The organism is Agaribacter flavus (assembly GCF_042646125.1).
Taxonomy (GTDB): Bacteria; Pseudomonadota; Gammaproteobacteria; order Enterobacterales; family Alteromonadaceae; genus Glaciecola; species Glaciecola flavus.
Genome location: NZ_JBHRSW010000047.1, coordinates 115,344 through 230,686 on the forward strand (window position 1 = coordinate 115,344; position 115,343 = coordinate 230,686).

General features: G+C 42.3%; 101 protein-coding genes and 1 pseudogene (2 of these 102 cut by a window edge). 58 read left to right on the plus strand and 44 right to left on the minus strand.

The features are described 5' to 3' along the window. A protein-coding gene (locus ACFOHL_RS16165) for a methyl-accepting chemotaxis protein (RefSeq protein WP_376921273.1) crosses the window boundary here: on the minus strand, positions 1-1,363 show its 5' portion. Its footprint begins 158 nt before the window's first position; the window shows 1,363 of its 1,521 coding nt (coding positions 1-1,363); it begins with the start codon at positions 1,361-1,363; its stop codon lies beyond the left edge, outside the window. Between the two features lie 204 nt (positions 1,364-1,567). Between ACFOHL_RS16165 and ACFOHL_RS16170 the strand changes: the two genes are divergently transcribed. Continuing rightward, complete coding sequence (locus ACFOHL_RS16170) at positions 1,568-2,812, plus strand: ABC transporter substrate-binding protein (RefSeq protein ID WP_376921274.1); 1,245 nt, start codon at positions 1,568-1,570, stop codon at positions 2,810-2,812. Between the two features lie 114 nt (positions 2,813-2,926). On the opposite strand, the gene ACFOHL_RS16175 is transcribed toward ACFOHL_RS16170, so the two are convergent. After that, positions 2,927-3,694: a hypothetical protein gene (locus tag ACFOHL_RS16175; RefSeq protein ID WP_376921275.1), complete on the minus strand. Its 768-nt coding sequence runs from the start codon at positions 3,692-3,694 to the stop codon at positions 2,927-2,929. Positions 3,695-4,199: 505 nt separating this feature from the next. On the opposite strand from ACFOHL_RS16175, the gene ACFOHL_RS16180 reads away from it, so the two are divergent. From ACFOHL_RS16180 to ACFOHL_RS16195, 4 genes are read left to right on the plus strand one after another with little or no spacing between them, the layout of a single operon-like run. Next, a complete protein-coding gene (locus ACFOHL_RS16180) occupies positions 4,200-5,414 on the plus strand; it encodes a helix-turn-helix domain-containing protein (protein WP_376921276.1) in 1,215 nt (404 codons plus the stop codon). 55 nt (positions 5,415-5,469) lie between these two features. After that, the gene (locus ACFOHL_RS16185) at positions 5,470-6,177 is read left to right on the plus strand and encodes a DUF445 domain-containing protein (protein WP_376921277.1); all 708 of its coding nucleotides are present in this window, start codon (positions 5,470-5,472) and stop codon (positions 6,175-6,177) included. Further along, positions 6,178-6,987, plus strand: a complete 810-nt coding sequence (locus tag ACFOHL_RS16190; RefSeq protein ID WP_376921278.1) for a thioredoxin family protein — start codon at positions 6,178-6,180, stop codon at positions 6,985-6,987. A gap of 12 nt (positions 6,988-6,999) precedes the next feature. Further along, positions 7,000-8,457 carry a PQQ-dependent sugar dehydrogenase gene (locus tag ACFOHL_RS16195; RefSeq protein ID WP_376921279.1) on the plus strand — a complete coding sequence of 486 codons (1,458 nt, stop codon included), beginning with the start codon at positions 7,000-7,002 and terminating at the stop codon, positions 8,455-8,457. Here the strand turns inward: ACFOHL_RS16195 and ACFOHL_RS16200 are convergent. The 3 genes from ACFOHL_RS16200 to ACFOHL_RS16210 are packed head-to-tail and all read right to left on the minus strand — an operon-like array spanning position 8,449 to position 11,226. Continuing rightward, the gene (locus tag ACFOHL_RS16200; protein ID WP_376921280.1) at positions 8,449-9,726 is read right to left on the minus strand and encodes a TRAP transporter large permease; all 1,278 of its coding nucleotides are present in this window, start codon (positions 9,724-9,726) and stop codon (positions 8,449-8,451) included. The genes ACFOHL_RS16195 and ACFOHL_RS16200 overlap by 9 nt on opposite strands. Before the next feature lie 17 nt (positions 9,727-9,743). Beyond that, positions 9,744-10,292, minus strand: a complete 549-nt coding sequence (locus ACFOHL_RS16205; RefSeq protein ID WP_376921281.1) for a TRAP transporter small permease — start codon at positions 10,290-10,292, stop codon at positions 9,744-9,746. After that, positions 10,270-11,226 carry a sialic acid TRAP transporter substrate-binding protein SiaP gene (locus tag ACFOHL_RS16210; protein WP_376921282.1) on the minus strand — a complete coding sequence of 319 codons (957 nt, stop codon included), beginning with the start codon at positions 11,224-11,226 and terminating at the stop codon, positions 10,270-10,272. Before ACFOHL_RS16210 ends, ACFOHL_RS16205 begins: the two co-directional genes overlap by 23 nt. A gap of 163 nt (positions 11,227-11,389) precedes the next feature. On the opposite strand from ACFOHL_RS16210, the gene ACFOHL_RS16215 reads away from it, so the two are divergent. Further along, the gene (locus tag ACFOHL_RS16215) at positions 11,390-12,265 is read left to right on the plus strand and encodes an EamA family transporter (protein ID WP_376921283.1); all 876 of its coding nucleotides are present in this window, start codon (positions 11,390-11,392) and stop codon (positions 12,263-12,265) included. 14 nt (positions 12,266-12,279) lie between these two features. Here ACFOHL_RS16215 and ACFOHL_RS16220 read toward each other — a convergent pair whose 3' ends face one another. From ACFOHL_RS16220 to ACFOHL_RS16240, 5 genes are all read right to left on the minus strand, one after another. Beyond that, on the minus strand, positions 12,280-12,711 hold the full coding sequence (locus ACFOHL_RS16220; RefSeq protein ID WP_376921284.1) for a DUF3859 domain-containing protein: 432 nt from the start codon (positions 12,709-12,711) through the stop codon (positions 12,280-12,282). 12 nt (positions 12,712-12,723) lie between these two features. Continuing rightward, positions 12,724-13,743 carry a beta-N-acetylhexosaminidase gene (gene nagZ / locus ACFOHL_RS16225; protein ID WP_376921285.1) on the minus strand — a complete coding sequence of 340 codons (1,020 nt, stop codon included), beginning with the start codon at positions 13,741-13,743 and terminating at the stop codon, positions 12,724-12,726. Between the two features lie 62 nt (positions 13,744-13,805). Beyond that, complete coding sequence (locus ACFOHL_RS16230; RefSeq protein ID WP_376921286.1) at positions 13,806-15,317, minus strand: carotenoid oxygenase family protein; 1,512 nt, start codon at positions 15,315-15,317, stop codon at positions 13,806-13,808. Positions 15,318-15,325: 8 nt separating this feature from the next. After that, positions 15,326-15,760, minus strand: coding sequence for a DUF2141 domain-containing protein (locus ACFOHL_RS16235; protein ID WP_376921287.1), 435 nt, complete (start codon positions 15,758-15,760; stop codon positions 15,326-15,328). Between the two features lie 13 nt (positions 15,761-15,773). Beyond that, positions 15,774-15,932, minus strand: a complete 159-nt coding sequence (locus ACFOHL_RS16240; protein ID WP_376921288.1) for a hypothetical protein — start codon at positions 15,930-15,932, stop codon at positions 15,774-15,776. Between the two features lie 85 nt (positions 15,933-16,017). Here ACFOHL_RS16240 and ACFOHL_RS16245 point away from each other — a divergent pair, with 85 nt between their 5' ends. Further along, positions 16,018-16,818, plus strand: coding sequence for a LytTR family transcriptional regulator DNA-binding domain-containing protein (locus tag ACFOHL_RS16245; protein ID WP_376921289.1), 801 nt, complete (start codon positions 16,018-16,020; stop codon positions 16,816-16,818). Positions 16,819-16,963: 145 nt separating this feature from the next. Beyond that, complete coding sequence (locus ACFOHL_RS16250) at positions 16,964-17,530, plus strand: helix-turn-helix domain-containing protein (RefSeq protein WP_376921290.1); 567 nt, start codon at positions 16,964-16,966, stop codon at positions 17,528-17,530. A 1-nt stretch (position 17,531) separates the two neighbouring features. Here the strand turns inward: ACFOHL_RS16250 and ACFOHL_RS16255 are convergent, their stop codons facing one another. From ACFOHL_RS16255 to cyaY, 7 genes are all read right to left on the minus strand, one after another. Beyond that, positions 17,532-18,887 carry a nucleobase:cation symporter-2 family protein gene (locus ACFOHL_RS16255; protein ID WP_376921291.1) on the minus strand — a complete coding sequence of 452 codons (1,356 nt, stop codon included), beginning with the start codon at positions 18,885-18,887 and terminating at the stop codon, positions 17,532-17,534. A 45-nt stretch (positions 18,888-18,932) separates the two neighbouring features. Beyond that, complete coding sequence (locus tag ACFOHL_RS16260; protein ID WP_376921292.1) at positions 18,933-20,105, minus strand: heme biosynthesis HemY N-terminal domain-containing protein; 1,173 nt, start codon at positions 20,103-20,105, stop codon at positions 18,933-18,935. Then, complete coding sequence (locus tag ACFOHL_RS16265; RefSeq protein WP_376921293.1) at positions 20,102-21,250, minus strand: uroporphyrinogen-III C-methyltransferase; 1,149 nt, start codon at positions 21,248-21,250, stop codon at positions 20,102-20,104. Before ACFOHL_RS16265 ends, ACFOHL_RS16260 begins: the two co-directional genes overlap by 4 nt. 94 nt (positions 21,251-21,344) lie before the next feature. Beyond that, positions 21,345-22,043 carry a uroporphyrinogen-III synthase gene (locus ACFOHL_RS16270; protein WP_376921294.1) on the minus strand — a complete coding sequence of 233 codons (699 nt, stop codon included), beginning with the start codon at positions 22,041-22,043 and terminating at the stop codon, positions 21,345-21,347. 15 nt (positions 22,044-22,058) lie between these two features. Then, positions 22,059-23,006, minus strand: a complete 948-nt coding sequence (hemC, locus tag ACFOHL_RS16275) for a hydroxymethylbilane synthase (protein ID WP_376921295.1) — start codon at positions 23,004-23,006, stop codon at positions 22,059-22,061. A 75-nt stretch (positions 23,007-23,081) separates the two neighbouring features. Then, on the minus strand, positions 23,082-23,753 hold the full coding sequence (locus tag ACFOHL_RS16280) for an alpha/beta hydrolase (RefSeq protein ID WP_376921296.1): 672 nt from the start codon (positions 23,751-23,753) through the stop codon (positions 23,082-23,084). A gap of 13 nt (positions 23,754-23,766) precedes the next feature. Continuing rightward, positions 23,767-24,093, minus strand: a complete 327-nt coding sequence (cyaY, locus tag ACFOHL_RS16285) for an iron donor protein CyaY (RefSeq protein ID WP_376921297.1) — start codon at positions 24,091-24,093, stop codon at positions 23,767-23,769. 91 nt (positions 24,094-24,184) lie between these two features. Here cyaY and gmk point away from each other — a divergent pair, with 91 nt between their 5' ends. Beyond that, positions 24,185-24,820, plus strand: a complete 636-nt coding sequence (gene gmk / locus ACFOHL_RS16290; RefSeq protein ID WP_376921298.1) for a guanylate kinase — start codon at positions 24,185-24,187, stop codon at positions 24,818-24,820. Positions 24,821-24,871: 51 nt separating this feature from the next. On the opposite strand, the gene ACFOHL_RS16295 is transcribed toward gmk, so the two are convergent. Beyond that, a complete protein-coding gene (locus tag ACFOHL_RS16295; RefSeq protein WP_376921299.1) occupies positions 24,872-25,375 on the minus strand; it encodes an Lrp/AsnC family transcriptional regulator in 504 nt (167 codons plus the stop codon). Between the two features lie 121 nt (positions 25,376-25,496). Between ACFOHL_RS16295 and ACFOHL_RS16300 the strand changes: the two genes are divergently transcribed. Then, positions 25,497-26,480, plus strand: coding sequence for a DMT family transporter (locus tag ACFOHL_RS16300; protein ID WP_376921300.1), 984 nt, complete (start codon positions 25,497-25,499; stop codon positions 26,478-26,480). Here the strand turns inward: ACFOHL_RS16300 and ACFOHL_RS16305 are convergent. Next, positions 26,423-27,337, minus strand: coding sequence for a LysR substrate-binding domain-containing protein (locus ACFOHL_RS16305; protein WP_376921301.1), 915 nt, complete (start codon positions 27,335-27,337; stop codon positions 26,423-26,425). The genes ACFOHL_RS16300 and ACFOHL_RS16305 overlap by 58 nt on opposite strands. Before the next feature lie 243 nt (positions 27,338-27,580). On the opposite strand from ACFOHL_RS16305, the gene ACFOHL_RS16310 reads away from it, so the two are divergent. The 8 genes from ACFOHL_RS16310 to ACFOHL_RS16345 all read left to right on the plus strand — a co-directional run bounded on the left by ACFOHL_RS16310 (position 27,581) and on the right by ACFOHL_RS16345 (position 37,605). Beyond that, entirely contained in the window at positions 27,581-28,810 is a 1,230-nt protein-coding gene (locus ACFOHL_RS16310) for a TonB-dependent receptor plug domain-containing protein (RefSeq protein ID WP_376921302.1), read from the plus strand. A 58-nt stretch (positions 28,811-28,868) separates the two neighbouring features. Then, positions 28,869-30,167 (plus strand): TonB-dependent receptor, encoded by a 1,299-nt coding sequence (locus ACFOHL_RS16315; protein WP_376921380.1) that lies wholly within the window; start codon positions 28,869-28,871, stop codon positions 30,165-30,167. Positions 30,168-30,294: 127 nt separating this feature from the next. Further along, positions 30,295-31,212 (plus strand): alpha/beta fold hydrolase, encoded by a 918-nt coding sequence (locus ACFOHL_RS16320; protein WP_376921303.1) that lies wholly within the window; start codon positions 30,295-30,297, stop codon positions 31,210-31,212. Then, positions 31,199-32,620, plus strand: a complete 1,422-nt coding sequence (gene leuC / locus ACFOHL_RS16325) for a 3-isopropylmalate dehydratase large subunit (RefSeq protein ID WP_376921304.1) — start codon at positions 31,199-31,201, stop codon at positions 32,618-32,620. Before ACFOHL_RS16320 ends, leuC begins: the two co-directional genes overlap by 14 nt. Further along, complete coding sequence (leuD, locus tag ACFOHL_RS16330; RefSeq protein WP_376921305.1) at positions 32,617-33,222, plus strand: 3-isopropylmalate dehydratase small subunit; 606 nt, start codon at positions 32,617-32,619, stop codon at positions 33,220-33,222. The genes leuC and leuD overlap by 4 nt, the downstream gene beginning before the upstream one ends. A gap of 36 nt (positions 33,223-33,258) precedes the next feature. Beyond that, entirely contained in the window at positions 33,259-34,785 is a 1,527-nt protein-coding gene (locus ACFOHL_RS16335; protein WP_376921306.1) for a S10 family peptidase, read from the plus strand. 8 nt (positions 34,786-34,793) lie between these two features. After that, positions 34,794-36,110, plus strand: coding sequence for a metal-dependent hydrolase family protein (locus tag ACFOHL_RS16340; protein WP_376921307.1), 1,317 nt, complete (start codon positions 34,794-34,796; stop codon positions 36,108-36,110). Positions 36,111-36,237: 127 nt separating this feature from the next. After that, entirely contained in the window at positions 36,238-37,605 is a 1,368-nt protein-coding gene (locus ACFOHL_RS16345; RefSeq protein ID WP_376921308.1) for an aminotransferase family protein, read from the plus strand. A 402-nt stretch (positions 37,606-38,007) separates the two neighbouring features. On the opposite strand, the gene ACFOHL_RS16350 is transcribed toward ACFOHL_RS16345, so the two are convergent. Further along, positions 38,008-39,495 carry an alanine/glycine:cation symporter family protein gene (locus ACFOHL_RS16350; protein ID WP_376921309.1) on the minus strand — a complete coding sequence of 496 codons (1,488 nt, stop codon included), beginning with the start codon at positions 39,493-39,495 and terminating at the stop codon, positions 38,008-38,010. 196 nt (positions 39,496-39,691) lie between these two features. On the opposite strand from ACFOHL_RS16350, the gene ACFOHL_RS16355 reads away from it, so the two are divergent. The 3 genes from ACFOHL_RS16355 to pdxR all read left to right on the plus strand — a co-directional run bounded on the left by ACFOHL_RS16355 (position 39,692) and on the right by pdxR (position 43,356). Further along, complete coding sequence (locus ACFOHL_RS16355; RefSeq protein WP_376921310.1) at positions 39,692-40,441, plus strand: sulfite exporter TauE/SafE family protein; 750 nt, start codon at positions 39,692-39,694, stop codon at positions 40,439-40,441. Positions 40,442-40,450: 9 nt separating this feature from the next. Continuing rightward, the gene (gene safD, locus ACFOHL_RS16360) at positions 40,451-41,821 is read left to right on the plus strand and encodes a sulfoacetaldehyde dehydrogenase SafD (protein ID WP_376921311.1); all 1,371 of its coding nucleotides are present in this window, start codon (positions 40,451-40,453) and stop codon (positions 41,819-41,821) included. 68 nt (positions 41,822-41,889) lie between these two features. Further along, positions 41,890-43,356 carry a MocR-like pyridoxine biosynthesis transcription factor PdxR gene (gene pdxR, locus ACFOHL_RS16365; protein ID WP_376921312.1) on the plus strand — a complete coding sequence of 489 codons (1,467 nt, stop codon included), beginning with the start codon at positions 41,890-41,892 and terminating at the stop codon, positions 43,354-43,356. Between the two features lie 72 nt (positions 43,357-43,428). Here pdxR and ACFOHL_RS16370 read toward each other — a convergent pair whose 3' ends face one another. Then, the gene (locus ACFOHL_RS16370; RefSeq protein ID WP_376921313.1) at positions 43,429-43,707 is read right to left on the minus strand and encodes a helix-turn-helix domain-containing protein; all 279 of its coding nucleotides are present in this window, start codon (positions 43,705-43,707) and stop codon (positions 43,429-43,431) included. An 8-nt stretch (positions 43,708-43,715) separates the two neighbouring features. After that, entirely contained in the window at positions 43,716-44,390 is a 675-nt protein-coding gene (locus ACFOHL_RS16375) for a DJ-1/PfpI family protein (RefSeq protein ID WP_376921314.1), read from the minus strand. On the opposite strand from ACFOHL_RS16375, the gene ACFOHL_RS16380 reads away from it, so the two are divergent. After that, positions 44,385-44,708, plus strand: coding sequence for a rhodanese-like domain-containing protein (locus tag ACFOHL_RS16380; RefSeq protein ID WP_376921315.1), 324 nt, complete (start codon positions 44,385-44,387; stop codon positions 44,706-44,708). The two genes, ACFOHL_RS16375 and ACFOHL_RS16380, sit on opposite strands and share 6 nt — an antisense overlap. Positions 44,709-44,761: 53 nt before the next feature. After that, on the plus strand, positions 44,762-45,199 hold the full coding sequence (locus ACFOHL_RS16385) for a DUF3291 domain-containing protein (RefSeq protein ID WP_376921316.1): 438 nt from the start codon (positions 44,762-44,764) through the stop codon (positions 45,197-45,199). A gap of 86 nt (positions 45,200-45,285) precedes the next feature. Here the strand turns inward: ACFOHL_RS16385 and ACFOHL_RS16390 are convergent, their stop codons facing one another. Further along, a complete protein-coding gene (locus tag ACFOHL_RS16390; RefSeq protein ID WP_376921317.1) occupies positions 45,286-46,365 on the minus strand; it encodes a hypothetical protein in 1,080 nt (359 codons plus the stop codon). A 216-nt stretch (positions 46,366-46,581) separates the two neighbouring features. Here ACFOHL_RS16390 and ACFOHL_RS16395 point away from each other — a divergent pair, with 216 nt between their 5' ends. The 12 genes from ACFOHL_RS16395 to ACFOHL_RS16450 all read left to right on the plus strand — a co-directional run bounded on the left by ACFOHL_RS16395 (position 46,582) and on the right by ACFOHL_RS16450 (position 57,702). Next, on the plus strand, positions 46,582-47,196 hold the full coding sequence (locus tag ACFOHL_RS16395) for a helix-turn-helix domain-containing protein (protein ID WP_376921318.1): 615 nt from the start codon (positions 46,582-46,584) through the stop codon (positions 47,194-47,196). A gap of 3 nt (positions 47,197-47,199) precedes the next feature. Further along, the gene (locus ACFOHL_RS16400; protein WP_376921319.1) at positions 47,200-47,889 is read left to right on the plus strand and encodes an RES family NAD+ phosphorylase; all 690 of its coding nucleotides are present in this window, start codon (positions 47,200-47,202) and stop codon (positions 47,887-47,889) included. A gap of 126 nt (positions 47,890-48,015) precedes the next feature. After that, positions 48,016-48,555: a CC0125/CC1285 family lipoprotein gene (locus ACFOHL_RS16405; RefSeq protein WP_376921320.1), complete on the plus strand. Its 540-nt coding sequence runs from the start codon at positions 48,016-48,018 to the stop codon at positions 48,553-48,555. 66 nt (positions 48,556-48,621) lie between these two features. Continuing rightward, positions 48,622-48,894, plus strand: a complete 273-nt coding sequence (rpoZ, locus tag ACFOHL_RS16410) for a DNA-directed RNA polymerase subunit omega (protein ID WP_376921321.1) — start codon at positions 48,622-48,624, stop codon at positions 48,892-48,894. A 178-nt stretch (positions 48,895-49,072) separates the two neighbouring features. Continuing rightward, positions 49,073-51,190 (plus strand): bifunctional GTP diphosphokinase/guanosine-3',5'-bis pyrophosphate 3'-pyrophosphohydrolase, encoded by a 2,118-nt coding sequence (gene spoT, locus ACFOHL_RS16415; RefSeq protein WP_376921322.1) that lies wholly within the window; start codon positions 49,073-49,075, stop codon positions 51,188-51,190. A 44-nt stretch (positions 51,191-51,234) separates the two neighbouring features. Continuing rightward, the gene (locus tag ACFOHL_RS16420; RefSeq protein WP_376921323.1) at positions 51,235-51,621 is read left to right on the plus strand and encodes a RidA family protein; all 387 of its coding nucleotides are present in this window, start codon (positions 51,235-51,237) and stop codon (positions 51,619-51,621) included. Between the two features lie 27 nt (positions 51,622-51,648). Further along, positions 51,649-52,326 carry a tRNA (guanosine(18)-2'-O)-methyltransferase TrmH gene (trmH, locus tag ACFOHL_RS16425; protein WP_376921381.1) on the plus strand — a complete coding sequence of 226 codons (678 nt, stop codon included), beginning with the start codon at positions 51,649-51,651 and terminating at the stop codon, positions 52,324-52,326. Between the two features lie 175 nt (positions 52,327-52,501). Continuing rightward, positions 52,502-53,134 carry a peroxiredoxin-like family protein gene (locus ACFOHL_RS16430; protein WP_376921324.1) on the plus strand — a complete coding sequence of 211 codons (633 nt, stop codon included), beginning with the start codon at positions 52,502-52,504 and terminating at the stop codon, positions 53,132-53,134. A gap of 139 nt (positions 53,135-53,273) precedes the next feature. Beyond that, entirely contained in the window at positions 53,274-53,801 is a 528-nt protein-coding gene (locus tag ACFOHL_RS16435) for a hypothetical protein (RefSeq protein WP_376921325.1), read from the plus strand. 127 nt (positions 53,802-53,928) lie between these two features. Next, positions 53,929-56,400: a patatin-like phospholipase family protein gene (locus ACFOHL_RS16440; protein ID WP_376921326.1), complete on the plus strand. Its 2,472-nt coding sequence runs from the start codon at positions 53,929-53,931 to the stop codon at positions 56,398-56,400. Positions 56,401-56,443: 43 nt separating this feature from the next. Beyond that, a complete protein-coding gene (locus ACFOHL_RS16445) occupies positions 56,444-56,983 on the plus strand; it encodes a hypothetical protein (protein ID WP_376921327.1) in 540 nt (179 codons plus the stop codon). Positions 56,984-57,003: 20 nt separating this feature from the next. Next, positions 57,004-57,702 (plus strand): M15 family metallopeptidase, encoded by a 699-nt coding sequence (locus ACFOHL_RS16450; RefSeq protein ID WP_376921328.1) that lies wholly within the window; start codon positions 57,004-57,006, stop codon positions 57,700-57,702. Between the two features lie 71 nt (positions 57,703-57,773). Here the strand turns inward: ACFOHL_RS16450 and ACFOHL_RS16455 are convergent, their stop codons facing one another. From ACFOHL_RS16455 to ACFOHL_RS16470, 4 genes are all read right to left on the minus strand, one after another. Further along, a complete protein-coding gene (locus ACFOHL_RS16455; RefSeq protein ID WP_376921329.1) occupies positions 57,774-58,970 on the minus strand; it encodes a glycosyltransferase family 61 protein in 1,197 nt (398 codons plus the stop codon). 405 nt (positions 58,971-59,375) lie between these two features. Continuing rightward, the gene (locus ACFOHL_RS16460; RefSeq protein WP_376921330.1) at positions 59,376-60,152 is read right to left on the minus strand and encodes a sterol desaturase family protein; all 777 of its coding nucleotides are present in this window, start codon (positions 60,150-60,152) and stop codon (positions 59,376-59,378) included. Positions 60,153-60,259: 107 nt separating this feature from the next. Beyond that, positions 60,260-61,246, minus strand: coding sequence for a tetratricopeptide repeat protein (locus ACFOHL_RS16465; protein ID WP_376921331.1), 987 nt, complete (start codon positions 61,244-61,246; stop codon positions 60,260-60,262). Positions 61,247-61,340: 94 nt separating this feature from the next. Beyond that, a complete protein-coding gene (locus ACFOHL_RS16470; protein WP_376921332.1) occupies positions 61,341-62,117 on the minus strand; it encodes a winged helix-turn-helix domain-containing protein in 777 nt (258 codons plus the stop codon). 139 nt (positions 62,118-62,256) lie between these two features. Here ACFOHL_RS16470 and ACFOHL_RS16475 point away from each other — a divergent pair, with 139 nt between their 5' ends. The 9 genes from ACFOHL_RS16475 (at position 62,257) to ACFOHL_RS16515 (ending at position 72,523) form a co-directional block, all read left to right on the plus strand. Continuing rightward, positions 62,257-62,676, plus strand: a complete 420-nt coding sequence (locus ACFOHL_RS16475) for a hypothetical protein (RefSeq protein WP_376921333.1) — start codon at positions 62,257-62,259, stop codon at positions 62,674-62,676. 65 nt (positions 62,677-62,741) lie between these two features. Then, positions 62,742-63,953: an efflux RND transporter periplasmic adaptor subunit gene (locus ACFOHL_RS16480; RefSeq protein ID WP_376921334.1), complete on the plus strand. Its 1,212-nt coding sequence runs from the start codon at positions 62,742-62,744 to the stop codon at positions 63,951-63,953. A gap of 10 nt (positions 63,954-63,963) precedes the next feature. Beyond that, on the plus strand, positions 63,964-67,038 hold the full coding sequence (locus tag ACFOHL_RS16485) for an efflux RND transporter permease subunit (RefSeq protein WP_376921335.1): 3,075 nt from the start codon (positions 63,964-63,966) through the stop codon (positions 67,036-67,038). 115 nt (positions 67,039-67,153) lie between these two features. Beyond that, the gene (locus ACFOHL_RS16490; protein ID WP_376921336.1) at positions 67,154-67,312 is read left to right on the plus strand and encodes a hypothetical protein; all 159 of its coding nucleotides are present in this window, start codon (positions 67,154-67,156) and stop codon (positions 67,310-67,312) included. Positions 67,313-67,395: 83 nt separating this feature from the next. Further along, positions 67,396-69,471, plus strand: a complete 2,076-nt coding sequence (gene recG / locus ACFOHL_RS16495) for an ATP-dependent DNA helicase RecG (RefSeq protein WP_376921337.1) — start codon at positions 67,396-67,398, stop codon at positions 69,469-69,471. Next, positions 69,464-70,294: a class I SAM-dependent methyltransferase gene (locus tag ACFOHL_RS16500; protein WP_376921338.1), complete on the plus strand. Its 831-nt coding sequence runs from the start codon at positions 69,464-69,466 to the stop codon at positions 70,292-70,294. Before recG ends, ACFOHL_RS16500 begins: the two co-directional genes overlap by 8 nt. 1 nt (position 70,295) lies before the next feature. Next, on the plus strand, positions 70,296-70,769 hold the full coding sequence (locus ACFOHL_RS16505) for a peroxiredoxin (RefSeq protein WP_376921339.1): 474 nt from the start codon (positions 70,296-70,298) through the stop codon (positions 70,767-70,769). Between the two features lie 266 nt (positions 70,770-71,035). After that, on the plus strand, positions 71,036-71,692 hold the full coding sequence (locus tag ACFOHL_RS16510; protein WP_376921340.1) for a LiaF domain-containing protein: 657 nt from the start codon (positions 71,036-71,038) through the stop codon (positions 71,690-71,692). A gap of 114 nt (positions 71,693-71,806) precedes the next feature. Further along, a complete protein-coding gene (locus ACFOHL_RS16515) occupies positions 71,807-72,523 on the plus strand; it encodes a hypothetical protein (protein WP_376921341.1) in 717 nt (238 codons plus the stop codon). Positions 72,524-72,540: 17 nt separating this feature from the next. Here the strand turns inward: ACFOHL_RS16515 and ACFOHL_RS16520 are convergent, their stop codons facing one another. From ACFOHL_RS16520 to ACFOHL_RS16540, 5 genes are read right to left on the minus strand one after another with little or no spacing between them, the layout of a single operon-like run. Further along, positions 72,541-74,214, minus strand: a complete 1,674-nt coding sequence (locus tag ACFOHL_RS16520; protein WP_376921342.1) for a LamG-like jellyroll fold domain-containing protein — start codon at positions 74,212-74,214, stop codon at positions 72,541-72,543. After that, the gene (locus ACFOHL_RS16525) at positions 74,204-74,728 is read right to left on the minus strand and encodes a sigma-70 family RNA polymerase sigma factor (RefSeq protein WP_376921343.1); all 525 of its coding nucleotides are present in this window, start codon (positions 74,726-74,728) and stop codon (positions 74,204-74,206) included. The genes ACFOHL_RS16520 and ACFOHL_RS16525 overlap by 11 nt, the downstream gene beginning before the upstream one ends. Next, on the minus strand, positions 74,721-76,052 hold the full coding sequence (gene fucP, locus ACFOHL_RS16530) for an L-fucose:H+ symporter permease (protein WP_376921344.1): 1,332 nt from the start codon (positions 76,050-76,052) through the stop codon (positions 74,721-74,723). The genes ACFOHL_RS16525 and fucP overlap by 8 nt, the downstream gene beginning before the upstream one ends. Positions 76,053-76,081: 29 nt before the next feature. Continuing rightward, positions 76,082-77,455, minus strand: coding sequence for a DUF1552 domain-containing protein (locus ACFOHL_RS16535; protein WP_376921345.1), 1,374 nt, complete (start codon positions 77,453-77,455; stop codon positions 76,082-76,084). After that, positions 77,455-81,234 (minus strand): DUF1592 domain-containing protein, encoded by a 3,780-nt coding sequence (locus tag ACFOHL_RS16540; protein ID WP_376921346.1) that lies wholly within the window; start codon positions 81,232-81,234, stop codon positions 77,455-77,457. Before ACFOHL_RS16540 ends, ACFOHL_RS16535 begins: the two co-directional genes overlap by 1 nt. A 354-nt stretch (positions 81,235-81,588) precedes the next feature. Between ACFOHL_RS16540 and ACFOHL_RS16545 the strand changes: the two genes are divergently transcribed. The 5 genes from ACFOHL_RS16545 to ACFOHL_RS16565 all read left to right on the plus strand — a co-directional run bounded on the left by ACFOHL_RS16545 (position 81,589) and on the right by ACFOHL_RS16565 (position 89,855). Beyond that, positions 81,589-82,086 (plus strand): RNA polymerase sigma factor, encoded by a 498-nt coding sequence (locus ACFOHL_RS16545; RefSeq protein WP_376921347.1) that lies wholly within the window; start codon positions 81,589-81,591, stop codon positions 82,084-82,086. A 3-nt stretch (positions 82,087-82,089) separates the two neighbouring features. Beyond that, positions 82,090-82,956, plus strand: coding sequence for a FecR family protein (locus tag ACFOHL_RS16550; protein WP_376921348.1), 867 nt, complete (start codon positions 82,090-82,092; stop codon positions 82,954-82,956). 4 nt (positions 82,957-82,960) lie between these two features. Beyond that, positions 82,961-85,855 carry a TonB-dependent receptor gene (locus tag ACFOHL_RS16555; protein WP_376921349.1) on the plus strand — a complete coding sequence of 965 codons (2,895 nt, stop codon included), beginning with the start codon at positions 82,961-82,963 and terminating at the stop codon, positions 85,853-85,855. Between the two features lie 140 nt (positions 85,856-85,995). Continuing rightward, on the plus strand, positions 85,996-88,587 hold the full coding sequence (locus ACFOHL_RS16560; protein ID WP_376921350.1) for a TonB-dependent receptor: 2,592 nt from the start codon (positions 85,996-85,998) through the stop codon (positions 88,585-88,587). 77 nt (positions 88,588-88,664) lie between these two features. Then, a complete protein-coding gene (locus tag ACFOHL_RS16565; protein WP_376921351.1) occupies positions 88,665-89,855 on the plus strand; it encodes a BaiN/RdsA family NAD(P)/FAD-dependent oxidoreductase in 1,191 nt (396 codons plus the stop codon). 139 nt (positions 89,856-89,994) lie between these two features. Here the strand turns inward: ACFOHL_RS16565 and ACFOHL_RS16570 are convergent, their stop codons facing one another. The 9 genes and pseudogenes from ACFOHL_RS16570 to mads1 all read right to left on the minus strand — a co-directional run bounded on the left by ACFOHL_RS16570 (position 89,995) and on the right by mads1 (position 103,275). Then, entirely contained in the window at positions 89,995-90,306 is a 312-nt protein-coding gene (locus ACFOHL_RS16570; RefSeq protein WP_376921352.1) for a hypothetical protein, read from the minus strand. A 125-nt stretch (positions 90,307-90,431) separates the two neighbouring features. Beyond that, entirely contained in the window at positions 90,432-91,133 is a 702-nt protein-coding gene (locus ACFOHL_RS16575; protein ID WP_376921353.1) for a M48 family metallopeptidase, read from the minus strand. Continuing rightward, positions 91,133-94,453, minus strand: a complete 3,321-nt coding sequence (locus ACFOHL_RS16580; RefSeq protein ID WP_376921354.1) for a type I restriction endonuclease subunit R — start codon at positions 94,451-94,453, stop codon at positions 91,133-91,135. Before ACFOHL_RS16580 ends, ACFOHL_RS16575 begins: the two co-directional genes overlap by 1 nt. A gap of 2 nt (positions 94,454-94,455) precedes the next feature. Beyond that, positions 94,456-97,272, minus strand: a complete 2,817-nt coding sequence (locus tag ACFOHL_RS16585; protein ID WP_376921355.1) for a hypothetical protein — start codon at positions 97,270-97,272, stop codon at positions 94,456-94,458. Continuing rightward, positions 97,265-98,170 (minus strand): SIR2 family protein, encoded by a 906-nt coding sequence (locus ACFOHL_RS16590; RefSeq protein ID WP_376921356.1) that lies wholly within the window; start codon positions 98,168-98,170, stop codon positions 97,265-97,267. The genes ACFOHL_RS16585 and ACFOHL_RS16590 overlap by 8 nt, the downstream gene beginning before the upstream one ends. Then, positions 98,170-99,519, minus strand: coding sequence for a restriction endonuclease subunit S (locus ACFOHL_RS16595; RefSeq protein ID WP_376921357.1), 1,350 nt, complete (start codon positions 99,517-99,519; stop codon positions 98,170-98,172). The genes ACFOHL_RS16590 and ACFOHL_RS16595 overlap by 1 nt, the downstream gene beginning before the upstream one ends. Next, positions 99,512-102,104: pseudogene (locus tag ACFOHL_RS16600) on the minus strand (N-6 DNA methylase). Before ACFOHL_RS16600 ends, ACFOHL_RS16595 begins: the two are co-directional and overlap by 8 nt. Before the next feature lie 70 nt (positions 102,105-102,174). Next, positions 102,175-103,095: a restriction endonuclease gene (locus ACFOHL_RS16605; RefSeq protein ID WP_376921358.1), complete on the minus strand. Its 921-nt coding sequence runs from the start codon at positions 103,093-103,095 to the stop codon at positions 102,175-102,177. A gap of 9 nt (positions 103,096-103,104) precedes the next feature. Continuing rightward, positions 103,105-103,275: a methylation-associated defense system helix-turn-helix domain-containing protein MAD1 gene (gene mads1, locus ACFOHL_RS16610; RefSeq protein ID WP_138582674.1), complete on the minus strand. Its 171-nt coding sequence runs from the start codon at positions 103,273-103,275 to the stop codon at positions 103,105-103,107. Positions 103,276-103,461: 186 nt separating this feature from the next. Here mads1 and ACFOHL_RS16615 point away from each other — a divergent pair, with 186 nt between their 5' ends. Both ACFOHL_RS16615 and ACFOHL_RS16620 read left to right on the plus strand, forming a co-directional pair. After that, entirely contained in the window at positions 103,462-103,596 is a 135-nt protein-coding gene (locus ACFOHL_RS16615; protein WP_376921359.1) for a hypothetical protein, read from the plus strand. A 51-nt stretch (positions 103,597-103,647) separates the two neighbouring features. Next, positions 103,648-104,304, plus strand: coding sequence for a hypothetical protein (locus ACFOHL_RS16620; protein ID WP_376921360.1), 657 nt, complete (start codon positions 103,648-103,650; stop codon positions 104,302-104,304). Between the two features lie 268 nt (positions 104,305-104,572). Here the strand turns inward: ACFOHL_RS16620 and ACFOHL_RS16625 are convergent, their stop codons facing one another. Continuing rightward, positions 104,573-105,922 (minus strand): N-6 DNA methylase, encoded by a 1,350-nt coding sequence (locus tag ACFOHL_RS16625; RefSeq protein ID WP_376921361.1) that lies wholly within the window; start codon positions 105,920-105,922, stop codon positions 104,573-104,575. Then, positions 105,919-106,503, minus strand: coding sequence for a restriction endonuclease subunit S (locus ACFOHL_RS16630; RefSeq protein WP_376921362.1), 585 nt, complete (start codon positions 106,501-106,503; stop codon positions 105,919-105,921). Before ACFOHL_RS16630 ends, ACFOHL_RS16625 begins: the two co-directional genes overlap by 4 nt. A gap of 198 nt (positions 106,504-106,701) precedes the next feature. Here ACFOHL_RS16630 and ACFOHL_RS16635 point away from each other — a divergent pair, with 198 nt between their 5' ends. Genes ACFOHL_RS16635 through ACFOHL_RS16655 form a run of 5 tightly spaced genes read left to right on the plus strand, consistent with a single transcriptional unit; the run spans position 106,702 to position 113,715 of the window. Then, on the plus strand, positions 106,702-107,514 hold the full coding sequence (locus ACFOHL_RS16635; RefSeq protein ID WP_376921363.1) for a TnsA endonuclease N-terminal domain-containing protein: 813 nt from the start codon (positions 106,702-106,704) through the stop codon (positions 107,512-107,514). Further along, the gene (locus ACFOHL_RS16640) at positions 107,507-109,741 is read left to right on the plus strand and encodes a hypothetical protein (RefSeq protein ID WP_376921364.1); all 2,235 of its coding nucleotides are present in this window, start codon (positions 107,507-107,509) and stop codon (positions 109,739-109,741) included. The genes ACFOHL_RS16635 and ACFOHL_RS16640 overlap by 8 nt, the downstream gene beginning before the upstream one ends. Further along, positions 109,742-111,238: an ATP-binding protein gene (locus ACFOHL_RS16645; RefSeq protein WP_376921365.1), complete on the plus strand. Its 1,497-nt coding sequence runs from the start codon at positions 109,742-109,744 to the stop codon at positions 111,236-111,238. Beyond that, a complete protein-coding gene (locus tag ACFOHL_RS16650) occupies positions 111,235-112,119 on the plus strand; it encodes a TniQ family protein (RefSeq protein WP_376921366.1) in 885 nt (294 codons plus the stop codon). Before ACFOHL_RS16645 ends, ACFOHL_RS16650 begins: the two co-directional genes overlap by 4 nt. Positions 112,120-112,122: 3 nt before the next feature. Then, positions 112,123-113,715 (plus strand): TnsD family Tn7-like transposition protein, encoded by a 1,593-nt coding sequence (locus tag ACFOHL_RS16655; protein ID WP_376921367.1) that lies wholly within the window; start codon positions 112,123-112,125, stop codon positions 113,713-113,715. 167 nt (positions 113,716-113,882) lie between these two features. Here ACFOHL_RS16655 and ACFOHL_RS16660 read toward each other — a convergent pair whose 3' ends face one another. Next, on the minus strand, positions 113,883-114,209 hold the full coding sequence (locus ACFOHL_RS16660) for a metalloregulator ArsR/SmtB family transcription factor (protein WP_376921368.1): 327 nt from the start codon (positions 114,207-114,209) through the stop codon (positions 113,883-113,885). 77 nt (positions 114,210-114,286) lie between these two features. On the opposite strand from ACFOHL_RS16660, the gene ACFOHL_RS16665 reads away from it, so the two are divergent. Continuing rightward, positions 114,287-115,243, plus strand: a complete 957-nt coding sequence (locus ACFOHL_RS16665) for a hypothetical protein (protein ID WP_376921369.1) — start codon at positions 114,287-114,289, stop codon at positions 115,241-115,243. A 14-nt stretch (positions 115,244-115,257) separates the two neighbouring features. Next, positions 115,258-115,343: the 5' end (the start) of an acyl-CoA desaturase gene (locus ACFOHL_RS16670; RefSeq protein ID WP_376921370.1), read on the plus strand. 823 nt of this gene lie beyond the right edge of the window; 86 of the gene's 909 nt are visible here — the first part of the coding sequence; it begins with the start codon at positions 115,258-115,260; the stop codon falls past the right edge of the window.

Genomic DNA, 115,343 nt, shown 5'->3' on the forward strand with positions numbered 1-115,343 from the left:
GCTCTTCTGCTGCAGCTGCAATAGTTGTCGCACTGCTGACATTGCGATTGATTGCATTTTCAATTTCGGAAAAGGTTTCTCCTGCTTTTGCAGCCGACTCTACATTGTCCGCAGCCTGTTGCATACCACTATTCATGATATTGTGAGTTGTTTTCGCCTGTTGTTGTAGTTGAGAAATGATCTCTTCGATTTCGCCTGTTGATTTTTGAGTGCGTTGTGCCAGCGTCCTTACTTCATCTGCGACTACAGCAAATCCTCGGCCTTGTTCTCCTGCCCGCGCAGCTTCGATGGCGGCGTTCAAGGCGAGCAAATTGGTTTGTTCAGCGATACTTTTTATGACATCGACAACTGCACCAATAGATTGTGCATGTTCATCTAGTTTGGCGGTTTTTTCTGTAGATGATTGCACGCTATCTGCTAATTGTTGTGTTTTTTCGTTGGCGATCCGCACGTCATGTAAGCCTTTTCCAGCCAATTCGGTTGTTTCTTGCATCACGTCAGCCGAACTGGAAGCTTGGCTAGCAACGTCTTTTGACGAAGCACTTAAACCATCCATCGAGTGGATAATGCGCGATACTTTCTCGTTTAAATCACTGACTAAATCATTCAGCTCTTTGATGTCTTCATTGCTTTCGTCAGATGACCGGTCGAGGGTGTGTGAAACCTTGCTAATATCACTCACTATTTTGTGGACGTTATCGATAAAATAGTTGATCCCAGTTGTCAGGGCATGAAGTTCACCTTGTGATGATAACTCTATTCTTCTGGTCAGGTCGCCGTCACCCTGGGCAATATCGTTTACACGTTCTGTTATAGCCGTCAGTGGAGAAATGATGAGGCGATGTATCAAAAAGCCTGCAACACTGAGTAAAATCACTGATAAGATCAATATTTGAAAGATACTGCGTTTTACTGCCGCGCTAAACGCTACATCTAATGAATTGCCCGAAAAGTAGAGTACAACCGAGCCTGCGGTAAATGCTTCATCTTGATCAAAGTAAACGATGTCCGTCTCTTTAGTAAATAGCACCTTTCCTTGATACTGCCCTACGCTCATCTCCTCCTTATCTTCATCCCATCTGATGTCAAACAGGACTTGCTTTTCCAGATCAAACGCACTCACCCCAACTAAATCATTTGTCCCTAGCTCGGCACTCGCTGCCTTTTGCGCAGAGTCTACGTTGAAATTCCACATGGCATCGGCAAGCGTCACTTTTATGCGTTTTTCGGTATTGCTAGCGTTGGCCTCGAGTGTACTGGCAAGGGTACGTTGGCTTATCCATATATCAAACACGCTATAGATAAAAAGAGTCGCAATTAACGATACTAATAAGGCTATATTTATTCTTTTTCTCAAACTCACCTTGTGGCTCCGTTAGATGTTGTTGTCGCATTTGTGAAGTTCGCCTCTGTTGAGCACTTAACAAAGGCTTTCTTGAAAAAAGGGCATGAGCTTCTACACTTATTTCATAGGAGAGCCAATGCTCTCTTTATAAAAAATAGTTTAAATATATTGGATTACAAACTTTCTTTGGTTTTGTTATCTAAAAAGGTGACGTGCAAAATAATGAAGTGTATCACTCGACGTTTGTTCTATCTCTTGACTGTTGGTCATGCGTATTTGCTCTGTTGTTTCAATCTCGTACTAGCTGAAGAAATAGACATCGGCATACTCGCAAGTTCTGGTGGGCAACGCAGTTTTTATACTTCTTTTGCTGAACAATACGAACGGGATAATCCGGGTCAAAAAGTACATTTTATCTTCATGTCTGATGCTGAATTTAAGCAAGCATTAGCAGAATGGTTTGCACAAGGGAAAGGCCCTGATGTTCTTAATTGGCAAGGTGGGGAGCGTTTGTTCCAATATGTCAGAAAAGGCTACATTGCTGATATTTCTGATGTATGGCAAGAAGAAAACCTCGAGGCACATTTTACATCGGGTGCGTTTGGCACGGTGACCTTGGACGGTGCTCAGTTTGGTGTGCCAATTTCTTATTATCAATGGGGTTTTTATTACCGGCATTCTTTGTTTGAAAAGTTGGCCCTGTCTCCCCCTGAAACATGGGATGAGTTTTTGCGGGTTTGTCAGGTACTAAGTGAAAATGGCGTTGTCCCCATTACCATAGGTGCAAAATACAAATGGCCAACCTTGGCATGGTTTGATTATTTAAACTTGCGCTTAAACGGTCTGTCTTTTCATCAGCGTTTGTTGAAAGGAGAAGAGTCGTTCCAAGATGAGCGTGTGTATCGCGTGCTAGAACACTGGAAGAGCTTACTTGATAAAAACTACTTTGTGACGCAGTACTACAAGTGGAAATGGTCTGACGCGATGCCTTTCCTTTATCACAAAATGTCTGGCATGACCTTGATGGGTAACTTCTTTGCTGGGGATATGCCTGCAAGGATTAAATCAGATTTTAGATTTTTCCGCTTTCCAGTACTGAACTCGGCAGTTCCGTTGTATGAGGAAGCCCCAACAGACATATTTATGATCCCTCAATACTCAGAAAACAAAGCCGCTGCCAAGCGATTTCTTAAGGTGATTGCGAAAGCAAAATTTCAACAAGACTTCAATCAAATGCTTGGCGCGATTTCACCTAATACCAACAGTAAAAGCAATGAGGATTATTTTATCCAGCAAGGAAAACTAATTTTGGGTGAAGCGCAAGGCGTTTCTCAGTTTTTTGACCGCGACACAAATAACGATATGGCGCAGGCTGCTATGGATGTGTTTTTTGATTTTCTGGCGGATAAAGACATCGAGGGAGCGCAGTACAAATTGGAGCAGGCGAGGCAGTCATTTTTGTTGTAGCGCTTTTGTGATAAACAGCCTCTAGTTTTGAGCGGTAAAAGCGGCAAGTACTCGGTTACTAAAATAACGGTTGTGACTATTTTACTCACCAAGTACTGCCGTACAAGGGAATCGTTACTCGGATTCGTAGCGTCTTTCTACTTTTTCCATAAGAGAAGCATCGGCAAACTCGAAATTTACTTCGCGATATACGACGATATTGCCGTCAACTTTGGAAGAGCCGTCTATAACTATTTTGGCGGGTTTGTTGTACCAGTCTTGCCCCTGTTTTTTGCGTCCGCTAAGAATAATGTCACCCTTCACATGGCTATTGTCTCTTAGGTAAACACTGCCGTTAACGGTTTCTACATTTTTTCCCACCGTTGTGCCAGTCAGATCAACGGAACCATTTACCGTTTCGACCTTGCCTTTGATTTCACTGCCTTCGTCTATTTGTATTTTGCCGTTAACCGTTTCAACATCTTTTCCTACCTTTGCATTTTGACCAATACTGATTTTTCCATTAACGCCTTCAATGCTTTGGTTTACGGTGGCATTTTCGCCGATGCTTATTTTGCCGTTGACGCTGGAAATTTCGTTTGCAGTTACGTCGTCACCAATGTCAACCGTACCGTTGTTTGAGGAGATTTCTGAGGCACTTACACCATCACCAACCCTCACTCTACCGTTGGTACTTGATATCTCATCTGCCTCAGCGCCGTCTGGTACCGAAACACTTTTATTGGCACTCGTGTAATCGTTGCCAGACTTGTAGCGATGTTGATAGTCTGAGGCATGCTCGTAATCAGATGCACCCACATGAATAATGCAACCAGCCAATAAGAAGCTTGATGCTACAGCAGCAATAAATCCAAAAACGGGTTTTTTTGTTTGGCGAATCATTTTCAATCCTTTCCTAATCATGGGCAGTAATATGTGTTCTATTTAGCATTCGCTGTACCAATTAGGTAATTACATAAATATCAATAACTTAACGATTGCCAATTTATATTCGTCCAAAAGAATTAGTCAAATAAACTAAAAACATGCCTATTTGCTATTTTTTTGGTTTAATTGGGCATTGCACTAACTAACCATTATTTGTTTAGTCGACGCGCTTACTAGAAAAGTTTAAAGCAAGGTAAAAAAACTTGGTTCAGTGCCTTTTATTGTTTCCCGCACGGCGGGTTATACTTGAAAGTTCCCTCCTCTTTTGTCGCAAAATTTATTTTTCATGGACGAAAAATCAAAGCGTATATGGATATACTCGCAGCGGTTTTGCGACAAAAGAGGAGGGAATTTCCAAGTACAATCCCATCGTGTTTCTTTCTGTTGGGTAAAAGCTCGCACTAATGAATATGAGGAGAAAGAGTGGGTATAGTGTTACTTTTAATAAAAAGTGGTCGCGATGTTTACAGAAAGTAGCGTGTTGAAAGCGCCTCTGGTTTTTTCCTTAAGCATGATGACTTTTGGGCAGTGTGTGCTCTGTGTATCTATGTTGATTTCCAATTTACGTGAACACGCCTCTAACATAATCCTTACCGTGTTTTTCTCAATTAGTGGAATGCTCGCGATTACCCCTGTTGTCGAGATGATATTGCCGAATCACTTAGTGACCTATTTTTCTTTAAGCCTACTTGGGTGGCTGATGCTAGCGCCTAGTTTGTGGTTGTATGTGCAAGCAATGACATCTACTGAGCCTTGGAAGCTGAGCTTAAAAATGGCCTATCATTTTAGCCCAGCTGTGTTGGGCATCTTGGTCAGCGTATTGATTTTGAACTTAAGTGAACAAGAAGCTCATGATATTTTTATTGCAGGCAAGGATATAAACGAGGGCTATTTACTTACCGTTGTTGTCGCTTTGTTCATCACAGTGCTTTTCTGGATAGTGCAGACCACCTATTACAGCGTTAAGATTGTCAGGCAATTATTGCATTACCAAGCTTTGCTTAAATCGTTATTCGCCAACAATGAAAACCGTGAGTTGCTATGGGTTTATTGGGTATTGTGCGCGGTAGTATTGTCATGGTTATCGCTGTTAACCCTGATATTGATCGATATGTCCGGTACTGGCATAAAAAATGGTGTGTTGCTTGGTGTCGTTTTCTCACTTGTGATGGTCTGGACTTTGGCCTATTGGGGGCTGCGGCAAAAGCCGGGCTTCGAGGGGCGTTATTTGATTGCAGAATCGCAAGCTGAGGCTGAGATAAGTCAGGATAAACATGGTACAGGAGAAAGTGCGTCACCAGCAAAAAAGAAATATGCACGTTCTGCGCTTGGAGCAGAGCAATCGGAGCGAATTGCTAAAAAGATAAAGATAGCAATGGAAGAGGATCAGTTACACCTTGACCCCAATATTTCATTGCATATATTGGCCAAGCATGTGGCCATTTCGCCAAACTATATTTCGCAAACACTTAACGAAACGATGGAGACAACTTTTTTTGACTTTATCAACAAGTGGCGAATCGAAACGGCTAAGCCCATGATTATTGCAAATGAAGACAGTGTGCTTAACATAGCTTACGCAGTAGGATTTAATGCACGTTCTTCTTTCTATAAAGTATTTAAACGAGAGACGGGTCAAACGCCCACAGAATACCGCAAGTCAAATGGTAGCTGATCGAAACCCTAGACAAATTGAGGTGTTTTTTAATGTTGAATAATAAGGAATGTAAGTGAATAAGAGTGTTGTAACGAATATCGTAGCTTTGTTGGTACTTGTATTAGGGCTGTATTTGCAAATAGATGTGCTATTCGTTGTTGGTGTATTTGCTTTAGCTGGGGCAATAACAAACAGTCTAGCCGTACATATGCTGTTCGAAAAAGTACCCGGCTTGTATGGCTCTGGGGTGATTCAGATTAAGTTTGAACAATTTAAGCTTGGCATACGATCTTTAGTCATGGAGCAATTTTTTAGCTTGGAGAATATTGAAAAACTTGTTCAAGCGCAGGCAGCTTCAAACTCGAGCTTAGATCTTCAGGCTGTTATCGAGGACACAGATTTATCCCCTGCCTTTGACTCATTAGTGAGCACTATCAAAGCCAGCTCTTTTGGTGGTATGTTAAACATGTTCGGCGGTGAAGAGGCCCTGACGCCATTGCGTGAACCTTTTATTGAAAATCTAACTGCTTCTGTTGTGCAAATTAGTCAATCAGATGACTTTAAAGACAAACTGAAGCTAGCGGGCACGCACACTTACGATCCGCAAGCCATGCACAAGAAGATAAACGCACTTGTCGAAAGTCGCTTAGATGAGTTAACGCCTGCGATGGTAAAGAGCATAATTCAACAAATGATAAGAAGTCACTTAGGCTGGTTAGTCGTATGGGGCGGATTTTTTGGCGGGCTAATAGGCTTATTGGCACATTTACTGGGTATATAAATGATAAACATAAAGTTAGGCTTGAGCCGTTTGTTGCTGGGTAGTTTTGTTGTTATCTGCGCATGTTCTGTATGTGTGTTTGCTGCAGATGACAATACTGTGGTTTTTGATGAGTTTCAGTATTTGCCTTCTGATACGGTTAGCCAAGACATTAATTCTGCGTTGTCCAAAGCTAAGCAAAGTAACAAGTTGTTTTTGCTGGTTTTTGGCGCACAATGGTGCCATGACAGCCGAGGCTTGGCGGCGAAGTTTTCTGATAAAACGATGTATTCTCTATTACAAGCCAACTACGAAATCCTATTTGTTGACGTAGGTTATTTGGAGGACAAGCGTGCGCTCATGCAGCGTTTTTCATATCCAGGGTATTTTGGCACACCCACTTTATTAGTGATTGAGCCAAACAGTGAGCGCTTACTTAATTACGATTCAGTCAGTAAGTGGCAGAGTGCAGATTCAGTGCCTATGGATGATTACCTCAGTTACTTTGCCGATTTTCCGAATAGATTGCTCAATGAACTAAGCCCTGCCATAAGTGAGTATTATGCGTCTCAGATTGAGGCTTTTGAAAATCGCCAAATTGAGCGTTTGTTTCACGCATACAGTAAACTTGGCCCTATGCTAAAGGGATACAAAGAAGACACGCTCGACTCTGACGAGGAGTTTAATGCTGCATGGGTAGAAGTCCGAAAATTTAGAACACAACTTCAGCAAGATTTAATTTCTCTGAGGCATCAAGCACAGTTGCAAGACAAAACAAACCGTAGGCAGCCACTAGTATTGCCTAAGTATCCAGAATTTACGCACCTATAGGATTATAGAAGTATGACCGTTACAACTTTTCTCAGCAACAATCAGCCACATTCTCCTTTATCTGCTAAGTTTATTCAAAGCAGTAAAATCGCCGTTGCATCCCTTGCCTTGTTTTTTGGATTGAGTGGCTTAAGTCATGCTCAAGAAAAAGTTGAAGCGCTTTATCAGGCTAACTGTGCATCGTGTCACGGTGCCAAATTAGCAGGTGGTATGGCAGACTCATTGCTAAATGATAAGTGGTTAAAAGATGGTTCTCCAGCATCACTGACGCAAATTATTAAAAAGGGCGCCGCCAATTACGGTATGCCTGCTTGGGAGTCAGCCCTATCTGATGAACAAATTCGTTCATTAGTCATTTACATCAATGAGCAGCGTTACAAGATTGCGCGAGAAGCAAGTAAAGGCGATACGCAAGCCAAAACTATTACATCTTTGGGGCATACATTTAACATAGAAACACTACATGTGGCTGACAGCATATTGTGGGCACTAGAGCACTTGCCTGATGGCTCTATGTTGGCAACACAACGAAATGGCGAATTGTTGCATATTTCAACTAGCGGCGAATTGATTAACAAAGTGAAAAACTTGCCTGCTATTTGGCAAAATGGTCAAGGCGGTTTGTTAGATATTACCTTGCATCCAAACTTTGATAAAAATGGCTGGATTTATCTGTCTTACGCGAGCTCGAAGGATGGAAAAAATGGCACAACTAAAATCGCTCGAGGGCGAGTCAAAGATAACACATGGGTCGATCATGAAGATATATTCGTAGTGGCGGATGAGGCGCACACTAGTTCGCGTCGTCATTTTGGTTCTCGCATCGTTTTTTCTGAGGGTTATGTATATTTTGGTTTTGGTGACAGAGGGGATAGACCTAGTGCTCAGGATATGAGCTTACCAAATGGCAAAGTATTTCGTTTACATGACGACGGCCGCATTCCCGAAGACAATCCTTTTATGGCGCAAAAGGATGCGTTGCCAGGCATTTGGAGTGTAGGTCATCGCAACCCTCAAGGCATGGTGGTAGAGCCTAGCTCAGGGCGTATTTGGCAGTCGGAACACGGCCCAAGAGGAGGGGACGAAGTGAATGTTATTCACAAAGGTGCAAATTATGGCTGGCCAGTAATTACTTACGGTATGAATTACAATGGGACGCCGATTACGCATTTAACAGAAAAAGAAGGTATGGAACAACCTAAGCATTACTGGGTGCCGTCTATTGCAGTTGCGGGCATCGATTTTTACGATGGCGATATGTTTACGCAATGGAAGGGTAAAATGCTCGTGGGCGGCATGGGCATCCAGGAATTGCAGCTATTGACCACCCAAGGAGAAAAGGTTGAAAAGGTTGAGCGGATCTTATCTGACCGAGGTCGTATTCGCGATGTGAGTGTTGCATCCGATGGCGCAATAATACTTGTCGTCACGATAGACGGGAAAGGGCATGTTTTGCGATTGTCAGTATAAGAGCCCAGGTAGCCAAAGCGTAAGTGCTGGCACGAGCATAATCAGGAACAACACGAATACTAAGGGTAACAAAAACGGCAATGTTGCCTTTGCGCAGCGTTCTATTGGCACCTCTGAGACTTGGGAAAGGACAAAGAGTACCATCCCTAGTGGCGGCGTGAGTAGGCCTATCATTAAGTTTAGCACCATGATAACGCCAAACTGAACTGGGTCGATACCAGCAGAAAGTGCAATCGGCAAGAGAATGGGGGTGAGAATGGTAATTGCCGCGATGGTTTCCATAAAGCAACCGACGACAAAAAGTATGAGGGTTATAGTAAGTAAAACGGCATATTTATTTCCCTCTGCAAAGCCTAATGAGTCAGCGACAATTTGATGTATGCCCTGACTTGTCAACACCCAAGAAAATATTGCGGCACCACCAATGATTAACATGATACTGCTGGTTGTTTCAATCGTGTCGAAAGAGACTTTAAGTAAGCCCCTAAGACTCAGCGTTCTATACCATAAACTACTGAGTAAAAATGCGTAAACGCAAGCGACGACGGCTGCTTCGGTCGCGGTAAAAAATCCGCTCAAAATTCCGCCTACGATAATGACAGGGGCAAGTAATGAGGGAAATGCTTTTTTGAATGTAAGAAGTATTCGACCCAATGAGAATTTTGCGTCTTTGGGGTAGTGCCGTTTACGCGCATAGATCGTCACCATGATAGATAGCGCTAAAGCCATCAATAAGCCGGGAATAATACCAGCAGCAAAGAGTTGACCAATTGAGACGCCCGCAATAACTCCGTAAATAATCATCGGTAAACTGGGTGGAATAATCGGCCCTATCGTAGAGGAGGCGGCGGTGAGTCCGACCGAAAAATCCGCATCGTAGCCTTTGCTTCTCATCGCCTTAATTTCGATTGCGCCTAAGCCTCCCGCATCGGCTACGGCAGCCCCTGACATGCCGGAAAATAAAATTGATGCACCGACGTTAACATGACCCAAGCCACCCCGGAGCCAGCCCATAAGTGCGCCTGCAAAATCGAATATCCGCTTAGTGATTCCGCCTTGGTTCATTAATGCGCCAGCGAGAATAAAAAAGGGTATCGACAACAAGGGAAAACTATCCATGCCTCCGACCATTTGATGTAATACAACCAAGTCGGGAATACTGCCCTCAATAAGGATAGCGACTAATGAGGCGATAGCCAGCGCAAATGCAATAGGTACGCCGAGTAAGATGAGCAAAAATAAGGTGATGAAAAGTGCGGCAATGATCATGGCGAAATGCTTACTCGTTAATTGGGTAGGTGTGGTTTAGCGGCATGTTTAAAGCTGGTAATTGTGTGCATGGATGAACGCAGTAAACACGCTAACAATGCCAAACCTACTAGCCCATATAGTGCGCTAATAGAAAAGGCGAGAGAACTCATTTCATGGCTACTTAGCAGTGGCATGATCTTGACACAGGTATAAAGTAAAAAAGCTAAAAATACTGTGTTGATAAGTGAGAGTATGCTCATAACTGTTGACTTCAATACTTGTGGAATAAAGCGCTGGAAATATACAAAGCTGATATGCGTGTTTTTCCTAAAACCGATAGACGCACCCACAAATGCCAGTACTACTAACTGATATCTAGCGACCTCTTCTGTCCATCCTAGTGGCGCATTGAGCACGTAGCGACTAAGTACTTGTGCAACTAGCACTAGCGCCAGCGTAAAAAACAATAACAAAGACAACCAGTCTTCAAGCCCGATCGACGAAAAGTCAAGCTGCTCGTCTTTTGGGTCATCCCAGTTAATGTCGTCTGTGACTTTGTCGCTAGAGGGCTTGGATGCGTGCATAGATATCCCTGTCGTACGAAAATGTGGTGTGTTCATAAAATTTCAGCACTTTTTGACGAAATGCTTCTCTATCAACTTGATTGATAGTGACCCCTTGTTTTTCAAACCATGACGATAAGTTCTGCTCGTTAAATCGCACTTCTTCCGAGGTTTTTTCAGCGGCCAAGTTGAGCACTTCACGAAAAATTTTACGATCATCTGCAGATAACTCAGCCCATGTGCGACCGCTGACGACGGCCAAGATAGAGCCTAGTATGTGACCCGTTAAATTGATATGACTTTGTACCTCATAAAATTTCTTGGCTTTAATCGTGGGCAAGGGGTTTTCTTGAGAGTCCACGACCCCTTGCTGAATAGCTAAATATACTTCTGAAAACGAAATTGGACTGGGCTTAGCGCCCAAAGAAAGCGGGAATAATTGGTACACCGCTGCACCTGGTACTCTGATTTTTAAGCCTTCAATATGCTCTGGGCTCGTGACAGGACGGTTCGCCGTTAAATGACGCTCACCATAATAGCTAGAACTGACGATCAAGTTTCCGCCTGATAGCTGTTCATACTCTTTGCTTATCTTGGCAAATACCTCAGACTGGATAAAACGTCGCCAATGCTGATAGTCTTCAAAGATGTATGGCATCTCGGATAAGCCAAGCGGCTTATAAAGTTGTGAGGCAAAGCTGGTACCTGTGTATATAATGTCCAATGAACCAAGACTCAGGCTTTGGTTAATGTGTCCTTCTTTTCCCAATGATGATGAAGGGTAGACCTCAATTTTATAGCGTCCAGCCGTACGTTCAAATATTTGCTCACTAGTCCATAACGCCCACTTGTGAAGAGGATGAGAAGGCTCATATACGTGCGCCCAGCGAATGATCCGCGTATCTATCGAGTCAGGATTGGCGTCTTCGGATTCTGCACTAGCCTGAAAAGACAAACACAAAGCAAAGGCTAAATACAAACAACGGATAAAGATAAGTTCAACCTCAAATGTAAATAAAATGTATATGATTTAGGTTATCTCATGCACCTATCAATATGCAATGTAAATGTTTTATGCATTATACTTATCTCGCATCTTGAATCAGGAATACACAAGCATGGCATGGATATTTTTTACACTCTTGGCGGCGTTTATGCAGAGTGGTCGCAACGCCTTGCAAAGCAGGTTAAGTGCCGAAGTGAGTACCTCAGGCGTGACTTTAGCAAGATTTGTATTTGCCTCGCCTATCGCATTCCTCTATTTGTCTGGTTTATATATTTTTTCTCCTCAGATATTCCCAGAATTTTCTTCGGCGTTTTTGACCTATATTTTGGTCGCCTCATGTTTACAGATTATCGCAACTGCCTTAATGGTTGTGTTGTTTAAACAAAAGAATTTCTCTGTTGGTGCGGGGCTAGCCAAGAGTGAGGCTTTGGTCGCAGGTGTAATTGGCATGTTGTTTTTTGGTAGCCAATTGAGTGTCTTAGGCTGGGTAGGTATTCTCGTTGGCACCCTTGCCGTATTTGTGCTGAGTGGTGTCCTAAAAAAAGGCTCTTTTAGTTTTAGCACCGTTATTATTGGCTTAGCGTGTGGGGCGAGTTTTGCGATGACTTCTTTGTACATAAGAGAAGCGTCGCTTGCGCTAAATTTGCCGTTTCCGCACAATGCTGCATGGGTATTGCTACTTGTTCTGTGTATTCAAACTGTATTATTGACGATCTACATTGCTTACACAGAGCCGCGTACCTTTGGACAGCTTAAGCTGCACAAAAAGTTAACGGTTGCGACAAGTTTTACCAGTTGTATAGGATCTATCGGTTGGTTTAGCGCTATGTCATTGCAGTATGTTGCCTATGTAAAAACGCTAGGACAAATCGAGGTGTTGTTTACGATTTTACTATCAACCTTGTGGTTAAAGCAGCGGGTAAGAGCGCATGAATTTGCGGGCTTGTTGTTAATTTCCCTGGCCGCAGTTTTGGTAATGTGGCAGTAGTCGCTGCGAATGCTTTAATATCCGCGTTTTTTCCAAAACTGAATCTCGCCATCGCCATGCTCTTTGGCTACGCTGAATGTTTTTTCAGCGATGCATTTATCCTTATAAGAAAGCATCATATGCCAGTCACCTTCGGCATTTTCAATGGGCTCCCATATTGTATCGCCTAGATAAAATTCCCAATCATTGGTACGCACGTACACCTCTCCTTCGAAAGGAGGCATGGGTCGTCCCTTTTTGTCGCACACATCAGGGTGATAGATAATCCAATCGAGACATATTCCTTTGCCGCGTTTTACTTGTAAGATCAGACCAAACTCAATGTCGAGGACAGCGGGAATATTGGTTGTAAATGTTTTTATTTTTGGAAGCTTTTTGCTACTTTCATCCCAGCCGTCATAAATGCCATAGCTATGTATTTCAAAACTGGGTTTTTGTTTAGCCATTTTTACCTTTTGTTATTTCAACAACACTTTTAGTTGCGCTTGCAATTCGTCGAGTCCATTTAAGGACATGTCTTGCTGTGAGGGTGTCATTTGAGCTTGTTTTTCCGCTCGAATAGCGCGTTCAAAAGCTTTTCCAGTCAGCGGTGTTGCAACAGACAGTAAGCTTTTCATTTCTTCAAAGTTACCACTGCAGTGCAGTACCATATCAGCACCAGCTAGCAGTGCCTTAGTCGCGCGCTCAACAATGCTGCCGGATAAGGCATGCATATTGATGTCATCCGTCATGATTAAGCCGTCGAAACCAATTTGCTCGCGCATTACTTGGTACATCGTTGGGCTGATACTTGCGGGCAAGTCTTTGTCGAATGCAGAAAAAACGACATGCGCGCTCATTGCCATTGCTGGTTTTGATAATGATTTAAAGGGTAAAAAATCGGTAGTGAGTGCTTCTTTACTTGCGTGAACTATGGGCAGACTAAAGTGACTGTCTGATTGGGCGCGTCCGTGGCCTGGCATATGCTTAATGACAGGTGCGACGCCCGCATCTAAAAGTCCATTAATGACTTCATTACCCAATGCTGAGACTTGTTCATGTGTCGAGCCCAAACCACGTTCGTGGATAATACTTGCCGAATTGGCTTGCGCAATATCAAGCATCGGGGCGCAGTTGATGTTGATACCGCATTGTTTGAGTTCGTAGCCAATAAGCAAATTGTTGAGGTAGCAAGCTTTGAGTGCACGTGTTCGGTCTAGTTTATATAGTTGAGCAAATATACTCGGGCTGGGAGGAATGCGCCAGTGAGGGGCGGGTAACCTAGACACGCGTCCCCCTTCTTGATCGATCAGTACAGGCGGCTCGTCTTGCTGGGCAACTTGCCTAATTTGCTCAATAAGGTTTGATAGTTGGTTTGGGGATGCGATGTTTCTTGAAAATAAAATAAAGCCCCAAGGCGCCAAGTCGCGAAATAAATCGATTTCTTCCACAGTTAGGTTTGTACCCGAAACCCCAACTATGATGTTGTTTTTTGGCAAGCTCGTGCCTTTTTGCAAAATTTGATAAGTCCCGCAAGTTTCTCATACTAGCAAATTAAGTTTCAAGCGCTGATAAAATTACCGTGAAAACCAAGTGGCAGATGATAGGGTAGCCAAGCACGCGCCATCGGACCGTCTTCAATATGTTTCATAGAGAAAACATTTAAACAAGTGCGCTTTGTCGGCACATGCAAAGCGCTGCCGATAACATACCCGTCTTCGATGCCTTTTGGACAAACAGGAATATGTTCTTCTACTAAATACTCTTGCCCATAGTTAAATCGTGCACGTGTTTCGCTTTTTAAATCACGTACAACGACCGCATTGTTCCAAAAGCTATCCGCATCATTCGACAAGTGAAACAGATAGCGATTTTGTTGACCTGTTAGGTGACTACATACGCGTGGAAATTCACTGATATCATCATACTTTGTTTGAGAGACGCGACCATTTTTGTGTAAGCTAAATAAGTGTGTATAACCGTGTGTCGGCGTATCTACTTTTTTGCCAGACATAATGTCCGATAGTTCGTGCAAAATACCGACGTCTTGATACAAACTCGCATCGAAATGGATGTGCCCTTGTTTGTCTTGCCAAGCATTCCCAAAATGAAAAGCAAAGCCGGGAGGCAACTCGTATCGACGCTCTACATGCAAATTATTTTTGTCGACGACGAGAACTTGCATTGAAAGTTGTTTATCCATTGCAATTCCAGAAAACAAACCGTGCTCATCTGTCCGTCTTACTAGCGAGGGCAGTATCAACAATATATGTGTATTCGTGATTAAAAAGTCATGCAACATACCGCCTTTGTATTTAGTGGGTAGGAGTTGAATGTTCTTTATTTTGCCTTTAGGCGACAGATGATAAATGACAATGTGACCACTTGGGCTAAGGCCAAAGTTCCATATATCACCGTTTGCTTCTATTTTAGGATGAGCAGAAAAAGGAAGACCTGCTAGTTTGTTATGCATCTTGCTTCCATCACCTAAGTTTACAAAATGTTTAAACGCTAGGTTATTCGAGTCCAATGCACTTGCGGAGCCACCTTCCCACAATGCCCATAATTCCTCATTTACCGCAATTACATTTGTGTTCGCAGCATTGATATGGTCTGCGCTGGGCACAGGTAAACTATCTGCGATTTTGGTGTCGGGGCCAGAATATAAGAAGCGTCCTGCCGCTTCTTCTTTTTCAAATTTTGGGGTGCGAACAAAGCGACCAAAGTGTTGAAGCTTGCCCTCGTCAAAAGTAAATTTTTGTATCATGCCATCGCCCTCAAATAGATGTCGATAGCGAATGTTTCCGCGTGCATGTCGTGCGGGACCGTTGCGAACAAAGCTCCCTTTAAGATCACTAGGAATCACGCCTTCTATTTCTAAATTGCAGCGCGGGAAATCTTTTTCGGTATTGGAAAAGCCTATCAGCGACGCATCGCTACTGAGGGCATCATTGAACAACTGTTTTGTATTGACTAACTGCATACCACTTTTTAAATTAGCTATAGCTGAGAGGGGAACGATCCCTGTCATGCCTAATGCAGTCATTTTTTTGATAAAGTCTCGACGTTTCATATTCTTACCTAGTAAATGACATGAGTGGTATTTGACGTCGTCTCTGTCGCCTCATCTACGACGAACTTGATTTCGTCATACTGTACTGGACCAAAGTTAGGTTTAGCATCGTTTGAAAAGCCATAACCTTCTGAGGGCAGACCAAATAAATTAGTGTCTAATTGACCATTGTCATTTTCATCGTGAAAAAATCGCAAGGCATATTCCCCTGCGTCGATGTTATTGAAAGTTACAGTCTTTGAGTGGCTATCAGCGGTGACTATGGTGGCTGCTCTGGCTTTACCGTTGTGGTAATCCTCTTCGCCTTTAAATAACTGAATGTACAGTTTGCCTTTGTTGTCTTTGATACCATCGATATGGAAATCTATTGTTGAAGCGAGTGCATGAGTGCTGAATACTGCTGTACTTGCAACGAGTGTCAGTGTGGAAATCAATCTTTTCATTTTTTATCCTCTTTTAATTGGGGCTGAGTTCATACATCGTGTTCAAGTCAACTAAACGCGTCAGGTAACTGTCGATAGCGCTATGTTGCTCAAGGTTAGCGAATGTAAAATTGCCTTGAGTGAGAGAAACGATAAAATGAGGTAAGTTGCGCGGCAAGGCAGAGTTCGTCAACGGTGCTGAATACTTCGTGGACGATACAGAATTTTGTCAATGCACATTCACGAATCGTGAATTAATTACAATAAATCAGTGTTTTATGAAAAAATTTATCAACCACAATATCTTCAAAAATGTGCTTCTCATGACCGTTATTGGTCTTGTATTGGGTGCGCTAAGGCCATTTGGGATGGTCGATATTCCCGTATATTTGAGTATGTCCTTTTGGGTACTTACTTGTATTCTTGGTTACGGTATTTATGCACCCATCATCGTATTATCTGTGGAATCATTAAAAAGGCGATTGCATCGTCAATGGTTAAGGGTGGCGATTGGGGCTTTTGGGGCTAGCGTGATCATGACTGCTGTTGTGCCAATAATAACTTGGTTATTTTTTGCTTATGAAGTTAATTTTGTCGATCGGTTTATGGAATTGTTTCCACGTACAATTTTAGTAGGTACTGTCATCACGGTTGTCTCACTAATGCGTACTCACATCGATACACAAAAAGCGGCGCTAACGCAAACTGAAGAAGCTTTAAACAGTGCGTTAGTGGTACAACAAGATGATATGGACTCAGCCAGTAGACAGTTTATGGCACAGTTGCCGATTGAAAAACAAGGCGATCTTTTGTGTTTGCAAATGGATGACCATTACATAAAAGTGTACACAGAAAAAGGTCATCACATGCTGTTGATGCGATTTAAAGATGCATTGTTGGCACTTAAACACTACCCCGGTTATCAAACTCATCGCTCATGGTGGGTTGCTCACCAAGCAATTTCGCAGGTAAAAAGGGAGGAACGTCGCTTGACCTTAACTCTCACAAATGGTCTGCAGGTGCCCGTATCTAAAACCCACATCAAGGCGATAAAAGAAGCGGGTTTTGTGGCTTCATAAAATCTGAGCAGCTAAGTGCGGTTAAGCCTTCAATTTGCAAGCTTAAATATTATACCTAAGTATAGACGTGAGGGTATGCAATATCTCGCTTGGATTTAGGAACTTTGCTATCTTTTGTGTATGAGTCGGGTGTAGAAATCAATCTATGAAATCATATACAAGCGGTGAAGTGGCTGAGATTTGTGATGTTACTTCACGAACCGTCGTTCGTTGGATAGCCGCAGGTAAATTACCGGCTTTTAAACTTCCAGGACGAGGAAATAACAGGGTAAGCGAAGAGGCATTAGTCGCATTTTTACTCGACAACCACATTCCCTTGCCAACTGAATTACAGCCAGCCTTGGATCGCCATTGTGTCATGATGGCCAGCGATAGGTACTTAGTACGTCATGTAAAACGCATCATTCGAGATGTAGATTATATAACCTATTGCTACGACAACGGTTTGGAAGCCGGTTTTGAAATTGCCAGCAAAAAGCCCACTTTGATCATTATTGATGATGAGCTCGCTTCTATTTCCGCTGATCAAGTGACCAAGCAAATCGCGAGTTTGGAAGATTATAACCCAACGATTATCGTATTTTCCAGCCATGCTGATGCCTTTGAACTGCCATCTGAGATACAAGATATACAGGTTTTGCCTAAGCCGCTTGATCTCAATTATTTTTCAAATTTAGTTGAACATGGCACGGCTCAGTTGAGCTTTCAATAAATCATTTTGTAGATTCTTCTCCAAATGTTTTAGTATTTTCGGGTACGACAACACTCATAATAATCGCTATAAAACCTGCTGTTGTGACGGCTGACGACAGTATGTTTTTGAGCAAAGGCGGTAAACTTTCTATTGCGTTGGGTACCATAAGTACACCCAATCCAGCGCCCAAGGATGTTGCGATTATTAAGGATTTTCTTCTGTCTATGGGTTCGCTTCCTAGGATCTTGATGCCGGCAACGGCGATTGTCGCAAACATGACTAAGGTTGCCCCTCCTAGTACAGGTTTTGGTATCGCTTGCAATACCCCGCCTACTACCGGAAACAGACCCAGCAACACGAGCAAGCCAGCAATGTAGAAAGCGACATGTCGACTTGTGACTCCCGTCATTTGAATGACCGCATTGTTTTGACCGAAAGTGGTGTTAGGGAAGGTATTGAAAATGGCTGCCAGTGCTGAATTCAGTCCATCAGCTAAAATACCGCCTTTGATACGAGTGAAATATTCCTTTCCTTTTATCGGCAGGCCACAAAATAAACTGTTTGCGGTAATGTCACCAGAGGTTTCGAGGGCGGTTAAGAAGTATATCAGCGCCACTGGGACAAATACTTCCCAGTCAAAAGCAAAACCGTATTTAAAAGGCACTGGCACACTCACACTCGGCAGTGCGATAAGCCCGTCGAATGAAAGCAAGCCCATAAAGTAAGCTACAGTGGTACCGGCAATCATCCCTGTCATAATCGCAGATAACCTGATCCAAGGGTTCTTCGATACGTTCATACCGATAATGATGATCAGCACAAAAACGCCCAAACCTAAGTTTTCAATATTGCCAAAACTTTCGCTTCCATAACCCCCTGCGAGGTCGGTTATCCCGACTTTGATCAAGCTGATCCCAATAGTGGTGATGACGATGCCAGTTGTAAGGGGAGTGATGATGCGTTTCACTTTATCTACAAACTGGCTGACGATGATTTCAATGAATGCCCCAACAAAGCATATTCCATACATTGTTGCTAAAATTTCCTCGTTGCTGCCCCCTTTTGCTTTAACAGCAAAGCCTGCGACAAGCAAAGCACTGACAAAGGCAAAACTGGTGCCTTGAACGGCAATTAAACCACAACCGACTGGGCCAAATGTTTTTGCTTGAATAAAGGTGGATATACCAGAAATAAACAAGGCCATACTAATTAAGTAGGGTATTTCTGCAGTCAGGCCTAGAGCCGAGCCAATAATCAAGGTGGGGGTGATGATACCCACAAAACACGCAAGGATATGTTGTAAAGCCGAAGTGAGGCTTTGCTGGATATTTGGTTTATCGTGCAAAGCAAACAATATTTCACTGTTTTTATTCATGTATTAATCCCTTAATTGTTGTCAGCCTTGAGGCAAGAGGGTTAATTAGTGGCGACTATCAACGGACAAAGATGAGTGGGTTAATAGTTTTTTATAAAGTACATTTGCTTGGTCATAGCAAGCTTGCTGTTCCAATATCGCAGCGAGTAATAACACATCCTCATTGTTTTGCCTAAGCTCCAAAGCTTTGTTGATGGCTCGTTGAGCCAAGGCATAATCTTTTGAATTAAAGGCCAAGTGCGCTAACACCGAGTAATATTCTGGGGCGTCGGCCTGTGATTTTATCTTTTGCTCAATAAACTTAATTGAAGCAGCGGGGTTGGCGTGTTGCAGCTGCTTAAACAAACCCAAAAAAGCCGCGTGAGTATGTTTTTTGGCGCAGTCTATTAAAACCGTTTCTGCTTCTTGATGAAGGTTTTGATCCATTAACAGTTGAATGTAGCATAGTTGATTTGCCAGATCTTTTTTAGCTGCACGTGATAAATTTGCCCACTTTTCTTTCAGCGCGTTTGCGCCGCTTTTACTTGCTATTTCTGCAAATTCTCCGTGAGTCGCCCGCTGCGCCCATTCAATATAGGTGTCGCCTAAATTCTTTTTGTGTTGCGTAATTAAATCCTTTATCTCCAGCCATCGATCTTGTTTGGCAAGGGCAGCGAGTTTAGCGTTTACCACTATTGGTGTTTGTTGCGCTTTATTAGGGAGAGCGTCGAGCGTCTGTAAGGCTGCTTTAGGTGACGTATTCAACAAGAGCTGCGCACGTTTGATAGTGAGGTAAAGCGCTGGCTTGTCCTCGTCACAATATGACAGCAAGCGCAGGGCTTTTTCAGGTTTGTCTTTGTGTAACTCGCTTGCGAGTAAATAGTTTGTGCCGTTGTAGTCTCCACCAAAGCTTTTCTCAATATTGTTTTTGGCGGCTTCTGTATCACCAATTAAGTAGGCATTGAGTGCGGTGTAAAAGGCTTTGTTTTGTTGTCTGCTACTTAAAGCGCCCAGCCAGTTCTTTGAGCCTGACAAGCTGCGTATTATCTTTTTTACCGACCATTCTAGTAGCCAAAAAAGGATTATCACAATAAAAGCAATGATGAGGCTACTGATCAGTGTTAATTCAATAACTGTGCTTTCTGTGGCAATGACGACGCGACCTTCATAGCCGATCAAGTTGTGCCCTAGCAGCAGTGCCGCAAAAAGTAGGAGCAACACTAAAATGAACTTGATCATTCTGCATCATCTCCTATCGCTGTGTTCAAACGCAATCTTTGCTCGGTGATATCTTTAAGCAAGGACTGCGAGAGCAAGCTATCGGGGTAAACTTTTTTAAAGTCGGTATTTCGCAAAGTTTGCAACGCGCTCAAGAACCGTTCAACTTGAGGGGAGTCTAATGAGTAGTGCTCTGCAGTCAGTTGACCTGCCTCGTCGATACTTTGCTCGAACAAAACCACAGCCTCGGTTAACACAGCGCTTTGAGCACGAGACAAGGCGTGTTTGAGTTGTTGTTCGATCAGCCACTGTTGCCTTTCTGCTAAGTAGGGTTCGATTGGCGCGTCAACGTGCTTGATACTGATAAAGTCACCAACGATGGCGCGCCATGTGCGCGATAAGTTTTCTTTCCAATCTGCGGGGTCTGAGGACAAGGTGAGATCTTCCTTTTCCGTCGTTTCTGGCAGGACAAAGGTGTTGAGTGGCAGTGAGTTAACTTGTGTCAGCATTCCGCCAAGGGTTAAGGCGATAGAGGTAAGGGATGTTGGGTTAATTTGCTCAAGTGCCGCGATATCACTGGCAATAGCGGTTCGAAGCGGGAATAGAGCTGGATCATTTAAGTCAGTCACGCGGGCATCAGCTTCGTTTAACAATGCGATAGCGGTGGCGTGGTCGTTTTCCAAATATAATTTGCGACCAGCTAAGTTCACTAGGTAGTTTGCTTCGGCGAGTAACCAATCTGAAGGTCTTCGTCCAGACAATTCGGCCAGTTGTTTTTGCAAAGCCTTATTTATTTCTTGAGTAGATTTAAGTTCGTCATAAAGCGCAGCAAGGTTGTTTGAAAAAACAGTGTTTTTTTCTTGGAAGTCTTCTGTAGTGCGGGTATTGGCACTTGATAAACGACTTAGCCCTTGTTCTAAAGCAATGAGTTTCTCGTCTTTACTTTCTACAGATTGTTGATATTGATCCCATGCCCAATACCCAGCTGCACCAACACCACATAACATCATTAGGTTTAAGATGGTGATAAACCAAAGAGCCCCAGTTTTAGCCTGCTTACTTTTCGGTGCTTGAAGTGGCGTATGCGTGTACTCAGCTTCTATTTCAAGCGCTTCAGTTTGCTCTGATCCAACTGCTTCGGTATTTTCGGGCTTGGTATCCGACATTCAACACTCCTGAAAAGAATATGCTCTATTTTAAGGCGATAATTCGCAATGGCTTTTTCATTTGCCTGCAACGCAGAGCAGCAGAACCTTGTTATTATAAGATAGACTTTGCAACATCCATAATGGCTGAATCTTCTGCGCTATCACTCACCCACACGTTTTCGATATTTTTACTCTTCAGAAAATCAGCGATGCGATGACTAGCAGCGATCCACTTTTTGTCGAACAACCATTGCTCCGAAAAGCATGCAAATAACTGTGTTGCTATTTCTACACTGGTAACAATAATACACGTTATTGGCTGTTCCTCAACTTGTCTGATGAGTTGTTGGTCACAGTTACCTTGCCTTTCGTATACAGCCAGTGCATCGACCGTCGCCCCTTTATTACAAAGGCTGGTTTCCAATAAATCACGGCCGCCTTTGCCCTTTACAATTAGTACACGTTTAGCTTTTAGGTCTTGAAGTATGGGCAGTGCCAATACGCCTTCAGAATTCTGTTGCGTGGCTTGAATAAGCTGTTTCACCCATGGCAACTTTGCTTGCTGAATCGCATGCGTTGTGGCTTGTCCAATACTGATTGTCGCTTCTTTACAGATAAATTTATGCTGAGTTAACCAGCCGAGCGTATAAGTACTGGTTACAATTACAATATCATAAGTTTGTCTTGGCAGCTGGGCATCGAGTATAAGTTGGATATTTATGGCAGGATACTTACAGCAAGGTAAGTGCTCACTTTTAAATAAACTTACACTCTTGCTAGCTTTGGGTTCGGGGCGAGTGACTAATAGCACAAGCTACATTCTGCCTTATCCGTGAGAAAGAGCCAGAGAGGCAAGAATTTCACCTGCACCTTGTGCAAGTAAATCCTCTGCTAGCGCAATACCGATCGGCTCAGGCTGATCCAAGTGACCGTGCGCAGAAGCGCGAAGTACAGTTTTGCCGTCGGGACTAGCGACCAAGCCTCTAAGTTTTAGTTCCTCACCTTGCAGTTTTGCAAAGCTACCAATGGGTACTTGGCATCCACCCTCGAGCCTTGCATTCATTGCACGTTCCGCTCTCACTCTCAGGGCTGTCTCTGGGTCGTTCAAGGGCTGCAACAAATCAATCAGCGTATCATCATCATTCCTGCATTCAATGCCCACGGCACCTTGTCCCACAGCAGGTAGACAAATGTCTTCACTTATTTCGTGATTTATCCGGGATTGCATTTCAAGGCGAATGAGGCCGGCGGAGGCAAGAATAATTGCGTCGTAATGTCCAGCGTCTAATTTCGCGAGTCGAGTGTTTACGTTTCCGCGTAGATCGCTGATTTGTATATCAGGACGAAAGTGACGCAATTGTGCTTGTCTACGTAAGCTAGATGTACCGACAACAGCGCCCATAGGCAAAGACTCAAGAGACGCTACCGTATTTGATACGAAGGCATCAAAAGGGTTTTCCCGAGGACAAATAGCGTGCAAGCCAAAGCCTTGTGGAAACTGCACCGGCACATCTTTCATCGAATGTACTGCCAAATCCGCGCGCCCTTCCTGCATAGCGAGTTCTAACTCCTTAATGAACAAACCTTTGCCTCCAATTTTGGCAAGTGGCGTGTCCAAAATTCTGTCACCCTGCGTAGACATGGGCAAAAGAATGACTTCCAAATCCTGATGGTAGTATTGTAAGCGTTCTTGAACATAACGTGCTTGCCACATGGCTAAGGCACTTTTTCGGGTTGCAATGCGAATGGTTCGTCTTGTAGACAAAAGGGTCACCTAAAACTGAATAACATCTGTTGCAGCGAATATTACCTAAATTGTGGTTTGGGGTAACCCTTTACGGTTATTTTTTTATTTTAATTGCTCAGAAATAAATGCCGCTATATCTTTAATCTCTGGTAAGCATACATTGTGTTGCATCATGTATTCTTTCCAAGTGACCTTGTAGCCGTTTTCGATGAGCACCTGATAAGCCGCTCTGCCTAAAAACAAGGGAACCACTTCATCTTGCTGTCCGTGACAACAAAGTATCGGAATAGATTGATTCGCCGAGTGTTTTTCCATCTGTAAGTTTTGAGGGGCGCACATGTATGTGGACAGTGCAACAATACCGGCAAGTGGTTTGTCAAAACGTGTCCCCAGCTCTAAGGCAATCACACCCCCTTGAGAAAAACCGGCGATCAGTATTTTATTTGAAGGTATGCCAGAGGCAATTTCTTGCTCTACTACCTGTGTTACAAGGCTTGCCGATTCTTTTACACCGCCCACATCTGCACGACTTTCCATATCCATCGATTTAATGTCGTACCATGCCCGCATTTCCATACCGTTGTTAATGGTTACTGGGCGTGTTGGTGCATGCGGAAAAATAAACTTAACCCCCAAAGAAGGATCGAGCTTTAGTTCTGGCGCGATAGGAGCAAAACCGTGACCGCTATCTCCTAAACCATGCAACCAAATAACCGTCGCTTGGTGAGTTCCTTGCGCAGCTTGTACTACTGCATCTAGTCCAGATTGAGGCATTTGAGTTCCTTGGTTAGCTGTTGAGGTCTAAAGTGACGTCGAAGCCTGCTTGTTTACTTACTGCTTCATCTAAGAAAGAAAAGAATTCAACACCGGTGCGTTCGTCTACCCATCTGCCATCTTCCTCATAGTTGAAATGATGGCCGTTGAATTTTGTTGCCATCCAAAGTTGTTGAAGAGGGGGCTGTTTGTTGAGCACAATTTTTGAACCGTCAGGTATGATTATTGTAAAAATATCGCCGTTGCTATCATAGTCAAAGGCTTGTTCTTGCGCATCTAATGCGTCTTCTAGGGCAATAAAAATATCATCAATGAGTTGGTCGTATTGGGCATCTTTCATTTTGTACTCCGTTGTTTCTGCCTCGCCAATCTTTATGTATATGCTACCATAAAGGAATTATTTCAATTAAAGATAGCGTGTTATCGGTTTTATGGTTCAACCTTTAGGTAATCTTTTTATTGTGGCGGCGCCTTCTGGTGCTGGTAAGTCTAGTCTAATCAATGCACTTTTGGAATCTGCCCCACAGCATAACTTATTAAATCCTCCAGAATTGTCGGTTTCTCACACGACTAGGCAAGCCCGTGAAGGAGAAATAGATGGTGTACATTACAATTTTGTTAGTGTCGATGTGTTTAAACAAATGATCCAGCAAGATGCTTTTTATGAACATGCAGAAGTATTTGGCAATTTTTATGGTACCTCTAAAGCGGCAATAAGTGACAAGCTCGATCAAGGGGTGGATGTATTTTTGGATATCGATTGGCAAGGCGCGCGGCAAATCAAGACGATATCACCTGAGGTTATCAGTATTTTTATATTGCCACCTTCTATCGCTATTTTAGAAGAGCGCTTGATAGGGCGCGGTAAAGATTCTGCTGATGTTATCAAAAAAAGAATGTCTCAAGCCAAAGACGAAATGTCGCATGCGGCTGAGTTTGACTACATCTTAATTAATGATAATTTTGAAGAAACCTTAAAACAACTAGCTAACATTGTCCTTGATAAAAGCTTGCGCGCTGATAAGCAACGCACCAGAAACGCCACTTTGCTGGAAACATTGCTTTAGCCCATGATAAAAAGCTTGGACTGTGCTGGTTAGTCAAGTTAAAAATTGTCGTCACAAAGGCAAAGGTGCACCTGATTTTACGGTGCGAATGGCAAAATTGCTCTGGATGTCTTTGACATGCGGCAACTGCTGAATTTGCTTTAACACTGATTCGTAGCCTTTTAGATTGGCTACGACCACCTCCAAACGATAGTCTGAAGCGCCGGAGACTTCATGACAACTTATCACATTGTCAAAAAGTACAACGTTGGCCTCGAACGCTGAAGTAGCTAATTCTTGGTGATTGTCAAGAGACACGTCCACAAACACGGTCATACCCAAGCCTACGGAATCACGATCCAAGGTAACGGAGTAACCTGTGATCACAGAACTTGCCTCAAGTTTTTTTACCCGCCGCAGGCATGGGGAAGGGGATAAATTTATTGCCTCAGATAGTTCAACGTTAGATAAGCGACCATCCCGTTGTAGTTCTTTTAAAATCTTTATATCTAGTGTGTCCATAGCAATATAGCGGATTAATTCAGTATTTTCATAATTTTTAGCAGATAATGCCAATTTAGTCTATTTTTAAGCTTGAAATAACAAGGACATGCCTCGCTATATTCATCCATAATTGTCGCATAAGGGTACACTCACCCCCCCAGCAACGATCATTATATCGACGAGGAATCACAGCATGTCGCAAGCAACGGCGTCAATCAAACCTGCACATTTTACCTTTGCCAATGGGTGGCAATTTAAATTGGGTATTGCAGCTTCCATCATTACTACTTTGATTTGGAGTGCTTTCTTTTTGGCTACGCGTGCGGGTGTGACATCGACTCTTACCTCTTTTGATTTAGCCTTGTTAAGATTTGGTTTTGCTGCGATTGTTTTACTCCCTATCACCCTGAGGCATTGGCCGTCGATTGTGGCGATCCCAAAGACATTATTGATTGGCATATTGGTAGGTGCTGGCGTGCCACTATTCTTTCTAATGAGTGTCGGCGCCGAGTTGGCACCCGCATCTCACGCTGGTTTAATTATTACTGGCACCACACCTATTTTTATTAGTCTTGCAGCGGTACTATTCTTCAAGGAAAAATTACGCAAACAAAAGATTATTGGCTTGTCTCTCATTGGCGCAGGTATTCTTGCCTTATTAGTACTGGCTTTTTGGGAAGGAGACACGAGTTATTGGAAGGGTGACGTGCTTTTCTTGTGCGCAGCGGCTTGTTGGGCAACGTTTTCTATTTGTATACGCGTAGCAGCATTACCGCCTCTGGCAGTGGCAGGTTTTTTAAGTTTGGTATCAACATTCATATTATTGGCTCTGTTAGCCCTCGGATTGGTAGATAGCGGCTTTACTGATGTAAGCGCAGAGCAGCTTGCTATTCAGGTACTTGTGCAGTCCTTAGGTGTTGGATTACTCGCCGCTTTTACTTATGGCTATGCTGTCAATAAAATCGGCGCTGAACGCAGTGCAGCAATTGGCTCTTTAACACCTGTGTTAGTGGGTGTGGCAGCCGTTCCTCTGTTAGGAGAAACACTCGGCCTATCATCGCTTGCGGGTATGATATTGGTATTTATTGGTGTGATCTTGTCTAGTGGTGTAAAAATCCCTCAGCTTGCCAAGTATTCTTCTAAAAATGTGACGCACACACGAAGCTTCGCTGAGTGAGATAAGCGCGTTGGGTAAACCGCCCAAATATTTGCTTCTTGCGTGTATTCAGGAAGAATTTGAACCATTTTACCAGAGGCTAAGTGCTGTTTAACGTCCCAAAGAGAACGCATGATGATACCTCTGCCGTGCAGTGCCCATTGCAGAATAATTTCACCGTGATTGGTAGATAGATGACCGCTAATCGGAAGAGAAAGTTCTTTGTTTGTGCCATCAAAACTCCATATACCAAAAGGGGAGTTTCTCTCACGGAGCACTAAGCAAGCATGCTTACTTAGGTCGTCGAGCGTTTTCGGCTCGCCGTGCCTCGCGAGGTATTCGGGGGCAGCACAAATTATTCGCTTGTTACGTTTGAGCATTTTGCATATGTGCTGTGTGGGTAAATCTTCACCCACTCGAATTTCCAAATCAAAGCCCTCTTGAATAATGTCGACAGCGCGATCAAATACGTCTAAGCGGACGTCAAGATCTGCATATTTGGTAGACAGTTCAGCTATTGCGGGAGCAACATGTTTTCTGCCAAAACCAAAGGATGAGCAAATATGCAAGTGACCTTGAGGTGTGTGTTGTGCATCAGTCAAATCGTCGACCATATCATCGATTTCAGCTAAAATCCGAATAGCTCTATGATAGGTGCGCTCGCCGTCATCGGTGAGTACGATCTTTCGAGTTGTTCGATGGAACAAACGCGTTTTCAAACTTGCTTCTAAAATCCCTATCCGTTTACTAACATAAGCAGGCGACTGTCCCAATTCTTCAGCCGCCGCAGCAAAACTGAGTTTGCGAACGACGGCTAAAAACACCTGTAAATCTTTTGGGTGGGGTAATTCGTTAAAACTTACACTTCCCTCTTTCATAGCGAGCGTTTGACTCCTAAGTCTTGTATTGAAAACTTATTGAATTTTTGCACTATTAAACACAAATCGTAATCTATATGTCTACATAATGATTTTTTATCTCTATTTTGTAAACTAGTAGGGTAGTAATGAGTCTTCAAATTGCCTCATCAACTGGGGTGTCACGATTCAAGCCACACAACACACAAACACAAAAAGGATGTAAATAAGAGAATGCAAGATACTTAACTTGAGGAACAAGCCATGACAGCTACACCTACACATATCGATAAACCAAATTTCAAACTTAAAACATTATCAAAACGCATTATCTTGGCTTTGTCGCTTGGCATTTCTTCCTCTTTCCTGCCATCTGTATATGCGCAAACAGAGACCGCTGAGAGTAACGACGAGGCTGCAGCAAATGAAGAAGCTATCGAAAGAATCATACTAACCGGTACGCGGATACAACGAGCGGGCTTTGAAAGTTCGACGCCAGTCAATGTTGTGGGTTTAGAAGCGATCGAGCAGTCCGGGTATTCCAACTTATATGACGTACTAAAAACTGTCCCCTCAATCGGGGTGGGACTGGGTAGCGCCAATGCCAGTCCCGGTGGCTTGTCTAACCCAGAAGCGGGCGCATCATTTGTCAATCTCAGAGGTCTGGGAACGGACAGAAGCTTGGTCTTAATCGACGGTAGACGCAGAGTATCTGGAAGCAGCGCGTCTTCAGCCGTTGACTTGTCAATGATACCCGCAGGACTCATTAAACGGGTAGAGGTGATTACGGGAGGCGCTTCTGCTGTTTATGGTGCAGATGCGGTAAGTGGTGTGTTGAACATGATCATGAAAGACAGCATTGACGGCATCGAAGTGTCGACAAGTGCTGGTGCGTCAACAGAAGGTGGCGGTGGTGAACGGTTTTCCTTTGATTTTGCCGGTGGTGCAGAGTTTGATGGCGGCCGCGGTAGTATGGTTTTTGGTCTTAGTTTGAGCAAGGAACAAGAGCTTAGAACGTCACAGCGCGATTTTGGTACACAACTTAATCTACGCCCAAACCCAGACAACACTGGTCCTGATGATGGTATTCCTGATCGTATTCACGTTGATGATTTGGGCATTTTTGCTTTTTCGCCGAAAGGCGCATTTAATATTGGCGGCACATGGTATACAGCTGATCCTAACTTGAGACCTATTGACCGCGGTGTACCCTTTGACGGGATACGCGGCATTGGTGCAGAAGGTTTCCGTCAAGTTGACTTTTCTCGCCTCAGACAACAACAGCAAACTTTAGCAACAAGGCTCAGCATAGATTACGACCTATTTGATGATGTGTCATTTTTCCTCGATGCGGATTACGGCAAAACTGAAACTGTTGGTTCAGGCCAGCCCGACAATACAACACAAGGCGGCGGATTTACTATTAATCGCCTGCAGAGAGATAACCCTTTTATTCCAGCCGATATATCCGCTTGCTCAAGAACCACTTTCTGAGGCGGCAGCCGCTTACATTCAACACACTGCTTTGCGTTTTCATCGCAATAAACAACAGGTGTTTTCTGCGAGTTTAACAGGGGACATTTTTGAGCTTCCTGCAGGTGATGTGCAGTTTGCAACGGGTTATGAGCACCGTGAAGAGTCGATAAAGACCCTAGATGATGGTCTTGCTCGGCAAAACCGCTTGCACCTTTTTAGAGGGCAAGAGCCACAAGATGCTGATTTATCTGTTGATGAGGCTTACCTTGAGTTTGTGATCCCTGTATTGTCGGATTTAGCGGTGGTTGAGCAACTCGATCTTGAAGCCGCACTCAGGTACTCCGATTACGACACCATTGGTAGTACTTTGGCTTCTAAACTTGGCATAAACTGGGCTGTCTCAGAAGATTTACGTATTCGATTTTCGCAAGCGACCAGTGTAAGGGCGCCTAACTTGTCTGAGCTTTTTAGCCCGGGTGTGACAACGGGGGCATTTTTAGTCGATCCCTGTGATGTTTCGCAAATCACACTGGGTACGGCAACGCGAGAAGCAAATTGTGCAGCATTGGGTATCCCAGATGGCTGGGTTGATCCTAATGCCGCGCCAGCTAAAGAAGTCGTGACAGGTGGCAATACCAATTTGTCCGAAGAGCAATCTGATTCGATTACACTCGGCTTTGTTCTGACGCCAAGCGCCGTTGAGGGCTTAACCTTTTCAGTAGACTACTGGGATATTGAAATTACCGACGCCATTGGCTCGTTTGCAGTAAACGATATTATTCAAAAATGTGTAGATTCTCCCACAATTGACAATGAGTTTTGTCCGCTAATTACGAGGGACAATCAGTTGTCACTGGCGCGTATCGACGTGGCTAAAATCAACGTTGGGCGACTAGACGCTAGGGGCGTCGATTTTGAAGCTTATTATAAGCCTAAGCTTGACAGTGGTGAGTTAAGTGTGTCAATGACGGGTTCTTATTTGCTCGATCACGAACAGCTCATTGACTCCAATGATCCGACTAGTTTGTTTGTGACAAAGAACAACCCAGACAATCCAGAGTTAAGAACCAATCTGAATATTAGCTATTCACTGGACAACTGGTCTTATGGACTCAATACGCGCTATATTGGCTCGACATTGCTCGATCCAAATGTGCTGACTGATGAATCTATCGATACCAATGATGTGCCTAGCAGAATTTATAACGATGTGGTTGTCGGTTATACCTTTGATAATGAGCTGAGTTTAACCGCCACTATTACAAATTTAGCGGACATTGACCCACCAAGACGTGACGGCGTTTTCCTTGGGGCAAGAGGCAGTTACGACAATGTCGGCCGCTTTATTTCACTTAGAGCATCTTATCACTTTTAAGCGTACAAGAAGGGTAGACCCCGAATAGGGGTTACCCTCATCGGCTATCGAGTGGATGTTTATGCTTGCAAGCAGTGTTGTTGGCAGGACAATCAAACTAAGTAGCCAGCTAAATAAGGCAAATTCGATGTTTAGTAAATATCAAATAGGGCAAAAACGCGTGAACGGCGTTACCATTCATTATCGTATGGGCGGCGCTGGCCCTGCTTTGTTGTTGCTGCACGGGCACCCCCAAAATCATGTGATGTGGCATAAAGTCGCCGATGAACTTGCTGATAACTTTACGGTAGTGGCAGCTGACCTTCGTGGCTATGGCGACAGCGATAAACCATTAGGCGATAAAAATGGTACTTCGTATACCAAGCGTGAAATGGCGAAAGATCAGTGCCAATTAATGGCAGCTTTAGGGTTTTCATCTTTTCATATACTTGCTCATGACCGAGGTGCACGAGTTGCGCATCGCTTAGCAATGGACTTCCCCGAAAGTGTAAACAAGCTAATTTTGTTAGATATCGCACCTACCTTAGCCATGTATCGACAAACCAATGAACAATTTGCTAGGGCTTACTGGCATTGGTTCTTCTTGGTTCGTCCAGCGCCTTTGCCCGAAACACTGTTAGAAGCTGACCCAGAAAACTATTTGCATAGTGTGATGGGAGCGAGAAGTGCTGGGATGCAACCCTTCACACAACAAGCCCTTGCTGAGTACCTGAGGTGTTTGCGTTTACCCGGCACTGCACGCGGAATATGCGAGGATTATCGCGCAAGTGCGGGGATGGATCTCCAGCACGACCAAGACGATATTACAGCAAACAACAAAATCACTTGCCCTTTACTGATTTTATGGGGTGAAGAAGGCACCGTTGGCAAATGCTTCAATCCTTTGGCAGAGTGGCAAAAACTTGCTTTGCATGCTAAGGGGCAGGCACTGCCTTCGGGTCACTACATTGCTGAGGAAATTCCCTCAGTGTTGTTGGAGCATGTGTATGCGTTTCTCAAGCCTGAATTGCCTCTGAATAATGGAAATTACCATGTCGACGCCTAAAACACTTTATGAAAAGCTTGTTGCGTCTCACACCGTTTGTGAGCTGGATGATCGCGGCCATGTCTTATTGTACGTGGATCGGCAAGTACTTAATGAATACACCAGTCCTCAAGCATTCAGTGGCCTACGAGAGGCAAATAGAAAACTATGGCGACCAAATACGTCGCTTGCCGTTGTGGATCATGTGAATTCGACAGCCCCAAAGCGTGTGGCGGTTGAGCCTCAGGAAGGTGGCGCGCTGCAAGTTAATTATTTTGCTGAAAACTGCCGTGATTTTGGTATTGAATTATTTGACATCCTAGATAGCCGACAGGGTATTGAGCACGTTGTGGCACCTGAACAAGGGTTTATTTTACCTGGCATGGTAGTCGCGGCGGGAGACAGCCACACGACGACCTATGGCGCATTAGGTGCATTGGGTTTTGGTATTGGTACTTCAGAAATTGAGCACTTACTCGCGACCCAAACTCTGATTTATAAAAAGCTCAAAACCATGAGAGTGACTATACAAGGTGAATTGGCTTTAGGCATTACCTCAAAAGATGTCATCATGGAGTTAATCCGAAAAATTGGTGCTGATGGTGCAACGGGATATGCAATTGAATTTTGTGGTCCAACCGTTGATAGCATGAGTGTAGAAGCTCGTATGACGGTTTGTAATATGGCGGTAGAAGCGGGAGCAAGAGGAGCATATATGGCACCCGACGAGACCGTATTCGAATATTTAAAATCGAAACCCAGGGTACCCAAAGATGCACTGTGGGAACAGGCGCTCGCACAATGGCGCTTACTCAAGAGTGACCCTGATGCTGTTTTTGACAAAGATGTGCATATAGATGCTTCAGAGGTCAAGCCCCTCGTCACGTGGGGAACCAGCCCCGATCAAGTGGTTGATATCAGTAGTCGTGTACCAAATCCTCTTGAACAAGCTAATAAAGCTGAGCAAAAAGCGATGCAGCGTGCCTTAAATTATATGGGTTTGGCAGCGAATACGCCCATGCAAGACATTTCTATTTCACACGCTTTTATTGGGTCATGCACCAATGCGCGCATAGAGGATTTGCGAGAAGTGGCAAAGATAGTTAAGGGAAAAAAGGTCGCGCCAGGCGTAAGAGCGATGATAGTTCCAGGCTCTTCCAATGTCCGAGCCCAAGCAGATGCAGAAGGGTTGTCTGCCATATTCATTGACGCCGGATTTGAATGGCGTCAATCGGGTTGCTCAATGTGTTTAGCGATGAACGACGACGTGCTCAGCCCCGGTGACCGTTGCGCTTCGAGCACCAATCGCAATTTCGAAGGACGGCAAGGAGCTGGTGTCAGGACGCACTTGATGAGCCCTGCCATGGCTGCCGCCGCTGCTATCACTGGGCACTTATGTGATATTCGTTCGTGGGAGGTGGCAAAGTGACAGGTTTTATCAAAGAACAAGGGATTATTGCGCCGATGTTAGCCAACAACATCGATACTGACGTGATTATGCCCAAGCAATTTTTAAAAGGCATTGACCGAAAAGGCTTAGACCGAGGTGTTTTTTTTGACCAACGATTTTTAGCCAATGGTGAACGCAATCCTGATTTTGTGTTAAACCAAGCACCGTGGAGTAGTGCTAAATTTCTAGCAACCGGTTCTAATTTTGGCTGTGGGTCGAGCAGAGAGCACGCCGTGTGGGGGTTAAAACAACTCGGTATTCGCGCAATAATTGGCACAAGTTTTGGCGGTATCTTTTTTGATAATTGCCAGCGCAATGGTTTACTGGTGATTGAGTTAAGTGACGAACAAATGCAGTACTTTAGCGAACAAGTTGTGCGCAGTGACCTTGGTCAAATAGATATCGATTTACCTGAGCAATCGATCACGGTGGGTGAACAATGTTTAGCGTTTGAGATAGAGGCTTTAAGAAAGAATGCCTTACTCAGTGGCTTAGATGCGATTGGTTCGACACTGCAGCGCAAAGACGCCATTACACAATTCGAACGCAAACATTTACAAGCCAATCCATGGTTAGCTTAATCATTAGTATTTTAGATTTTACAGAAGGAGCAAACTATGTCATGCATGCATAGATTGAGGGTGAGCGTGGTGTTGACATATATCGCTTTTTCTAGCGCTTTATGTGCAACAGTTGAGACTGGAAATGACGCCAAGTCTTTTACAAAAGAAGCTAAGATCCAAGTAGGTGGAAAAACGCTGCGCTATGTGAGCACAGCGGCAGAAACGATACTGAGAGATGGCGAGGGCAATCCTATTGCTTCGATTTGGAGTGTTGCCTATACAAAACCAGATGCAAAAAAAGAAAATCGTCCAGTGACCTTTATATACAACGGTGGCCCAGGCGCATCATCTTCAGTATTACATATTGGTTTACTGGGTCCCAAAATTGTGCGTCGAGAGGGGGCGCCAAATTCGGATGACGGGGCAGCACCTTATGCGCTAATAGACAATCCAAATAGTATTTTGGATTTGACCGATTTGGTGTTTGTTGATCCGGTGGGTACCGGCTACAGTCACGCATTGGGCGATAAATCTAATCAAGACTTTTGGAGTGTTGGAGCAGATGCGCGATCCATGGGCGATTTTATTCGCCAGTGGATAGCGGACAAGCAAAGGTGGAATGCACCAAAACACATCTTGGGTCTAAGCTATGGCACCACCCGTGCTGTGGGTGTAGCTCACTATCTGCATACTGCACATGGTATCGATATGAACAGTTTATTGCTCTTAGGTCCCGCCTTGGATCTTGGTGGGTTGTCCTCCGTTGATAATAACTTACTTGCATACATTGGTTACTTGCCCTCCATGGCGACAGTCGCTCACTATCATGGCAAGGCAGGTCAAGGAAAACCCCTAGGCGCCTTTGCAAAAGAAGCAAGAGAGTTTGCTTTAAATGACTATGCCGGAGCATTGTTCAAAGGCAACATGATGTCAGATGAGGAACGTAGCAGGGTGATAAAACAATTTGCTGATTTTACCGGTTTAGAAGAAAGCTACGTATCTGCTGCTAACTTGCGTGTGCTTGTTCCCCGTTTTCGCAAGGAATTATTAAGAAAGGAAGGACTTACTATCGGTTACAGCGATGGCCGCTATACTGGAGACGAATTTGATGATACCGCCTCTGATCCCTTAAGTGGTGATCCATCAATGTACAAAGAATCAGGTATGTACGCAGCGGGTTTTCATCATTACATGACTCAGCTTGGGGTGACGATGCCAATGCCATATAAGTTATGGAATTCGCAAGTGGGTAAGGATTGGGATTGGCGACCAGATGTAAAGGCTTACGCTGATCCACAACGATATCGCGTGGCTAAACGAGCAAACATCATTGAAGTGGCGAGTAAGCTTGGCACCTTAATGCGCAGAAACGAGGCGCTAGAAGTCTTTGCTGCCTCGGGTTTATACGATATCGTCACCCCTTTTTTTGATACAGAACGCACCTTTGCAAACCATGGCATTATTCAGGATCGGGTCGCGCTTAAGTATTACGAATCAGGCCATCGTTTGTGGGCAGATATCAAGAGTTGGGAAGCCTTGTCTGCCGATATTCGTCAATTTTATCTCGACAAACAAAGGTAGAGGCTAGTATGAAATTTTCTTTTACCAAGTGTATTGCTTTATCACTTTCACTGATTTCTCTCTCTTGTCTGAGCGCTGAATATGTGATCGTGCATGCGGGTAAGCTGATGGCTGTGCCCAGCAAACCTGTTCTCACAAAACAAAGCATTGTGATTAAAGACGGTAAAGTCCAGCGCGTTGTGCCGGGTTACATTGACAAAACGAAGCTTTCGTTAAATAAGGATGATAGCCTCACCGTTCACGATCTTAAGCAGATGTTTGTACTCCCTGGATTAATTGACGGGCACGTACACATCACTGACGAATTGGGGCCTCGTACTAAACTACAACGCGTTGAGCTGTCCCATCCAGACACTGCGTTGTTTGCGGCGCGAAATGCGAAAATAGTGTTACAGGCAGGTTTTACCACGGTGCGTGATTTAGGCGGTAGAGGCGGCGACTCGGTCTTTGCTCTGCGCGATGCTATTGCTAAAGACTATGTACCCGGTCCCCGTATTTTTGCCGCAGGGGATGTCATATCGCCAACTGGCGGACATGGACAGCGTCATGGATTTAGAGACGATGTATTTACGGTGATCAAACATACGGGTATCTGTGATGGTGTGGCTGACTGTAGACGCGCTGTGCGCGATCAGGTTAGGCGTTCGGCTGACCATATCAAATTTGTGTCTACGGGTGGAGTATTGTCAGAAACCGCATCGGGTACTGGCCAGCAATTTTTTGATGATGAGTTAAAAGCCATTGTTGATACTGCTCATGCGCTTGGTAGAAAAGTCGCGGCTCATGCACACAATGCTGATGGTATCAATGCCGCGCTAAGAGCGGGAGTTGATTCTATTGAACACGGTACGTTTTCTGATGAGACCTCGTTTGCACTGTTTAATCAAACAGGGGCGTATCTAGTGCCTACTTTGTTGGCTGGTGCAGCCGTGTCTGAAATTGCCGCAGACGAAGATTCGTTTTTTGCTGCTTCTGTCAGAGCAAAAGCAAAATTGATAGGACCAATGCTGATCAAAGCGCTCAGTAAAGCGCATAAAGCAGGGGTAAAAATTGCCTTTGGAACGGACAGTTATGTGTCTAAACATGGCATTAACGCGCGAGAATTTGAGTTAATGGTAGAGGCGGGTTTGAGTCCCGAGGAAGCGATTATCACTGCCACGGTAAACGGTGCAGATAACCTCGGGCAAGCAGACAAACTAGGCACCTTAGAAACAGGAAAGTACGCTGACCTAGTAGCTGTGACTGGCAACCCGCTTGAAGACATCAGCGAGCTCACAGATATTGACTTTGTGATGAAAGAAGGCGTTGTTTACAAACAAAAATAGCGTATTTCCCCGCTTTCGTTTTCAACTGGCATGATCGGTAACAAAAATCTGGCTCTGGCTGCTTTTGCACTATCCTCCTAGCATGGAGACATGGCTATTTTATGGTATTAACAAGGCAGATTGCGCAATGACCCATTCGGTTCAACAAGATAAAAAAAGCGTTTGGCACCATCTTACTCCACATCAGATCTTTGATCACAACGACCCGCTTGTGATGGTCAAAGGCGAAGGAATGCGCGTATGGGACATAAACGGGAAAGAGTACTTAGATGCATCTTCTGGTGGTTTATGGACGGTCAACGTCGGTTATGGTCGCACTGAAATTGCTGATGCGGTGAGAGAGCAGCTGCTAACACTCAATTATTTTGCGCAAACCGCAGGTAATATACCTGCCAGTGAATTTGCAGAAAAGCTTATCGAAAAAATGCCCGGCATGAGTCGCGTTTATTATGCAAACTCCGGCTCCGAAGCAAATGAAAAAGCCTTCAAGATGGTGCGTCAAATCGCCCAGAAAAAGTACGGCGGCAAAAAGCGCAAAATTCTTTATCGTGAGCGCGATTACCATGGTACGACTATTGCGTGTTTAAGCGCGACAGGTCAAGAACAACGGCGTGACCACTATGGACCGTTTGTGCCAGACTTTATCCAAGTGCCACACTGCTGTGAATATCGTTCACAGTGGGGCGAAGTAGAAGATTACGGCATACGTGCCGCTAACGAAATAGAGCGCGTTATTTTGGAGGAAGACCCTTCAACAGTAGGCGCGTTGTGCTTGGAGCCTATCACGGCAGGTGGTGGCGTCATTACGCCTCCTGAGGGTTATTGGCAGCGTGTTCAAGAGATCTGCAAAAAGTACGACATAATTTTGCATATAGACGAGGTAGTATGCGGCTTAGGGCGCACTGGAAAGTGGTTTGGCTATCAACAGTATGGCATTCAACCAGACATCGTCACTATGGCAAAAGGTGTGGCCTCCGGCTATGCAGCAATATCCTGTACTGTGACGACAGAAGCCATTTTTAACATGTTTAAAGAAGTCGAACACGATGCAAAAATGGATTATTTTCGCGATGTATCGACCTTTGGAGGATGTACCTCTGGGCCTGCCGCTGCCTTAGCAAATCTTAATATTATTGAGCGAGAGAACTTGCTTGAAAATGCCGATAAACAAGGTAAGTACTTACTTTCTCTTTTACACGGTTTGCAAGAGAAACATAGTATTATCGGCGATGTGAGAGGTTTGGGTCTTTTTGCTGGATTTGAACTAGTAGAGGATCGACAAACAAAAGTACCTGTAGATGAGTCAGTGTCTGCAGCGATTGCTGCTCACTGTATGAAGCAAGGTGTGTTGATTGGACGTACTAACCGTTCATTTGCGCTGTTTAACAATACCATTTGTTTAAGCCCTGCCTTAATCGCCACAAAACAAGACATCGACGACATCGTTCATGCCTTAGATTGTGCGTTAACTGAGGTTGTGGCCGAGACCAAATAGCCCCTGAACAAGATCTGGTGAGTTGTATCAGGCTGGAAGGTTTTGTTTTACGTAAATGATAAAGTTAGTACGTTTTCGTGATAGTTCTGGGATATTCCGGTTCTATTATTACCTCATCACCTTGCTGAGGTGTGTTTCATGTGTAAGGTTTCCCTAAACCTATTTTTAGAGGCTCATTGAGCCTCTTTTTTTTATCTGTCATCTTTACCAATACCTGTCACCGTGCGCTAGGATCTTTCCTCAGCCACATTGCTTTTGATGTTGGTAAACCACAAATCGAACGGTTGTGAAAGCAAGAGTAGAAGTGTTGGCAAGGTACAGCTTTGCTTGTGCTCTACTACCTTGCGTTTGAGGTTCGCTGTTGACCTTTGGTGTACAACAAAGGTCAACAGGCTCTAGTAATTACTTGAACTTTGCCAGATATTCATTCACCTCACGCTTCACCTCTGGTGCAAAAAGATAGAGGCCAATGATGTTAGGGATAGATATCAAAAAGACGATGGCATCTGAGAAATTCAGGACTGAAGTGAGGTTAGTCATACACCCTAAGATGATAAACATACAAAATATAAACTTGAATATGAGTTGAGTGAGTTGTTTTTCACCAAACAAAAAGGTCCAGCCCTTCAGTCCGTAATATGACCACGAAATGGAAGTTGAAAAGGCAAAAAGCAGAGCGGCAAGAGCCAAAGGATAGGGTGCCCAACTGACGTGGTGAGCAAACGAAGCAGAAGTCAGGGAGATGCCTTCTAATCCGCTATCCATTAAACCGTTAGGAATAGCGGTGGTAATGATAACCAAAGACGTCAACGTACAAATGACCACGGTGTCGATGAAGGGTTCCAGTAGCGAAACAATGCCTTCAGAAGCGGGTTTATCAGTTTGTACTGCTGAGTGTGCAATAGCTGCTGAGCCGATACCTGCTTCGTTAGAAAATAACGCTCGCTGAAATCCTACAATCAATGCACCAATTGCACCACCTGTCACACCGTCACTGGTAAAGGCATTTGTTACTATTAATTTGATGGCATTGGGAATATGCTCTGCACTCATCGCAATGATGACCAAGGCTGATACAACATAAAGCACAGCCATAAAAGGTACAACTTTACCGACGACTTTTGCAATCGATTTGATACCGCCAAGAATGACGACGGCAATAACAAGTGCTAGTAGAAAACCGAATAACCATGCTTTGTCAGAAAAAAAGCTGTCTTCACCACCAGAAATACCTACGACTTGCATATAGGCTTGGTTGGATTGGAACATATTGCCAATTCCCATGCAGCCAACAACTAAGGCAACCGCATAAAAGACGCCCAAGGCTTTACCAAGTTTTGGTTTATTGCGCTTGACCAAGCATTGTTCTAAGTAATACATTGGCCCGCCTGACACCGAGCCATCTGCATTAATACGTCTGTATTTCACCCCAAGCGTACATTCGACCAACTTTGTCGACATAGACAAAAAGCCCGCCACGATTAGCCAAAAGGCAGCACCCGGTCCACCAATACCGATTGCGACCGCAACGCCCCCGATGTTACCAATGCCAACCGTGCCCGACACTGCGGTCGCCACTGCTTGGAAATGAGATATTTCGCCAGTGTGGTTGGGGTCGTCATAATCACCCCTGACAAGGCGCAGGGCATGGGGGAATGCGCGAATATTCATGAAACCCAGATAAAACGTAAAAAATATTGCCGCAATCGCCAACCATATAACGATCACTGGAATGGCTTGCCCAAACAGCGTGATTTTAAAAAACACGATATCTGACAGCGATTGACTAAATGGGCTGACCCATTCATCAATGGTCTGATCTAAGGATTTAGCGTGGGCGGAAAAAGGAGAAATAAGTGCTAGGAAAACAAAAAAAATATTAGGTTTCATTATTATTCTTCGATAATTTTTTTACCACTCTACCGACAAAATTCGGCAGACAACACAACCAGCGTACACAAAATGACCATACCAGCAAACTATCATTATACTTATCTGGTCTGATTAAAGATAATTTGTTGGTACTGTGTATCTCATCGAGATTTTTTTACAGTAACTTATATTAAACAACCGAGCCAACACGCGAATGGAAATACCTGAACTTTCTTGGCTGGCGATTGCTGTGATGTGCGGCGCCGTCATCATAGCGTCTGTCATTACTTCCGTTACAGGGATGGCCGGTGGCATCTTAATGTTTGCGGCGATGAGTATATATATTCCTCTCAAACCATTGATCGCAACGCACGGTGCCGTGCAAATATTCAATAACGCGACGCGTACTTGGTATTTGCGCAAACATATTCATTGGCAAAAGTGTTGGCCTTTTATTGTTGGTGCAACGCTAGGTACAGTCGTTACCACGGTATTTATTGCTGAGTATTTAGGTGAGTTTTACCCTTTATTACTGTTGGTTGGCTTAACGATTTACACCTTATTTAAGCCCAAACGTTTGCCTGATATTAAAGTGGCGGATAAACATTTTGTTTGGGTCGGGTTTGCGACGGGCTTCATCGGTATAACCGTTGGTGTGATCGATCCTATTCTCGCCGTTTTTTTTATGCGTGATGATTTGAGCAAAGAAGCCATCATTGCTAACAAATCAATGATGCAAGCGTATACGCATTTAACCAAAATCCCAGCGTTTATCTATTTGGGCTTTTCGTTTATTGATGCCTTTGAACTTATTTTAATATTAAGCTTGGCAGGTGTTGTCGGGGCAAAACTTGGTGTTTGGTTGTTGGACAAAATAGACAATCAACTGTTTTTTAAACTCATGCGATTTACTTTGTTTCTCGCACTGATAAAAATGCTTTATCAACTTTATTCATTGCTATAGGAGTCATGAATGAACACAACATATAAGATTTACAATCCTTTCGATAACGAACTAATCGACGAATTTGTTTATGACACCGCACAGCAAGTGAATGAGAAAGTGGCGTTACTCAAGCAAGGGCGAAAAACCTTGAGAGATATTCCGGCTTTCAAACGCAGTGAAATACTTAGACGCTTAGCAGAGTTATTAGAAGAGCACGCCGAAACACTTGCAGAACTCATTACGCGCGAAACAGGTAAAACGATTTCTGACAGTCGCGTCGAAATGAACCGAGCGATCAACGCCGCTATTGCCAGTGCGGAGGAAGCAAGACAAATATCTGGCGAAGTACTAGACTCCGACGCTTATTCTCCAGCACGCGGCAAATTGGGTATCGTATGTTGGAAACCCTTGGGTACCGTCTTGTGTATTACACCTTTTAACTTTCCAATAAATATTGCTATTCATAAATTAGCACCGGCTATCGCGGGTGGAAATACTGTACTCTTTAAACCAGGTCCTCAAAATACGGCTTCTGCGCAGTTGCTGACCCGTTTGTGCTACGAAGCAGGTATTCCCGAAGCGTGTTTACAACTTTGTATGCCTGATATTCCTGACATGCCAAGTTTAGTCGCTCACCCTGATATTTCTTGTATAAACTTTACCGGTGGTACGGCAACGGCCAATGCAATATCGTCAGCCGCAGGGTATAAAAAATTATTGTTAGAACTAGGCGGAAACGACCCCCTTATCGTGATGCCTGATGCTGATTTAAATGCAGCGGCGGATGCTGCCATCAACCAGCGCTTCGCGACGGCTGGTCAACGTTGTACGGCGGCAAAGCGCGTGTTTGTGCACAATGAGGTATTTAGTGCGTTTAGAGCGCTGTTGTTGGAAAAAACCAGTAAACTTAAGGTGGGTAACCCCATTGAAGACGATACATTTATTGGACCGGTCATCAATCAAAAAGCAGCCAATGAAATTCAAGCGAGGATAGAAGACGCGATTCAACATGGGGCAAAGCTCATTTGTGGGAATCAAATGGATGGTTGCATCGTCTACCCAACCATCTTAGAAGATGTGCCCTATACTTGTGACTTGATCAAAGAAGAAACCTTTGGACCCGTCATCCCGCTTTGTAAATTTACTGATATTGAGGAGATCGTACCGATCATTAACAGTTCGGCATATGGCTTACAGGCCGGTATTTTTACGCAAAACCTCGCGCTCTCAAAATATTTGTATGAAGAACTAGAAGTGGGCACTTTGGCAGTAAATGATGGCCCAGGCTTTAGGAGTGAACACTTTCCTTTTGGTGGGGTAAAAGAAAGCGGTATTGGTCGCGAAGGGATCAAATATGCCATTCGTGAAATGAGTTATTTAAAAACTCTGGTAATTTAAGCATTTATTAAGGCTTAAATTACTGGTTTAATTGAACAATTACCCAGTGACTAAGTCAGTTGTCTAGTATGCTTGAACAGTTAATCAATATCGATAAAAACGCGAGTGAGAGTTTAAAAGATCAAATCAAACGCGCTATCTCGATCGCAATATTGGATGAAAGGATCTCTATCCACAAACCCTTGCCATCTAGTAGAAAGCTCTCGCAAGCGCTAAAAGTATCTCGTCAGACCGTCATGTTTGCGTTTGAGGATTTAGTCGGGGATGGATACCTGATTGCTAAATCACGTAGGGGATATTTTGCTAACCCTGAGATATTAAAGGGCACCGCAAAGGTTGATCAAACAGAGGCTCCTGTCTCGCAAAGCAAGCCTGATTGGCAAGGGCGATTTGCATTTACGCCGAGCCACCAGCGCAACATAACAAAGCCTTCTGACTGGCAAAAGTATCCCTATCCTTTTATTTCGGGGCAAATCGACCCTGCATCCTTTCCTATTGCTGAATGGCGAGAGTGTTCAAAACAGGCACTGAACGTTATTGCGGTAAAAGACTGGACAAGTGATCAATTAGAAGCCGACGATCCCATGCTAATAGAGCAAATCCGCTCTCGCGTGTTACCCAGAAGAGGAATTTGGGCTAAGGCCGAAGAAATATTAGTTACCGTCGGCACACAACAGTCCTTGTATTTGCTATCGACCTTATTGGCAGGCAAAGGCAAAACCATTGCCATGGAAAACCCAGGTTACCCAGATGCGCGAAATATCTTTTGTAATCACTTCGACAAGGTAATCGAACAAGCAATCGATCAAGATGGCTTGCTCATCAACGACAATCTCAATCAGGCTGACTATGCTTATATTACGCCTAGTCATCAATGGCCAACATCCGTAACCATGCCAATTTCAAGGCGAAAACACTTGCTTAAGAAAGCCGTTGAGCAAGACTTGATCATACTTGAAGATGATTATGAAATAGAAAGTAACTACATCGATGAACCTTTACCCGCACTAAAAAGCCTAGATATAGACGATCGCGTTATTTACATGAGTAGTTTTTCGAAGGTCTTAGCGCCGGGGCTGCGCATGGGATTTATGGTCGCGCCTAAAGCTCTAATCGACGAAGCGAGAGTGCTGCGCCGATTGATGATGCGTCATCCTCCTTTAAACAATCAACGTATGACAGCCTTGTTTATCGCGAGAGGGCATTATGATGCTTTGATAAAACGGCTATGGCGGGTTTATAAAAACAACTGGCATAGCATGAACGACGCTATTGACAAGTATATCCCCACAAACATCAAACTACCTGTCAACGGCGGCACGACTAGTTGGATTAAAGGCCCCGACGGCTTAAATTGTCAAATCCTACAAAAAAAAGCGAGAGAACAAGGTATTTTAATAGAATTGGGCGATATCGCATTTGCAGACGATAGCCAAGCGAAGCAATACTTTCGTCTCGGCTTTACGGTTATTCCCAATCACAAAATTGAAGCAGGGATTCAAAAGCTCGCTGCCTTGATTCGGGAGCTTAGTTGATAAGCTGGTAACTCTTTGTCTGTTTATGATTTTACTGACAGTTTGTTTTACTTGGAATATATCCAGATCCTACTACTCTGCAAACTGTTTTCGATAATGTGATGGCGATACATTTAACTGACGTCGAAAGTGATGACGCAAGCTTTCTTCTGTACCTAAGCCGCAAAGCTTTGCAATGGCTTTACTTGGCAAGTCCGTGGTTTCGAGTAATTCGCTGGCGCGTTTGATTCTGACGCCAATCAGCCATTTCGCTGGGCTTGTCGCAAATTGTGCCTTAAATTGCCGTAAAAAATTTCGTTCACTCATGTTTACCAGCGCCGCCATGTCTTCAACACTGTAGTGTTGAGCCAAGTTGTTTTCTAGTTCAGATAACAGTGCGGAAAGTTGAGTGTTATTGGTATGCTTAGGAATAGGTTGTTGGATAAACTGTGCTTGCCCCCTTCTCTGTAAGGAGGAATAACTAGACGTCGAGCATAAGCATTAGCAACATGTTGACCGTAGTCTTTTTTTACTATGTGCAAACACATGTCTAGCCCCGCTGCACTGCCGGCAGAAGTCAAAATTTGACCGTTGTCGGTGTAAAGTACATTTTCATTAAAACAAATATCGGGGAATTTAGTCTTCGCTATTTCGGTATAACGCCAATGCGTGGTAGCTACTTGGTCTTTTAACAATCCACAATAGGCAAGGAGATTAACACCCGAACATATTGACGCGATTCTAGTACCGTTTTCATATGCTTGCAGCAAATGATTTCGCAATGTTTCACTTGGTTGTATGTCTGCCCCTTGCCACCCCAGTATAACTATTAAATCAGCACTACTAAGCTTATCAAGACCTTCAGCGGTGTTGAGCGCGAGACCTTGCACCGGCAAACTTATGTTATGACTACGCTCTACCGCACATACAGACGTTGTGTAATGTTGTTCTGAAAATTCTGGACGATGCTGAGCAAACACCTCTAGCGCGCAACTAAACTCAAAAAGGCATAAATTGGGATAGGCCAATATGGCAACTTTTTTTGGCTGATGCATGCGGCATTAAAACAACCTGATCCTAGCTTTGTCGTATTGGATGTGCGCTCAGAAGATATGTATGCTAAACGTCATATTCCTGGTGCAATATCATTGCCTCACGGTAAAATCGTGGCCGGTAAAATGAAAGCGTGGCCTGAGGATACCTTGTTTGTTGTCTACTGCGCAGGCCCTCATTGCAATGGCGCAAACAAAGCGGCTATTCGATTAGCTAAGCTCAAACGGCCAGTAAAAGAATTAATTGGAGGCATAACCGGCTGGGCAGATGAAGGTTTTGCATTTGCCACTGGTGTCGAACCAAGTGTCGTTAAGGATTAGATTGTCGTGAAGAGGACATTCATATCAATCAAGCTAAAAAATTAGGGGACGCCATGCACCTTGCGCAACTTAACATTGCAAAAGTTAGATTTAATTTAGACTCGCCTGAAATGGCCGGCTTTGTGGATAACATAGCACCAATCAATGCCATTGCCGAAAGTAGCCCTGGTTTCATCTGGCGATTGAAGGATGAGGACGGGGATGCAACAGGATTTAACGTTGAAGGTCAGCCTGATATTATTGTGAACATGTCAGTTTGGGAAAATGTGACTTCTCTGAAGAACTTTATGTTTAAAACCCATCACGTTGACTTTTTAAAACACAAGAAAGAGTGGTTTATCCCGATTGACGACGCATCTTATGTAATGTGGTGGATCCCAAAGGGGCATATACCTAGCCTTGAAGAGGCGTTTGATAAGCTAAACTGGCTCCGACAACACGGCGAATCTGATTTGGCATTTAGTTTTAAGCGGAAAAGTGTTGCTGAGTAGTTGTGGAGTCATACACAAAACTATTGTGCACTTGACACAAGGTAAAGTGGTTTGTAACTGACGGCTAATACTTTATCAGTCACGTCCTATTGGATTATGCCCTCGAATGATCTCATCATAAGATTGTATATGGTGACTTTTATCTCGCTCACATTGTTGCCCTCCATTTCATGAACTCTAGCATTACATAAAATATTGGTAGTGGCGCTCCCGAAAGTGATTGAATGAGAGTGCTTTATTGATGCCATCAACTTAATTGACGCAAGACTGACAACACTAAAATAATCACTTTCAATTTGCTGTTTTTTTAACTGCCAACCATTTCTGTGTATTTCATCGATATTGTGAATAGTATTCTCGTCGGTAGTAAAATGCCCTGTGACCAAAAACGAACGCTCTGAGGACTTGAGAGTCTTATGCAACTTGTCCATCACATTTCTGATGTTGACGTTAGTGATGATATTTCGCGAGTCTGAGTCATCAATTAAGATCTGTGCTTCTTGAGTAACTTCTAGACAAAGGCTAAGCTGTTTTAGTTGCGGTTCTTCTTCTACTTTCCTTGCTACTTCAACGCCCATATCGATGGCGGGTACAGATATAAAGTATGAGCTCAATTTGGGATCGACTCGCTTCATAACGGTTTTCATAATACTATTGTCAATGCCTGCGAAGTAAGCAAAAGCAGAAAATAAAGCAGAAAATATGTATTGAATCACGTTACTTTTTTTCTTTGTATCTCGTTGTGGGTAATCAACGAAAAACAGCTCGCTTCTTATCCAAATAGATCTAAAAATATCTTGCGCTCTATACAAAAATTCATGCTCTTTTGTATTAGGCCGAGTTACCATCAGTATGATTAATTCATCTATTTTTGCTTTTATTTTTGTCTTTTCATAGTCAGTCAATTCCGCTTCAAGGTTGTAAAGCAAATGGTTAATTTCTGCAGCGATTAAGGAGCAATTGGCACTTCGGCTAGCCGGAATGTGTTCGGATTTAGGTAGGTGTCTTAGCCTGACACCAGTGACTTTGTTTAAACGAGCTAGACATGTTTTTACATGGAGTCGTTTGGGTATATGCATCGCTGAGGCAAAAACCTTAGCAAGTTTTATTGAGCAATCCTTTATGTGTTTATGGCGTCCGTGTTCAAAAGTTTTATATTTTTTCATCATGGTTACCACTTGTACATTAAATGTTTAATAAATGTACATTCAAATCTTTAAACTGTCAATTTGACATTTATTCTTAATAAATAGCCAAAATAAATATCATAATGTATACTTATTTTGTTTTTGTAGTATCAAGTTGTATATTCTTTACCGATAAAGAAAGAACACAATGCCACTTTTCACTGGTGTAACATGAGTTATGAGGATAAATTTATAATGGAAACTGCGTCCGATGTGTCTGAAAATCAAGGCTTTCAGCGACCTCTAAACAACATTTCTAAAGCGCGCACAGACTTTATAAGTGAAGTATTACATAGAGGTGTAGAGTCTTTTGTTGAACAACTAGAAAATGCGCCTGATGAAGACATCATGAAGATATTTGACTCACTTAGCCAAAGTGAGTCGGAAGCTGTTGTACTTAAGCGTTTTGCAAAAGAGACCTACCATATAGCTTCTCAGTTACCAACATTCGCGCTAAGTGAGGCTCCATCCAAGCCTAAAAAAATCATATACGGTGAGTACTACACTACCGGAGAAGTGGCACAAATGCTTAATGTTCAAATTAATACAGTTAAACGCCATGTTGCTGACAATAAATTGATTGGATACAAAGTCGGCAATCGTACGAAGTTACCTACTTGGCAGTTTGATGGTAATACAGTCGTTTCGGGTATAGATACTGCTATTAGAGAAATAGGTGCAAATGGTGTAAAAGCCGTGAGAAAAATGACCTTACCGCTAACCGACTTTGAAGGAAAAACAGTTATTGAAAAGCTGTTTGAAAATGATATTGATACCGCGCTTTTGATGATTGAATCTATTAAGGAATAGCCTGTGCGTTGGCCAAACATTTACCGGTCACCAAAGTTCGTTTTAGATAGTCGGTCGAATGAATTATTGTTCCGAGGCCAAAAATATGCAAAGGATTGCGATGAGAATAACACGGATCCTACTGTAACACGCAGTCCTGTGTATTTTTCATATAACCCCAAGAAGAACCGTTTTACGCCAGTAAGCGAATACAATAAAACATACTATTGTTCGATGTCTGCTTTGGGCGCAATCTTGGAAACACTCGTTGAATTTCGGGCGATGGATATAAGTCATATACACACACTTGAATATGCCAGCGATGAATTAGCACAGTACGAATTAATATGTTTTAAATTACCGCCTAAGCCCCAGACAAAATTTACCTTGTTGGATCTCACAGCGGAAGGTTGTTTAACCTCACTAAGAGAAAAGCAAGATACCCCGATACTCAATTCTATGGATATGCAAATGTCGAGTTACTTTGCTGATGAGGCGTTACAGGTCGGCTTTGCAGGTATTCGATATTCAACGCGGCAAAGTGCAAAGCAAGCGCTTGTCCTTTTCGAACAAACAAAATTAGGGTTTGAAAGAGCGTTGGTTGAAAGTCGAATGAGTTTTTTAACCTACTTCAAGCAAAATCCACAAGATATGCAACTTCTGAATATTTCAATCATTGATGAAAAACCGATTGATCACAATGACCAATCGTAAATGCTTAAAATTTGCGCGCCAATGATTTATTGACTATAAATAGGAGACGCTGAAGAGGTAATAATTTTTAAACATAGGTTTAAAGTAGCATTGTTACCGAATTAGAACACTGTTGAAGGAGTAACCATGATTAGCAAGCAAAGTAAACGATTCTGTTTAACTACGTTATGTTCATTGACGCTCTTACTCGGTTTAACCGCCTGCCAAACGGGCTATCGAGCGAAAAGCATTTTGGATGGCTTAGGCTACGAAGAGCAGCAGCTAGCAACAAATGTTTATGGCTTGTCTTACCGAGTGAATGCGACCACATCCAACGACACGGCTATAGATTTGTGGCATATGCGAGCAGCTGAACTATGCGGCCACGAGGAATATTTTGCTGATGTCAAAATGGCGAAATCAAAAAGACTAAAAAAACGCTACCTGCATAAAGCTCGCGATGATTATGATCCGTATATTCGCGATTTTTACAAAACACAAGAAGTGAGTTCGTACGATTATAACCAAGCAACTCAGCAAGAGCATATTACTTACCGCCATGTTGACAATTACCCTTGGAAAAATGTCAAACAAACGTCAAAAAATTCAAGTCATGTGGGTGTAAAATTCCCTGTGGCAAGGGGCAAAGTCTATTGTGATGGTCAGCCCTTACACGAAACACTATGATTTGAACAACTAATACAGTATACTTCGCGACCATTTTGATTAACCCACGCAAAAATCGGAGCATTTATGGCACGTGTAACAGTTGAAGATGCGGTAGAAAAAATCGGTAACAGATTCGATTTAGTATTGGTGGCAGCACGTCGTGCTCGTCAAATCGCAACAGAAGGTAAAGATCCATTGGTTGAAATGGGTAACGACAAGCCTACAGTGACTGCCTTGCGTGAAATCGAAGATGGTTTGGTAACAGCCGAAACCGTTGAAGCAACCGACTTACAAGATCAACGTGAGCAAGAAGCGGCAGAATTTGCCTCTGTAGCGAGCATTTTAGCGAATAGTTAATTGCAAGCTTGGTGTTAGTTTACGAAACTGACACACAACAAATTCATCTCTTGCGTCTAAAAATTAAGCATTAGTGAAATATTTTTTACAAACGCCGAATTTATTCGGCGTTTTTACGTTTTCAAGCGATAAAAATAAACGTATTCTTACGCTTATGTATTAATCACAAGTTTTAGCTGTGTATCTATTTGAAGGTCTAAAAGCCAAAGTTTCAGAATATCTTCCTGACGAGCAGGTGGAGCAAGTTCAGGCTGCATATGTGCTTGCACGCGATGCACATGAGGGACAGACGCGCTCCAGTGGTGATCCATATATTACTCATCCCGTTGCAGTAACCGGTATTCTCGCTGAAATGCGGATGGATTATGAGACTTTAATGGCGGCTTTGCTCCACGATGTAATTGAAGATACTGACTATAGCAAAGAAGATCTGGCACTCGCTTTTAATGATACGGTGGCTGAATTAGTAGAAGGTGTCAGTAAACTCGACAAACTCAAGTTTCAAAGCAAGCAAGAAGCCCAAGCTGAAAATTTTCGTAAAATGCTAATGGCTATGGTGCAAGATATTCGCGTCATGCTGATCAAACTTGCCGATAGAACGCACAATATGCGTACGCTGGGGTCTCTAAGACCAGAAAAGCGTCGACGCATTGCCTTAGAAACCCTAGAGATCTATGCCCCATTGGCTCATCGCCTAGGCATACACGATATCAAAAATGAACTAGAAGACCTTGGTTTTCAAGCGATGTATCCCATGCGCCACAGAGCCTTGCGCTCCGCGGTTTCGCAAGCAAGGGGCAATCGCAAGGAAGTGATTGAAAAAACACGCCTTGATTTAGCCACAAAGTTAGGTGAATACGATATCAGTGGTCGCGTCGTCGGCCGTGAAAAACATTTGTATTCTATTTATCGGAAAATGCGCAGCAAAGAGCTGTCGTTTAACGAAGTAATGGATATTTATGGTTTTCGCATCATTGTTGACAACGAGTCGATAGACAATTGTTACCGTGTTTTGGGTGCCATACATGGTATGTATAAACCGATTGAAAACCGGTTTAAGGACTACATTGCGATTCCGCGAAGTAATGGGTATCAATCACTGCATACTTCACTGAAAGGTCCGCATGGTATCCCTGTAGAAGTGCAGATCCGCACTGATGAAATGGATCAAATGGCAGACAAGGGGGTCGCTGCACATTGGTTGTATAAAAAGAGCAATGATAAAAGCAACACGGCTCAGCTACGCGCCAACCAATGGATGCAATCATTGGTCGAATTACAACAACATGCGAGTACCTCTTTCGAATTTATTGAAAGCGTGAAATCAGATTTGTTTCCAGACGAAATCTACGTGTTCTCGCCAAAAGGCAAAATAATCGAGTTGCCAATTGGTGCGACAGCCGTGGACTTTGCATATGCGGTGCACTCGGACATTGGCAATACCTGCGTTGGTGCTAGAGTGGAGCACAAAAACTACCCCTTGAGTAAACCACTGGAGAGTGGGCAGAGCGTAGAAATCATTACCTCGCCGCGTGCTAAGCCCAATGCAAACTGGCTCAACTTTGTAGTGAGCGCTCGCGCACGTTCGAATATACGGCATTTTTTAAAGCGTCAGCAGTCCAAAGACGCTATCAATATGGGTAATCGTCTACTGCGCCATGCCTTGGGAACAATAAAGCTTGATGATATCCCACAAGCAGAAATAGACCGCGTGTTGGATGAAACCAAGTACGAAAGTTACGACGCGCTCCTTGCCAACATTGGTATGGGCAATGAACTCAGTGCGATGATCGCGCGTCGTTTGATTGGCGAAAAAAACGAAATACCAACCAAAAAAGGGAATGTCGCCATCAAAGGAACAGAAGGCTTAATGGTGCATTTTTCTCGCTGCTGTCATCCCATTCCAGATGATGAAATTGTCGCGATTTTGAGTCCAGGGCGCGGCGTAGTGATTCACCAAACGGGTTGTCCAAATATTCGTAAATTGAGCAAAGAAGAGCCACAAAGAGTATTACCGATGCAGTGGGATGACAAACCGCAAGGTGACTTTAAAGCGAGTGTGCGCGTAGAACTAATTAACCGTCAGGGGACTTTAGCGGCGTTAACTGCTGCCATTGCAAGTAGCGACTCGAGTATTGTGAATTTACAAACCGACGATCGCGAAGACTACAACTACATGGTCGATATTGAATTGACCACAAAGAATAGAGTGCATCTTGCCAGTATTATGCGTAAAATCCGCAGCCTGCCTGATTTACAGCATATTTCAAGGCACAGCCAAAACAAACAACACTAAGCAGTTTTTATTGCTGCACACTCGACGCTAACGAGGATTTCACCATGTCAAAGTCTATCATTCAAACCAACAATGCGCCCGCTGCCATTGGTACTTATAGCCAAGCAGTAAAAGCCGGTAATACGGTATATTTGTCAGGTCAAATACCCTTAGTGCCTGAAACAATGACCTTAGTGTCAGAAGATTTTGAAGCACAAGCCGTACAGGTATTTGAAAACATTAAAGCAGTTGTAGAAGCAGCAAATGGCGAAATGAAAAACCTTGTTAAGGTGAATATCTATTTAATTGACCTTGCTAATTTTGCTACCGTGAACGAGGTCATGTCTCGCTATTTTGAACAACCTTATCCAGCACGAGCGGCAGTGCAAGTAAGTGCACTTCCTAAAGATGCGCAAATCGAAATAGAAGCTGTCATGGTATTACCTGAGTAATATCGGAGTATTCGTTTGCAACAGTGCATGTCACCCGAGCGCTATGCTCGAATTCAGCAGGTTCTGTCCCAGCGTCAACACGATTTGACGCTGTTGATGGAAGAAGTCCATAAGCCTCACAATGTCTCGGCGATTATACGTACTGCTGATGCCGTGGGGATTCATCAGGTGCATGCGGTGTGGGCTGAAAATCCTGCCTTGCGTAAAGGCACGGCCTTGGGCAGCCAAATTTGGGTTAAAAACAAACACCATTCCAACACGGCTGTCGCGGTGGCATATTTAAAAAATCAAGGCATGCAAGTCTTGGTCACCCACTTAGACGATTCTTCTATCGATTTCAGAGAAGTGGACTATACCAAACCAACAGCCATCATTATGGGCCAGGAAAAAAGTGGCGCGACGGCTGAAGCGGTAGCTTTGGCAGATCAATCTATTGTTGTGCCAATGGTAGGCATGGTGCAATCGTTGAATGTATCAGTTGCAGCCGCCACTGTCTTGTATGAGGCGCAGCGCCAGCGATCAGAAGCGGGAATGTACGGCGAAAGCCAGATCCCCGATGACGAAAAAAACGCTATTTTGTTTGAGGGTGGCTTTCCAGTGCTTTATCAAGAATGTCAGCGCAGATCACTTCCTATTCCACGTATTGATAACAATGGGTGTATAGATGCACCGGCATCTTGGTGGCAGGCTTTGCAGTACAGCTAATACAGCTATGAGCACAGCAAATTTGTTTTTTCTGACGAAATATTTGTATTTTGCAAACGGTCTATTATGCGGGTAAATTTGTACAACATAATATGCTTAGTGGACAAAGTGAAAGAATGAAGGGGCACCGCTCATTGTTTCCACTTTTACTTTTTCGATAACTCTGGATAAAAATATGCTTAATTCAATAAAACTTATGCTCACCAGCACATTGCTTCTGTTTGCTTTTTCGAGTATTGCATTAGACAGAACCCAAATTGCTGAGAATGCAGAGGATGTAACACCTTTGCTTAACGGTATGGCTGTGCCAAATGTGATGGTGAAAACTTCTGAGGGCGACCCAGTGAGTTTAAAAGCAATGCTATTGCAAAAACCCAGTGTTATTGTTTTCTATCGTGGTGGATGGTGTCCATATTGCTCTCGACAATTGGCTGAGCTCAAGAATATAGAACAAGCGCTGACCGAAGCAGGTTATCAAATATTGGCGATTTCACCTGAAACACCAGAAAAACTGCAGAGCCAAAAGTTAGAAACGGAATTTGCTGCTCAACTGCTATCGGATGCAGATTTAAATGCGATTAAGGGCTTTGGTATTGGTTTTTACGTGCCTGATGATACCCGCAAGTTGTACAAAGACAGAATGAATGTCGAACTCACGCCTGACACTACGGATCGGGCTGTTTTGCCAGCGCCCGCTATTTTTATTACGGATACCCTCGGTAATATCAAGTTTAGCTATGTTAATCCAAATTTTAAGGTGCGCCCGTCTGCGGAATTAGTACTCAGTGCGGCAACATTGCTCAAATAATTGATATAGATAAATCATTTAAAAATCAATTATATAAATAATTAGGGTATGTATTCACATACTCTTTTTTTATTGTCATATCTTAAAACTTAGACAGATCCCGTAAAGTTCATACATCGACGTTTTTGGGGTGTTGTGTATGAAAAAGTGTTTATCTATCTTTCTAGCCCTTAGTTTAGCTGGATTATTGTCTGGTGCCGCGTTTGCTAACGGAAACACAGAGCGTAAAACAAGGATTAGTCCTCCTAAGCTATTTGGCCCAACAAGCTTATTTACCGATGCCGAAAGCCACACCATTTCTCTGGACGAAAATCGTTTTTTTAGTGTTCAAGCTCCCACTGTCGAGAAAGATCTACCAGTGAGTAAAGCTGATCGTTTGCTCAATGCCTTGCTCAAAGACTTGCCCAATGACCTACCCCTTGGGGATCGATACAAATGGCAACACATTTCAACTTCTCCAGGTTTGATCAGCGCATATCAGTCGACGTTTAGAATGGGCTACAGTCAACGTTTTAAAGGGACACGTAATGCATTTTACAGCTTAGGCCTTGTTTGGCTGCGCCCCTCAGATACCAGTATATCTTGGAATGCCGCCTCGCTATCGAGTAATACCGCCAATACCGGCTCGTCAAAGTTTCTAAGCTTTTCTTTCCAATCAAACTTCTAATACTTGTCAAAGCTTGTAAATCGGGACTACACTAACCATCTGTGTAGGGCATGTTACTCATAGCTTGAGTCTGTTGTCTGCCTTTTTAACTTGCCTAAATGGCGTAAAATCGGCTTAAGGACAGCAGATGACAATCCTCAAACTCGGCTTTGCTATGGGCGGCGGTGTATCACTTGGTACTTTTAATGCCGGTGCCCTATCCCAAACTATCAAATTGGCCATTCTCTACGGTCGCGATGACCAAGGTCAAGCATACGAAAAAGTAGAAATTGACGTCTTTTCAGGCGCAAGTGCGGGTGCCATTTCTTTGGCTTTGATGCTCAGGGCGCTGGCTGCACAAACCGACGAGCAGATTACTGATGCCAAGATTTCGCTGACAGAAGAATTTGGTGATGATTTTACTTCGCTTGATGAAGGAGGAAGTCGTCAACAGGCGCTAATCGCCTCACAAATAATGGCAGACATTCAGCGAAAAGTATGGGTAGAGGAAGTGTCCTTAGACAAACTGCTCGCCCCTATCTCTGAGGATATTAATCATCCGCAGTCACTCAAGTATTCCGCTGGCTTGCTAAACAGAGGCGCCTTAGAAAATATAGCCAAGCATATTTTAGATGGTTCACCAGCTATTAGTGCGGAGCAGAAGTTACTCGCAGACAGAGTATTGTTTGCTAGCTCGTTGGCTAATTTAACCCCTATTTTAAAAGACGCGCGAAAAGAATTTGCCGTTGGTCAGGGAGGGCACTACGCACTTGCTGATGGCATGACCTCTTACACGCACAGAGAAACACGCGTGTTTGATTTATATTTTGGTAAAAAAACGCGTGACGATTACCTAAAAGACAAGACGCGCTTCCCTTCTCGTTGGACACGCTATCACCTAGCCTCATCGGCTAGAGGTGTCGTAGATGATATGCGCGAGAACAAAGATTTATGGTATAAAATTATTTCAACTGCTATGGCTTCAGGGGCGTTCCCTATGGCGTTTGAACCTGTGGTATTGGAACGTTACAAGTATGAATTTGGAGCTAATTGGCCGGAAGAATTAACTGAAAAAAACGCTCATAATTTCAGCTATATTGATGGTGGCGTTTTTAACAATGAGCCGATTCGCGACGCATTTAAGCTAGCCTCGTTCATTGACGCTTATGACGAACGAGAGAACACCCAACGTTGTATAGTATTTGTTGATCCTGCTGTCACACCACTTACCACTAATTTTAAAGTGCCTGTGCACACGCGTTTCAAGCTTTCGACGCCATTGTTGGGAGACAACGTTTTTGGTGACTTTGATGGTGTTGATCTCGAAGCTAAGACCTCTCTTGATCGCTTAGTCGGGCATATTCAAAGCATTGTGGGTGCAGTGTTTATGCAGTCTCGTGCATTAGAAGGTGACAAAATATTTGCGGTTCGAAAACAAATGCAGCTGCGCAATAGTATGCGCGATAATTTTTACAAACAAAGTGACACTATCCTCAAACAGGGCTTGGATTCTCCCAGTTTGTTGCAGGGTATCTATCAACAACTCTCACTGATAATGAGCGCTGATAGAGACAATGTTCTATTGCCGTCTGGTGCATTGAGTGTTGCAGCCGAAGCAAGGCGTATATACCGTGAAATTGCAGCAAACTACAAAAAGCACGCCGTGCTGGAGATTGATTACATTGAAATTGATAGCGAACTAGAAAAAATACGCCAAGGTAAGGATCCAATACCAGCTGTATTTAGTTGGTATGTGTTACTCAATTTTATTCAAATAGATCAGAGCATGCAACTAGGTGGAAAATCTGAAAACAACCGCTTTATCGCCATTGCCCCATTTGAAAATCCAAGTGCCGATACCTATGACGCTGCCAAACCCATTACACTGCCAGGTGATAAATTCATGGCTTTTGGTGGTTTTATGTATCAGCGAACACGCGAAGTAGACATGGGAGCAGGTGAATTTTGCGCCGCCCAAGCTTTGCTAGCCGCGGGGTTCATTCAACAAGATTTTACACCCTCACCTTTGCGCTTATTGGATGACGCAGAAACGCAAGAATATGAGCGCTTAATTGACCGAAGCATCAAAGCAATAACAGCTCGTGTGCTCAGTATGCTCAAGCAGAGCAATGTGCCTGTGCTTTCAAGCATACCTACAGGCCTGATAAAGTTTGCGATTAACAGGTTTGGGAAGGGAACACCGGTTGCTAAACAATTTGAATTGCGAATTAAATTGCCGAAGAGTTTGAGTCATCTGGAGTTAGACGGACGTGGAAAGGTGCCGGGCATAGGCGACAATGATATTAAGCCGGTTAAATTAAACGGCAACTTTTATCTAATTACCTTCGTAGACTACGATAAGAAGACCAAACGTTGGTCAGGAGAGCATGTGTCAGGTAGTCAGAGTATTAATATTGATCAGAACGGATTTATCGATCGCCATTACACCTCGATAAACTTGCCTGAACCGACGCAAATCAGCGTTTATGCTCAATACGGTTACGCAGTCTTTGAAACGACACTGAAAAAAGTAACGAGTGGTCAATCACAAACGCTGGAGTGGCACGTCAGTCAGCAACTTGTGCCGATGCACGAGTATTTACAAACGTTAAAAGCATAACAAAGACAAGATCACTCTGTGGTCACGCAACAAGGAGAAGAGTATGAGTTGGTTTAGCAAATTGTTTAGTTCAGTCGGTGTTGATTTAACCGCGACCGTGGGTAAAGTCGTCGATGAATTGGTCAGCAGCGATGAAGAAATGGCGCTCACTGAAATTCAAAAGATGAAAATTAAAAAAGCTTATGAGGTTGAGCTTAAACAAATTATGTCGGAAATGGACAGACGCCAAAAAGAGCATGAAGAAAGCTTAGAGGCGACGCTCACTGAGCGGCTCAAGCTTGACATGAAATCTGACTCTTGGTTGTCAAAAAACATCCGGCCGATGGCTTTAATTTTTTTAACGGTAGTTGTGTCGTTGCTGGCGGCTTTTTCGATGTTTGGTTTGAGTGATATCAGCGAAAATCAACGACAGATTATCAGTGATTGGACTGATTTCTTTGGGACGATCATGATGGTGGTATACGGATTTTACTTTGGTTCGCGTGGTTTGGAGAAAATCCAGAAAATTCGTTCATCTGGACAAACAGAGCAAACTAAAGCGCGAGGAAGTACAGCTGGCGCAGATCTAGAGCCTCGTGGTTAGCCAAATGAGGGAGCAAAACCATGCAAAAAGGACGAGTTAAATCGGTATCAGGCTTAAACTTACGCGACAAACCCAATGGGAGTCGAGTGGATGTCTTGGGTCATCGGGAAGAATTTACGATTGTCGACGAAGTTACGTTTTACCGAGTAAAAACAAGCACTGGCAAGATTGGCTATGTACATGGTGACTTTATCGAGAAAACACCTAGTGCAGAGTTATTACCCGCTGCACAACCCATTCTTGAAAATACCAGTTTTAAAGCGGTGACCTATAGCCACCCTTTGTTTTTGGGTGAAAAAGTGACGGTAGATGAAGATTTTACTTTTGAATTGAACAGGTTGGGGGATTTTGCCGATAGTTGTGAGTTAAAAATTTGGGTAACCTCTTCGCTACGCTTGATCAATCAGCAGGTAAGAGGCGCAATTGTGACGCCAGCGTCGAAAAGTTGCCACCACATCGGTCATGCCATTGATATGAATTTAATTCATCAGGGAAATTTCTATAACTCTAAAAAACTACGAAAGAGCAATCATGCTAATTTACCCGACGCCATTGTGTCTTTTTTTAATCTAATTCGACAAGACGAAGTGTTGCGGTGGGGTGGTGATTTCAGAGATGAAGATCCCGTTCACATCGACGACAACTTTTATCGGCGAAAAACACTTTATTACAAAGCAAAATTGCAAGATCGTGTTGAACAACTAAATGGACAAGTTTAGCGGCACATTACTCTATTGAGCTTGTGTCTTTTGCTAGTTTCGACAAATCCAATTTAGGCTACCGGAACATTTTATAACTTATCTATCGGAATTCTTGTAGCCTGAACTCTTTGCTGATAGGTCGGCAAAATTGATTTTGCTTGGTGCTCAATGCCTAAACGCTTCGCTACAATTGCAAATGCGTCAGTTCCGAGGCTTGTGTGAAAAAACTCTGTAATTTTTCCTCCTTTTGCCATTGTAATCATACTTGCCTGAGCTGCTCCATGAGGGGCAATAACTTCTTCGGCTGAGTTAAAAACTGAGAACTGTTCCTGAGGCGTTAGTTTACCGAGAACCACTTTAGTAAATCCTCGGTGACCTAGAACTCCCATCACTTTTTCTTCATTTACTACCATTCTAAGCTTTGCATCTGCTCTGGATATGTAAACTTTCTCGTATTTCTTTAGAGGCTTCGAAACATCTGTAAGTTTGTGTCGAATATACTCGAACAACTCGGGCTGAAGCAGTTTCATTGGGTGTGCGAAACCATCTGAGTGGTCATTTGTAATATCTGTACTAACGAACAACTGTTGGCAATAAATTGCTTGTGTTTGAGTCACTTCTATAAATGGAATATTAAAAGTAGCTAACACAAAATAATGGTATTTATTCAAGCTACCTTTTAGCAAAATTAGGGTGCCGCACTTTTTAAAATTAAATAGCCTTAAAGACAGGTATCTACCAATAACATCATATAGAAAGTGAGTGATGTTTCCATTGCCAAATCTATCTGAACAAAAAACACCTGACTTAATGCTAAAGGATCGCTCACGTCTCAGATGGTCCTTTTTAAGCAAACACATTGATATGGGATCTACCATCTCTCTCTTGCTGACAGAAAGCCCAGTTGTACCCACTTGCACATTTACATTGTCAAAACGATAAAATTCACTAGATGGTCGAGTTAAGTGAATTTGACTTAAGTGATTTATTTCGGGAGTGACTTTAACCTCATCGAAAAACTCGTTCTTGGAGCTTGGAAATGCAGTTACCAGTTCATCAACTAAAGACGTAAACTTAGGCATACCTTTGAACTCATTCTTGTCTAACTTCCCGTACGTCCTCAGCGCAGCAACTCTAAATGACTGACCATTTGGTCTCTCAGATAAAAATGCAGAATACAAGGGTCTTAGTCTAGGTCTTTTTCTGAATGCTTTAACGCTAGGAATATCTATCTTTTCGGAGCTATTCCAAAGCTGTTTGAATTGATGTAGGCGGGTTTCTTCCATTGAGAGCTATTTCGTTGAAGTGTAGGTGGCTGATTTATTTGGCTTTTAGTGATTTGCTAAGTTAAATTGTAATCTCTCAATCAACAAATTACAAAAATTATGTAATAGACTGCAGCTTGCTTATACAAATATTTCTGCTGCTTACCTCTGAGCTATCATTAAAACGCGCTAGCATTATCCGTTTGGGTATCAATGCGTCAGTGACGTTGCTAATGGTTGCTTCACAGAAATTAAAGCTACATATATCCTCGACATGACCACGAGTATCGCGATAGCTTATCTCTCTGGCAAGCATAGACAGTATTTTTCAGGTTCGTTTAACAAATCTCACAATATTATAAGGCCTTTTTGCATTTCTGGCGCGGTTTAGTTGCTCCCGATAGGCAGTTGTATGTTTATTATTTGCTATGCACCTTGGTGACTTTCAGTTTGTTTAGGTTTGGATACATCTCGACAAAGCAGCATCTCCGCTATCCTTGAAGAAGCACCTAGGTAATACCCTGCTTCTTTTTCAAAAGACGCAGGGTTTTTGAATGTACCGAAAATAATGTCGAAAATCGGTAAATCGGCATAGTTATGCGCATGTACACCCTTTTTGTGGTGAATGCTGTGACTCTCTGGTCGCTGAATGATATATCCAAGCCAAGTCGGCGTACGTACATTCATGTGTTGAAATATTGGTAAAAACATACTGGCATAAAGATACAAGCTCGCGGCTTGTGCAGACAGACCGACTAACAACACCAAAGCTACACTGCCTAAAAACGTAAAAGCAATTATATCCATCGGACTAAAATAGAAGGCTCCGTATGCATCCACTCGTTCTGCGCTGTGGTGAAATTGATGGAAGACACGCCAAAGAAACGTAAATTTGTGAATAGCGCGATGCCACCAATACAGTAAAAAATTAAAAACCAATAGACCCGCAAAGGCACCCAACAATGGATTTACATGGCTTAAATCTATGAGTTGATAAGGCAAAAAGTAAGTATCCCAAAGTAAGGGAAGATAACTCGAAAGATAAAAAAACAGCATGAAAGAGCAAAAGGTGCGCGTTTTCCAGTGTTTGGCTTTTGGTAAATCGCGAGCGGGAAACAAGGCTTCCAATAAAATCAATACAAGGTATAGGGCTAATAAACTCAAAGATATTGGATCGAGCAATATGTCTAGTGGAGTGGGCATTGCAATACTCCTTATTACAAGTGGCACAAGGTTGTTCTGTTAGCGTCAGTATTCAGTACTGGCAATTGACAGTCCTAATTAAACGCTAATAATTGTCTAACGATTTGTTAAATGTCCTCGGGTAGCACAATTTGCCCAGTTGATTCCATATGGCGAAGTTTGGCGCGTGTGTGTTGTAAATAGCTTTGCATTTTTGCCAGCGCAGCTTGGTAAGTTGGGTGAGGCTTTAGCGGAGAATAGGTAGGAGAATTTAAAACAGTATGTGATGCATGACCAGTATCAACATATTCAGCAAAGGCTAGCGCTGCTAAGTCCAACTGATCTTTAGCGAGATAGATGCGCGTTTTCCAATCGCTTTCTCTCGTTGACCAACCGCCATAAGGAGCAGTGGAAACCACGTTCAAACACTTATCTAATAAGGTGTCACTTTGAGTAAGTTGTCCTTTTTCTCTTAGTAGCCTCGCCACAGATATAGCGGCAATGAAGTTCGAAGCATTGATATCAATGTTTTGTTTAAATAAGTTTGGTGAAAAATTACGAAAGTGCGCTTCTACTTCGGGTAAGCGATGTAACTTTTTTCCTACTTCAAACAAGTCAAACATATAAATTGGGAACACATGCTGATTGGGGGGGAGCTGCACAAATACATCAAAGGCCTTGTCATATTGACCATGCAAACTATCAACTAAGGCTTGGCTAGCTTCGGCGTAATTTGAGTTAGGAGCCAGTGTTAAGCCGCGTTTCAACCAAGCGATGGCTTTATCTCTATCTCCACTTAAGACATAAATTTGAGACATGAGCATGCTACTAAAAGGATCGTCGATTGAAAGGCGCAGGTTTTGGCTGAGCGCCATCTGGGATTCTGCTAACCCGTTGCCCTGCCAATAGTATAGGTCTGCTTTTGAGCGATAGGCAGGCGCAAATTCGGGATCATCTTCAATTATTTCATTGATAGTGATTTGGGCACGATTAAACTTGCCCGCATCGATGAACGCACTGACGAGGTATGTTTTCATCAGATTGTCATTGGGATGTGCTTGCAAGGCTCGGGTATAAATAGTTTCAGCTTTGTTGATGTCGCGTAACTTCCACAAAAGCAAATGGCCATATTCGGTCAATGCGTTTATGTTGTCGGCGTCAAGTTCGATTGCTTTTTCGTAAGCTATTTGAGCGTTTAAATACTGTCGTTCAAATGTATTGAGTACACCGAGGGCGGAGTATATTGTTAAGGTCTAGGCTTGTTTCAATCAAGGCTTTGGCTAAGCTAGTCTGTTGTTCAATTGGCTTACCTGACCAGTGAATTTGATTAAGTTCCAAGCGAGCAAGCTCGGCGTAAGCGATAGCAAACCTCGGATCGGCCGCAATGGCTTTCTGCAGAAAGTCGATGGCTTTTTCAAAGTCTTGTTGGGTACCGAGTTGGCTAAAGTATTTTCCTTGAAAGTAGAGTTCTAGAGCTTGCAAATTCTCAGTTGGTAAATTTTGCAGGCTGGGTACATGATCGGCAGATAAATCTCGGTTGTTTGTTTGCGAGAGCCACAAGATCGCAGCAAGTAAAACTATAGAGATAATGCTGGTTAAAATATATTTGTGAGTACTTACTTTCAGTATGTTTTTTATTTTTAATGCAGGGTTTTGAGCCGTTGAGTTGAATTTAAGATTGACTTTGACCGGTGCAACAAATTGGTATCCTCTGCCATGCACCGTTTTTATGATGTGTTGTGCTTGTCCTGTGTCACCTAATGCCTGACGAGCGAATTTAATGTGATTACTAAGGGTCGCATCTGACACAGCCAAACCTTGCCAAAGTTCATCAAAGAACTCTTGTCTAGTGACCACACGGTCGGCATGCTTGATCAGGTATACGATGACATCAAAGACTTTCGGTTCGACCGCAATCGCAGAGCTGTCCTTATTAATACAGTAATTGTTGGTATCAATTTCAAAACCACCAACCTGATAGTTCATCTGCTATTGCCCTGAATCTTCAACTGTGCTGGAAAACACATCTTTACAATTTACTGCCGTTTAGTATTTGTACTATACAGATAAATATTGTGTAATTTCCAGTATTGCCAACAGCACAAAATAAACTACAATCGAACTCATGAGTATTTTCGTGCGTGGCTTACTGGTTTTTATTTTGTGCTTTCCGGCTTTTGGTAGCGGAACGGCGGCCTTGTACCTGCAAATTGCCTCTGAGGTGCCCGAACTTGCAGTGACGCACAATGGCGAAGACGATACGGCGAAGCCTTGTCATATGATGGACGGCCACAAGCAGTTGATGCATGTAACAGACTCACAAGACCCAGCGAGTTGTTGTTGTGGAGACGCAGAAACAATGGATGCGACTAGTTCGTGTAATGACGCGTGTCATGGTTGTGCCCAAGATGGCAATGGCCATTATCTTGCGATACTCTTGAGTATAGAGCAATACAACCAAGCGTTCAGTCATCCGTACCAGCCCTACGAAAATAAGTTACCTGAATCACCGAGTAAAAATACCTTTATCCCCCCAATAAGATAGCGACCAATACTACTTAGCCACATTGGCAACAATCATAAATATTTGCGATTTTTTGGGGAAGTCTTATGTTCAAATTTATCAAATTTTTCACTGTGTGTGGGTGTTTACTTACCACTTACCTTTTGTGGGGAAAGGGTGAATCAAACCCGCTTCATCATCCTTTACAATCTGTACAATACATCTGCCCCATGCACACTCATATTGTGAAAGATCATGAAGGCACGTGCCCAATATGCGGTATGGATCTGGTGCTGCAACAAAACAATCATTCTAACGAGCACTCTGTAGAGGTGTCTGGCGCGATGCAACAAGCTATGGCCATACAGACAGCATTAGTAGCGACTAGCACCTTAGAGCGTTTCACTTCAAGTTATGGCGCAGTGCAGCTTGATGAGACAGGATTGCGTCATTTGCACTCGAGAGCATCAGGCTGGATAGAAAACCTGAACGCCAATTCGGTGGGTCAAGGCATCAAAAAAGGGGAATTATTATATGAAATATACGCCCCTGATTTACTTGTTGCGCAAGAAGATTTCTTAGCACTGTTAAATTCAAAGCAGCAAAGTGCAGTACTCATGGAAAGAGGCGAAAGGCGGTTACAGCTATTAGGTTTGAATCAAGATTTGATTAGACAACTGAAAAAGACAAGGGAAGTATTTTATCGTGTTCCCTATTATGCCGAGCAGGATGGCATTGTATCTTCATTAAATATCCGGCAAGGCATGTATACTGAAGCTCGTCATCGCTTGATGACGCTTGCCGATCTCTCAAGTGTATGGGTCATCGCAGAAGTGTTTGCAAGCCAAGCAGACTGGGTCGAAGTTGGGCAAAAAGTGGAACTGGATATACCTGCAGCGGATATCTTCAAGCTAGAGGGGCAGATTGAATTTATATATCCTACCTTGCATCCTGTGACGCGCACATTGCAAGTGCGCTTAACCGTTAACAACCCCAAGCAATTGCTTAAACCGGATATGCTAGCGACCCTTAGGGTTTATGCGCCTCCAATAAGCGCACTAAATATCCCTGTCGACGCGTTAATTCAAATGGCGCAAAACAATCGTGTGTTTGTTCAATCTGCGGACAATCAGTTTTCGCTAAGAGAGGTGGAAGTCGGGCTGATTACGCAAGGCCGAGCGCAAGTTCTAGCGGGTTTACAAGCCGGTGAACGTGTCGTTACGTCGGGTCAGTTTTTATTGGATGCGGAAGCGAGCTTATCAAATATTGCCAGCAATATGACTGTTCAAACTGACAGTGATATTGGTCACCAGCACTAAGGGAGTATGTATGCTGAACAAGATAATTGATCTCAGTCTGCGCTGGCCGCTATTGGTGGTTTTGACCATCGCGCTATTCACTGGCTTGGCTTATAAAGCCTTACTTGATACGCCAATTGATGCAATACCTGATCTAAGTGATGTACAAGTCATCGTAAAAGCAAGTTATGCTGGTCAGTCTCCCGATATTGTAGAACAGCAGGTCACTTATCCCTTGTCTACAAGACTAATGTCCGTGCCGGGTAGTGTGACTGTGCGTGGATATTCGTTTTTTGGTGATGCATATTTGTATATCATTTTTGACGACGATACCGATTTGTATTGGGCTAGAGCGCGCGTGCAAGAATATCTAATTCAAGCGCAGAGTTCGCTACCCGCTGGCGTGTCTCTTGAGCTAGGTCCTGATGCATCGGGTGTGGGTTGGGTTTTTCAATACATACTAAGAGACACATCGGGTACACATCATTTGGGTGAGTTAACTAAACTGCAAGATTGGTTTATTCGTCAAGAGTTGCAGTCCGTGCCAGGTGTTGCTGAAGTCGCGAAAGTAGGGGGCATGGTGCAGACTTATCAAGTGATAGTCGACCCGCTCAAACTACTCAATTATCAAGTCACACTCAAACAAATTCATCAAGCAATTAACGCGGCAAACAGTGAGGTAGGTGGTTCGGTAGTGGAGCTTTCCGAAGCCGAGTATATGGTCAGGAGTCAGGGCTATTTGCAGCGCTTGGATGAATTTACTGATATTCCTATCGGTATCAGCAATGAACGAGGTACACCTATTAAACTTGGTGATGTGGCTACAATAAGATTAGGTCCTCAAACGCGTCGAGGGGTGGCTGAGTGGAACGGAGAAGGCGAGGTCGTTGGCGGGATTGTCGTCATGCGAGACGGAGAAAATGCCTTAACGGTTATCGAACAAATTAAGAAAAAAATAGAAAAAATACAGTCAGCATTACCCGATGGTGTCGTGATCGAAACGGCATATGACCGCACGGGTTTGATTGTTCGAGCCATAGACTATTTAAAACAAAAAGTCGTCCAAGAAATCATTGTGGTTGTGTTGGTTTGTGCGTTGTTTTTAATGCATGTTCGGGCAACGCTAATCGTTGCACTTTGTTTACCTTGCGCTATTTTACTGGGTATTGCCTTGATGCGTATGTTTAATATCAATGCCAATTTGATGTCGATTGGAGGCATCGCTATTGCTATTGGTGCCATGGTTGATGCGGCGATTGTGATGGTTGAGAATGCGCAAAAAAAACTAGAGCACCTTGATAATAAACGCAGCAACTTCTATCCGCTTGTCAGGCAAGCGTGCATGGAAGTCGGCCCTGCCCTGTTTTTTTCATTGTTGATTATTACCCTAAGCTTTTTACCTATCTTTGCACTAGAGGGGCAAGAAGGGCGACTTTTTTCACCTCTCGCATATACAAAAACCTTCGTGATGGCGGCGGCTGCACTTTTGTCTATTAGTCTTGTGCCTGTTTTAATTGTGATTTTTTTGCGCGGTAAAGTAATCACGGAAGATCAAAACTGGGTAAACCGAGGACTCAAAGCAGCTTACAAACCTTTTCTAAACTTAAGCTTAAGCTTTCCATGGTTGACCCTCTTGTTTGCACTAGGCATTGGCCTGTCGGCGATTTATCCTCTACAACGCTTAGGTTTGGAATTTATGCCAAACTTTGATGAAGGTGATTTACTGTACATGCCAACTACTTTGCCTGGCGTGTCGATCCAAGAAGCAGGGCAAATTTTACAACAAACGGATCGCATCATTAAAACGGTGCCTGAAGTACATTCCGTATTTGGTAAAGTAGGCCGAGCTGACACCGCGACTGACCCAGCTCCCCTTACAATGATAGAGACAACGATTCAGCTAAAACCAAAAGCCGAATGGCGTGATGGTGTCTCGCTGGACGATATTATCCAAGAATTGGATAGTAAAGTTAGTCTTCCAGGCTTAACCAATGCTTGGGTTCAACCAATAAAAACCCGCATTGACATGTTGAGTACGGGTGTGAAAACTGTTGTAGGGGTTAAATTAGCTGGCGACGAGCTAGCCGATATAGAACAAGCTGCTATTGCGGTAGAAAGTGCTGTGAAACAGTTGTCGTCAACCGCTTCAGTGATTGGTGAACGCAGTTTGTCGGGGCGTTATTTAGACATTCGTCCCGATCGTGCTGCCGCCGCAAAATATGATTTAAGTGTCGATGATATCCATGATTTGGTTCGAATGGCGATAGGTGGACAAACCATTGGACAATCTGTGCAGGGCAAAGCACGCTTTCCGATTAACCTGCGCTACCCAAGAGAAAACCGCACAAGTATAGAAAGCATAAGAGCGCTGCCGTTTGTCAGTCCTTCTGGTGCGTGGCTCACGCTAGAACAAGTCGCAGATATTAATATAGCCAGTGGCCCATCGATCATTAAATCAGAGAATGCGCGTAATATTGCGTGGGTGTTTATTGACGTCAGGCCAGATGTACCGTTGGCAGAATATGTCGCCGAGCTTCGAGAAGTGTTGCGCAGTGTCGATTTGCCAGAAAAGGTAACGTGGGATATTGCAGGGCAATATGAGTATCTTGAACGACTCATCAATAAATTAATGTGGGTCGTTCCCGCTACTTTGTTGATCATCTTTATATTACTACAAATCTTGTTTCAACGTTTATGGCAAACCATTCTGATCATGGCGACATTACCGATTGCTTTATCCGGATCACTGTGGTTTATGTACTATTTGGATTTTCAATTGTCGGTTGCAACCGTTGTAGGGATGATCGCACTCGCTGGCGTGGCTGCTGAGTTTGGTGTGATCATGTTGTTGTACCTGAACAACAGTTGGCAGCAACAAAATGGAGATAGCAAACAGCGAATATGTCATGGGGCAATTCAACGCGTCAGGCCAAAGGCTATGACGGTTTTAACCATTATTGCGGGTCTCATTCCTATCATGTTTGGTGACGGAAGTGGCAGTGAAATTATGCAACGAATCGCCGCCCCCATGATTGGTGGTATGATCATCAGCCCAATTATTTCTATGCTAGTGATCCCTGCTGTCTACTATTTAGCTCGGAAATAAAGGTGTCAGTGTAAATTACACCTCATGCGAGGTGCGCCAGCTTTATTTTGAGATGCAAGCAATGGCAATCACTGTTTAGGCTAATTTGAGTTTTAAAGGAAATGAGTAAAATCGTATGCTGTATATTTTTGGAGGCTTGCCCGCAACAGGAAAGACAGAACTTTCAAAATTTTTGGCATCATCAATGGGCGCAGCGCATATTCGCATCATTTTAGATACGGCTGGTAAAACGCCAGAGCAGAGTAAGCAAGAACTTAGTGAGTTACTGCGCTAAAGCCCACCCAAAAAACAGGGATGTCCGCAGTGCAATTGTTTGTTACTCTTTAGCCATGAAAATAATAATACACAAACCTTGCTATGCGCTCATTAGCTGATACCCCTCTTACTACCCTAAAAGGGGTGGGAGCAAAGGTTGCCGAAAAGTTAGCGCGACTGGGCTTACGAACTTTACAAGACATGGTGTTTCACTTGCCATCGCGGTATGAGGACCGAACGCGCTTGTATCCGATTGCTGATTTACATGCGTATTTACATGTTTCTGTGCAAGGCGAAGTGATGAGTGCAGACATAAAATACGGCCGTAAACGTATGCTAGTGGTGAAGTTAAGTGATGGTACAGGGAGTATTAGTCTGCGATTTTTTCACTTTTCTGCCGCTCAGTTAAAGGGCTTTGTTACAGGTACTACGATTCGTGCTTTTGGTGAGGTACGCACCGGTCCATCTGGTTTAGAGATGATGCACCCAGAGTACAAGTCAGTAGAAGATGGCAGTATCGGGGGAATGGAAGAAACCCTTACCCCCGTTTATCCAAGTACAGAAGGCGTCAATCAGACTACCTTACGAAAGCTCGCAAAACAGGCACTTGAGCAGCTTCAAAAAGGCGCTTTAACTGATTTGCTACCTGCTGGCTTGTACGACAATCAATTGTCACTCAACGAGGCTTTACAACTCGTACACCAACCCAGTCCTGATGTAGATATGGACACCTTGACTGAAGGTAAACACCCTGCACAGCAGCGCCTGATCATAGAAGAATTGTTAGCTCATCACATTAGCATGCTAAAAGTACGCGCGCAGAGTAAGCAAGACCCCGGCATTGCCATTCATGTGGATGAAGGCGCTAAGCAACAATTTTTGGCTACTCTGCCCTTTACCCCAACTGGGGCTCAACAGAGAGTGGTGCAGGAAATTGAGTCTGATTTGACCAAACCCTTACCGATGATGCGTTTGGTACAAGGCGACGTTGGTTCGGGTAAAACCTTAGTAGCCGCATTAGCTGCTTTGTCGGTGATTAGTGCGGGGTATCAAGTGGCGTTGATGGCGCCAACTGAATTACTGGCTGAGCAACATGCAAACAATTTTGAAGCTTGGCTTGCCCCCTTAGGTATTAAAGTGGGCTGGCTGGCGGGAAAAGCCAAAGGTAAAACACGAGAAGCAACCTTAGTAGCCTTAGAAAATGGTGAAATAAATATCTTGGTGGGGACGCATGCAATTTTTCAAGAAAATGTGGAGTACCAGCGTTTAGCCCTAGTGATTGTTGATGAGCAACATCGTTTTGGCGTCCATCAGCGCTTGGCTTTGCGCCAAAAAGGGGAGCAACAAGGACAGTTCCCTCATCAACTTATTATGACCGCCACACCTATTCCAAGAACGCTCGCGATGACGGCTTACGCTGATTTAGACACCTCGATTATTGACGAACTTCCCCCAGGTCGAACACCGGTAAAAACAGCCGTGTTGCCCGACACACGCCGTGCGGAGATTATCGAACGCGTAAAACGCGCAGTTTGTCAGGATAAACGGCAAGTCTATTGGGTATGTACCTTGATTGAAGAGTCAGATGTACTGCAATGTCAAGCGGCTGAGGATACCGCGACGAGTTTACGCACTGCTTTGCCCGAGTTGCAGATAGGCTTGGTACACGGTCGTTTAAAAGCGGTAGAAAAGCAGAATATTATGGACGAATTTAAGTGCGGTCGTCTCGACCTATTGGTAGCCACCACGGTAATAGAGGTTGGTGTTGATGTACCCAACGCGAGTTTAATGATCATTGAAAACCCCGAACGTTTAGGTTTGGCGCAGCTGCATCAGTTGAGAGGACGAGTTGGGCGAGGCACTGTAGAGAGTCACTGTGTATTGATGTACTCCAATCCCTTGTCAAAAACCGCGAGCAAGCGTTTGGGTGTGCTAAGGGCGTCTAGCGATGGTTTTTATATTGCTGAAATGGATTTGGAAATACGTGGGCCGGGCGAATTGCTGGGTACTAAACAAACTGGTGTAGCAGATTTAAAAATTGCTGATCTAGTGCGAGATGCGTGGTTAATTGATAACGTTAAAGAGATGGCAAACAAAATGTGGCAAACGCATCATAAGCAAGCGCTACAGCTCGTTGATAGATGGCTGGCGTACCGAGATGATTATAGCAATGCTTAAAGATAAACAAGATCAACCACAAACACTTGAAACTGTCATTCTCGTTGAAGATCTTGGTCGTATCGCCGCGCATGAAAAAGCAAAACTGTTGGCGGAGCAAACGGGGTTTAAGGTTTTTAGCGTAAAACCCAAGCAAAGCAAAAGGCTATACAATAATAAACAGTGGCAGTTGGTTTTTACCGAAAAAGGGTTGGTGTTGCGCTTGTCTAGTGAGCCATCGTGGTCGGATATCTATGTCGATTTTGCTTCCAGCGCTTTAGCCTATCGAAAACAACATGGTGGCGGCCGTAAAGAACCTTTGGCAAAGGCCATCGGTATCAAAGGTAAAGAAGCGCTTACTGTCCTAGATTGTACAGCGGGTATGGGAACGGATAGCTTTGTTATGGCCAGTGTCGGTGCCAGTGTAACGATGATTGAGCGCAGTCCAATTGTCGCCGCCTTGCTGGAGGATGCGGTGGATAGAGCCATGAACGCACAACTAGACGTGGTTGAGCGCATGAATTTGCTCAAAGTAGATGCCATTGAATATTTGCAAACACTTCAAATACAGCCAGACGTGATTTATCTTGATCCGATGTTTCCGCATAAGAAAAAATCAGCTATGGTAAAAAAAGAAATGCAGGCTTTTCAGCAGTTGTTGGGGGCAGATACCGACAGTAGCAAGATGATGGGGCTTGCGCTAGAACGCGCTAGGCAACGAGTAGTGGTAAAAAGACCTAACTATGCTTTGCCAATAGACAATGATAAGAATAGACAGCCAGACATGGCAATAACATCCAAGAAACATCGGTTTGATGTTTATATTAATGAAGGAAGAAACTGAAATGATTGAAGTTGGCGCGACATTACCAGAAGCGACGTTTTCACTGCTTAAAGACGGCGAAATGATAAACCCGCATAGCAACAATTTATTTGCAGGCAAAAAGGTCGTAGTGTTTGCTGTACCGGGTGCGTTTACGCCTACTTGTTCACAAGCGCATTTACCCGGCTACGTTGCATTGGCTGATAAAATTAAGGCAAAGGGAGTGGACGATATTATTTGTTTGTCGGTCAACGACGCGTTTGTTATGGATGCATGGGGTAAATCAGCTAATGCTGAGCATGTAACCATGTTAGCCGACGGCAACGCGCAATTTACACAAGCCATCGGGCTGGATATGGATACTGATAGTTTTGGCGGTATTCGGTCACAGCGTTACAGTATGTTGGTTGATGATGGTACAGTAGTGGCGCTTAATCTTGAAGACCCGGGTCGTTTTGAGGTCAGTGACGCCGAAACGATGCTGAAATCTTTGTAGTCTCCACTCAGTAAACACGGCGGGATTATACGTGGCGATTTCCCACCGTGTTGAGTAAAAAGAGAATGTAGTGCTCGTTTGTTCATATCGCGCTCATTCACCAAAATATCGTGTTTTTCACAAGGTTTCGTTTTATTGAAATTACATAATTCAATAAAAACAATAACTTAATATATGGCACATATGGTGCTTATTAGTGTCATTGAGTAAAGAAAGAACGCCACTTAATGTTTAATTCGTCAATTTGACCAACTAGTGAGGACAACATGTCAGTAATATTAGAAGATCGCCCTATCGAAACTGTGCGTGAAGAAACTATCGATACCCTAATATACAACTACAGCCATGGCATTATTTCTGAGCATGCCTTTGAACGTCGGTTGGATGTCGCAACGGAGAGTAACAGTCATGCTGAAATTGTTGAACAAGTCAAAGATCTTTCTCCTCCTTCTGACGAAGCACTCAAATACCAAAAAGACAAGCAGCTCGGTATCAATTATGCAGCGGCAAGCACTGAAGACGATGCTGAGATGAAAGTGGTAAGCATATTAGGTGGCAATGAACGCAGTGGACGCTGGGTTGTGCCAGCAAAGATGAATGCAGTCGCTGTCTTGGGTGGCGTGGATTTAGACTTTTCTGATGCGGTGTTTACTTCTCAGCGGGTAACATTGAAGGTGTTTTCTTTACTGGGTGGTATAAATACTTATGTGCCTGAAAATGTTAACGTTGTATCGTCGGCTTTTTGCATACTGGGCGGTATTGACAATAAGGCACCGTCTATTGCTGACAAACAAGCGCCTACTATTGTGATCGAAGGTTATGTATTGTTAGGCGGCTTAGATATTAAGATTAAAACAACAATCAAAGAAAAATTTATCGCCTTTGCGCGTCAAATGCGAGAAGTCTTTGATCCAAAAATGTAGTCGCTTGGAGCAGCAATGATGAGAGTGTCTGGAAGAGGAATAACAAAGAACATTCCACCCCTTCACTCCAATATTGCCGTTGTTCCTTTACAAATAAGTTAATCAGGCCAAGCCTTGAAAGCTAGACTCGCTTTTCGATTTGGTTTTTGGCTGTTGAGTGCGAGTACAGTCGCGTTGGTCAGCACACTCCTTGTCTCTCCCTTTTGGCTATACCATCAATTTGATAAAGAGATCCCCATTGCAATCCTCTCTCCCTTTCAAGAAGCAAGTAATCACTATCTCATTACATTAACAAATACCAAAGATTGCACAGTGCAATATTTCCCTATTCATAGTGAACAAATACAAATAGACGCAAGCTTTGTTAAGTGGAAAAGTTGGTTGACGGCACTTGGTGCGGATCCTGTATTTCAGTTTGATAGGCTTTCTGAACGCCGTATCAACCTTACGGAGTTAGAGTCAGAGCAACATTCATCAGGGCGACCCATATCCGGGCGACCTATATCCGGGCGACCCATACCAGCGAGTACACGCCGTTCTTTTGATTTGCGCACAGAGACCGTATTACCTGTTTTTTCTAATCAAGCTTTGGATGGGTCGGGCTCGTTTTTTATTGATTCGCAATATGGTTCGTCTGTGTATGTCACTATTGATAGTCGCTTAAATTACATTTTATACATGAGCGAAGATGGCTTATTTGTTCGCTCCGAACCCAAACCACCTTTGCTAGACAAAGACGGTAACTTGGTCGTGAATATCGACAAAGCTTGTTCAGCCAATAACTCACACTGGCGAAAGTTTTTGTCTTGGCTTAACGCAGGCTTAATTTAACTGATCTCGAGATCAAGTTAATTTAGTGCCAAGGCGCTGATCTCTTTATCTTGCAGTACGCGCGAAAAGACAATGAGCTCGGCCATGCTGCCGTTTAAGTTTCGCAAAGGATTCTTTTCATTAAGGCTATTCCAATTGCCAATTGAGGCTTCACCAATACGCCAAAACTCAGAGGGGTTTTGTAACACAGTCTCTTTAACGCGTTGTCCGTTTATATACATGCTGACTTGCTGCGCTTTATGATCCAAAGTCGTGGCTAAGTGATACCAAGTACCCGAATCAGCAGGCGAGAAAAACGGTGAATAATTGTAGTTTAAATGTTCGCTCTCGGTAGACAGCGTACCCAGAATAAACGTACCGAAACGGTTATTGTGGAAATTACCTAATTGCCAATGTAAATCACCGTCTTTAAAGCCATCAGTCAATAAAAGAGAGTTAAATTGCCTATCTAAGCTATCGATTTTTACCCAAGTGGCAAGGGTAAAACTCTTTAAAGGCTCCTTAATGTCGATTCTTACTCTGTCGGCAGGGTGTTTAAACTCCAGTGCAGATTTGCCCGGCCAAGGCCCCACGTTCCATTTTGCACCTACAATCGCGCCGTCATAGTCGTATGAGCTAGGGGCAATGTTTTTTAATTTTCGGAATTTATTCGCCTCTACTTCAAAATCATAGTAAGCCACTAAGGCCTCGTCTTGAAGAGTTTGTGCTTTGCGCTCTTGCCACTTAGTATGTTTTTCATTGTCTTCAGAGAGTATGAGCGCATCGATTTGCGAAAACTCCTCAAACTTACTTGAATTTGCTGTAGCTTCTGACCAGTCACTGGTATTCGGCGAGAAGAAATTTACCGCGTCACCTTTTTCGATTCGTTGCGCTTCTCCACTTTCGGTTCTAGCCTCTACCAATCCGTCAAACACATGGACTTGTGAATCGCCATTTGCATCAACGCTGACACCAATAGCTGTGCCCAAGTCTACGACTTCAGAGTTAGGGGTATCAATCGTAAAGCCAATGGCAACTGTAGGCACATCGGTCATGACTTTGCCTGTATGAAGTTTTACGCGTTGCTCATCAATAATATCCAGATGCGCGGGCCCCGCTATTTTTAGCAAAGCACCCTGATAAAATTCGAGCTCAAGGAAGCCTTGGTCTATTTTCAACTCGCCTGGGGTAATGGCTTCACCTGAACGAAATGGGCTACCCGGTGCTAATCCAACCGCATTAGCGATAAGCGCAACGCCATCATGGTTTATTTCATTTGCTATTGGTTGACTTAGGGGGTTGTCCGACTTTATTGAACCCATGAAATACGTGATAGTAAGCAGTAGGCAGGCCGCCATGCTGAAACCAGAAATATACCAAGGCGTCTTCGAGCTTTTTGTTGGGGTGTCGTTGGCGCTAACAGCAACACTGGATAAGATCCGCGCTTCAAATGCTTTTTGTTGCTCGCTAATGCGAGTTTTCGCCAGCACATCTTCAACAAAGGTCTCTTGTGCATTTTCTTCGGCAAACACTTGGCTGAGTAAATTATCCATTGCAAGCTGCTTGCGCAATGCGCGCTGGCTGCCGGGTAGCTTGCGACCTAAGTCGATCAACTCCAGTGTCTCGTCTTCATTCAAAGCGCTGTCGACAAGTTTGGATGCGAGTGTGTCAAAGCGTTTTTGCAAATTGTCTTCGTCGTCTTTAGTTTTCATACTCTAGCCTATAATCCACGCAACTCTTTAGCTTTTTGCGTATTCGCATAAGGCTCAGTCGAATTGCGGTGGCAGACATGCCAAAATGCTCTGACAGTGCTTGTGAATTTTGTTCGTTGGAATACTTTTGGGTGATTAAGTCTTTACTTTTGTCTGGGAGTTCCTTGATACACTCTCTCAAAGCATGCAATTCGTTGTCATTTTCGTTAACAAATTGTACCTCACTTTCAAGGTCTTCCAGTAAAAAATAGGTCAGTTGCTCATTCATTATTCTGTACTGACGAGCGCGTTTGCGTAGATCATTTCTGATAACGTTCTTAGCTATACCACAAAGCCAATTCCCAAAGTCCATTTCAAGATCAAAACTGTTTAATTCCCTGTAAGCAATGACAAAAGCCTCTTGCGCCACGTCGTCAACGGCTTCTGATTCGACACCCATACTCCGAATAAACGCACGCACCCGTCCTTGGTGTTGACGTATGAATGCGGTAAATAATACGTTTTGCTTATTCATTTTCCGCGAGTGATTTATGTGAGAACAAAGAAAACAGCAATACCACAGCAAAGCATGTAAGCGGCAGTAAATAGCTCGTATTGACATTGCCCGTGACGTCAATGATCCAGCCTTGAATCGGAACAAGAATTGCGCCGCCTAAGATAGCCATGATAATAAACGAGCCCCCTAGCTTTCTATCTTCACCCACGCCGGTTAATCCCAAGCCATAAATAGTCGGGAACATTAACGACATACAAGGAAAACAGGCAAGCAATGCGTATGTGCCCAAGTTACCACCAGCAAACACGGCTACAATGATGAGGGCAATTGCAATGGCAGCCATGATACTTAATAAACGACTGGGGCTAATGATACTCATCAAGCCGGTACATATAAAACGGAAAGCAGTATACACGCACAAACCATAAAAAACGTACTCCCCCGCTTGTGCTTCATTATTTACGGCGCTGTGATTATCCATGATAAATTTAATTGCGTAAGTCCACACACCTATTTGGCAGCCAACATAGAAAAACTGAGCCACGACTGCAAACTTCCATCGTTTATTTTGTTTTAAACGATTGAAAGCGGCTTTTAGTTCGCCAAAGTTATCGCTTGCGTGTCCCTTAGGAAAGCGCACAAAAAATATAATGGCAGCCAACAAAAATGCGACTAAGGCAACAATCAAGTAGGCAGTGACAACATTGCCAAGCTCTTGACTTTGAATGGCACTGAGCTCTTGTGCCGACATCAATGCTCGTTCTGCTTCCGTGGCATCATTCAGCCCTTTAAGTATTACTTCTTTACCTAAGAAAACGCCCATCAATACACCAATGGGGTTAAATGCCTGAGCTAAGTTAATACGTTGTGTACCGCTCGCTTCTGGGCCCATCGACATGATGTAAGGCGCGGCAACGGTTTCTAAAATCGCACAACCTGATGCAAACACATAAAATGCTAATAGGAAAAACTCAAAACTCATTGCTTGGCTTGCGGGGTAACACAAAACCGCACCTAGCGCATAGATAGACAAGCCTATCAGCACGCCATTTTTGTAACTGTACTTTTGGATAAGAAAAGCAGCCGGCAGCGCCATAACAAAATAAGCGCCATAAAAAGCAGATTGTATAAAAGAAGATTGTAGCTGGCTCATACTCAGGACTTTTTGAAAGGCCGGAACCAGTAAATCAGTCATGTTGTTGGCAGCGCCCCAAAGTGCAAAACAGGCTGTTACCAGTATAAACGGCAGCAACATGCCTTTGTGTATCACCGCTGCCTGAGTTGCAGGTTTAGCTGTTTCTCCAGCCATGTTGTCTTGCGTGTCACCTAGCCCTGTTGACATAGTGTTTCCTTTTTCTTATTAGATTGGCTTTATACTGCCAGTGTGTTTGTTTTACCGAAAATCTGCGGCATGTCAGGCTCAACATCATTGCTATCAGAGAATGATGTGGCGGGTACACCGGCAGCATTTAGCATGTTTTTAAATAGATTGGACAAATGCACATCGTCAGAGTACTTGTGATAACTACCGTGTTTTAAGCCCATATTTTTACCCCCAGCCAAGATCAACGGGTAATTCCGCGCATTGTGCGTTGTGCTACAAGCACTGCCATACAGAATTTGCGTATTGTCGAGTAGGGAGCCAAATTCATCATGCGTGTTTTTCATCTGCTCAACAAAATAACTAAAATGACCGGCTAGCCACTGATCATATAGTCCCCATTCTGTCCAATGTCCAGTTGTTTTGTCATGACTAATTGCATGGTGGCCTTTTTTGATCCCCAAAGATAAACGCGGATATGCGTCACCTAAACCCATGCCGTCTTCTCTAGACACCATGTAGGAGACGACTTCTGTCATATCTACTTTAAATGCCAATACAATTAAATCGTACATCGAGCGAATGTAGGCTTGAGGGTCTATTTTGGCGTCCACCATTAGATCAAGGTGGTCAACTGAGAAGTCTTTGAGGGGGATATCTAGCCAAGCCTCGTTGCGTTGTATCTGTTCTTCCAGTGAATTTAATGCGCTCATGTGTTCGTCTAAGCGATACCGGTCGTTTTGCCCTAATTTGCTTTGCAAACGCTTTGAGTCTTCTAATACTAAATCGACGATTTTTTTGCGTCGAACAAGGCTTTTTCGACGTTCGATACTGACGTTTTTACCGTCTTGGGTAAAGTAACGCTCAAAAATTTTACGGTGGTCATGTTCTGAAGGAATAGCTGCGCCACGGCTGTCAAACGACAAGGTGGAGGCACGAGATTTAAACCCGACCCCACCATCAGCAGACAGCACTAGCGAGGGGAAACGGTTATCAATTTTTTTCACGGCAGCGGCGTACTGATCAACAGAGATAGTATTGTTATAGTCGGTGCGAACATCACCGCCTGTTAAAAAGGTGTCTCCAGCAATATGACCGAGTAAACTGCGTGATCGCGGGTGACTTAGGCCGCCAATTATCGAGATGTCGGCGCGATGCGGCTCCATTGACTCAAGTACTTTTGTAAATTGGTAGTTTTCACCCTCTCCATTAGGAAACCAGTGCCAATCCTTATATTCAGAATCTAAACCCGGTAAGCCCACACCGTTTGGTACGTATACAAACGCCATTCTTTTGGGAGGCGTACTTCGCTGTCCAAGTTGTGGCGTAGACGCCATGCATTCTAAATAAGGTAAGCAGGCAGCCACGCCTAGACCTTTTAAAAAGCTGCGGCGATGAAGGCGAAAAGGTTTGACTCGAGCCATTAACTTGCTCCTTTACTATTTAAGAAAGATGGGCTGTTGATGACATGTTTAAATGCGCTTTTCATGCCGTACTCATCTTGTTTAACTTTATTTAAAATTGCTTGAATTTCATCTTCGTCGTGAAAACTCACGTCTTTCCCCAAGGCATAACTAAAGAGGTGTTTGATGAAAGATAAGGCTACTTGGTCTGGTTGTTTTGAGAGCAAATAGGCTTTAATGTCAGATACACCGTCCACTACTGTGCCATCTGGCAACGTTGAACTGGCATCAATGGCAAGTGTTTTATAGTGGCTGCGATACCGACCAACAGCATCATATTTTTCGAACACAACACCAAAGGGATCTATCTTGGCGTGACAATCTCGACAAGATTCTTTATCACGATGTTTTTCAAGCTGTTGTTTTAGCGTGAGCTTTTCAAATCCTGGTGTTTCCGGATCCAAATCAGGTACATTGGGAGGAGGCGGCGGCGGCTCATCACCAAGAATTTTTTCTTTTAACCATACAGCACGTTTTACCGGATGACTGTGGACGCCATCAGCGTGACCCGTTAAGAAAGCACCTTGTGACAATAATCCGCCCCTTTGGATACGAGGAGAGTCTGAGCTGTTTTCGTTGCTCTCGTCTATCAGTGAGACCGCTCTAAACTCATGTCCAACTACCCCGTCAATACCATAAAACTCGGCTAGATTCTGATTGAGCATAGCAAAGTCCGAATCAATCATATTGAGCATGCTCATGTCACCCTGAATTAGCTTTTTGAGAAAGTAAGTGGTTTCACTAAACATGTCTTGTTTTACAAATCGTGTGTAATCTGGAAAAGTTTCGACGTCGACACTTTGCAGTTGCTGTCTGTCTAAACGTAACCACTCCTCGCTGAATACTTCTATAAAGCGCATGAGCTTTTCATCGTCCGCTAGCATTCTATTGATTTGTGCATTCAGTTGTTCAGATAAACGTCCTTGCTTGGCTAAGTTTAGTAGTTCCTGATCGGGTGGTGAGTTCCATAAAAAATAGGACAAACGGTTAGCAAGTGCATACTCATCTAAACCAATGCTGGTTTGACTGGCGTGTGCGCTTGCTATGCCCTTAAAGGTTTCTCCGACAAAATTTATCGTCGCGCTAAGTAAGCTTTGCGGCGTATCACTTTCTTTTGCATCGTTTTCATCGGCGATTAAGGTATTCGCTTGCTCGGATTGTGGCTCAACCAAAAACAAGAAATTAGGTGAGCTTAAGACGGCCACGAGCGTTTCTTTTATACCCTCTTCAAAGGTAGGGAAATCATCTTTGACGGTGTGCCATAGCGTCATGTAGGGATCGATATCGTCTTTACTAACAGGACGGCGAAATGCACGCTCTGTAAATTGTGTGATAACTTCTCTGGCGTACGCTTCACTTCCATCTGGGGCAGACGAGGTGATAAAGATTTGCTGATGAGATTGCGTTGGCCATTGTTCAAAGTAGGGCGCTTCAAATTCAATGTATTCGATATCTAAAACTGAACCTTTGTCTTCGTTTTTCTTAATTTTGTCATCATTCCAAAGGCCAACTTTCATGCTACTGCTGGTAATATGGTCACCGACAGTACCGTGGAAAGGTATCGGCAAATTCTCCAATCGCCCTTTAAATGTATATATCTTTGAAGCTTCAGAGTCGACAAGAGCGGATTGTGCGAAGGTTTTGTAATCCATACCATCGTCAGTTCGTGTGCCAATATAAGGCGTGATGACGGGGTTGGCTGAGTCATCGATATTGTTCTCAAAGTAGTCTAAGGGGTAATCCTTAGCAATGGGATGAGACGTATCTAACTTGGTGGCGACAACATGGCTAAATCCAGGAAAGTGTTGATCGCCAGTAATCGTGATATTGTGCCAACGCCCAGTCATAAATGTATGTGCAAAGCTGGTAGCCACGAGCTCGCCTACTTTCGCTTTACCTGTAGGTTTGAGCGTAACAGTCATCTTTTTCAAGGGTTTTACTTGAATTTTTATTTGCGCTTGTGTGCCTGGGGCAAGTTCGGGATGGACTAGATCAAATTGATACAAATTGCCCAGCTCGTCATCCAATAAAATTGAACCCGATGCTTTTACCGCTTCTGTCTTTCCATTGTTCAACAGCAGTTCTTTGGACTCACCTGCGATTGACAAGCCTTCGACCTGGACAAAACGACTGACACCGGCTGCGACTTGAGACAACTCGCCTTCAGACAAAGAATCTGCTAATTGACCCTCTTTAATTGTGACCAGAGCCGGATACTCGTTAGATGGCATGATCGAGCTGATTGTTTTAGCAAAGCTGTTTCCTTTTGCGGCTTTAACCCTGACAACAAAGTCGCCTTCTCGGGGATACTGATCTTTAATCTGCATAGATAAATTGGGGGATGGGCCATGCCATGCACCAAATTGACCATCTGCGGTAGTATCGACGTGAGGTTTTGCAGAATAAAGCGACATCTTATCGTCATGCAAAAGAAAACGACGTTGATCTGAGCCACGCATACTGGCGCTAAAATAGGGTTTTATTGCTTCAAATTCATCTGTTGTGTCGTTAAACGGTGCGGGTCTAACAATGAAATCCTCAGGGTCGACGGGCGTGTCGAGGTAGCCAGTTGATTTGGTTCCATTTTCACCCATTCCTTTGTTTCGACCAAAGCTCATACGATAGTGGTGAATTTGAGGTTTGTCGCCAATATTAATTGCCTTGTCTAAAGCTTGTCTGGCGATAGATTCAAACGTTTCTAAGTGTAAGGTCGAACTCTGTAGCAGTTCACCACTGTTGCTGAAACCCATAGCCGAAAGAGGATCACTAGGTAATGCAGCGCCAAAATCAATATCCAGCCCAAGTAATTCCTGCAAAGTATTAGTATATTGTTCTCTTGTTAACCTTCGCATAACCAACTGGCTATCGCCTTTTTTGGCTTCTTTGGCTAACTTAATACCCTCTGTCATCCAATCGACAATGACCCTTCGGTCTTCGTCACTCGGTTGATATTTTTTCTTGGGTGGCATTTCACCAGAGTTAATCATGTCCAGTGCTGCATGCCAGTGGGGCGCATCAATGCCGTTTACAAAATCAGGGTTAAGGTTATCCAGTCTGACGTTGCCTTTTTGGCTGTCGGGACCGTGGCAATCGAAACACGCTTTTTCCAGTATTGGTCGTACAGTGTCGGTGTAATGGCTGTCATTAACGGCAGCGATGTTGATCGTGTCATCTTCTTTGTGCAATAGAGATTTTATGGGCTGTGGAGCAAAACGAGTCAGATAAGTTTCGCCGTGAACAAGGTTGCCACCTGCGTGTGCAGCAATAAAGATACTCAGTGCAAGGCTAGTACTCAATACGACTTGGGTTTTGCGTATGCCCAAGTTGCTTTGCTGAGCGTAATTGTGGGCTTTAGCGGTGCAAAATAAAGCAAGTAAAGCAACTGTGGTACCTGCCAACATATGCAGTCTTACTTCTTGGAAGTGATAACCTTCATTTGCCGCCAGCAAAATACCCAAGGTTACCGTGCAGACTGCACTGATGGCTCCCAGCCACCACAAAGGCATGACCGCCACGCGATATTTTTCATACTTCTTGGTGCTACTTAGCAACCACACAATCGGCGCGATAAGCAGTAGAGTCACAGGAAAATGCAATACCAGCACGTGGAAACGCCCAAAGAAACGCAATATGCCATCGCCTGCTTGACCGTCAAATTCAACCAACAGCGCAGTGGCCAACAGTGCTACCGCTAGTAATACCAACGACAAGGGTATTTTTTGACTAAATTTATTTATCATGTTTCCTCAAGACCATTATCCTCACACCAGACGAATCATTCCGTTTTGATAAGTGCTCGCATGTTCAGTGACGTATTACAGAGTATTGTCGTTTATTATTAAAGTGTTTCGCATTTATGTTAAATAAAATTACTATTTAGTTAATTCGTGTAACAAATCTGAGCTTGCAGATTTTTTTTGGAGAGTAGCCGAGTTTCTTTTTCTTTTCTGTGACTCGGGATCTTAGCTTGCATTTTTGCTCTAGTTTTACCCGCACACGACTTAGTCATTCACAAGATGTCATTTTGTTGTCATTTTTATCGCCGACTATAGCCTGCTACAAGTTTAAACAGACAAGAAACGGCAGTGCTTGTTATGAAATCCTCCTTTTCTCCTTCATTTTTATTCACGCCTTCATTGCGAAATTACGTGAGAAAGCTTGTACAGCGAGACTGTGATATTGATGACGTGTTGCAAGAGACATATATTAAGATGTCGTCGGCAACCACGCCCATAGAGCATCCTCAAGGATATGCAAAAAAAGTGGCGCGCAATATCGCGTTTGATATGCATCGTTGTGAGGCTAATATGCCAGAAGCGATGCCACACGAACCGAGCTGCCACAAAACCAATTTGGATAAGGTGATGCATGAAACGCAGCGCATAGAGCTGTATCAATCACTCATTTCTGCGATGCCAAAGCTCAGACAAGAGGTGTTTATTAGGTACCGCGTAGAGGGGCAAGATAAAAAACACATTGCTAAGGTACTCAATATTTCAGTTGATAGTGTAGATAAACATATTTCTCGAGCCATGCATTGCTTAAAGTCAGAAATGGCGAAGCTAATGCCGGCTGACAATAAGGGGGAGTAAAAAATGGACAACGATAAAAAAAACACCCCATCCGCCAAAACAGATAGCTTAGAGCAAGATATTTGGCATGACCCAGCATTGCATCAAGCGCTCACGCAAATAAGAGACGCTCAGGCACCTCGCCAGCACAAGCGCATGGCATTTTGGTATACCGGGATGGCAGCATGCCTTCTATTAGCCGTTGTATTATTCAACAAAACACCAAGCACCTCCGAGTTGACTGTAGCGAAGGCCAAAGTCGAGCCTCTTTACTATTCCACTGCGTCGGCAGAACAGCGTGCCTTTGAATTGAGTGACGGTTCGAGTATTCGTTTAAATGCGAGTACAAAAATTACCGTTGCTTTATCAGATACTCAACGTCTTGTGTCGTTTGATGAAGGTGAGGCATATTTTGACGTACAACATAAGCCTGAAACGCCATTTCAGATCCGTTCTTTTTATGGTGAGATTCACGTTGTCGGCACCGAGTTCAATGTTGAGCAAAGCAAACAAGGTTTGCGGGTATCAGTATATGAGGGGGTGGTGGAAGTTATAAACAGGCACGGTGAGCTGATTGTATTAACGCAAGGTCAGCGCGTTTCACTGGATACCTTAGGCCAATTTGAAGAAAAGACACGTTTTGACGAGGCTGCCCCTGTAGATTGGCAACATGGTTTGTTAAATGCCCAGAGCATACCGCTTCAGTTAGTGGTTGAGCGTTTAAATCGCTATTCGCACAAACCGCTTTATTTAGCCCCAGAACTCAACACAAAAAAGGTGACAGGATCATTTATGTTACGCGATGTACCTGCTAGCGTGCGTTTAATAAGTGAGCTATACAACTTAAAAATCAATGAAAACAAAGACAATATATATCTAAGTGCGTTGTAAAAACATGAGCAAGGTACTCTACTTTGTTGTGTTGGCGGGCATGCTTGTGGCAGTCGCCTCATTTGTGCCTGTACAGGCAAAGTCTGGTGAAGATTTTGACGGCGATTTGCCGTCCCAGTCAGTTGACTTGCCAGCTTCAACCTTAACGGATCTTATTCCCATTCTCGCTGATCTTTTTGACACAGCAATTGTGGCTGATGCAAGCCTAATTGAGGATATCACTACGCCTGCTATTAGTGGTCGGTATCCCTTACACACTTTATTGCAAGTCATATTAAGTTCGACGTCTATAGACATAAAGTTGATCGCAAATGGCGTCGTGCTTAAGCCAAAAGTGAGAAAAGGGGTGGTCAATGTAGTGGAAGTAGAAAAAAAAGAAAATATTGAAAGAATGGAAGTGCGAGGCAATAGGACAAGCGCCGATTATACTGCAAATACTCACGCTTGGAGCAGCAGTTTTTCTGGGGAATTCGCCAAACGACAAGCAGCAAATGATATTCTCAGTTCAGTCAATCGTTCGGCGCTTGTCGCTTCGCCGACCGCCAACCTCGCTGACACATTTGGTTATTTATCGGGGATCACTATTTCCCGCGATTTTGGAGAGGGCTTGAGTGTCAGTGTAAGGGGAGTCGGGCCTAGTTATCAGACAACTTTACTCAATGGACATACTTTGGCTGTTAATGAGAATGTGCGAGACAGTGGTCAATTTGGACGCGCGTTTCGATTTGATGTATTGCCTGTTCAACATATTCAAGCGATTGAGTTAGTCAAGTCGCCAAAAGTCGATGCCGCGGCGAGTGGGATTGGCGCAACAATTTCCATGCAAAGCATACGGCCTTTGTCTATGAAGAAACAACTCACTGAACTTAGTGTGGGTATTGAAGGAGATGAAAAGGGCAAAGTTGAGTCGCCCAGAATATGGGGTTTAAAAAGTTGGGTAAGTGCTAACAAACAGTTTGGCTTGCTTGTATCTGCTAGTAGCTTTAGCCGAGACATTCGTCAAGATCACTTTCAAACATGGAACTGGGAGCCAAATGGAAATAGCTACTTTTTGGATGGCGTGGGTGAAGACGTCTTGATACCAAGCAATAGAATAGCAGTAACCATCGAGAACGAAAACAGAGATCATGATAGCCAATCTTTTTCTTTTCAGTGGCGACCAAGTGAATATTTTAGTTTAGATGCAGATCATTTCTATTCGTCATTAACCAGCCACTACACCGAGCAACGTTGGCTTGCTCGGCTGGATACAGCAGCATCATCTCCTAGTGATTTTATTGTCGAAAACGGCAGTTTGGTAGCGGCATCTTTTGACAGTATTGTGTTGCGCTCAGCGTTGGATACCTCCAAGCAAATTCATAGTAACAGCACGAGTATGCTCTCTGTCACGGTAAACCAAAACGCGTGGCGTTTATTGTTGTCTGTAGCCGATACTTCAGCTATCAGTAAAACGGCGAGTCTAATTGAGCGAACGCGCATTGAGGTTGAGCCGCGCCCTTTTTCTTATTCCTTATTAGGTGGCTTAGATGCGGATGTATCTTTTGCGCCAAGCCCTTTTCCTAACTTAGTTGCTGATGCTGCATATATAGAACATGCAAGTTCAAGAAGTATTCGTTCTTCAGACAAAGGGACATCACTAGTCAGTAAGGCCGAGCTTTTGCTGAACGAGCACTACCTAGATAGACTTAGCTTTGGCGTAGATTGGCGAGACAAACATCGACAATACCGTCGTCGGGATTTTGCAGCAGATGCTGAGCGACTAGCAGACATTTCGTTTATGCCTTCCTTTGTTGAGACCATAACGCCGAGGAATTTTTTATCTGACGATTTTTTAGCAGAGTTACCTAGCGTTTGGCAAGTACCTAGTGCTAGCTTGAGTAGAACAATATTGAGTGATTTTGATGATACACAAGCTAGCTTGGCTGATTTGGGGCGTAGTTACGCTATTCAAGAAAGTGTGTTAGGTGCTTTTTTTCAAGGGGATGCATCGTATATGTCACCCATGCCGATTGATTTGAGTGTCGGTCTTCGTTGGCAATATTGGGAATCCTTTGTGACTGGTGTTGAGCCTCAAGTTAGTCTCCAAACTCCGGTATTTCGGCAAAATAATACCGCTAGAAGTTATTGGTTACCGAGTGTAAACATGCGTGTGGAATTGAGTGAAGATGCATTGCTAAAATTTTCTGCGAGTCATTCTCTTGCCTTTCCAAGCTATTCTGATCTCCAACCGGGCTTGTCTTTAAATACGACGGAAGGCGTGCGTCTAGCGTCGGGGGGTAATCCTGAACTGAAACCAATTGAGTCCCGCAACATAGAGCTGCACTGGCTCTGGTCTGGTCATAGTGATGTAAACGTGTCTTTCGGTGGATTTTTGCGAGCCTTATCGGGTTTTGTTGCCATTGAAAGCGAAACAATCAATATTTTTGACGAGCCATACCTTTTATCAAGACCCGAGAATAGCCGAGATTTCTCGACTTATGGTGCAGAGGCTGATATGCAGATTCGACTATCAGCTAGTACCTTATTAAACATGAGTGGGACGTGGCTAGCTAAAGGAGGCATAGAGCAACAAGTTGAGTTGGTTCCAGACTGGAATTTTAAGGCACAACTTGTCTATGAAAACCATAGCTTAAGTGCGAGGGTCGGGCTTGATATTCAAAGCGAATTACTTTTTACGGAAAATGGTGCACCAGTGCCTGATACAAACCTTGCCAAACAACGTTATTTGCGTGCAGATTTAGCATATTGGCTATCAGACTCAGTCAAATTTACCCTCAGTGCAAAAAATTTGCTGTCGGCGCCTCTTCGTTATTATTTTGAACATTCAGGCGGGCAAACTCTAAAAGAATTGGAATTGGTGGGCGCTAATCTCGCGGTCAATTTGAGCGTGAAGATCTAGATTTACCTAATTTCTTGAGTCATCACCAATCCTAGCTGCAATGCGAGTTGCCGCTATGTCACTAAATTGTCACAAAAAATAATGTCCTAAAAGCTTTTTCTCATTCGTCTTCTTAGCAACAACTTAATAGGAGACATCTAATGAAAAAAAGTTTTTACCTTTCTACGCTTAGTTTTGCCATTGGCTCAATTATCGCGACCAACGCTTTAGCACAAACTGCATCAACAGAGAGTGATGAAGTTGTTGAAAAAATTCTGGTCTTAGGCTCGTACTCGAGTAGCTTGATTCGAGCCATGGATCTCAAGCGATCCGCCGATACGGTGACCGATGCGATTTCTGCTGAGGACATTGGAAAGTTTCCTTCGGAGAACGTAGCTGAAGCCTTGCAACTTGTGCCCGGAGTACAAATAGATCGCAACAGAGGCGAAGGACTTGGGGTGAGTGTGCGTGGCCTTGGTCCAACATTTCAAATTGCGCAATTAAATGGAAGAAGTATTGCCGTAAATGAAAACGTGGAAAACAGCGGACAAAATGGACGCCAGTTTCGTTATGACATACTGCCTTCCTCACTTATTTCTGGGCTTGAAGTGGTGAAGTCGCCGAGTGCCAAGATGGAAGAAGGGGCGATTGGTGGTCTAGTTAATATCCAAACGTTTAAACCTTTTCAACTGGGTACATCAGGTTCAATCACCGTATCTGCCAGTCAGTCAGACTTAGCGGACAGCACCGATCCAAAAGTATCAGGCCTGTATAGCTGGACAAACGATGACAAGTCCCTAGGCTTTTTACTCTCTGGTGCTTATTCACAGAGAGATCTTCGTCAAGATAGAGTGTTTACATTTAATTGGATCCAAGGTGCACTCTCTGCTGAAGAAGGCGAATCGCAATCATTGGAAGAGGTGTTTGCACCACAGAGAAATCGCCCCACACTCGAACGCCAAGAAAGAACACGTCAATCGATTGCATCAAGTATCCAGTGGAAAGCAAATGATGTTCACGAACTTAACATCGATCTCTTGTACTCCAAGTTTAATGTGGCCTTTGATGAAATAGGGATAGATATTGAATTGGGCGGCAGCGTGGCTAACCCAATTGTAGAAGGAAATTCCTTAGTCGCTGGTACTGCCTTGGATACCAACTTACAACTTTCTCGAGAAAGTTCTGATTCAGAGCATGACTCCTTTAGTTTGGGTATAAATAATGTTTGGGACATGGAAGATTGGCGCGTGGCTGTTGATCTTAGTACCTCACTTGCTAATAGTGAGACCGTCGCGCCTATTCGACGCACGCGTATTCGTCTGAATGACCAAGCGGTAGGTTTTGACTATCGAGCAGGTTTTAATGATGCACCCGCCTTTAGCTTTCCCGTTGATATTACCGACAGCAGTATATTTCCGGGTAGACGCATTGAATATCGTACTATTGCAGTTGAGGACACAGACAATGCTTTAAAACTCGATTTTGAGTGTTACCTGTCTGGGCTAATTTCTTCTGTTGAATTTGGTTTACACTACCGTCATCGCCAACGCGAGTACAACAGGCGTGATATCAGAGTCTCGGATGGGATCAGTGGCGAGTTTTTTGGCAGTGAATTTTTTGAGGCGTTTCCAGTCAGTGATTTTGCGAGTCAAGTCAGCGCAAACTACCCGAGTGTTTGGGCGGTACCGAATGAAAGTAGCTTTTTTGATCGATTCTTTACACCTGACTTGATCAACAACCCACTTACGGCAGGCGACCAAAGAAACTCATACATAGTGGAAGAGACTATTTCGGCTGCATATGTACTTCTTAACTTTGAAGAAGAGAGTGATTTACCCTTTTTCGGTAACATCGGTCTACGGGTCGTCAACTCTGAGCAATCACCCTCAGGCACAAGTATCATTGACGGCGCACCGCAAGCGGTAGATTTCGAGACTGATTACGTAGAAGTTCTACCTAGTGCCAACTTAAATTTAGAGTTGTCAGAGGAGTGGTTGCTTCGCACGGCTTTTGCCAAAGTGTTGACTAGACCGTCTTTACCCGATCTTCGTCCAGGCTTGACGTTTAGCACCGATTCGCCCACCGCTAGAGGTGGAAACCCTCTTTTAGAACCTTATGAAGCGCTGCAATACGATGTTTCGGCTGAGTATTACTTTAGCGAAGCTGGCTATGTGTCGATGGGGTATTTTTATAAAGACATCAGTACCTTTATTTCAACTCAGGCACAGCTTTTAGATGTAGAAGGTACCGAAGTAATATTGAGTGCCCCGTCAAATACGGGTAAAGGTGACATATCCGGTTTGGAAATCGCCTATCAACAAGTATTTGAAGGCTTACCATCACCGTTCAATGGTTTGGGTATTCAAGCCAATTACACATTTGTTGAAAGTGAAGTAGAAGTATCACAAGACGGACAGCTCGTCGCACAACCCATTGCAGGCTTGTCAGAAAATAGCGTTAACGTTGTTGCGTTTTACGAATATGGCAACTTTGGCGCACGAGTCGGCTACAACTGGCGAGATGACTTTTTGGTGAGTAATGGTGTGGGCGCTGTATCTGATCAATTTCAAGACGCATTTGGCACTGTAGACAGCAGTATTTTTTACGATATCTCTGAAAGCATACGTGTACAATTTGAAGCCGTTAATATTACCGACGAATCGATAAAAACGTACTTTGATGAACGTATTCGTGGCGGCCGAATCGATCACTACGGGCGACGTTTCTCATTAGGAGTAAGCGCTAAGTTTTAGTGATGAGGGTGGCGCTCATTGAGTGCCACCCGTATACTTATCCGCAACTACAAAGGTGTATTTGAGAACAAAAATTGGTGAAATCTGTCACAGATTATGATGTTGTTGTGCTTGGGGCAGGAGCTGCGGGTTTATTTTGCGCGATAGAAGCCGGTAAACGAGGTCGCAAAGTAGCGGTGATAGACCATGCCAAACGTCTGGGCGGCAAAATTTTGATGTCTGGTGGTGGGCGTTGTAATTTTACCAATATGTTCGCATCACACGAAAACTTCTTATCTCAAAATCCACACTTTTGTAAATCGGCTTTGAGCCGTTATACACAATGGGATTTTATTGGCCTCGTCAACGACTATGGCATTGCCTATCACGAGAAAACCTTAGGGCAGTTGTTTTGCGATAATAGCGCTAAAGACATTGTCGATATGTTACTCGCCGAATGCAAAAAAGCGCAGGTAAACATCATTAACCGTTGTGAGTTTGTTTCACTCGAAGTCAACGAAAACGGCTATAAAGTTGATACTGCCATGGGTACTTTTTGTTGCGAAAGTTTTGTGGTGGCAACTGGCGGTTTGAGTATGCCAAAGTTGGGTGCCACGCCGATTGGCTATAAAATTGCTGAGCAGTTTGACCTAGACATTGTTCCCACACGCGCTGCCCTTGTGCCCTTTACCTTGCACGAGGCCGACAAGCAAGTACTGGCTGAGTTAAGTGGCATTTCGGTAGATGCCAGTGCAAGCTGCAATCACACCACTTTTAACGAAAGCATGTTATTTACTCATAGAGGATTGAGCGGACCAGCGGTATTGCAGATATCGTCTTTTTGGCAAGCAGGTGACAGTGTTCACTTTGATTTATCACCAAATCAAAATCTACAAGCGATACTTGACGAAGCGCAAAAGGCCCACCCAAATTCCCAGCTTTCAAGTGTGTTGAGCCATCACTACCCGAAACGCTTGGTGCAAACACTACTGCATTATTTTCAAATCAAAAACAAAGCCATCAAACAGTACAACCAAAAAGAGCTAAGCGAAGTTGTGTACAGCTTTCACGATTGGCAGGTTAAACCCAATGGCACAGAAGGTTACCGAACGGCAGAAGTCACTTTGGGAGGCGTGAATACCGATGCTTTGTCTTCTAAAACCATGGAGTGCAAAAGCCAAAAAGGGCTGTACTTTGTCGGTGAAGTGATGGATGTGACCGGCTGGCTTGGCGGCTATAATTTTCAATGGGCATGGAGTAGCGGCTGGTGTGCAGGGCAGGTGGTTTGAAATAGTGGCTCAGAATGAAAACAGATACTTTCAGAACTAAACAGGCACTATTGTTTATTAAATAGATACAATCTTGGCTTGTCGCAAGTAAAGACGTGTTATTGTCTATAGAATAGCTGCCGCAACTTACAGTTTTATGTTAATGCTGCTGTGTTGCGGTTTTCAACGCATGAATTTGCTCAGGGCTAAAGCCATTGCGCAGTAGCTCAAAGTCACGGTAATCTATACTTGCTTTACCGCCTCGTCCCACTACCTTATAAATACTGCCACTGGCTGTTTTAAGTAAACCTTCCTTGGGGGTTATTTCAACCAACTTTGAGGTGCAAATATAATCGCCTTCTATAAATCGGAACGACATATCTTCAATACATACGCCCCAAAGTACTTTACCTATGGAATTTTCGCCCTCCAATACACTCACGATTTGCCAATTTTTTACGATAGTTTCCATAACTCAGCCTCAATAAACCTAGACAGGCCAATCATAGGAAATCACTGGTTAAAAACATATTGAAAGCGTGGATCTAATCCTGACTTTTTAATAAGTAGTCTTCTAAACTACTAATTATAAAACAGTTAAAGTGTCATTCCTGCGCCATTAAACTTCAGCCACTTTTTGGCTTCATCATAATCTGGCATCACTTTTTCTATCGTACGCCAAAATTTGGGAGAGTGATTTTTGTCTTCTAAATGCGCAAGTTCATGAACTATAACGTAGTCCAACACACTTAAAGGTAACATGGCACACTTCCAATGAAGGTTTATTGCTCCTTTCGAAGTGCATGATCCCCAGCGGTTTTGTAACTCCATAACTCGAATACTGGCAGGTTTCAGTTTCATTTTTGGCTGATAGAGCTTAAGCCTTTCATTTAAGCGCTGCTGCAATTTCGTTTTGTAAAAGTTCTTAAAGTGATCAGGGGCATTAGCAACTTCTGAATCTAACAACTTAAACTGTCCATAATGGAAAGTGAGAGGCTCTAATTGGTCTTTCACTAGTTGCAGACGGTAGTTTCTGCCAAAATATAAAAAACTTTCTCCGTTAACATACTCTCGATGTATTCGAGTTCTGTTAAGGTCCTCCCACTCGGCTAGGCTTTTATATATCCAGCTTCTTTTAGACTCTATGATTTGTTCAATTTTCTCAACATCAAACGGTGATGGCGCTATTACTAAAACAGTACCATCACGTTCAATATAAATACTTGTTGTCTTCCTATCACTTTTCTTCAGTTGGTAGCTGATATCCTTATATGTGCTGACATTTAAAGTATCTGCCACTAATTACCATCCTGTTGTTTTCTGTTAGACAAAATATCTAGCTCTCTTCTTTTGGCTAGATTCAATAACTCTGTTGTCACTAGCTCAAAGGATTCTTCTAGTGCCGGAATGTCACTCAAAATAAATACTTCTTGGATTTTACCTTCAAGTTCATCAACCATATTAGGGCGATCCCAGAAGTTTAAACCTTCAATTTTGTCAGCCATTATTTCTAGTATTTGTTCAACAATACTCTTAACGGCTTCCATCTCACTTGGCTGGCAAGAACCATCAAATGCCAACTCAATGATTAGATCAGTAAACGGATCTCCAGCAGATGTATCATCACCTCTACCTTCATCAATTTCCTCTCTTAATGTTTCCAAGTGAAGCAGCATCTGATCCCACTGCTTATTATACTTCTTAAGAATATCATCCAGCTTTTCACTGAAGCGTTTATACATTACAGGGTCATCAGCTTCATTCACTTTACAATGCTTACGAATAGCATGTTCCATTTCACTAGCCGCAGCACGATCATCCTTATGCTCTTTTAAGGTGGTAATGAATTTGTCTGAGAATAACTCTACAGGTGGCACCTTAGGGTTTATACCTAGGCTAATTAGATGTTCACTAACTAGCTTGCGAACTTTTTCACCAGCACCAGCAATATTGATAGAGTCATCTTTATACCGCTCTCTTGCTTTAGCCTGTAGATGACTAAATTGATACATAGGTATTTTGTATGGATGTGCCAGCTTGTTTGGCAAGATAATATCCATACTTTGCATGAATTTCTTTAGATAAACATTAAAGCTATCGCGAGTTTTAATATCCTCTAATGCTTGAATGACTGACTCAGTAACTTTGTATCTTTCAATATCTGAAGATAACTTCTGTTGAACGAGATTTTCTATTTGTGAGATATCTTTATCTTCAAATAGTTGAATTAACTGCCTATAACGGCTTTGAAGTACAGGCATTTCAGACTCAACCGATTTAAACGTGTCTAAAATATCTTTTTGATCTTTGCCTGAGTATAGCGATAGCGCTTCTTTTAGATTCTCAGTTAACCCTATGTAATCGACAACATACCCAACTGTTTTGCCGGGATATGTTCTGTTAACACGGGCTATTGTTTGCAGTAAGTTATGTTCTTTTAGCTTCTTATCGATGTACATAACCTGTTCAATGGGCGCATCAAAACCAGTAAGAAGCATGTCACAAACTATGAGAAATCCGATGCCTGTATCTGGCTTGTCGTAATCAAATTTCTTCTTAAAGTTTTCCACCGCATTACGTTTACGAGACTCGTTTCTAGCAGCAACGAATGAAGCCTTTTCATTCGTTCCATCAGAAGAAATGACAACCATAGCATCTAAAAACTCGACCTGTTTGAGCAGCTCTATATCCTGTTCTTCTGTAGGCTTTTGCTTTTCCTCTTCTGCCCAGTCATTAAGCGCTTTTCTAATAAACGTTTGGTAGTGCAATGCCGCTTGCTTTGAAGAACAAACAACCTGAGCTTTATAGCCACTAGGCAATACTTTTTGTATATAGTGCTTAACAAGGTCGTTAGATATTTCTTCAATACGATCTTCAGCTTCTAATATATCGCCAGTTGCACCATATTTTTTGCGGATTGCGGCTATTTCTTCTTCGGTTCTGTCTTTAAATAAGTTTTCAAATTTTGTATCAAAACCATGTTTATCATAGATTGCTGAGTCGGCTGTTTTGCCCTCGTACAATATTTGCAGAGTAGCACCATCATCTACGGCATCTTGAAGTTTGTATTCATCAATATATGGTTCATCAGGGTTATTGCCAAAGCGTTTCCAAGTTGGATCGTTGTGGTGGTCGGCAATTAAAGGAGTACCAGTAAAAGCCAAGCGAGTTGCATTGGGGAATGCATCGAACATATTGTCCGACAAGCTGGCTTTATCTTGCCCTGTTTTCTGTGTTCGGTGTGCTTCATCAATCATGATAAGCACTTTCTCTGATGAATTAACCTCACCAAAGCTTTCAAATAGCTTCACAACATTGTCCTTGTCAGCTTCAGAAGAATAATCAGAAGAGGGTTCTGCAACAAATTTACCTAAAGCCTCATTTAAATAATCTGGTGTATTGCTGTTATCTGCTTCTCTAAATTTATGCACCATCACCATATTCAGAGTTGAGCGATCATCACACAGCTCTGTTTTAACTTCATCACTGCTTGAAATGCGATAAACCTTTTCGCCTGTTAAATCAGCCGTTTCACCAAGCTGTTTGTCTAGGTCTTTACGGTCATTGACCATCAATACTTTGTAATCTTTCAAGTCTTCGGTACTACGCATTTTGCGCACTAAAAAGACCATTGTTAGTGACTTGCCGCTACCTTGTGTATGCCAAACGACACCAGAACGATCATCACTTGTCTCGCCAGTTCTAATTCGTTGAATAATCTTATTAACCGCACGATATTGCTGATAACGAGCAACAACCTTTATGCGTTGCTTTCCTGCATCCATGAATAATGTAAAGTTATTCGTAATGTCTATCAGGTTTCTTGGGTGCAACATACCTTGAACAAGGGTTTCTTGTTTACGATGTTTCCCTGTCGTGGGGTCTACATAAGGAGTATCATCAGGGTAAATTGTTTTCCAATTAAAATAATACTCTTCTGTTGATGTAACTGTACCGAACTTGGCGTTGTCACCATATGTACCAACCATTAATTGATTGGTATAAAAAAGCTTTTCTTCCCCTTCAATCAGTTGAGAGCCTTCAGGCTCCCTTAGATCGGCATATCGCCTTAATTGCTCTATTGCTTGATTCATTGGGTCTGACGTAAAGCTATTTACATCTTTACATTCAATAACAACAAGCGGAAGGCCATTAACAAACAATACAACATCAGGAATGATGCACTCTTTAACGCCAGCAGGGGTATCAATACGAAACTGATTTATTGCAACAAATCGGTTGGCCTTCCAATTATCAAAATCAATAATGTTAACCGTAGGGTTCTGCTCACCAGTTACGGTGTTCTCATCTACCTGCCATTTTTTGATTCGCTCCATAAACTCTTGATTGTTTTCAAGCAGACTCTTAACACCAAAATCAGTAAAGTCTTCATAAAGTCCATCTATTTGTGAATCAGTTAACCAGCATTGCCCATCAATAGTGTTGAGTGTGCTTACAGCCTTTATGAATTCCTGCTTGATTACAATTTCTCTAAAGTTTTCTCGGAGGCTAATTTCAGGATTTGTAGGAGTAACATTTTGCGGATGCTCTATAATCAGCCATTCCATAGCAGCCAGTTGATTCAATAATGGCTTTTCTACAAATTGATATTCAGACATACCTATCCTCTAATAATCCTTTGATACAGTGCTACGACTGGCTCGTCATTGTTCTCTATATAAATGTCAGCAATTTCTTTTGCAATTGCCTGTCCTTCCAGACCTAACGAGATTATATTCTTAAATATTGTTTCTAAAGGGTCTAGCTCATACATATAAAATGGCTTTGATAATGTTTCTATCCAAATATCCGCAACATCACTGGCATAGCCCTCACTCAACCTCGCCATTTCTTGCATAAACGACATACCATTGTGATCGTCATTGATATAAGGAGCGACTGCCATCAACCAAGCTTTAGTATCAACCGTCATTTCTTCAATGTATTCCGCCCACAAAGCTAGCTTAGATGCCAAAGGCTTTTTATCAGAATCTTGTTGATTTATTAGATCAACTAAATCAGGCCATAAAGCAAATACTAACTCTTTGGTCTTGTCTACATTTTGATCTCTTATTGACCATAAAAACCAAACAACTTTGCTTAACTCATTTTCTTTTTGTCTATCTAACAGAAGCCTCAACAAGCTTTCATCATCCAGTTGATCTCTTCTTTGAAGATATGCAATACATGCATACTCTATATAGCGACCTTTAACCGTATCTGACAGGCTTTCATCATCTAGCAGTGCCGGATAATATTTTTTTTCTTTAAAATGAGTATGAATTTCAGGAATTAACCAACCTACATATGAATAGGCTTGTAAAGCGCATCGCCATTGAAGAGAGTTTTTTTCACCAAACATTTGCTCAATATTTTGCACAGTCCAGTCTTTAGAAAGATAAAGAAAGTTACGCACATACATTAATAGAATCGTAATAAACTCATATTCACCAACAGTATCTGGCTTGCTCAGTTCATGGTCGAAAGTTGGCTGATAGCCAGCCCATATTTCTTTGTGCTCTTCAGAATCTTTACCAACATTTCTGCATTGGTATAGAGCTAATTTAACGTAAGCCTCTAAGCATCGACCCCTTGGACTATTAATAGCGATAGATACAGCGTCAGAGTCATCATTAAAGTCTTCACCCGATGCTTTGTTTAGAATTAGCTCAAGCGTATTTTTAACATCGTGTGTTAACTTAAGATCAAAAGCGTGTTCATCCTTTTCACATCCTGACTCGATTAATCGACAATAAGAACTGATCACCCAGTGTTTGTCACCAATGAACGGGCCTGAATCAGTATTATCAACAGAATTCCAAAAAGAAGCTTCATTAAACAATTTATCAGCAAAGTTAATAATTTTAGGCCAAAGCTCGTTCCACGGTCGCTGTACTTTATCTGTCCATAACTTGGAATAAGCAGAGAATATTTTATTCAAATAATGTGGCTTAAGCTCAATGAATGCATCTAAGTTATTAAGGATTTCACAACTATCTAGTAAAACTAGCTCCTCAAACGTATTAACTAAACCCTCTATGCCCGGTTCATTGAAGTGCCCAACTTCTTTGTACTCGTTTAAGAAACGTATCAAAGAATCAATGTCTTCAAGCATAACGGCAAGTTCAGATACAGACAGTGGAGATACATCTACCGCAACGCCACCGCTCATATAGCATGAAAAGTCGGGATGTTCTGGCTCAACACCTGTAATATCAACACAAGCTTGATACTTCGCTTGTGTCTCTTCATTTTCACCTTTGATTGCGGCAAACCAATTTGACTGCTTGTAAGCAGTTGGTTTGTCTAATAGTACGCCAGTGTCTTCATCCGTTACATTCAATGATTCTATCGCTGCAATAACTGATTGTTGCTGCTCTGCTTTCAGTGAAGAAAAATTCTTATGGATAAAATGCCAAAGCTCATGGCGATACTTATCATTAAAATGAGTTGGCTGAATAACTAAAGTTACTACTTGCTGTTCAAGCTTTTCAAAACATTCACTCGCAACATAAATAGCGACTCGTTTAATCGTTTGGTAATCGCTATTGATTAACTCTGTTAGTTTTTCATTAGCGTTGTTATCAGAATCTTCTTTTACGTAACCTAACAAAGCGTCTCTAAAAAGCTTTAGAACAATATCATCAGCGTCATTGTGTCTGCTGTTTTGCTTATGTTCAGGTATTGCGTTTCGCCAAACATTTGACCATTTATCATTGCGATTAATATCGAGTACTTCTTTGAGTTTTTGCTCACATAAGTTTACTGCGACTAAACCTAACTTTTCACCGAGAGATGAAGCATTTTCTTCTACAAACTTTGCGGCTTGATAGTCATCAAATCCCAATACGGCTTCATGTTTTTTATCTGCGTATCTGCCTTCAACACTGTGAATTGCAAATAACTTGTCTAACAGAAATATGGCGAATGAAACCGACTGTTCAGTATTAATATCAATCAGCTCTAACATCCACTCACTAATTTCTTTATTAACAAGATAGCGGTCAAATTTATCGTTTAGCCAGTCGCTAACACAGCCAATATCGTCAAGGTTGATAACCTCTAAAGGTATATTTCTAAGAACTTTACTGAATTGCCACCATGTCCTGTAGTTAGAACGCTCATTTACTACCGCATATTGAGTAACTTCTTTTAGTAGACTTAAATATTTTCGTGCCACTTCGACATCATTTTCTTCTCTTAATTTAAAAGATGACGAAACAAGATATTCTGTGATGGGCCATGAGGGTATGTGAATTGTACCGTCAGTCTTTGTAACTGGAGCTGGATTTAAATTAGGAGAAAATAAATTATTTTCTTTAAATGCATCAAACCATATTAGGCTATCAACTTTTTTAAAAAGCCAAGGTTGTAAAGCCGGGTCATCTATTACTCTCTGTAAAGCACTTCGCTGCTTCGCACTTAATTCATTACTCATCCAGATCTGCCTCTAACGCAGCTAACTTGTCAGCAAGAGCTAAGTCTTTAAATTCAAGTTCATCGCACCACTTTTTGATAATGGCTTGTTGTTGTGCATAATCTTGATGATCTCGTGGAAAAACGATCAGTTGAGCATTAAATGATTGTTCATAATAAGCTTTCAATTTGTTAAATAACGGCTCTTCAGCATTAAAGAAGCCTTGAAGTATAAATAGTCGCTTCTGAGGTTCTTCTTTCTGGTTACTAGACTTCAATACATATTCAAGTATTTCGGTTTCTTCCAACCCATAACCAAGAAATAGAACGACTTTCGTGGAAAAAAGGTGGGTTAGGAACTTAGGAACTTCATCGGAGACATAATGTTCCAAGTAATCCTTAGTTGTAACAATCATACTTGAGGGGTCATCTACACAACCATGCAGGTGAATCACAGACCCTCTTGTATCTAGTTTTGCGTTTAATAGATCTTTTCGTTTGAAGCTACGCCAACTGGTTTCTGGTTTACCTTGAGATATTGTTGGATTGATCAGCTTATCGTAGTTTGTAGTTACAAAGGTGCAGTCATATTTGTTTATAAAATCATAGACATCACACCAAGGTTCATCTAATTCGAATATTTTTTTGTAGTCAACTTTTGCACCATTATCCTCATCTAAAATTTTGGCAATAGACAAACGTTTCCTTGGGTCTGGGAGAGCATTAATTAATGACTTTTCATGGTGATCGATAACTTCGTTTTTAACAAGCTGATTTATCACAGCATCAGCAAATCCATCCCATGATGGGTGACCAGCCATTCTCGATACACCTGCACCTATAAATAAGACCAAATTTCCCGCTTTCGCAGCCTCGATTATTTCATCTGGTAACTTAGGTTCTGGTCGTAGAGCCGCCATTAATCTACCTTTACTTTCCCTGTTAGCAAATCTTGCATCAGGCCCTTTTTCTTTAACTTTAACTTTTCCAAATATTTTAATTCATCATCTATTAGGTTTCTCGCTCCAACGATTTTGTTTAATGCAGCTTGTTGTTCTTCAATTGAAGGTAAAGGCACTAAGAAAGATTTTAATTCTTTTACATTTACGTGCTTAATCGTTGATCCTACGAAAATCTCTTCCATACGATTCATACCAATTGCAGAATTCAAATAAAATGATAAAAATTCTGGAAGTATTTTAGATTGTACTAATCTAGTTATAATTAGGGCATGGCAGTTGGCTTCGCCAAAGTTTGGCGGGACTATTGCGGTAGTACCAATATGGCCTGATTGAACAGTAAGCATATCACCTTGTCTTAATTGTGACTTTTGGAGCTTTTGGTGAAATTCGGGTTTTATTTTTAATACAGTATCAAGCTCTAACTTGTCTGCTCGGACATTATTTCCATAAAGGTATCGAATACCAGCTTCATTTTCATTGGCATAATGTGGTGTCGCCACTCCAACAAACCCATTCGTCATTTGAGTTGATATGTTATCTATTTTTACAACATCCCAATCCCGAGGCACCCAACCAAGCTCTGTTTCATGATATAGCTCAGGTGCGTATTCGTAGCTTGGACGCAATTGACCATAGCTTTTATTGTTTTCTTGCGTACCAGACAAATCTATACCACGAGAGAATAAATCAGCCATCATGCCTTGTTTGACTGCTGTATATTTGTCGATAAGGTTTTGGGTTTGCTCAATAAGGTTATCAACCGAGGTTAATATCTCTGCAATTTTTTTCTGCTGTTCTATTGGTGGATAAGGAAGTGATATTTTCTTTAATGTAGATAAGCTGATTCTTGTTCTAGTTGTTCCTGTAGATAACCTATCAGCCTCTCTTCTGAAATCATAAAAATTTATATAGTTAACTAAAAAATTAGAGTCTACATCCTTTGCAGTCCTTAACTTGATTAGGTCAGCAACGATGAGCGACTTGCGATCAATTGAAGGAACAATAGCCGCCCTTGCTAGAGGTTCTGCCATTTTTGCAATTATAATATCACCGGGCTTTGTTACACAGCGTCTAAGCTGCATAGCTTTCGTCTCGCTCGTATATATTTTGCTGTTATTCTTAAAAATTCCATCACCCAGATTTTGAAGCTGCAACACTCTTACACCTTCTGGTGTATAGTCACTAACTTTTAAGTCTGAGCCAAATGGCCCATCAACAAAGCTATCTGCACTGTCATCAGCAAACTCATTTAGTTCTTTTATTTTCCAACCGTCCGGGAACCTGTGGCGTATTATTTGACTATTCATATCCTAATTCCACCAAGAATCTATTTAGTAAGTTAGCCTGTTGATCGCGTTCTGTAAGAATATCTTTAACCGTAATTGCATATTTGTTGTGAAGGTTCTCAACCGCTTTAATTAATTGCGTAATGAGTTGGCGAAGGTAGTGTGCATAGCTATCAACCATCTGCTGTTTAAAGCGTGCCTCAATAAGTGCCTTAGCTTCTTCTGGTGTGATTTTTTCACGCGCAGCTTCTACAAGATCTTCTTTTTTCTTTTCCGCTTCTTTAATGCCAGCTTTTAGCTCTTTTAGTTCTTTTTCAAGTACTGTGTGCTGCTCTAACTTTGTGTCTATATCAGAATTAGCTGAGGTTAGCTTTTCAATGCTAGCTTCAAGCTGTTTTTTACGAATTTGGGCACTCGCAGAGTCTTCTTTTTTGGCGAACTTTAGCTCTTTCTTTAAATCGCGAAGTTGTCCGTTGTTCTCTTTTTTCGCATCTTTAAGTGCTTTCACCTGAACTTTTGGCAATACGCCTGATTCAGGCTCTTCCACTGTTTCATCACCGTCATCTTCAGTAGTCTCATTTGCTACTGCAAACAGTGCTTCCAGCTCTGTAATCCTTGCAGCGTCTTTTTTAAGGCTTGCTAGTACTTCTGGGAACTGAGATTCAAGAATTTCTTCATCTGGAATAAGTTCAGCATTCCAACCTGAGTTGGCAATAGATTTAAGGTCCGCTTCATGTTGTTTAAAGTTATTTGCCATTGCACCGCGCACTTGATAAATAGATAGCAAGTTTTCAGGTAATAAGGCACAGACAATGCTGTTTATAGCATCGCGTCTTAACGCAAAAACACCTTTAGAGCCTAATTTTTCATCACCGAGTTTATGGAATTGCGGAACAAAGTGCGTACTCCACCAATTATCTAACTGCGCATAAAAAGCATCATGCTTAGCAATAAGTTGAAGGTGGTTTTCTATAGTTGTTTTAATGTCGGCTTTGCTTTCAATAGCCGGAGCAAAAGACCAATATTTTGAAGAGAGCGAGTCGCCATCTTTTTGCTTAGGGTGGCCTGAAGTAAATAATGCTTCTTTTAATTTGGCATAATTTTGCCAGTGAGATTCGAGGCTGTTAACTTCATCAGCAGGTACACCACCATTTAAGTGTGCTTTTACATCATGAGGCTCAGGTGCTGGGCTGTTATCAACATAACGTCTAATGTTTAAATTGAATTCTTCTTGCTCAAGTTCACTAACAGGCACTGCACGTGCGTATTTTTCTACATTGTTATCAGTATCTGATGTGAGGGATTCATATACATGAGTGATTTTTTCAATGTCTTCTGGGCGAAGGCTATTTTGGTTTTTTACCTTCTTTGTATTCGCGATCCGCATTGATAAATACAACATGTTTGCGCTTAGCCGCATTAGCCTTGTTAAATACTAAGACACAAGCAGGGATACCCGTTCCATAGAATAAACCTTGTGGTAAACCAATAACCGCTTCTAAGATCCCTTCTTCAATGTACTTTTGGCGACATGTTTTCTCCTCACCACCACGGAACAACACGCCATGCGGCATTACCACTGCCATCTTGCCATCTTGCTTAAGTGAAGCCAGCATGTGTTGAACAAACATGAAATCAGCTTTTTTACCGCCCTCTGGTAGCCACGTGTGGAAGCGGCTTTGGTGTGTCATGCCATCGCGACTGTAATTTTGAGAAAACGGTGGATTCGCGATAACCCTTGAATAAGTGCGGATTTCGCCATTAGCGTCAATATGCTGGGGTTTGGCAAGGGTGTCTTCATTTTGAATATTTGCACCTCCCACACCGTGCAAAATCATATTCATTTTACAAATAGACCATGTGGTGCCGCTGTCTTCCTGACCGAATAAATCTATTTTGTTTACGTCACCACCCGTTTCTTCAACATACTTCTTACTTTGGATGAGCATACCGCCACTGCCAACGGTGGGGTCGTATATTTCCATCCCTTCACCGGGTTGAAGTAGTTCAACCAATAAGCGAACTACCTCAGAAGGCGTATAGAATTCACCACCTTTTTTACCAGCGCTATCGGCAAAGAATTTGATTAAGTATTCGTAGGCTGCACCAAGTAAATCAGGAAATTCAAAGCACTCATTGGTTAACGTAAAATCTTTTTGGTCAAAGTGCTGAATGAAATCAATCAACACCTTATCTTCCATTGGTTTCTTACCAACTTTTTTATTGAAGTTGATATGCTTTAGTACGTCTTCTAGACCCTTTTTAATATTGGCATCTTCAAGTGCAGCAAGCGCTTTATTTAGCTCAGTCCCCACGTTTTTCTTAACGTGCTTAATAGTTGACCATGATGCAGCTTCTGGTACAAAGTAATCAAACTGAGAAGGCAAAGAAACAAGCTTTTCAATGGCAGCTTCAGATTTACCTTCTTTTTCTAAACGGGCACGAATAGCGGCTTTATCTGCTTCAAATTGATCAGACATGCGCTTTAAGAACAACATACCGAAGATGTATTCTTTATATTCCGAGGCATCCATTTTGCCGCGTAATATGTCACACGCTTTAAAAAGCAAGCTTTCTAATCTAGTTAATGTCAGTTTATGTTTCATGTTTTCAATAATTCTCTATAAGTGAGCTGTGCTGGAATACCACCACTCTTTTAAATTCTTTGTTACTTATTTAAATTTCAAAAAAGTCTTCATCTAACTTTTTGATATGCAATACATCTTCATCTCGACTACCAATGTTGTAGCGCAGCATGAGTTTGGCTAGCTCTTTACCATTAATTAAGACGATTCGAGTACCGAGGTTATTTGCTGTGTCTTGTACTGATGATGTGAAATCCGAGGTTGTAATAAAAATACCTTTTTGCGCACGCTTAAGGTTTAGTGCTCCAAAAAAGTCTCTGATATCACCAGCACCAACGTTATTGCCTTCGGCATAACGCTTAGCTTGAATATATATTTGATCGACACCTAATGGATCTTGGTCAATAACGCCATCAACACCATTGTCTCCTGATTTACCTAGCGCATGAGCTGCACCTTCACCAGCACCTCCATACCCCATAGCGATTAGTAATTCGATGAGTAAATCTTCAAAAAAATCAGGGGTTACTTTGCGGGTACGTTCAAGAATCTCTTGAGCGAGTGCTTCATTAACTTTTTTATATGCGGACCTCAAGATTTCATCGGGTGTTGAAACATCTTCTTGCTCAGTGATACCAGACTCAACTTCGCTGCCAGCTTCATCATTGCTTTTTTGTTTGAAAGCGATGAATTCGTCAAATTTTTTCAGGTTTTGGTTATTAATATCCACGTTTTCGGACAAAGCTTCTTTACCACGAGGGGTAATAACAAAGTGTGCTCTGCGAGTAGCTTCTAACAATCCCGCTTTTGTTAAATAAGTACGTGCCCAACCAACTCGGTTATCTAGAATACTTTGGCGACCACTAGGCAAAGTTTCAGACCTTTCTTCATCTGTTAAGCCAAATTGATCTGCTAGTTGATTAATAACATCACGTAGCTTTACTTCATTGCCATGTGCATCGTTAGCAATTTGTAAAAATGGACGCATAAATTGTTGGTAATTGGGTATCACGCAATATCCTTATTGTTTTTGTTCTTCAATCCACTTTTCTAGGTCAACACGCTTAAAGCGCCATGAGCCACCCACTTTGAAGCCGGGCAGTTTACCTTCGCTTGCTAGGCGATAAGCCGTTTTTTCATTCAACTTGAGGTATGTAGCAACCTCTTGAATAGTAAGTATTTCGTCTGTCATTGGACTATCTCAATAATGAACTTAGTTACAATATGAGAAAATTGAGGAAATAACAAGAAATTGGCTTATCAAATTGTTCTAATCTGTTAATTATCATGAGATATCACGCTTTATCATCAAACTATCAATTTTTATTTTCCCTCGATTACATAAGATTGATTTAGGCAATCACACAAACAGGGGAACATGATGTCTAATCAACAAAACAACCACAAAGCAAACCAAGGTAACGCTAACAAAGGCACTTCTGGTACTAACCAAGCATATGCTAAGGTACACGGTAATCGTGGTAAGCAAATGAATCCCAACCAAAAAAAATAATGGGATATAAAGTGGCAGGCTGACATTACCTGCCACCTTTTAAGGATAAGTATGGAAACAACTAACAATAAAAAGAAAAAACGAAAATTCAAACAAACGAAACAACTCGTTAGATTGGCAATTAATGATGGATGGACTCAAACAGAAATTGCTAAAGCGTGTCGAACCCATCAATCTATTGTTAGTAACTGGTACAAAGGTATAGATCAAGGAACAGAGCAGCAACTTAAGCCTTTGCTAGAGCAATATGGTCATAAGCTAAGACGGAATTCCTTTAAGGTTTATTGGAATATTGATTCTGAGAGCAAGACCAAAGTATTCCACAAGGTTGAAGGCAAAGTTATTTTGAACCAAGCCTTCTATGACGCGAGAAGAGTGAGTCATAAATTAGAAAAGAAAATCCCTCAACTTAAACTTACTATTCATCACCAAGGTAACAACAAATTCAGAGTTGTTTATCAAAGTCGGTTAACGTTTCAACATAGCAATGCAGAGCTTGAGTCAACGGTAGAAGATGCCATTTGGGGCGCAATTGTCTCTGAGCAATATGAGCTTGCAGAACTCCTTCTTGTAATTGATAAATATGCAGAAAAAACGTTAGCGGAATACCCCAGTGACGCAAACACGTTACCTTTCATTTTACGTCAATCATTGCTAAATCACGGATTTCACATTGATGGAATTGTTGAATATCCTGCCGTTTGGTAAGGTATTAAAGAACCCAAAGAAAGGGCTTGGCACCTTAAAGCCAAAATATGTGGGAAACCACAATGTTTGAAGCATCCATTTGGGTAAGTCCTATGACTAGCCAGTTCGCTACCATAGTGCTATTCAAACAATATTAGGAGTACATTGTTATTGCTTTGAAAGAAGCTAGGCCAAAGGCACTGCTGATCAGCCGAAACATAACATGTAATAAAGGGATAGGGTGGGTAAAAAAGCCAGCCGTCAATTATCGACCGCTGGCTTTTTGTTTTTATAATTTCGACAGTAAGTGGTCCGTTAGTTTTTGCTGTTTAGCTAACTCTTGCCGAATTATGTCAGTATCAATTTGATCATAAGTTGCTTCTTCACTTGAAATATAGCTCGAAACAGTCAGTAGTGCTGAATTACGATCAATTTCACTAACATCAACTTCTGTGTAAGTACTGGTATCTGAACTTTTTGAGTGATAGATGTCAGCTAGTTGTTGCAGGTTAACGAGCTTATTGCACTTACCATCAAATTGACCAAACGAACTGGCATCAATAAATTTTATTTTGGTGTTGTTGTCCCTGTTTTTTTTAAGTATAAGAATATACAAAGGAACGGTTCTTGATGTTACTAATTTAGGTGGTAGCTGAATTACCGCATCAACATAGTTTCGCTCCAGCAATAGGTTTCTGGCTTCGTTTTCTGACTGGCGATGCAGAGGCCCTTTTCCTAGAATGACAAAACCAATACCATCCTTCTTAAGTGACCAAAGAATATGTTGGATAAAGCCATGTTCGCGATATTTATCAAAAATAGTGTTTGAATCAACACGTTTATCCAAGAATTCCTTTTTATACCTTTCCTTAATCTCATGATCTCTAACACCTTCTGTTTCGGTCGGCTGAAACAGGGTATAGGCAACATCAAAGCTTTCTTGAGTTACATTTGCTACAGGCGAAAGTGCATACGATGCTTTAGTTTCAATATTTGCAGCTCCAGCAATCAGTAGCTTCTGATGAATATATTTACTAGTTTGCGTTACTGATTCCGTAGTGATCTCAATATCTTTATTGTGAAGCACATATGAAACCGAAGATTCGCCACTGATAGCGAATGGGTCGTATGCATGATGCGGCTCAGTTTTGTTTGCTAGTAAAGAAACTAATTCTGAAAAATCAAACGGTGGTTCTTGGTAATTGAAGGCTTTAGATAACCTGTCTTCAGCGTTCATCATTTGAAGACGTTGTAATACGCGGTCATAAATAACTGTTAAATCAAGTGTATTACAGTTGGCAAACACATCTGACTCTAACAAAAACGAAAGCTTATCAGTCATCTCAAAAAAAGGAGTAAGGTCAGGTAAAGTTAGAGCTTCGTTCACAACTTCATGAAACAATGATGAATGCAATATCGTAAGAAAATCGGCCTCAAGAACAGCTTTAAGGTCATCACTATCTACTATGTTAAAAAGTAGCTCTACTTGCTCACGATAATGACCTTTTTGTACATGATTGATAAAACATATGGTCAAAAATGATAGAAAAAAATTCCGCTCCTTAATTGTGTCATTTTTGAAACCACTATGATTGTAGGCTTGTACAATATCTCTTACTAAAACTTCTGAGTCGATCATGCTAGGGTTTTCCAAAGATTACCAAAAACAGCATCCATTTCTTGCTGCCTGCTTTTGATTAATAATTGATGTAGTTGTATCTCAGTTCTAACGCTATCCGCTGCTTCAACAATCAGCTTCTGCTTACTCTCACTGATGTTAGGAATTGGGAGTTCTGACAATATTTTTTTACTTAATGTGCTTTGATAGCTACCACCACTATTATCAAGCATCCAACGCTGTGCTTCAGAGCTGTTGAGGTAGTATGCTAAAAATTGCTGTGAGAATGTGCTGTCAGCTTTGGCATTAATAATAAAAAAATGCTGGTTAGCAACAATGTTTTTAGGAACAGAGCTTAAATATATCGCTTTTTTTATAGGCCCTTTTGCAACGATCAAAATATCATCGACTTGAAGAGAGCTATCAACTTTACTATTAGACAGATCGGTTTTGTTTAGCTGCTCCCATTTTATCGGTCTTTGATCTTCATCTTTATCAAAATCACGCAACTGTATAACTGAATGAGAGGGAGCATCAGACTCAGGAATCCCGTTTTTAAAAGTTCTGCCGCTTCTTATATCTGCAATTTCACCAAGTTTCATTGATACCTGCTCCTCCACATAATTCACTCAAGATAGCACAACCCACTATAAAAGTGGGATTAAAATATTGACAATTTCAAATATCCGATCAAAAATTCAATTTATCCATTAGCCCACTATAGGAGTGGGAGGTGTGAAAGAGCAGGTAGATGTCCATGAAAGAGTAAACATTTACAAAAAATTACAAGGCATACATTTATGAGTATGGGAAAGACACGAATCGGTATTACAGATTCTTTAAGAGATAGTTGGGTCGAACAATTTAAGAAAAATGAAAACGCAGGAAATTACGAAGCTTTTTTAAGAACTCAGGATGTCAGTTCTCATGGTTTTAGGTCAAGAGTTCCATGTGTTTATGAAAACAAGCGTTTTTACCACACAATGTCATTTAACGAGACATTGACTTTAACTGAATTACTGCATGATTCAGAAGTCATCGATATAAAAGAGCAATATCCAGTTACAGATATAGAAAAATCTAGAGCTTTCGCTGAAGAACTGGATATTAAACATCCCCGCTATTTTGGAACTGCTGTGGATTCAATTGTCACGTGGGATTTTTTAGTTACCTTAATAGGTGGCAAAAAACGTGTAATAAGTGTCAAGCCAAAAGCTTTACTAGAAGATAAGCGAACTAAAGAGAAACTCATACTCGAAGAAGCATTAGCAAAATCAATGGGGTATGAGTTTAAAGTAACAACTGACGAAGATGTTAGAACTGAAAAAATTAGGAATATTATCCGATGTGTTAGAGGGGCTGTATTAACAGTTGAGTTACAAGCTATTTATGCGAAATGGTTAAGTTCATTTTTCAAAAAAATTAAAAAGAATAACTATGAAGAGCTAAATGTCACAATTAGTGAGTTGGCTGATAAATATAAAATTAGCTACGTTAAATCATTTACTTTAATGCAACATGGCTTCTGGGTTAAAGATATAACATCTGATCAATCACTCCCCCTTAGACCCGATTCTACCCCTTTCTTTATGGGAGTAGAACGCAATGTTTAATTTAAACTCGCTATTAATACCAGATGATTCAACTGCATTGGAAGAAACGATGTGCGTAGCGGAGATCTTCCCTAAACGCGATTGTGTTTTTTTATTGCCATATTTCACTTCAGGCAACCATGCTACTAAAAATCCAGATAGAAAACCGCAAAAGTATAAGCTAAGCAGCCTTTGTGAGGAAATTAAGACCGGGAAAATAATCTTAGGCAAGATAAAGCTAGAAGCATTTAAAGAAGTCCCCGAAGAGCTAAATTATGACCGGAAAGGAGAACTTTTACCGTCAATTGTTGAAAGAGACAGGCGTTTTGAAATTGTGGAGGCTCTCTTAACTTATAAGGACGAACTATTTTACCCAGCACGTGGAAAAAGCCCTATTAGAATTGTTGCGAAACAATTTAATACAACCAAAACCTGTGTACAGCGTTACCTTAATACTTTCTTTAGAGGTGGTAGATTGAAAAACTCTCTCATCACCTCAAGAGGTCGCCACTGCACACCACCTGCATCAGGAACCAAAAAAAGAGGTAGGCCAAGAAAAACAGCTAAGGTCGGTATTATAGGAAAAAATGTTGATACAAATGACATAGCAGTAATGAAAAAAATCGCGAAGCGTGATTTTGTTGGGAATGGCTTGTCATTAAAGAAAAGTTTCTCAAATCTTATTAAAGAACATTATTACATACAGAAAGGAAGTACTGCACCGGACGGCACCGAAACTGAGCCAACCCTATTACCGCTAACCGACCGTGTAAGTATTAATCAATTTAGAGATTGGATGCCTAAACTGCTTGATTGTCCATCTATGAAAGAAGTACATGCGATGCGAGGTCAGAAAGTTGTTTATGAAGCAAACAATGCTGGCCGTGCTGGACACTCCGAATTTGAAGCAGATGGGCCGGGCGATATATGGATGATGGACTCAACTGAAATCGATGTTGAGTTGGTTTCTCCTGCTAGCCGCCAAGCTAGAATATCAAGGGCGACTTTATATGTAGTACGAGATGCTTTTTCCCGTTCTATTTGTGGCATCTACCTAGCCTATGGAAAAGCTTCATGGAAAGAAGCTAGGCTAGCATTATTTCACGCTATTCGAAACAAAGTTGAATTTGCTAAAGAATATGGCCTTAACCTTACTGACGGTGACTGGGCTGAATATGGCATGCCTAGAGTTTTGTTAGTAGACAATGAGGAGTTTCAAAATAAGATTAGCGCTTCGGTAGGTAAAGATTTAGGGCTAGAAGTTTGTTATTCAAGGGCATACAGAGGTGATGATAAAGGTTTATCTGAATCATCATTTAACATGATTCATGCAATGGCTAAAAATGAAAAAATACCGGGATTTAGATATAAAGATTTGATTGGTAGAAATAGAAATCTACCAATGAGAGCTTCTTGTTTAACGCTATTTGAAATGCAACAAATTTTAATAATCTATGCCATTTATCATAACAATCACATTTGGAAGGACGATTTTCCTATCGAAGAATCTGCTCTTAAAGCTAGCGTTAACAGAGTTTGCCGTGAATATTGGGATTGGGGGTTAAAAAATCGCAACTATTACCTACAAGAAAAAAGTGACAGACAACTATATTTGAGCCTTTTAGAAGTTGGGACACTTACAGTACATAAGACACATTTCCATCTTCAGGAAATAGGGACTAATTATTACTGCGAAGAAATACGACTTCAAAAATATCAAGACAAACCCAAAATGCCAAATAGTCAAACTCACAAGACTTTACCTTGTAGGTATATACGCTCAGGTCTAAGTAAAATATTGATCGAGTTTAAAGGTGAGTTTTATGTTGGACTGCTAACCAGAACGCATCAGCAAGAATGCGGGAAGATGTCTGTTTCAGAGTTTAATGAATGGAAAGATGAGCTAAAGATTCAAAAAGATATTTTTGAAGGTGAGCACATAAAGAATGAACACGATTTTTCTAATAGTGTTCAAGGTGTTGTGGGAAAAGCAAAAAAAGCTAAGGAATCAGAAAATATTCAACCTCAAAGTACAGTGCCTAGTAAGTCAGAAGCGTCTGCACCACTAATTGAAGAAGCCGATAAAACTGAAAGAGAACGATTTGAAGGTGCTTTAAATCAGGAGCATGGTGTACCACCTGCATCGAATGATAATCATGGCGATTCGTCTAGAATTGGAGCACCTTACGGTGACGATTCAGATGATGACATTGATGATGAGCTACTGTCACTTATGGAGGAACTGTAAATGGATTTTTTAGAGCAATTTAATGATGACATATTAAGAGTGCCAGCCATCTATAACGATGATATTCCTGAAGAGTATAGGGATAACCCACTAGCTTCAGCTTTATTTGTAAAGTTATCAAAAAAAGATTTTGTATCGCTTGTTTCATATCTACCTCATTTTGATGAATCATTTAGATCAAAATTAGGAAGTGATCGGATAAAGAAGGCTTGTGAATTATTTAGGTTAGTTATTCCTACAACCCACTTTTATGAGTTGTATTCTGTGATGGAAAGAATGCTATTCAATTCATACATAGACAGGAACCCTGTTAAAAAAGCTATCAAGGTAAACCAATATTCATTAGCGATACACAAACAAATAATGGATCGTAGCTGGAAAAAAACATCTGGTGAGAGCTTTGTGTATACCGGACCAAGTGGGCTTGGCAAATCAACACTAGTAACAAGAGTTGCACAGTGTTTCCCGCAAGTAATTTACCATACAGAATTTAATGGTGAATCTTATCAGCAAGCACAGTTGATTTGGATAAAGATTAAAATCCCATCAGATGCAGCTAGGAAAAATTTCTCGCAATTATTTTTGGAGGAGGTAGACAAGTGCCTAGGTACTACTTATGCAGAGGACAATTCAGGTATATCCGTTGGTAAATATGAAGCATTGTTTCGCACAATCGTTTCGACATATAAATTAGGTATGTTAATCGTTGATGAATTGCAGAACTTATGTGTTGCTAAATCCGGTGGTGATGAAGTTTTTCTTAATTTTTTTAGTAGCCTTTGTGACGATTTAGGAGTTGCATTGGTACTGGTTGGTACTCCTAATAGCACCGAAGTACTGAGTGAGACATTTACGGCCACAAGACGCTTAACTTCTGGTGGGGATATCCATAGAGACAGATTTAAAAAAGATGATGCAAACTGGAAATTATTAGTTACCAAACTCTGGAAGCACCAATATGTAAATTCGCCTTCTGAGATATCAACAGTAGAAGATAAAAAAACTAAAATTTTAGACCCAGCATTATTTGACGAGGTATATGAGCTAACGGAAGGCATCCCGTCAATACTAACGTTTCTATTCGTTCAAGCTCATATTATGGCAATTGAAAAGCCCAATAAAGATGGGTTAGAGATCATAAATATTAGTCAGCTAAGACGAGCATTTAACAAAGGTTCACAATTAGTAAAACAAGCTGTATTGGCAATTAAAGATGGTGACTTGGATGTATATAAAGATTTAATGTCGGTTTCTGAAAAAGAACGTTCACCTAAAAAGCTCATAATTATTCAAGATCTAAAGCAACTACTTGACTCAAAAAGACTGACTAAGAAAGCGGCTGCTGCTGTTAGAAAAATAGTTAAGGAGCTAGATAATGGCTATGTTCTTAATGAGAAAGAGAAGTCGCTACTTGCCAATGCAAAATCAAAACTGGAACTGTTTCATATCGAAAGCAATGATGTGATTGAAGGCGAGTGTAGTGAGGTGAAGTCATGATGCCATTTCACTGCCCAATTGAGTCAAATGAACATTTACTCGGCTGGATATCTCGTGTGCATCTGCTTGGTGGAAATTTGAAATTCAAACATACAGCACGCAACTTGGGAATATCAGATAATCCTTTAAAGAGCTGCAACCATAATGAAGCATTTCGAGACGGTTTAAATTTACTTCCAAATCTCAACGATGCCTTTGAAAACCATACTGTATTTGCGCTTTGGTCATTATCCTTACAAACAGAAAAGGTTCTTGAATGGAAGCAATGTAACTCTAAATTAGTTCCAAGTGGTTCAGAGCCAAACAAATTTGCTTTTCATAGCTCATGGAAATATTGCCCTGAATGTATATGTGAAGATATAAACCAACACGGTCATAGCATTTGGCACGCTAAACATCAGTTGCCAAGTATTAGCCATTGTTATAAACACTTAACACCTTTACTAACAGATAGGGTTAATTTAAGGGATTTACGGACAGCTTCATTACCGCAACTGTATGATGTATTAACGCCAGAGTTTAATAATGAAAGGTTAATGATCGAATGGAGTCATTTTATTCTGACAATATTTGACCGACTAAACACTAACCCAGCATTAGGGGAAGTCCTACGTGAAAGAGCTTCTAGCTATTTAGGAATATCCAAGCAGTTTACGCAAAAGGATAAGCCGACTGTGGTAAATATTCAGGAGAAAATGGATAAAGAGGTCCCACTCGAACTACTTAAATATCTATTTCTATTTTATTCTCAAGAATTTAAACGGCCACCGTCTGTACTCTGGAGTACTTTAGGTTACTCCGTATATGAAAAGGTTAAGCACCCTGTTTACTGGTTAATAATTCTTTTTTGGCTTAAAGATAAAATTTCATTGGAAATATAATCAATGAAGCAGGCACCTTTTCATTTAGAAATACCGAATGATGAGGTGCCATTCAGTACTATTGCTCGTTATGCATATATAGGAGGATTTCGTGCACCGATAGTATTAAAACAAATCTTTAGTAACCCTAAAAAAAGGATTCACCCCTTTCTACCCGGCTTACTTAACAACTTTTCAGACTTTTTCGGACTAAACCCTTTAGAAGTTATTACGCATAAAACAATATATCCGCTTGTCAGGTTTGCGCACCCATTAACAGCCCGATCTATATTAGATACTATGAGGAGGAACACAGAAGATAAAGTTATTTCTAGCACGGCAATAGGCCACAGTCGCTTTTCAACGTTTTACGGCCTCAAGTATTGCCCACAGTGTGTAGTAGAAGATTTAGACAAGTATGGCTTTACCTATTGGCATGTAAATCATCAGATCCCCGGCACAGAAGCTTGTTACAGGCATTCTTGCTTGCTACATGCAACTGCAATGGGAGAAGGACAAAGAGACAGAGCACTATTTCTACCTAACTTTGAAGTAAAGCATTCTTCTTCAGCTAATCAGTATCAAATCAAATTTGCTTCATTCTCGGCAGAATTAATGACGACATTGCAAACCAAGAACGCCAACTTTCTTGAAGCATATCGTCAGCTACTTCATCAACAAGGATTAATCAGCAAAAATGGTAAAAACCTGAAGATTTCTGAAATATTAAAATTAGCTTCGAACTACTGGAAAGGTTTGAAGTTTTCAGAACAAGGTGTGCCTGCTGTACTTAATAACTTTGCATTTATCGGCCCAATTCTTCGAGACAAGACCAACTCGCCAGCCCATCCTTTAAAACACATTCTATTAGCTGCATTTCTTACTAATAACGATGTGTCATTACTGTTTAAGCGAAAAAAAATTATTAGCAACGTAAATACTAAGGCTGTAGACGACTCAAAGATCGATCAAGTTTTAACATTGTTGAAAAATGGAAAAAGCTTGAATGAAGTAGAAAAGTTAACCGGGCGCAGTCGATGCTACGTCAGAAGAATTGCAGAACTAAATAGGATTCCACATAAATCAAATTCTTTAAAATACTCTGATGACATACGCAGGACGGTACTAATAAAAGCAATGTACGGTATATCTTGTGATGAAATAGCTAATCAACTTCAAGTTGGCATTGGATATGTTGAGCAGGTCATATGCAACGAACCCAACATGAGTAAGTGGCGAAAGCACCTGAGAGTACAAAAAAGAATATTAGCAGCGAGTCAACGTTTAGAGGCCATTTGTAAGAAGTCACCGGGTTTGAATCGAACCCAAATTCGAAAGCTGGCTGAAGCTGACTACTTTATTCTCTATAACCATGATAAATCACTTATTGAAAAAATTCTTCCGAAGCCCCTTAAGCCAAAAAGATATTACAAAGATTGGGAAAAAGAAGATAGCCGCTTATTTAACGCTATTTCAAAGATTGAAGATATTGAATTATTATCTTTATCCGCGATTGGAAGATTGGTGAATGACCATAGCTATATTCTTAGATCCATTGATAAGTTACCTAAAACTCGCCAATTGTTAGTAAATTCAGGAAAGATTATTGATAAATAAAATCTTTATTTTTCAATAACATTTGAGTCTCTGTTTTAATTATAAATTTGTTCATTTTTTAACCGTTGATTTGCTGGGCTAATTGGTGTTATTTGTATCTCTTTAGATTCTGAGCAGCTAGAAATGACTAGAAACAAATATCGCAAACACTCTCCAAGTCAGAATTATTAAGAGTTCGGTGTATCATTAGATTTTTTTGTAGCCACCATTTTGCTTTCGATTTTAAGAGGCTTTCCTTCTGGGCAAAAGTCCACTAAAAAATCGTTAATACTTGCGAACAAATTTTCTCTGACCAAGCTGTAGTGGACATATTGGCCTTTTTTTTCTGAAGTAATTAAGTTGGCGTTCACCAGAATGTTTAAGTGCTTAGATAGGGATGGCTTACTCATCTCAAATCTTTCTGCTATTTCGCCAGCGGTTAAACTCGCCTCAGATAGGTAAGCTAATATTTTTCGTCTAACGGATGACGATAGTGCTTGAAATACGTTACTCATGAGTTATATATTTAGCTAAAAAGCTAATTAACTAAATTCGACATAAAATATAATAGCTAAGCTAAAAGGAAAACTCTATGTCTGAATCGGAAAAGCTAGGAAGCGAGCCTTCAATAAGCCGGAGAAAACGCAACATACTCATCTTCGTTTTGATAGGTGTAACGTCTATATTTATCCGACTGCTTTATTCTTATGAATTTGAAACCTCAGCTCTTTTATATGTAGGGATACCATTTTTTGTCGCTATTGCATTGTTAGCTATTTTAAAGAAGCCACAACATGACACGCTCGGATCTTATTACGTTTATGCTTCGAAATGGTCGTTTATAGTGATGCTCGGCACCTCAATAATATTGTTTGAGGGTTTTGTTTGTGTTGTTATTTTCATGCCAATCTACTTCTTTATCCTTTTTCTCATGTATCTCTTTCATACAATGGTTCAACGCCTACATGAGAAAAAGAAGAATACCTTATACGCACATGCTCTTCCTGTTTTAATCGTTGTAAGTGCGTTAGAGGGGGTTGTGCCTTCATTCGAATTTGACCGCGAATACTCCGTAAGCCGAGATATTGTGATTGACGCGCCTGCGGAAGTTATTCAAGCTCAATTAAAGCAACCAATGGAGCTTGATGTTGATCGAAACTGGTTACTTAGCCTTTTTCCAATGCCAACCGATATTGAAGCTGGAAGCCTATTATCTGGAGATGTTCATAATATAAAGTTTGTATACCACCGCTGGTTTGTAACCAACACGCATTCTGGGGCAATGTCACTTGAGCTGACTGAAGTATCAGAAGATTACATTAAGACCACATTTCTAGAGGATACTAGTTATATAAGTAATTACATGGATTTAAAGGGAACGGAAATTCGTTTTGAAGAACGTGACAACGAACAGACCAAGGTAACGTTGACGATACATTATACTCGATTTCTCGACCCAGTCTGGTATTTCGGCCCGTTGCAGGAATATGCAATTGGTAAAACGGCTGAGCTTCTCTTATCCGAGTTGTTCGTACCAGATTCTATCTAATGTGGAGCTGATATATGTATAGCAACGAGAGAATTATTTTGGGGCAACAAGCGAATGCTAGTAATGGTCAAGTGATTATGTCTCCATTAAAGTTGCTTTG

Bases quoted from the DNA above. Each gene is read 5' to 3' on its own strand.
- ACFOHL_RS16170 (WP_376921274.1), top strand. From the start codon at position 1,568: ATGAAGTGTATCACTCGACGTTTGTTCTATCTCTTGACTGTTGGTCAT.
- ACFOHL_RS16175 (WP_376921275.1), bottom strand. From the start codon at position 3,694: ATGATTCGCCAAACAAAAAAACCCGTTTTTGGATTTATTGCTGCTGTA.
- ACFOHL_RS16180 (WP_376921276.1), top strand. From the start codon at position 4,200: ATGTTTACAGAAAGTAGCGTGTTGAAAGCGCCTCTGGTTTTTTCCTTA.
- ACFOHL_RS16190 (WP_376921278.1), top strand. From the start codon at position 6,178: ATGATAAACATAAAGTTAGGCTTGAGCCGTTTGTTGCTGGGTAGTTTT.
- ACFOHL_RS16195 (WP_376921279.1), top strand. From the start codon at position 7,000: ATGACCGTTACAACTTTTCTCAGCAACAATCAGCCACATTCTCCTTTA.
- ACFOHL_RS16200 (WP_376921280.1), bottom strand. From the start codon at position 9,726: ATGATCATTGCCGCACTTTTCATCACCTTATTTTTGCTCATCTTACTC.
- ACFOHL_RS16205 (WP_376921281.1), bottom strand. From the start codon at position 10,292: ATGCACGCATCCAAGCCCTCTAGCGACAAAGTCACAGACGACATTAAC.
- ACFOHL_RS16215 (WP_376921283.1), top strand. From the start codon at position 11,390: ATGGCATGGATATTTTTTACACTCTTGGCGGCGTTTATGCAGAGTGGT.
- ACFOHL_RS16220 (WP_376921284.1), bottom strand. From the start codon at position 12,711: ATGGCTAAACAAAAACCCAGTTTTGAAATACATAGCTATGGCATTTAT.
- ACFOHL_RS16230 (WP_376921286.1), bottom strand. From the start codon at position 15,317: ATGAAACGTCGAGACTTTATCAAAAAAATGACTGCATTAGGCATGACA.
- ACFOHL_RS16235 (WP_376921287.1), bottom strand. From the start codon at position 15,760: ATGAAAAGATTGATTTCCACACTGACACTCGTTGCAAGTACAGCAGTA.
- ACFOHL_RS16245 (WP_376921289.1), top strand. From the start codon at position 16,018: ATGAAAAAATTTATCAACCACAATATCTTCAAAAATGTGCTTCTCATG.
- ACFOHL_RS16250 (WP_376921290.1), top strand. From the start codon at position 16,964: ATGAAATCATATACAAGCGGTGAAGTGGCTGAGATTTGTGATGTTACT.
- ACFOHL_RS16255 (WP_376921291.1), bottom strand. From the start codon at position 18,887: ATGAATAAAAACAGTGAAATATTGTTTGCTTTGCACGATAAACCAAAT.
- ACFOHL_RS16260 (WP_376921292.1), bottom strand. From the start codon at position 20,105: ATGATCAAGTTCATTTTAGTGTTGCTCCTACTTTTTGCGGCACTGCTG.
- ACFOHL_RS16265 (WP_376921293.1), bottom strand. From the start codon at position 21,250: ATGTCGGATACCAAGCCCGAAAATACCGAAGCAGTTGGATCAGAGCAA.
- ACFOHL_RS16280 (WP_376921296.1), bottom strand. From the start codon at position 23,753: ATGCCTCAATCTGGACTAGATGCAGTAGTACAAGCTGCGCAAGGAACT.
- cyaY (WP_376921297.1), bottom strand. From the start codon at position 24,093: ATGAAAGATGCCCAATACGACCAACTCATTGATGATATTTTTATTGCC.
- gmk (WP_376921298.1), top strand. From the start codon at position 24,185: ATGGTTCAACCTTTAGGTAATCTTTTTATTGTGGCGGCGCCTTCTGGT.
- ACFOHL_RS16300 (WP_376921300.1), top strand. From the start codon at position 25,497: ATGTCGCAAGCAACGGCGTCAATCAAACCTGCACATTTTACCTTTGCC.
- ACFOHL_RS16305 (WP_376921301.1), bottom strand. From the start codon at position 27,337: ATGAAAGAGGGAAGTGTAAGTTTTAACGAATTACCCCACCCAAAAGAT.
- ACFOHL_RS16310 (WP_376921302.1), top strand. From the start codon at position 27,581: ATGACAGCTACACCTACACATATCGATAAACCAAATTTCAAACTTAAA.
- ACFOHL_RS16320 (WP_376921303.1), top strand. From the start codon at position 30,295: ATGTTTAGTAAATATCAAATAGGGCAAAAACGCGTGAACGGCGTTACC.
- leuC (WP_376921304.1), top strand. From the start codon at position 31,199: ATGTCGACGCCTAAAACACTTTATGAAAAGCTTGTTGCGTCTCACACC.
- ACFOHL_RS16335 (WP_376921306.1), top strand. From the start codon at position 33,259: ATGTCATGCATGCATAGATTGAGGGTGAGCGTGGTGTTGACATATATC.
- ACFOHL_RS16340 (WP_376921307.1), top strand. From the start codon at position 34,794: ATGAAATTTTCTTTTACCAAGTGTATTGCTTTATCACTTTCACTGATT.
- ACFOHL_RS16345 (WP_376921308.1), top strand. From the start codon at position 36,238: ATGACCCATTCGGTTCAACAAGATAAAAAAAGCGTTTGGCACCATCTT.
- ACFOHL_RS16350 (WP_376921309.1), bottom strand. From the start codon at position 39,495: ATGAAACCTAATATTTTTTTTGTTTTCCTAGCACTTATTTCTCCTTTT.
- ACFOHL_RS16355 (WP_376921310.1), top strand. From the start codon at position 39,692: ATGGAAATACCTGAACTTTCTTGGCTGGCGATTGCTGTGATGTGCGGC.
- safD (WP_376921311.1), top strand. From the start codon at position 40,451: ATGAACACAACATATAAGATTTACAATCCTTTCGATAACGAACTAATC.
- pdxR (WP_376921312.1), top strand. From the start codon at position 41,890: ATGCTTGAACAGTTAATCAATATCGATAAAAACGCGAGTGAGAGTTTA.
- ACFOHL_RS16380 (WP_376921315.1), top strand. From the start codon at position 44,385: ATGCATGCGGCATTAAAACAACCTGATCCTAGCTTTGTCGTATTGGAT.
- ACFOHL_RS16375 (WP_376921314.1), bottom strand. From the start codon at position 44,390: ATGCATCAGCCAAAAAAAGTTGCCATATTGGCCTATCCCAATTTATGC.
- ACFOHL_RS16385 (WP_376921316.1), top strand. From the start codon at position 44,762: ATGCACCTTGCGCAACTTAACATTGCAAAAGTTAGATTTAATTTAGAC.
- ACFOHL_RS16390 (WP_376921317.1), bottom strand. From the start codon at position 46,365: ATGAAAAAATATAAAACTTTTGAACACGGACGCCATAAACACATAAAG.
- ACFOHL_RS16395 (WP_376921318.1), top strand. From the start codon at position 46,582: ATGGAAACTGCGTCCGATGTGTCTGAAAATCAAGGCTTTCAGCGACCT.
- ACFOHL_RS16405 (WP_376921320.1), top strand. From the start codon at position 48,016: ATGATTAGCAAGCAAAGTAAACGATTCTGTTTAACTACGTTATGTTCA.
- rpoZ (WP_376921321.1), top strand. From the start codon at position 48,622: ATGGCACGTGTAACAGTTGAAGATGCGGTAGAAAAAATCGGTAACAGA.
- ACFOHL_RS16420 (WP_376921323.1), top strand. From the start codon at position 51,235: ATGTCAAAGTCTATCATTCAAACCAACAATGCGCCCGCTGCCATTGGT.
- trmH (WP_376921381.1), top strand. From the start codon at position 51,649: ATGTCACCCGAGCGCTATGCTCGAATTCAGCAGGTTCTGTCCCAGCGT.
- ACFOHL_RS16430 (WP_376921324.1), top strand. From the start codon at position 52,502: ATGCTTAATTCAATAAAACTTATGCTCACCAGCACATTGCTTCTGTTT.
- ACFOHL_RS16435 (WP_376921325.1), top strand. From the start codon at position 53,274: ATGAAAAAGTGTTTATCTATCTTTCTAGCCCTTAGTTTAGCTGGATTA.
- ACFOHL_RS16440 (WP_376921326.1), top strand. From the start codon at position 53,929: ATGACAATCCTCAAACTCGGCTTTGCTATGGGCGGCGGTGTATCACTT.
- ACFOHL_RS16445 (WP_376921327.1), top strand. From the start codon at position 56,444: ATGAGTTGGTTTAGCAAATTGTTTAGTTCAGTCGGTGTTGATTTAACC.
- ACFOHL_RS16450 (WP_376921328.1), top strand. From the start codon at position 57,004: ATGCAAAAAGGACGAGTTAAATCGGTATCAGGCTTAAACTTACGCGAC.
- ACFOHL_RS16455 (WP_376921329.1), bottom strand. From the start codon at position 58,970: ATGGAAGAAACCCGCCTACATCAATTCAAACAGCTTTGGAATAGCTCC.
- ACFOHL_RS16460 (WP_376921330.1), bottom strand. From the start codon at position 60,152: ATGCCCACTCCACTAGACATATTGCTCGATCCAATATCTTTGAGTTTA.
- ACFOHL_RS16470 (WP_376921332.1), bottom strand. From the start codon at position 62,117: ATGAACTATCAGGTTGGTGGTTTTGAAATTGATACCAACAATTACTGT.
- ACFOHL_RS16475 (WP_376921333.1), top strand. From the start codon at position 62,257: ATGAGTATTTTCGTGCGTGGCTTACTGGTTTTTATTTTGTGCTTTCCG.
- ACFOHL_RS16480 (WP_376921334.1), top strand. From the start codon at position 62,742: ATGTTCAAATTTATCAAATTTTTCACTGTGTGTGGGTGTTTACTTACC.
- ACFOHL_RS16485 (WP_376921335.1), top strand. From the start codon at position 63,964: ATGCTGAACAAGATAATTGATCTCAGTCTGCGCTGGCCGCTATTGGTG.
- ACFOHL_RS16490 (WP_376921336.1), top strand. From the start codon at position 67,154: ATGCTGTATATTTTTGGAGGCTTGCCCGCAACAGGAAAGACAGAACTT.
- recG (WP_376921337.1), top strand. From the start codon at position 67,396: ATGCGCTCATTAGCTGATACCCCTCTTACTACCCTAAAAGGGGTGGGA.
- ACFOHL_RS16500 (WP_376921338.1), top strand. From the start codon at position 69,464: ATGCTTAAAGATAAACAAGATCAACCACAAACACTTGAAACTGTCATT.
- ACFOHL_RS16505 (WP_376921339.1), top strand. From the start codon at position 70,296: ATGATTGAAGTTGGCGCGACATTACCAGAAGCGACGTTTTCACTGCTT.
- ACFOHL_RS16510 (WP_376921340.1), top strand. From the start codon at position 71,036: ATGTCAGTAATATTAGAAGATCGCCCTATCGAAACTGTGCGTGAAGAA.
- ACFOHL_RS16520 (WP_376921342.1), bottom strand. From the start codon at position 74,214: ATGAAAACTAAAGACGACGAAGACAATTTGCAAAAACGCTTTGACACA.
- ACFOHL_RS16525 (WP_376921343.1), bottom strand. From the start codon at position 74,728: ATGAATAAGCAAAACGTATTATTTACCGCATTCATACGTCAACACCAA.
- fucP (WP_376921344.1), bottom strand. From the start codon at position 76,052: ATGTCAACAGGGCTAGGTGACACGCAAGACAACATGGCTGGAGAAACA.
- ACFOHL_RS16535 (WP_376921345.1), bottom strand. From the start codon at position 77,455: ATGGCTCGAGTCAAACCTTTTCGCCTTCATCGCCGCAGCTTTTTAAAA.
- ACFOHL_RS16540 (WP_376921346.1), bottom strand. From the start codon at position 81,234: ATGATAAATAAATTTAGTCAAAAAATACCCTTGTCGTTGGTATTACTA.
- ACFOHL_RS16545 (WP_376921347.1), top strand. From the start codon at position 81,589: ATGAAATCCTCCTTTTCTCCTTCATTTTTATTCACGCCTTCATTGCGA.
- ACFOHL_RS16550 (WP_376921348.1), top strand. From the start codon at position 82,090: ATGGACAACGATAAAAAAAACACCCCATCCGCCAAAACAGATAGCTTA.
- ACFOHL_RS16555 (WP_376921349.1), top strand. From the start codon at position 82,961: ATGAGCAAGGTACTCTACTTTGTTGTGTTGGCGGGCATGCTTGTGGCA.
- ACFOHL_RS16560 (WP_376921350.1), top strand. From the start codon at position 85,996: ATGAAAAAAAGTTTTTACCTTTCTACGCTTAGTTTTGCCATTGGCTCA.
- ACFOHL_RS16570 (WP_376921352.1), bottom strand. From the start codon at position 90,306: ATGGAAACTATCGTAAAAAATTGGCAAATCGTGAGTGTATTGGAGGGC.
- ACFOHL_RS16580 (WP_376921354.1), bottom strand. From the start codon at position 94,453: ATGTCTGAATATCAATTTGTAGAAAAGCCATTATTGAATCAACTGGCT.
- ACFOHL_RS16585 (WP_376921355.1), bottom strand. From the start codon at position 97,272: ATGAGTAATGAATTAAGTGCGAAGCAGCGAAGTGCTTTACAGAGAGTA.
- ACFOHL_RS16590 (WP_376921356.1), bottom strand. From the start codon at position 98,170: ATGGCGGCTCTACGACCAGAACCTAAGTTACCAGATGAAATAATCGAG.
- ACFOHL_RS16595 (WP_376921357.1), bottom strand. From the start codon at position 99,519: ATGAATAGTCAAATAATACGCCACAGGTTCCCGGACGGTTGGAAAATA.
- mads1 (WP_138582674.1), bottom strand. From the start codon at position 103,275: ATGACAGACGAAATACTTACTATTCAAGAGGTTGCTACATACCTCAAG.
- ACFOHL_RS16615 (WP_376921359.1), top strand. From the start codon at position 103,462: ATGATGTCTAATCAACAAAACAACCACAAAGCAAACCAAGGTAACGCT.
- ACFOHL_RS16620 (WP_376921360.1), top strand. From the start codon at position 103,648: ATGGAAACAACTAACAATAAAAAGAAAAAACGAAAATTCAAACAAACG.
- ACFOHL_RS16625 (WP_376921361.1), bottom strand. From the start codon at position 105,922: ATGATCGACTCAGAAGTTTTAGTAAGAGATATTGTACAAGCCTACAAT.
- ACFOHL_RS16630 (WP_376921362.1), bottom strand. From the start codon at position 106,503: ATGAAACTTGGTGAAATTGCAGATATAAGAAGCGGCAGAACTTTTAAA.
- ACFOHL_RS16635 (WP_376921363.1), top strand. From the start codon at position 106,702: ATGAGTATGGGAAAGACACGAATCGGTATTACAGATTCTTTAAGAGAT.
- ACFOHL_RS16640 (WP_376921364.1), top strand. From the start codon at position 107,507: ATGTTTAATTTAAACTCGCTATTAATACCAGATGATTCAACTGCATTG.
- ACFOHL_RS16645 (WP_376921365.1), top strand. From the start codon at position 109,742: ATGGATTTTTTAGAGCAATTTAATGATGACATATTAAGAGTGCCAGCC.
- ACFOHL_RS16650 (WP_376921366.1), top strand. From the start codon at position 111,235: ATGATGCCATTTCACTGCCCAATTGAGTCAAATGAACATTTACTCGGC.
- ACFOHL_RS16655 (WP_376921367.1), top strand. From the start codon at position 112,123: ATGAAGCAGGCACCTTTTCATTTAGAAATACCGAATGATGAGGTGCCA.
- ACFOHL_RS16660 (WP_376921368.1), bottom strand. From the start codon at position 114,209: ATGAGTAACGTATTTCAAGCACTATCGTCATCCGTTAGACGAAAAATA.
- ACFOHL_RS16665 (WP_376921369.1), top strand. From the start codon at position 114,287: ATGTCTGAATCGGAAAAGCTAGGAAGCGAGCCTTCAATAAGCCGGAGA.